Origin of the sequence: Wolbachia endosymbiont of Aedes albopictus, assembly GCF_024804185.1 — a bacterium.
Classification (GTDB): domain Bacteria; phylum Pseudomonadota; class Alphaproteobacteria; order Rickettsiales; family Anaplasmataceae; genus Wolbachia; species Wolbachia pipientis_B.
Genome location: NZ_CP101657.1, coordinates 230686 through 346028, shown reverse-complemented (window position 1 = coordinate 346028; position 115343 = coordinate 230686). Strand labels below are relative to the sequence as shown.

Annotated in this window: 106 protein-coding genes, 2 tRNA genes, 2 rRNA genes and 5 pseudogenes (2 of these 115 only partly in view); 52 read left to right on the top strand and 63 right to left on the bottom strand. The window is 35.9% G+C overall.

Going from position 1 to position 115343, the window contains the following annotated elements:
* The 3 genes from NHG98_RS01735 to NHG98_RS01725 all read left to right on the top strand — a co-directional run.
* Window positions 1-521: the 3' portion of a polysaccharide deacetylase family protein gene (locus NHG98_RS01735; protein WP_096616559.1), read on the top strand. It extends 319 nt beyond the left edge of the window; 521 of the gene's 840 nt are visible here — the last part of the coding sequence; its start codon lies beyond the left edge, outside the window; it ends in the stop codon at window positions 519-521.
* Entirely contained in the window at window positions 476-2041 is a 1566-nt protein-coding gene (locus NHG98_RS01730) for a penicillin-binding transpeptidase domain-containing protein (protein WP_096616557.1), read from the top strand. The genes NHG98_RS01735 and NHG98_RS01730 overlap by 46 nt, the downstream gene beginning before the upstream one ends.
* 391 nt (window positions 2042-2432) lie before the next feature.
* A complete protein-coding gene (locus NHG98_RS01725) occupies window positions 2433-2558 on the top strand; it encodes a hypothetical protein (protein ID WP_259245486.1) in 126 nt (41 codons plus the stop codon).
* A gap of 37 nt (window positions 2559-2595) precedes the next feature.
* On the opposite strand, the pseudogene NHG98_RS06505 reads toward NHG98_RS01725, so the two are convergent.
* Window positions 2596-2676, bottom strand: a pseudogene (locus tag NHG98_RS06505) (WPE palindromic element domain-containing protein); the annotation flags it as partial.
* 276 nt (window positions 2677-2952) lie between these two features.
* Here NHG98_RS06505 and ruvX point away from each other — a divergent pair.
* On the top strand, window positions 2953-3420 hold the full coding sequence (gene ruvX, locus NHG98_RS01710; RefSeq protein WP_096617052.1) for a Holliday junction resolvase RuvX: 468 nt from the start codon (window positions 2953-2955) through the stop codon (window positions 3418-3420).
* A 44-nt stretch (window positions 3421-3464) separates the two neighbouring features.
* Here the strand turns inward: ruvX and ruvC are convergent, their stop codons facing one another.
* From ruvC to pheS, 10 genes are all read right to left on the bottom strand, one after another.
* Window positions 3465-3953 carry a crossover junction endodeoxyribonuclease RuvC gene (ruvC, locus tag NHG98_RS01705; protein WP_096617054.1) on the bottom strand — a complete coding sequence of 163 codons (489 nt, stop codon included), beginning with the start codon at window positions 3951-3953 and terminating at the stop codon, window positions 3465-3467.
* A complete protein-coding gene (locus NHG98_RS01700) occupies window positions 3954-4781 on the bottom strand; it encodes a cytochrome c oxidase subunit 3 (RefSeq protein WP_096617056.1) in 828 nt (275 codons plus the stop codon).
* A gap of 47 nt (window positions 4782-4828) precedes the next feature.
* Window positions 4829-5410, bottom strand: a complete 582-nt coding sequence (locus tag NHG98_RS01695) for a TenA family protein (protein ID WP_259245483.1) — start codon at window positions 5408-5410, stop codon at window positions 4829-4831.
* Between the two features lie 121 nt (window positions 5411-5531).
* Window positions 5532-6206 (bottom strand): TenA family protein, encoded by a 675-nt coding sequence (locus NHG98_RS01690; RefSeq protein ID WP_096617060.1) that lies wholly within the window; start codon window positions 6204-6206, stop codon window positions 5532-5534.
* A gap of 125 nt (window positions 6207-6331) precedes the next feature.
* Window positions 6332-7504 (bottom strand): methionine adenosyltransferase, encoded by a 1173-nt coding sequence (gene metK, locus NHG98_RS01685; protein WP_096617062.1) that lies wholly within the window; start codon window positions 7502-7504, stop codon window positions 6332-6334.
* Window positions 7505-7568: 64 nt separating this feature from the next.
* Window positions 7569-7645, bottom strand: a tRNA-Ile gene (locus tag NHG98_RS01680).
* A gap of 9 nt (window positions 7646-7654) precedes the next feature.
* Window positions 7655-7924 carry a 50S ribosomal protein L27 gene (rpmA, locus tag NHG98_RS01675; protein WP_096617064.1) on the bottom strand — a complete coding sequence of 90 codons (270 nt, stop codon included), beginning with the start codon at window positions 7922-7924 and terminating at the stop codon, window positions 7655-7657.
* A 10-nt stretch (window positions 7925-7934) separates the two neighbouring features.
* The gene (gene rplU / locus NHG98_RS01670; protein ID WP_096617066.1) at window positions 7935-8237 is read right to left on the bottom strand and encodes a 50S ribosomal protein L21; all 303 of its coding nucleotides are present in this window, start codon (window positions 8235-8237) and stop codon (window positions 7935-7937) included.
* Window positions 8238-8448: 211 nt separating this feature from the next.
* A complete protein-coding gene (gene glmU / locus NHG98_RS01665; protein ID WP_096617068.1) occupies window positions 8449-9741 on the bottom strand; it encodes a bifunctional UDP-N-acetylglucosamine diphosphorylase/glucosamine-1-phosphate N-acetyltransferase GlmU in 1293 nt (430 codons plus the stop codon).
* Window positions 9742-10785, bottom strand: coding sequence for a phenylalanine--tRNA ligase subunit alpha (pheS, locus tag NHG98_RS01660; RefSeq protein ID WP_096617070.1), 1044 nt, complete (start codon window positions 10783-10785; stop codon window positions 9742-9744). It abuts the gene before it with no gap.
* 145 nt (window positions 10786-10930) lie between these two features.
* Between pheS and NHG98_RS01655 the strand changes: the two genes are divergently transcribed.
* The 3 genes from NHG98_RS01655 to NHG98_RS01645 all read left to right on the top strand — a co-directional run bounded on the left by NHG98_RS01655 (window position 10931) and on the right by NHG98_RS01645 (window position 13837).
* Window positions 10931-12337 (top strand): hypothetical protein, encoded by a 1407-nt coding sequence (locus NHG98_RS01655; RefSeq protein ID WP_096617072.1) that lies wholly within the window; start codon window positions 10931-10933, stop codon window positions 12335-12337.
* Window positions 12338-12577: 240 nt separating this feature from the next.
* The gene (locus tag NHG98_RS01650; RefSeq protein WP_096617074.1) at window positions 12578-13174 is read left to right on the top strand and encodes a riboflavin synthase; all 597 of its coding nucleotides are present in this window, start codon (window positions 12578-12580) and stop codon (window positions 13172-13174) included.
* A 57-nt stretch (window positions 13175-13231) separates the two neighbouring features.
* Complete coding sequence (locus NHG98_RS01645) at window positions 13232-13837, top strand: CvpA family protein (protein ID WP_096617076.1); 606 nt, start codon at window positions 13232-13234, stop codon at window positions 13835-13837.
* A 50-nt stretch (window positions 13838-13887) separates the two neighbouring features.
* Here NHG98_RS01645 and uvrC read toward each other — a convergent pair whose 3' ends face one another.
* The 10 genes from uvrC to NHG98_RS01595 form a co-directional block, all read right to left on the bottom strand.
* A complete protein-coding gene (gene uvrC, locus NHG98_RS01640; protein WP_096617078.1) occupies window positions 13888-15708 on the bottom strand; it encodes an excinuclease ABC subunit UvrC in 1821 nt (606 codons plus the stop codon).
* A gap of 7 nt (window positions 15709-15715) precedes the next feature.
* On the bottom strand, window positions 15716-17809 hold the full coding sequence (gene glyS, locus NHG98_RS01635) for a glycine--tRNA ligase subunit beta (RefSeq protein WP_096617080.1): 2094 nt from the start codon (window positions 17807-17809) through the stop codon (window positions 15716-15718).
* A gap of 3 nt (window positions 17810-17812) precedes the next feature.
* Complete coding sequence (locus tag NHG98_RS01630) at window positions 17813-18652, bottom strand: glycine--tRNA ligase subunit alpha (protein ID WP_096617082.1); 840 nt, start codon at window positions 18650-18652, stop codon at window positions 17813-17815.
* Window positions 18653-18696: 44 nt separating this feature from the next.
* Entirely contained in the window at window positions 18697-19455 is a 759-nt protein-coding gene (locus NHG98_RS01625) for a phosphatidylglycerophosphatase (RefSeq protein ID WP_096617084.1), read from the bottom strand.
* A 146-nt stretch (window positions 19456-19601) separates the two neighbouring features.
* Window positions 19602-20597, bottom strand: coding sequence for a porphobilinogen synthase (hemB, locus tag NHG98_RS01620; RefSeq protein ID WP_096617086.1), 996 nt, complete (start codon window positions 20595-20597; stop codon window positions 19602-19604).
* Window positions 20590-21615 carry an NADH-quinone oxidoreductase subunit NuoH gene (nuoH, locus tag NHG98_RS01615; protein ID WP_096617088.1) on the bottom strand — a complete coding sequence of 342 codons (1026 nt, stop codon included), beginning with the start codon at window positions 21613-21615 and terminating at the stop codon, window positions 20590-20592. Before nuoH ends, hemB begins: the two co-directional genes overlap by 8 nt.
* Window positions 21599-23647 (bottom strand): NADH-quinone oxidoreductase subunit NuoG, encoded by a 2049-nt coding sequence (gene nuoG, locus NHG98_RS01610; RefSeq protein WP_259245480.1) that lies wholly within the window; start codon window positions 23645-23647, stop codon window positions 21599-21601. Before nuoG ends, nuoH begins: the two co-directional genes overlap by 17 nt.
* A 5-nt stretch (window positions 23648-23652) precedes the next feature.
* Complete coding sequence (locus NHG98_RS01605) at window positions 23653-23865, bottom strand: hypothetical protein (protein ID WP_017532424.1); 213 nt, start codon at window positions 23863-23865, stop codon at window positions 23653-23655.
* Between the two features lie 238 nt (window positions 23866-24103).
* The gene (locus NHG98_RS01600; protein WP_259245568.1) at window positions 24104-25606 is read right to left on the bottom strand and encodes a leucyl aminopeptidase; all 1503 of its coding nucleotides are present in this window, start codon (window positions 25604-25606) and stop codon (window positions 24104-24106) included.
* 96 nt (window positions 25607-25702) lie between these two features.
* Window positions 25703-26344, bottom strand: a complete 642-nt coding sequence (locus NHG98_RS01595) for a protocatechuate 3,4-dioxygenase (protein WP_096617713.1) — start codon at window positions 26342-26344, stop codon at window positions 25703-25705.
* 648 nt (window positions 26345-26992) lie between these two features.
* Here NHG98_RS01595 and NHG98_RS01590 point away from each other — a divergent pair.
* The gene (locus tag NHG98_RS01590; protein WP_259245479.1) at window positions 26993-27145 is read left to right on the top strand and encodes a hypothetical protein; all 153 of its coding nucleotides are present in this window, start codon (window positions 26993-26995) and stop codon (window positions 27143-27145) included.
* A 382-nt stretch (window positions 27146-27527) separates the two neighbouring features.
* Here the strand turns inward: NHG98_RS01590 and NHG98_RS01585 are convergent, their stop codons facing one another.
* From NHG98_RS01585 to NHG98_RS01575, 3 genes are all read right to left on the bottom strand, one after another.
* Entirely contained in the window at window positions 27528-28286 is a 759-nt protein-coding gene (locus tag NHG98_RS01585) for a cell division protein FtsQ/DivIB (protein WP_096617234.1), read from the bottom strand.
* A complete protein-coding gene (locus NHG98_RS01580) occupies window positions 28267-29289 on the bottom strand; it encodes a D-alanine--D-alanine ligase (protein ID WP_096617232.1) in 1023 nt (340 codons plus the stop codon). The genes NHG98_RS01585 and NHG98_RS01580 overlap by 20 nt, the downstream gene beginning before the upstream one ends.
* Before the next feature lie 176 nt (window positions 29290-29465).
* On the bottom strand, window positions 29466-29660 hold the full coding sequence (locus NHG98_RS01575; protein WP_259245478.1) for a hypothetical protein: 195 nt from the start codon (window positions 29658-29660) through the stop codon (window positions 29466-29468).
* A gap of 32 nt (window positions 29661-29692) precedes the next feature.
* Here NHG98_RS01575 and NHG98_RS01570 point away from each other — a divergent pair, with 32 nt between their 5' ends.
* Entirely contained in the window at window positions 29693-29821 is a 129-nt protein-coding gene (locus NHG98_RS01570) for a hypothetical protein (protein WP_259245477.1), read from the top strand.
* A 15-nt stretch (window positions 29822-29836) separates the two neighbouring features.
* On the opposite strand, the gene NHG98_RS01565 is transcribed toward NHG98_RS01570, so the two are convergent.
* Complete coding sequence (locus tag NHG98_RS01565; RefSeq protein ID WP_096617230.1) at window positions 29837-30211, bottom strand: ferredoxin family protein; 375 nt, start codon at window positions 30209-30211, stop codon at window positions 29837-29839.
* A 61-nt stretch (window positions 30212-30272) separates the two neighbouring features.
* Here NHG98_RS01565 and dprA point away from each other — a divergent pair, with 61 nt between their 5' ends.
* On the top strand, window positions 30273-31361 hold the full coding sequence (gene dprA / locus NHG98_RS01560; protein WP_096617228.1) for a DNA-processing protein DprA: 1089 nt from the start codon (window positions 30273-30275) through the stop codon (window positions 31359-31361).
* Window positions 31362-31582: 221 nt separating this feature from the next.
* On the opposite strand, the gene NHG98_RS01555 is transcribed toward dprA, so the two are convergent.
* Window positions 31583-32311 carry a triosephosphate isomerase gene (locus tag NHG98_RS01555; RefSeq protein WP_096617226.1) on the bottom strand — a complete coding sequence of 243 codons (729 nt, stop codon included), beginning with the start codon at window positions 32309-32311 and terminating at the stop codon, window positions 31583-31585.
* 22 nt (window positions 32312-32333) lie between these two features.
* Window positions 32334-32406 (bottom strand) — tRNA-Thr (locus NHG98_RS01550).
* Between the two features lie 77 nt (window positions 32407-32483).
* Between NHG98_RS01550 and rsmA the strand changes: the two genes are divergently transcribed.
* Together rsmA and guaB are read left to right on the top strand one after the other, a co-directional pair.
* A complete protein-coding gene (rsmA, locus tag NHG98_RS01545; RefSeq protein WP_096617238.1) occupies window positions 32484-33302 on the top strand; it encodes a 16S rRNA (adenine(1518)-N(6)/adenine(1519)-N(6))-dimethyltransferase RsmA in 819 nt (272 codons plus the stop codon).
* Between the two features lie 31 nt (window positions 33303-33333).
* Window positions 33334-34827 (top strand): IMP dehydrogenase, encoded by a 1494-nt coding sequence (gene guaB, locus NHG98_RS01540; protein ID WP_096617224.1) that lies wholly within the window; start codon window positions 33334-33336, stop codon window positions 34825-34827.
* A gap of 10 nt (window positions 34828-34837) precedes the next feature.
* Here the strand turns inward: guaB and fsa are convergent, their stop codons facing one another.
* From fsa to pstC, 5 genes are all read right to left on the bottom strand, one after another.
* Window positions 34838-35479: a fructose-6-phosphate aldolase gene (gene fsa, locus NHG98_RS01535; protein ID WP_096617222.1), complete on the bottom strand. Its 642-nt coding sequence runs from the start codon at window positions 35477-35479 to the stop codon at window positions 34838-34840.
* 39 nt (window positions 35480-35518) lie between these two features.
* The gene (locus NHG98_RS01530) at window positions 35519-35896 is read right to left on the bottom strand and encodes a hypothetical protein (protein WP_259245476.1); all 378 of its coding nucleotides are present in this window, start codon (window positions 35894-35896) and stop codon (window positions 35519-35521) included.
* Window positions 35877-36221 carry a F0F1 ATP synthase subunit epsilon gene (locus tag NHG98_RS01525; protein WP_096617220.1) on the bottom strand — a complete coding sequence of 115 codons (345 nt, stop codon included), beginning with the start codon at window positions 36219-36221 and terminating at the stop codon, window positions 35877-35879. Before NHG98_RS01525 ends, NHG98_RS01530 begins: the two co-directional genes overlap by 20 nt.
* Before the next feature lie 22 nt (window positions 36222-36243).
* Entirely contained in the window at window positions 36244-37653 is a 1410-nt protein-coding gene (atpD, locus tag NHG98_RS01520) for a F0F1 ATP synthase subunit beta (protein ID WP_096617236.1), read from the bottom strand.
* Between the two features lie 101 nt (window positions 37654-37754).
* Entirely contained in the window at window positions 37755-38843 is a 1089-nt protein-coding gene (pstC, locus tag NHG98_RS01515) for a phosphate ABC transporter permease subunit PstC (protein WP_096617218.1), read from the bottom strand.
* Window positions 38844-38950: 107 nt separating this feature from the next.
* On the opposite strand from pstC, the gene rpmH reads away from it, so the two are divergent.
* The 3 genes and pseudogenes from rpmH to NHG98_RS01500 all read left to right on the top strand — a co-directional run bounded on the left by rpmH (window position 38951) and on the right by NHG98_RS01500 (window position 39718).
* Window positions 38951-39085, top strand: a complete 135-nt coding sequence (rpmH, locus tag NHG98_RS01510) for a 50S ribosomal protein L34 (protein WP_096617216.1) — start codon at window positions 38951-38953, stop codon at window positions 39083-39085.
* Between the two features lie 67 nt (window positions 39086-39152).
* Window positions 39153-39428 (top strand): annotated as a pseudogene (gene rnpA, locus NHG98_RS01505) (ribonuclease P protein component); the annotation flags it as partial.
* A gap of 83 nt (window positions 39429-39511) precedes the next feature.
* Window positions 39512-39718: a hypothetical protein gene (locus NHG98_RS01500; protein ID WP_096617212.1), complete on the top strand. Its 207-nt coding sequence runs from the start codon at window positions 39512-39514 to the stop codon at window positions 39716-39718.
* 18 nt (window positions 39719-39736) lie between these two features.
* On the opposite strand, the gene rrf is transcribed toward NHG98_RS01500, so the two are convergent.
* Both rrf and NHG98_RS01490 read right to left on the bottom strand, forming a co-directional pair.
* Window positions 39737-39843 (bottom strand): 5S ribosomal RNA (gene rrf / locus NHG98_RS01495).
* Window positions 39844-39909: 66 nt separating this feature from the next.
* Window positions 39910-42675, bottom strand: a 23S ribosomal RNA gene (locus NHG98_RS01490).
* A 335-nt stretch (window positions 42676-43010) separates the two neighbouring features.
* On the opposite strand from NHG98_RS01490, the gene NHG98_RS01485 reads away from it, so the two are divergent.
* Together NHG98_RS01485 and NHG98_RS01480 are read left to right on the top strand one after the other, a co-directional pair.
* On the top strand, window positions 43011-44087 hold the full coding sequence (locus NHG98_RS01485; protein WP_096617765.1) for a methyltransferase domain-containing protein: 1077 nt from the start codon (window positions 43011-43013) through the stop codon (window positions 44085-44087).
* 58 nt (window positions 44088-44145) lie between these two features.
* Window positions 44146-45930 carry a ribonucleoside-diphosphate reductase subunit alpha gene (locus NHG98_RS01480; protein ID WP_096617763.1) on the top strand — a complete coding sequence of 595 codons (1785 nt, stop codon included), beginning with the start codon at window positions 44146-44148 and terminating at the stop codon, window positions 45928-45930.
* 901 nt (window positions 45931-46831) lie between these two features.
* Here the strand turns inward: NHG98_RS01480 and NHG98_RS01475 are convergent.
* Window positions 46832-46993 (bottom strand): hypothetical protein, encoded by a 162-nt coding sequence (locus NHG98_RS01475; RefSeq protein WP_259245475.1) that lies wholly within the window; start codon window positions 46991-46993, stop codon window positions 46832-46834.
* A 101-nt stretch (window positions 46994-47094) separates the two neighbouring features.
* On the opposite strand from NHG98_RS01475, the pseudogene NHG98_RS01470 reads away from it, so the two are divergent.
* A pseudogene (locus NHG98_RS01470) lies at window positions 47095-47451 on the top strand (TrbC/VirB2 family protein).
* A gap of 2 nt (window positions 47452-47453) precedes the next feature.
* Here the strand turns inward: NHG98_RS01470 and NHG98_RS01465 are convergent.
* Window positions 47454-48452: a pyruvate dehydrogenase complex E1 component subunit beta gene (locus NHG98_RS01465; RefSeq protein ID WP_096616508.1), complete on the bottom strand. Its 999-nt coding sequence runs from the start codon at window positions 48450-48452 to the stop codon at window positions 47454-47456.
* A gap of 114 nt (window positions 48453-48566) precedes the next feature.
* Here NHG98_RS01465 and NHG98_RS01460 point away from each other — a divergent pair, with 114 nt between their 5' ends.
* Complete coding sequence (locus NHG98_RS01460; RefSeq protein ID WP_259245474.1) at window positions 48567-48707, top strand: hypothetical protein; 141 nt, start codon at window positions 48567-48569, stop codon at window positions 48705-48707.
* Here NHG98_RS01460 and NHG98_RS01455 read toward each other — a convergent pair.
* Entirely contained in the window at window positions 48692-48877 is a 186-nt protein-coding gene (locus tag NHG98_RS01455; RefSeq protein ID WP_096616506.1) for an IS630 transposase-related protein, read from the bottom strand. The two genes, NHG98_RS01460 and NHG98_RS01455, sit on opposite strands and share 16 nt — an antisense overlap.
* Before the next feature lie 73 nt (window positions 48878-48950).
* On the opposite strand from NHG98_RS01455, the gene NHG98_RS06500 reads away from it, so the two are divergent.
* Window positions 48951-49082, top strand: a complete 132-nt coding sequence (locus NHG98_RS06500; RefSeq protein WP_458694702.1) for a TomO hydrophobic C-terminal domain-containing protein — start codon at window positions 48951-48953, stop codon at window positions 49080-49082.
* A gap of 87 nt (window positions 49083-49169) precedes the next feature.
* The gene (gene topA, locus NHG98_RS01450) at window positions 49170-51620 is read left to right on the top strand and encodes a type I DNA topoisomerase (protein ID WP_096616504.1); all 2451 of its coding nucleotides are present in this window, start codon (window positions 49170-49172) and stop codon (window positions 51618-51620) included.
* Window positions 51621-51785: 165 nt separating this feature from the next.
* Here topA and NHG98_RS01445 read toward each other — a convergent pair whose 3' ends face one another.
* On the bottom strand, window positions 51786-52433 hold the full coding sequence (locus NHG98_RS01445) for a heme exporter protein CcmB (RefSeq protein WP_096616502.1): 648 nt from the start codon (window positions 52431-52433) through the stop codon (window positions 51786-51788).
* Window positions 52434-52540: 107 nt separating this feature from the next.
* On the opposite strand from NHG98_RS01445, the gene NHG98_RS01440 reads away from it, so the two are divergent.
* Window positions 52541-52933 carry a TraR/DksA family transcriptional regulator gene (locus NHG98_RS01440; RefSeq protein ID WP_096616500.1) on the top strand — a complete coding sequence of 131 codons (393 nt, stop codon included), beginning with the start codon at window positions 52541-52543 and terminating at the stop codon, window positions 52931-52933.
* 164 nt (window positions 52934-53097) lie between these two features.
* Here the strand turns inward: NHG98_RS01440 and ubiB are convergent, their stop codons facing one another.
* On the bottom strand, window positions 53098-54528 hold the full coding sequence (ubiB, locus tag NHG98_RS01435; RefSeq protein ID WP_096616498.1) for a 2-polyprenylphenol 6-hydroxylase: 1431 nt from the start codon (window positions 54526-54528) through the stop codon (window positions 53098-53100).
* A complete protein-coding gene (locus NHG98_RS01430) occupies window positions 54525-55265 on the bottom strand; it encodes a metal ABC transporter ATP-binding protein (RefSeq protein WP_096616496.1) in 741 nt (246 codons plus the stop codon). The genes ubiB and NHG98_RS01430 overlap by 4 nt, the downstream gene beginning before the upstream one ends.
* Between NHG98_RS01430 and NHG98_RS01425 the strand changes: the two genes are divergently transcribed.
* A complete protein-coding gene (locus NHG98_RS01425) occupies window positions 55257-56138 on the top strand; it encodes a zinc ABC transporter substrate-binding protein (protein WP_096676777.1) in 882 nt (293 codons plus the stop codon). The two genes, NHG98_RS01430 and NHG98_RS01425, sit on opposite strands and share 9 nt — an antisense overlap.
* 227 nt (window positions 56139-56365) lie before the next feature.
* Entirely contained in the window at window positions 56366-56509 is a 144-nt protein-coding gene (locus NHG98_RS01420) for a hypothetical protein (RefSeq protein WP_259245472.1), read from the top strand.
* Window positions 56510-56521: 12 nt separating this feature from the next.
* On the opposite strand, the gene NHG98_RS01415 is transcribed toward NHG98_RS01420, so the two are convergent.
* A complete protein-coding gene (locus tag NHG98_RS01415) occupies window positions 56522-56797 on the bottom strand; it encodes a helix-turn-helix domain-containing protein (protein ID WP_096616492.1) in 276 nt (91 codons plus the stop codon).
* A gap of 25 nt (window positions 56798-56822) precedes the next feature.
* A complete protein-coding gene (gene rpmG, locus NHG98_RS01410) occupies window positions 56823-57023 on the bottom strand; it encodes a 50S ribosomal protein L33 (RefSeq protein WP_096616490.1) in 201 nt (66 codons plus the stop codon).
* 149 nt (window positions 57024-57172) lie between these two features.
* Here rpmG and NHG98_RS01405 point away from each other — a divergent pair, with 149 nt between their 5' ends.
* The 5 genes from NHG98_RS01405 (at window position 57173) to NHG98_RS01385 (ending at window position 64104) form a co-directional block, all read left to right on the top strand.
* Complete coding sequence (locus tag NHG98_RS01405; RefSeq protein ID WP_096676781.1) at window positions 57173-58936, top strand: Rne/Rng family ribonuclease; 1764 nt, start codon at window positions 57173-57175, stop codon at window positions 58934-58936.
* An 86-nt stretch (window positions 58937-59022) separates the two neighbouring features.
* Window positions 59023-60939 carry a molecular chaperone DnaK gene (gene dnaK / locus NHG98_RS01400; protein ID WP_096616486.1) on the top strand — a complete coding sequence of 639 codons (1917 nt, stop codon included), beginning with the start codon at window positions 59023-59025 and terminating at the stop codon, window positions 60937-60939.
* An 88-nt stretch (window positions 60940-61027) separates the two neighbouring features.
* Window positions 61028-61312: a BolA family protein gene (locus NHG98_RS01395; RefSeq protein WP_096616510.1), complete on the top strand. Its 285-nt coding sequence runs from the start codon at window positions 61028-61030 to the stop codon at window positions 61310-61312.
* A 7-nt stretch (window positions 61313-61319) separates the two neighbouring features.
* Entirely contained in the window at window positions 61320-62561 is a 1242-nt protein-coding gene (gene metC / locus NHG98_RS01390; protein ID WP_096616484.1) for a cystathionine beta-lyase, read from the top strand.
* A complete protein-coding gene (locus tag NHG98_RS01385; protein WP_096616482.1) occupies window positions 62536-64104 on the top strand; it encodes a Mur ligase family protein in 1569 nt (522 codons plus the stop codon). The genes metC and NHG98_RS01385 overlap by 26 nt, the downstream gene beginning before the upstream one ends.
* On the opposite strand, the gene NHG98_RS01380 is transcribed toward NHG98_RS01385, so the two are convergent.
* From NHG98_RS01380 to NHG98_RS01365, 4 genes are all read right to left on the bottom strand, one after another.
* Window positions 64086-64820: a ComF family protein gene (locus tag NHG98_RS01380; protein ID WP_096616480.1), complete on the bottom strand. Its 735-nt coding sequence runs from the start codon at window positions 64818-64820 to the stop codon at window positions 64086-64088. The genes NHG98_RS01385 and NHG98_RS01380 overlap by 19 nt on opposite strands.
* Before the next feature lie 588 nt (window positions 64821-65408).
* A complete protein-coding gene (uvrA, locus tag NHG98_RS01375; RefSeq protein WP_096616478.1) occupies window positions 65409-68204 on the bottom strand; it encodes an excinuclease ABC subunit UvrA in 2796 nt (931 codons plus the stop codon).
* A gap of 392 nt (window positions 68205-68596) precedes the next feature.
* Window positions 68597-68737 carry a hypothetical protein gene (locus NHG98_RS01370; RefSeq protein WP_259245470.1) on the bottom strand — a complete coding sequence of 47 codons (141 nt, stop codon included), beginning with the start codon at window positions 68735-68737 and terminating at the stop codon, window positions 68597-68599.
* Between the two features lie 50 nt (window positions 68738-68787).
* On the bottom strand, window positions 68788-69300 hold the full coding sequence (locus NHG98_RS01365; RefSeq protein ID WP_096616475.1) for a hypothetical protein: 513 nt from the start codon (window positions 69298-69300) through the stop codon (window positions 68788-68790).
* Between the two features lie 211 nt (window positions 69301-69511).
* Here NHG98_RS01365 and NHG98_RS01360 point away from each other — a divergent pair, with 211 nt between their 5' ends.
* A complete protein-coding gene (locus tag NHG98_RS01360; protein ID WP_096616473.1) occupies window positions 69512-69913 on the top strand; it encodes a hypothetical protein in 402 nt (133 codons plus the stop codon).
* A gap of 102 nt (window positions 69914-70015) precedes the next feature.
* Here the strand turns inward: NHG98_RS01360 and NHG98_RS01355 are convergent, their stop codons facing one another.
* Window positions 70016-73234: an AIR synthase-related protein gene (locus tag NHG98_RS01355; protein ID WP_096616470.1), complete on the bottom strand. Its 3219-nt coding sequence runs from the start codon at window positions 73232-73234 to the stop codon at window positions 70016-70018.
* Window positions 73235-73342: 108 nt separating this feature from the next.
* On the opposite strand from NHG98_RS01355, the gene NHG98_RS01350 reads away from it, so the two are divergent.
* The 3 genes from NHG98_RS01350 to rnc all read left to right on the top strand — a co-directional run bounded on the left by NHG98_RS01350 (window position 73343) and on the right by rnc (window position 79242).
* Window positions 73343-76201 carry a WPE palindromic element domain-containing protein gene (locus NHG98_RS01350; protein WP_259245567.1) on the top strand — a complete coding sequence of 953 codons (2859 nt, stop codon included), beginning with the start codon at window positions 73343-73345 and terminating at the stop codon, window positions 76199-76201.
* Window positions 76202-77385: 1184 nt separating this feature from the next.
* A complete protein-coding gene (locus tag NHG98_RS01345; RefSeq protein ID WP_096617599.1) occupies window positions 77386-78453 on the top strand; it encodes a quinone-dependent dihydroorotate dehydrogenase in 1068 nt (355 codons plus the stop codon).
* Between the two features lie 90 nt (window positions 78454-78543).
* Complete coding sequence (rnc, locus tag NHG98_RS01340; protein WP_096617597.1) at window positions 78544-79242, top strand: ribonuclease III; 699 nt, start codon at window positions 78544-78546, stop codon at window positions 79240-79242.
* A 99-nt stretch (window positions 79243-79341) separates the two neighbouring features.
* On the opposite strand, the gene NHG98_RS01335 is transcribed toward rnc, so the two are convergent.
* The 5 genes from NHG98_RS01335 to NHG98_RS01315 form a co-directional block, all read right to left on the bottom strand.
* Window positions 79342-79884, bottom strand: coding sequence for a hypothetical protein (locus NHG98_RS01335; RefSeq protein ID WP_006279913.1), 543 nt, complete (start codon window positions 79882-79884; stop codon window positions 79342-79344).
* A 108-nt stretch (window positions 79885-79992) separates the two neighbouring features.
* On the bottom strand, window positions 79993-80523 hold the full coding sequence (locus tag NHG98_RS01330; protein ID WP_096617595.1) for a phospholipase D family nuclease: 531 nt from the start codon (window positions 80521-80523) through the stop codon (window positions 79993-79995).
* A gap of 43 nt (window positions 80524-80566) precedes the next feature.
* Window positions 80567-82054 carry a UbiD family decarboxylase gene (locus NHG98_RS01325; protein WP_096617593.1) on the bottom strand — a complete coding sequence of 496 codons (1488 nt, stop codon included), beginning with the start codon at window positions 82052-82054 and terminating at the stop codon, window positions 80567-80569.
* A 95-nt stretch (window positions 82055-82149) separates the two neighbouring features.
* Entirely contained in the window at window positions 82150-83229 is a 1080-nt protein-coding gene (locus tag NHG98_RS01320) for a Fic family protein (RefSeq protein WP_096617591.1), read from the bottom strand.
* A gap of 10 nt (window positions 83230-83239) precedes the next feature.
* Window positions 83240-83392, bottom strand: coding sequence for a hypothetical protein (locus tag NHG98_RS01315; protein ID WP_010081826.1), 153 nt, complete (start codon window positions 83390-83392; stop codon window positions 83240-83242).
* Window positions 83393-83661: 269 nt separating this feature from the next.
* On the opposite strand from NHG98_RS01315, the gene NHG98_RS01310 reads away from it, so the two are divergent.
* Entirely contained in the window at window positions 83662-84420 is a 759-nt protein-coding gene (locus NHG98_RS01310; protein WP_096617589.1) for a DsbA family protein, read from the top strand.
* A 183-nt stretch (window positions 84421-84603) separates the two neighbouring features.
* The gene (locus tag NHG98_RS01305; protein WP_096617587.1) at window positions 84604-85203 is read left to right on the top strand and encodes a TIGR02217 family protein; all 600 of its coding nucleotides are present in this window, start codon (window positions 84604-84606) and stop codon (window positions 85201-85203) included.
* On the opposite strand, the gene NHG98_RS01300 is transcribed toward NHG98_RS01305, so the two are convergent.
* Together NHG98_RS01300 and NHG98_RS01295 are read right to left on the bottom strand one after the other, a co-directional pair.
* Entirely contained in the window at window positions 85196-87850 is a 2655-nt protein-coding gene (locus tag NHG98_RS01300) for a 2-oxoglutarate dehydrogenase E1 component (protein WP_096617585.1), read from the bottom strand. The two genes, NHG98_RS01305 and NHG98_RS01300, sit on opposite strands and share 8 nt — an antisense overlap.
* A gap of 377 nt (window positions 87851-88227) precedes the next feature.
* Complete coding sequence (locus NHG98_RS01295) at window positions 88228-88401, bottom strand: hypothetical protein (protein ID WP_259245469.1); 174 nt, start codon at window positions 88399-88401, stop codon at window positions 88228-88230.
* Window positions 88402-88515: 114 nt separating this feature from the next.
* Here NHG98_RS01295 and NHG98_RS06495 point away from each other — a divergent pair.
* Window positions 88516-89412 (top strand): annotated as a pseudogene (locus tag NHG98_RS06495) (IS110 family transposase).
* 166 nt (window positions 89413-89578) lie between these two features.
* Here the strand turns inward: NHG98_RS06495 and NHG98_RS01285 are convergent.
* Complete coding sequence (locus NHG98_RS01285; protein WP_259245467.1) at window positions 89579-89800, bottom strand: hypothetical protein; 222 nt, start codon at window positions 89798-89800, stop codon at window positions 89579-89581.
* Between the two features lie 38 nt (window positions 89801-89838).
* Here NHG98_RS01285 and NHG98_RS01280 point away from each other — a divergent pair, with 38 nt between their 5' ends.
* Both NHG98_RS01280 and NHG98_RS01275 read left to right on the top strand, forming a co-directional pair.
* Window positions 89839-90729 (top strand): IS4 family transposase, encoded by an 891-nt coding sequence (locus tag NHG98_RS01280; RefSeq protein WP_096617923.1) that lies wholly within the window; start codon window positions 89839-89841, stop codon window positions 90727-90729.
* Between the two features lie 75 nt (window positions 90730-90804).
* Window positions 90805-91263 carry a transposase gene (locus NHG98_RS01275; protein WP_096617925.1) on the top strand — a complete coding sequence of 153 codons (459 nt, stop codon included), beginning with the start codon at window positions 90805-90807 and terminating at the stop codon, window positions 91261-91263.
* A 127-nt stretch (window positions 91264-91390) separates the two neighbouring features.
* On the opposite strand, the gene pdhA is transcribed toward NHG98_RS01275, so the two are convergent.
* Window positions 91391-92371 carry a pyruvate dehydrogenase (acetyl-transferring) E1 component subunit alpha gene (gene pdhA, locus NHG98_RS01270; RefSeq protein ID WP_096617931.1) on the bottom strand — a complete coding sequence of 327 codons (981 nt, stop codon included), beginning with the start codon at window positions 92369-92371 and terminating at the stop codon, window positions 91391-91393.
* A 65-nt stretch (window positions 92372-92436) separates the two neighbouring features.
* Here pdhA and hemJ point away from each other — a divergent pair, with 65 nt between their 5' ends.
* The 7 genes from hemJ to NHG98_RS01235 all read left to right on the top strand — a co-directional run bounded on the left by hemJ (window position 92437) and on the right by NHG98_RS01235 (window position 101256).
* Window positions 92437-92865: a protoporphyrinogen oxidase HemJ gene (gene hemJ, locus NHG98_RS01265; RefSeq protein ID WP_096617933.1), complete on the top strand. Its 429-nt coding sequence runs from the start codon at window positions 92437-92439 to the stop codon at window positions 92863-92865.
* 46 nt (window positions 92866-92911) lie between these two features.
* On the top strand, window positions 92912-93187 hold the full coding sequence (locus NHG98_RS01260) for a hypothetical protein (protein ID WP_259245466.1): 276 nt from the start codon (window positions 92912-92914) through the stop codon (window positions 93185-93187).
* Complete coding sequence (locus NHG98_RS01255) at window positions 93141-93284, top strand: hypothetical protein (protein ID WP_259245465.1); 144 nt, start codon at window positions 93141-93143, stop codon at window positions 93282-93284. Before NHG98_RS01260 ends, NHG98_RS01255 begins: the two co-directional genes overlap by 47 nt.
* A gap of 300 nt (window positions 93285-93584) precedes the next feature.
* Window positions 93585-94901 (top strand): tRNA (N6-isopentenyl adenosine(37)-C2)-methylthiotransferase MiaB, encoded by a 1317-nt coding sequence (gene miaB / locus NHG98_RS01250; protein ID WP_096616748.1) that lies wholly within the window; start codon window positions 93585-93587, stop codon window positions 94899-94901.
* A 172-nt stretch (window positions 94902-95073) separates the two neighbouring features.
* On the top strand, window positions 95074-95220 hold the full coding sequence (locus NHG98_RS01245) for a hypothetical protein (RefSeq protein ID WP_259245463.1): 147 nt from the start codon (window positions 95074-95076) through the stop codon (window positions 95218-95220).
* Window positions 95198-98449: an isoleucine--tRNA ligase gene (ileS, locus tag NHG98_RS01240; RefSeq protein WP_096616750.1), complete on the top strand. Its 3252-nt coding sequence runs from the start codon at window positions 95198-95200 to the stop codon at window positions 98447-98449. The genes NHG98_RS01245 and ileS overlap by 23 nt, the downstream gene beginning before the upstream one ends.
* Window positions 98450-98511: 62 nt before the next feature.
* The gene (locus NHG98_RS01235) at window positions 98512-101256 is read left to right on the top strand and encodes a hypothetical protein (protein ID WP_096616752.1); all 2745 of its coding nucleotides are present in this window, start codon (window positions 98512-98514) and stop codon (window positions 101254-101256) included.
* Here NHG98_RS01235 and pheT read toward each other — a convergent pair.
* Both pheT and NHG98_RS01225 read right to left on the bottom strand, forming a co-directional pair.
* The gene (gene pheT, locus NHG98_RS01230; protein WP_096616754.1) at window positions 101253-103592 is read right to left on the bottom strand and encodes a phenylalanine--tRNA ligase subunit beta; all 2340 of its coding nucleotides are present in this window, start codon (window positions 103590-103592) and stop codon (window positions 101253-101255) included. The genes NHG98_RS01235 and pheT overlap by 4 nt on opposite strands.
* A gap of 120 nt (window positions 103593-103712) precedes the next feature.
* A complete protein-coding gene (locus tag NHG98_RS01225) occupies window positions 103713-104000 on the bottom strand; it encodes a hypothetical protein (protein WP_096616756.1) in 288 nt (95 codons plus the stop codon).
* 230 nt (window positions 104001-104230) lie between these two features.
* Between NHG98_RS01225 and NHG98_RS01220 the strand changes: the two genes are divergently transcribed.
* The 6 genes and pseudogenes from NHG98_RS01220 (at window position 104231) to NHG98_RS01190 (ending at window position 108844) form a co-directional block, all read left to right on the top strand.
* Window positions 104231-104956, top strand: a complete 726-nt coding sequence (locus NHG98_RS01220; RefSeq protein WP_096616758.1) for a F0F1 ATP synthase subunit A — start codon at window positions 104231-104233, stop codon at window positions 104954-104956.
* Window positions 104957-105015: 59 nt separating this feature from the next.
* Window positions 105016-105243: a F0F1 ATP synthase subunit C gene (locus tag NHG98_RS01215; RefSeq protein WP_096616760.1), complete on the top strand. Its 228-nt coding sequence runs from the start codon at window positions 105016-105018 to the stop codon at window positions 105241-105243.
* Window positions 105244-105246: 3 nt separating this feature from the next.
* Complete coding sequence (locus tag NHG98_RS01210; RefSeq protein WP_096616762.1) at window positions 105247-105726, top strand: F0F1 ATP synthase subunit B family protein; 480 nt, start codon at window positions 105247-105249, stop codon at window positions 105724-105726.
* Between the two features lie 8 nt (window positions 105727-105734).
* Window positions 105735-106211: a F0F1 ATP synthase subunit B family protein gene (locus tag NHG98_RS01205; RefSeq protein ID WP_096616764.1), complete on the top strand. Its 477-nt coding sequence runs from the start codon at window positions 105735-105737 to the stop codon at window positions 106209-106211.
* 14 nt (window positions 106212-106225) lie between these two features.
* Window positions 106226-107834, top strand: a pseudogene (locus NHG98_RS06405) (glycosyltransferase family 2 protein).
* Window positions 107783-108844 carry a COX15/CtaA family protein gene (locus NHG98_RS01190; RefSeq protein WP_096616766.1) on the top strand — a complete coding sequence of 354 codons (1062 nt, stop codon included), beginning with the start codon at window positions 107783-107785 and terminating at the stop codon, window positions 108842-108844. The pseudogene NHG98_RS06405 and the gene NHG98_RS01190 overlap by 52 nt, the downstream one beginning before the upstream one ends.
* Here NHG98_RS01190 and NHG98_RS01185 read toward each other — a convergent pair.
* Window positions 108793-110769, bottom strand: coding sequence for an acetyl-CoA carboxylase biotin carboxylase subunit (locus NHG98_RS01185; RefSeq protein WP_096616768.1), 1977 nt, complete (start codon window positions 110767-110769; stop codon window positions 108793-108795). The two genes, NHG98_RS01190 and NHG98_RS01185, sit on opposite strands and share 52 nt — an antisense overlap.
* 69 nt (window positions 110770-110838) lie before the next feature.
* Window positions 110839-111498 carry an aankyrin gene (locus NHG98_RS01180; RefSeq protein WP_096616770.1) on the bottom strand — a complete coding sequence of 220 codons (660 nt, stop codon included), beginning with the start codon at window positions 111496-111498 and terminating at the stop codon, window positions 110839-110841.
* A 150-nt stretch (window positions 111499-111648) separates the two neighbouring features.
* Here NHG98_RS01180 and gltX point away from each other — a divergent pair, with 150 nt between their 5' ends.
* Window positions 111649-113079, top strand: coding sequence for a glutamate--tRNA ligase (gene gltX / locus NHG98_RS01175; RefSeq protein WP_096616772.1), 1431 nt, complete (start codon window positions 111649-111651; stop codon window positions 113077-113079).
* Window positions 113080-113499: 420 nt separating this feature from the next.
* Here gltX and NHG98_RS01170 read toward each other — a convergent pair whose 3' ends face one another.
* The 3 genes from NHG98_RS01170 to glyA all read right to left on the bottom strand — a co-directional run.
* Complete coding sequence (locus NHG98_RS01170; RefSeq protein WP_259245459.1) at window positions 113500-113670, bottom strand: hypothetical protein; 171 nt, start codon at window positions 113668-113670, stop codon at window positions 113500-113502.
* Window positions 113664-113831 carry a hypothetical protein gene (locus NHG98_RS01165; RefSeq protein WP_259245458.1) on the bottom strand — a complete coding sequence of 56 codons (168 nt, stop codon included), beginning with the start codon at window positions 113829-113831 and terminating at the stop codon, window positions 113664-113666. The genes NHG98_RS01170 and NHG98_RS01165 overlap by 7 nt, the downstream gene beginning before the upstream one ends.
* A 397-nt stretch (window positions 113832-114228) precedes the next feature.
* Window positions 114229-115343 carry the 3' portion of a serine hydroxymethyltransferase gene (glyA, locus tag NHG98_RS01160; RefSeq protein ID WP_259245457.1) on the bottom strand. Its footprint extends 163 nt past the window's final position, so only the last 1115 of its 1278 coding nucleotides appear in the window; its start codon lies off the right edge, out of view — the gene reads right to left on this strand; its stop codon occupies window positions 114229-114231.

The window sequence follows — 115343 nt, the reverse complement described above, 5'->3', positions numbered from 1 at the left end:
ATGAGTTAGGCAATCACTCTTGGTCGCATAGGAAGTTGACATCACTTTCAAGTGAGGAACAATTGCAAGAATTGGAAAAGACAAATACAGCAATTAAAAATGCAATAAAACAAGATGTAAAATGGTTTCGCCCGCCATATGGATGTCATGACGATAATCTGATTGAAAATACTGATCAATTAAATATGTATTCAATATTATGGACAGTTGATTCGCTAGATTGGCAAGGTGATAAGCCAGAAACTTTAGTTGAAAGAGTTTTAAGTAATGTACATAATGGAGCAGTTATACTGTTTCATGATCACAATAACAGGTCAAACACAATTGAAGCTTTACCTCATATTATTAAAATACTAAAAAAATCAGGTTATAAGTTTGTGACCTTAAGTGAGTGGGAAAAAAGGGTTTGTAATACGGTAAAAGCCAGAAGTGTAACAATAAAAGAGGGGAAAAAAGTGCGTTTTGAAGGAATGTTATGTGGACAAAAAACAAAGTCTTCAACCGCAGAGCATTCATATTAGGTGGTATTCAGCTTACCATTTCTGCGGTTTTTAGTTGCAGGTTATATAATTTACAAATACGAAACAGACAAAAGTACGAAGCACTATCTAATAGTAATAGAATAAGAGTTGCTACTATTATGCCTAAGCGGGGCAAAATTTTAGATAGGAATAGCATTGAACTTGCGGTAAACAAAATTTCGTATGTTGTTTTGTTTGATGGTTCTGGTAAGGAAGTTGATTTGCAGACATTATCAGAAGTCGAGTCTAAAATAGCAAAATCGTCAGAAAAAATAACTGCTCTTTATAAACGTTATTACCCGTTTGGTTCAATGTGTTCTCATGTAATCGGATATACAAAAAGACAGCAAGGCATAAGCGAAGTAGGAATCAGCGGTATTGAATATACATATGATCATATATTGAAAGGCAAGTCAGGAAAATCTGAGCAGGAAATAAATTCTAAAAAACGCGTCATAAAAGAATTATCAAGCATACCACAACAAGACGGACAAGATGTACAACTGACAATCGATATTAATCTGCAAGAGAAAACCGCAGAGGTATTTAAAGATCACCAAGGCTCCGCAGTGGTAATTGATGTAAATAATGGAGAAATTTTAGCATTATATAATTCACCTTCTTACGATAATAATCTTTTTGCTAGCAGGCTATCAAATGAGACTTGGGAGAGCTTGAATGCTCCTTCATTGCCGCTCGTGAATCGTGCGTTATCATATCAAATTCCACCTGGTTCAATATTTAAAGTAATAGTTGCGCTTGCGGGTTTAAAAGACGGGATAATAACACCAGAAGAGAAATTCTCGTGCAAGGGCTATATGAAAATAGGTGAGCGGAAATTTCGTTGTCTGAAAAGCAAAGTCCATGGGTATGTATCTTTAAATGAGGCAATGGCATTATCATGCAACACTTACTTTTATAATATAGGGAAAAAAATAAGTGTAGACTCTCTGGTAGAAATGGCCAGAAAATTTGGTATTGGAAGTGGGCCACTGATTGGAACGTTTAAAGAAGAAGCTCCAGGGTTGTTGCCAGATAGAGATTGGCGTACACGAAAGCTATATTCGCAGTGGTATTTAGGTGACACTATCAACTTAGTTATAGGACAAGGGTATATGCTTACAACACCACTACAGCTTGCAGTTCTTGCAGCGAGGATTGCAACAGGAAAAGAGGTAATTCCCCACATTAAAATGAGTAATACAGTGCAAAATTTCCCTGACATTGATGTAGATTATGAGCATTTTAGTATAATTCGAAAAGCTATGTTTGAAGTGGTGAATTCTAACTATAGAAAAGGGCTAAGCGGCATACAAATTGCCGGCAAAACCGCTACACCAGAGATAAACTCTAAGGGTGAAAGTCATAAGTTATTTATCGCTTATGGTCCTTACCATAACCCGCGCTACGCAATCTCTGTGTTTATAGAACACGGCAAAGCCCCGCGCCAAGATGTTGCTATAGCTAATGAAATATTTCAATATATGCTTGAAACTATGAGTATTAGACTTCTTGCATAATCATATAACATTGGGAATAGAAACGAAAAAACTTACTTGACAAGCTTTGCCAGCCCCCTTATTATAACAGTAAGGGTATTTATGACTCAAAACTTGTTTTTGACCTGCAGGCTCAATGACAAAATTCAGTAAAAACTCAGGGTATTTATTGGCGGATTACATAAAATTATAGCGGCTGCATGTCTTTTTTATTTTTTCTACATTCAGCCAAATCGCGCTTATTTTAAGCGTTAGCACATTATTACAGCGCCACTTACAGTAATATAGAGTCAAAACTCGCTACTCGGGGCTTCTTTTGCCTTTTTTTTCATTTGGTAAATTTCTTAATGTTTGTAACTAAACAACAACCGTCATCCCTGTAAAGGTCAAGTATCCCGCTGCGTGTTAGCGGATGAGATACCGCGGCGGTATGACGGTCTGCTGCGTGTTAGCGGCTAAGAGATACCGCGGCGGAATGACGGTTCGTGGCGGAATGACGGTTAAGCAATTCGTCATCCCGCTGCGTGTTAGCGGATGAGATACCGCGAATGAATCGCGGTATGACGTAGGACTGCTGTCATTCCAGTGCTTGACACTGGAATCCAGCCTTTATTACGCAGCCACTTGGTTGAAATTAAGTCTTCTGGATCCCAGTGTCAGCTACTCGGATGACAAAGTGTGCTTCTGTCATCCTATGATAGCTCTAAAAAACCTAGATCCCAGTGTTACGCACTGGGATGACAGGGGAGGTTGCACCATAAGATGAACCAGTGTCAGCTACTCGGATGATACCTTTTTTCTACTTAGTTTGGGTTATGCAAGAAGTCTATTGCATTCCTGAGCAATTTGATTCATTATTCTTTTTGTAAAAAATTTTCTTGACTTTCTCTCTACTTTTTCTGGGTAAGGTCACTTTAAAGGAAGTCTAATAGATGCTACATAGAAATCCAGATGAGTTTCTAAAGTCTATTCCAAAAGATAAGCGCATAATGTGCCTTGACATGGGAGAAAAGCAAATAGGCATAGCATTTAGCGATAAAACACAGCTTATAGCCACAGTTCATAGTGTATATTATAGGAAAAATATGAGCAAAGATTTAGGTTATCTGCATAGAATATTCAAAGAAAATGAAGCTGGATCAATGGTAATAGGACTACCATTAAAAATGGACGAACAAGAAACTAAATGGTGTAAAATCATAATCCAATTCGCAAATAAAATAATAAAAAAATATAAAGTAAATATATACTTACAAGACGAAAGCTTCTCAACATCTATCGCAACTCATACACTAAAAATTACTGGCATATCAATCACAAAATCGAAAAAAATAGATGATAAAATCTCCGCATGTATTATTTTGCAACGAACGTTAGACAAGATAAATACAATCAAATAGTTTTTCCAGATCTGGAAATCTTCAAACTGAATCTCATATAAAAGTTACTCAACAAAACAAGAACCTTTCGTATAAGCATGACAAATTGCTACAGCAAGAGCATCAGCGGCATGGTGGCATTTTATACTCAAATTTTTAACTATTTGCTTCACCATAAATATAATCTGATCCTTATCAGCATGGCCATTTCCGGTAATGCTTTTTTTTACATAGTTTGCATCATATTCATTCATAGTTAGCTTTGTTATTTTTAACGCTAAAATTACAACCCCTCTTGCATATCCTAAAGTTAGTGAAGATTTAGGATTTTTATTAACAAAAATTTTCTCCACCGCAGCTTCATTCGGAGAGTATAGGGAAATTACTTTCTTTAATTGTTCAAAAATCACATATAGGCGTTCATCTGTATTGAGCTTATTGTCAGTTGATATGGTACCGCCGCCCAAAAATTCAATATTATTTTTTTCGTTTAGATCAATAATGGCCCACCCCGTCTTGCTTATCCCTGGATCTAGACCTATTATTTTAACCACTTAATAAACGCTTAACCAATAGACAAACAAAAATAAAAACATCCAGACTACATCTACAAAGTGCCAATACCAGGAGGCAAACTCAAAGCACAAATGTTCCTGAGGTGTAAACTGGCCTTTCCACGCTCTAAATAAACACACTGATAAAAATATTATTCCTATTATAACGTGTGCGCAGTGAAAACCAGTAATCATATAAAAATTGGATGTATAAATAAGCTTTTCTCCTGTTTCTTGTAGAGAAAAACTCGCTTCATGATACTCTATTGCTTGCACTATTATAAAAAAAACCCCAAGCAATATAGTTATGGACAGCATTTTAATCATGCTCTTTTTATCATTTTCAAGTAAAGAGTGATTTGCCCAAGTAATTGTTGTACCAGAAAGCAATAATATTAATGTATTCATGAATGGTAGTGACCACGGATCAGGTGGCAAAATTCCCCCAGGGGGCCATTCAATTTTTTTTGCAGGAGAAAACGCCTCAAATAAAAAAACTGGATCAAGCCAGGCTTTAAAGAATGAACAAAAGAACACTATAAAAAATACGACCTCCGAGAGAATAAATAAGTACATTGCAAATTTGAGTCCATGTTTTACAATGGTAGTATGACATTTATCATAAATGGCCTCCCTTATTACATCTCTCCACCAATAGAACAGCACCCCTGATACTGCGGAGATTCCCAGAACTAAACAAAACATTCCGAAAATTTGTTTATGAAGCGCACCAACTAATCCAAGTGCAAGAATAAGAATTGCTGCTGATATAGCAATTGGCCAAGGACTTGGGTCCACTAAATGAAAATCATGTTCTTTACTTTTCATAGCATTTTAAAAAATACTTACTAAGAATACAAATTAGCTTAAAATTGTCAATGTTCCTTAGGAAATTGATTGAATCTTGAAAAATTATATGCACCGTTCAAAAAATCTAACACAAATTGTGCAGTTATTCTAAACAACTCAAGCATTTTGCTCTTTTCATTTTCTCTTGCTCTGCTGCAATATCCATCAATAATATTTTCCAAAATAATACATCCAGACTTTACTGAATCACTGTAACAAAAATAAAACCAATCCCTATATTTATTATTTCTTTTGAATCTATTTTTCATGCTATCAACGACAGTCTTGTATATAAACATGCAAGAATACAAAACCGTCATAGCCTCATAGGTATTACTATACGAGATGGATAAAAGAAAATTAGTGAAATTAAAACACTCAAGAGATTTCTTTCCACGACTTATACTGTACATAGTAAAGTAGTAGTCATATAGCACTCTATTAACAGTCACTACTCTTTGGGCTACTTCAGTAAGCGAGGTAATACTACTATAATCTTCCATTCTGGATGCAGTAATTAAGGTGGTACGAATATAATCACCTAAGAACAACGTCTTTTGTTGAGCATAGAATTTGAAATTCTCTACATTTAGGGTGTTATTCGCCAACTTAACATTAAAAGGATGCTCAATTATATCCTTTAAAAGATTTGACCCGTAACAGCTCCTAATTATGCCACTGAACACTGTAGTTACCGATAAAGATCAAGTTAACATAAATAATCCGCTGCTAATATTCTTTGCTAGATATATTAGAGTAATACATCTCATCCCAGAATATTACCTCAAGTTCAAATCCGTTACGAAAAAACTCGAGCATCTTTTTCTTCTCCTTATTACTAGATTCTCTATACAGCTTATTCACAATCTCAGTTATAGCATCAGCTGTGTTATCCACTATATTAGTATCATAGAGATTAATCCATTTTTTATACTTATTGCTTGAAGGAATGCTATCTTTTACCGTATGTTGAAAGGTGATCTGACACATACCAAAACATGGATAAGAAGCTGCTAAGCCTTCAGCTACTGAATTATGGTATGCAGCACGCATGAAGAAATCAATAAAGGCAGAACTAGATTTCGATCTTTTGTGATTATCGGATGAGTTACATTCTGTAAACTGCTCCTCACATAGACTTCGCATACTGAATATTTTACGAGCTATAAAGGTTAATTTATCCATTGTTTCAATATCATTAGCTCTAGCTGCAATAATTAAAAAAGCACGAGTGCAATCCACTAAGTATAAAAAAGTCTGTTGAACATAGAACTTGAACTTCTTATAACTTAATTTGCCATTCATCAATTCAACATAAAAAGGATGTTCTGCTATTCTATCAATAAGATCAGATGATTCTTTTATAGCTATGCTACAGAATTCTTCTTCTATTCCGTTATACACTTTATGAGCCTCACAATAAAAACTGAATATAATAACTATCACTAATATAGTATAATGATTATGAAAAAGGAATTATACTTCAACAATAAGCTAGTATATAAATATGAGGCTGTAAATCAAAAATTTTAGCAATCTAAAGAAATTTTACTATTACCTTCCATATTGAGTTCTCTACAAAACTCAGCAGATAAGTCCATATTCTCCCAAGAAAATCCACCGTCATTTTCTGACTCTTTACCAAAATGTCCATAACAGGCTGTACGTTTATATATAGGGCGATTAAGCGATAAATGCTTGATTATGCCTTTTGTTGATAAATCTATGCTACCTTCAATAAAATTTTTAATCCTCTTTTCATCTACTGTATTTGTACCAAATGTATCGATGTAGAATGAAGTAGGTTTTGAGATACCAATTGCATAAGAGAGCTGTACAAGGCAACGTTTGGCCAAGCCGGCAAAAACAATGTTTTTAGCAAGGTATCTTGCCATATAAGCTGCAGATCTATCTACTTTGGTTGCATCTTTTCCGGAAAATGCCCCTCCACCGTGTGGAATATAACCTCCATAGGTATCAACCATAATTTTTCGTCCGGTTAATCCACAATCACTAACCGGTCCACCAATAACAAATCTACCAGTTGGATTGACTAAGAGATTTTTCTCAGGACATATCCACCCTTTAGGTAAAGATGAAACTATGTAAGGATAAATTATTTCTTTTACTTTTGATTGATCCAAATTCTCAGGGTGCTGTATTGAGACAATAATACTTTCAGCACGTACCGGGAGGTTATTCTCATATGCCAAAGTGATTTGTGATTTTGCATCCGGACCAAGCTTTGCTTCTTTAACTGCGCTCATGATATTTTTCAGAATCGAGTGTGCATAAAAAATGGGTGCTGGCATAAGGTTTTCTGTCTCTGTTGTTGCATAGCCATACATTATGCCCTGATCCCCAGCACCTTGATCCAACCCTATTGCAATGTCATTTGATTGCTCATGCAGCAGTATATTTACCTTCACTTTTCTCCAGTGGAAACCATCATGCTCATAACCAATATCTTTTATTGTATTCCGTACAATACTTTCAATCCTGCTATTTTTGATGTTAGGTCCGAATACTTCCCCAGCTATAGTAACGTTATCTTTGGTGACTAAAGTCTCTATTGCAGCTCGCGCAAAAGGATCAGTGAAAAGGTATTCATCAAGTATTGCATCTGAAATTTGATCTGCTACTTTATCTGGATGACCAGCCGCCACTGACTCACTGGTTACTAAATTTTTATATAAACTCATGCTTTAGGTTTCTGCTTATACAATACCAAAACCGCTATAAAAAACACAGTTAGTAATTACTAAATGGTGGGCCTGGGAAGAGTTGAACCTCCGACCTCACGCTTATCAGGCGTGCGCTCTAACCACCTGAGCTACAGACCCCTGATTTATTCAAGCTGAAGCTTTCATATTATCTGTGGGCAAGATATCAATAAAAGTCTTTTTATTTGCTGACCTTCTAAAGCTGACCCAGCCTTCTACTTTGGCAAAAATCGTATGATCTTTACCTATACCAACATTCTTCCCAGGATGGAATTTTGTGCCTCTTTGGCGCACAATTATGTTACCAGGAATAACCTTCCCATTCTTCTTTATTCCTAACCTACGACCTGCTGAATCTCTACCATTACAGGAACTACCACCTGATTTTTTAGTTGCCATATCTTACCTCTTACTTTTGAAGATTAATTTCATTGATACGAAGAACAGTTATATACTGCCTATGACCAGTCTTTCTACGGTAATTTTTTCTTCTTTTTTTCTTAAAGATTATAATTTTTTCTCCTCTACACTGCTCCAATACTTCAGCTTTAACAGTGGCATTAGATGAATAAGATAAGCCATTATTTGAAATACAAATCACCTTATTGATTTCTACCTCTTTTTTTTCTTCAACTTCTAACTTCTCTACTTTTATTATACTGCCTTCTTTTACTAAATATTGCTTTCCACCAGTCTCAATTACTGCAAACATATAAATATAAATTATTGTTATTAACTTTAATCGTAAACGATGTCATATATGCTGTCAATATAAATAAAAAACATGACTTGACGTTCCTTTTGAGCTACTTAAATACTTTTAAGTAAACTCGAGAATAGGGTTTGCATTATGATCTAAAAGTAATTCTACAAGCTCTTGCAACAGTTCTGTCATTAGGAAGATCTGCTATAATTACAGCGAATTACTTTATTCTCTTAATCACCTGCTTTTCTCTTGCTATTGCAAGGCTTTTTTCTGGTACATCCTCAACTATAACACTACCTGCCGCAATTACAGAGTCATCATGAACATTAAGCGGTGCAACGAGTGAGCTATTGGCACCAACAAAGCAATTGCTCCCTATATTCGTCTCATGTTTATTTTTCCCATCATAATTACAGACAATAGTGCCTGCTCCTATATTACTCCTCTGCCCTACTTTAGCATTTCCTATATAACTTAAGTGTTTTATTCTAGTGTTTTTACCAACTTCGCTTGTTTTCACTTCCACAAAATTTCCTATTTTTGCCTTATTACCAATTGTTGTGTTTCCGCGTATTCTGGTAAATGGACCGACCTCAACATTACTTTTAATTAAGCAGTTTTCTAAATGCGAAAATGGCAGTATTTTTGCACCAGACTCTATTTTCACTCCAGTACCGAAAAAACCATATGGGTAAATAACTGAATCTCTGGCAATTTGCGTATCAAGAGAAAAGAAAACAGTCTCTGGAGCAACAAGCGTTACTCCAGAGTTGGTAAAAAATTTTCTTTTGTTTTCTTGAAAGTAAAATTCAGCTTTTATAAGGTCATTTCTGTTATTTATTCCCATTGCCTCTTCTCCACCGGTAATAACGTGACCGACATTTAAATTACTCTTCACTGCAATGGAAACTATATCGGTCAAGTAATATTCATGAGCTGAGCTATTGCACTCTATTCTCTCCACCAATTCACGTAAATTCTTTGCACATGCAACCATTATTCCAGCATTTGCAAGAAACTCTTCGTGATTATTTTTATCACTCTTTGCTTCTACGATTTCTCTTAAGGAACCATTCTCAATAATTAACCTACCGTATTCTTTATTACTTGTCCTAAAACCTAGGCAAACTAGAGCCTTGCCTTCTAAGCAACTAACCATTTTAGTTATTGTGCTGCTTTTTATGAGTGGGGTATCTCCATACTGCACAATAATTATGCTCGAATCTGGCAATTCTTTCAGGTTTCTCATCGCAGTTTTGACTGCATCTCCCGTGCCAAGTGTTAATTCTTGTGTAATTAACTGTATATCCTTAAAGCACTTTAGTCTTTCAATTAAAGGCAGATCAACTACAACAGCAATATTTTCAGGATTTAACTGTTTTGCATTGTAAATGACATGCTGGAGCATGGAAAAACCGCCTATTTTGTGTAGGACCTTAGGCAAATCTGAATTCATCCGCCTGCCATGCCCTGCAGCAAGTATAATGAACGTATGAGTTTTACTTATCACTTATCTTAAAGATGAAAAATGAAAACCGTAATGATCAAGCCAGCTGATTTTGTTGTCATAGAAGCTCCTTAAGTCGCCAATTTGATATTTTAGCATTGCAAGCCTTTCTATACCAATACCAAACGCAAAACCGTTGTATTTAGTATGGTCTATTCCAACATTTTGAAAAACATTGGGATGCGTCATACCGCATCCCAGTATTTCTATCCATTTACTACCTTTATAACTTATGTCCACTTCTGCAGAAGGCTCGGTAAAAGGGAAAAAACTATTACGAAAACGTATCTTCAGCCCTTTATCTCCAAAAAACTTATTAAGGAAGTGATGAATAGTAAATTTTAACTGGCCCATATTGACATTCTCATTGACATATAACCCCTCTATTTGATGGAACATAGGGGTGTGAGTTGCATCAAAGTCGTTTCTGTATACTCTACCAGGAGATACGATTTTAATCGGAAAAGTTTTCGCTTTTTCCATAGTTCTGATCTCCACAGATGAGGTATGAGTGCGCAGCACCATTCTTTTGTTGTTTATTTTGTTCTTTAAGTAGAAGGTATCTTGCTCCTCCCGCGCAGGGTGGTGACTTGGAGTATTCAGTGCATCAAATACATGAAACTCATCTTCAATGTCAGGGCCATCAACTGCTTTAAAACCCATATGTGCAAAAATAAGCTTTACTTCATTTATAACCTTACTGAGTGGATGGACCTTGCCCATTTTTTCTGGTCTAACGGGCAACGTGATATCAACCGCCTCATTCTGCAATTTAAAGTTAACTTCTTTGGCTTTTAGTGCATTTTCCTTATTCATTATAAGCTGATCTAGCTTATTACGTAAAACGTTGATAACTTCGCCTAAATTGCGCTTTTTTCCTGCGTCTTCTATCTCTTTTAAGTTGTCAAAATAAGCTTTAATTACACCCTTTTTTCCCAAATATGATAGCCTGACTTTTTCTAAATCTTGTAAAGAAGAAGCATTCTCAATTTCAGAGACCGCTTTATCTTCAAGTGAAGGTATTTCATTCAGTAGCTCTTTATTCATCTTAGAAACGCTGGCTTAAACTTTAATTATAGTAAAATCTTGAATAGCATCAACAATCTAAAAACTGTCCCATTTTAATTATTAATTTATTGACCAATTAGTTTTTTTTATTTACCTTTACGTTGATGAATTTGCTGTATCAACCATGCACAACAGTGACACTGAAACTTATAATAAATACAAAATAGAGGATTTACCTAAGTTCTTTAAGGAAAGATCTAAAAACATAAGTAAAGCATTTTCTAGCAAAATAATTAAGATCAGTACCATTCGCTCGAGAAGTATTGAAAGTAATATACAAGAATTTTCATTTGAGCTAACAGCAACAGGTAAAGACACCTTTAATACAAGACCATTTCAAATAAAATCTTTAATTGATTTTTTTAAAATCTGCCTTTCTCGGGAAAAAAATTTTACAGTCAACATAAAAGTACCAAAAGAAAGCAGTGAATTATATAATAACTACTGTAAAACTAATAGTGATAAAACTGTAGAAGAATTCGTAAATAATGCTCCGCCTCAAATCCTTCTGCAAGGAATAACAATCATACTACAAACAAATGTTAAAGACATTAACTTAGATAATTTGCACCAAATAGGGTCATTTTTAAATGAAAAGCTAAAACATGCAGAAAAAACTGAAAATGAGGAACAGAGTCAAGTTACACTACAAGTAAAAGAAGCAGAACGGAATGTAGGTCAAACTACTTCGCACACAGAGTATTTTAAGGCTAACAGAAAAAAGAAGTCAAAAAAGCAAACCAAAGAACTATCAGAGAAAGAAAAACAATTAGCCATAAAACAAGCACAAAATGATGCTAGAGTAGCTATGTTAGATAACCAGATTGAGCGCAGGGGAAAAAAACTCAATGAAATATTTATTGAAGTGATGAATGGATACAAAAATCAAGATCCAGAAACATTTCGCAATGTTTTTAACTCAATATTCAATATTGTTTATTTTCAAGATAAACAATTACATGAAATATTAGAGTCAGGTGAGATATCAGAAGTATTAGAAATACTAGAAATACCACAATTAGCTGGCAAGTCTTCTTTTCCAAAAGAGTATTTACATAAGCAAGTATATAAAAAGAAAGAGCAATTGCTCAAATTAGTTTCAGGTGTTTATATACAGCAACCTCCTATGCAACATAAAAATACTCCTCATAAATCTACAAACCCTTTACCAATTAAAGATCCTTCACCAGCAACAAATGAAGCTAAAACTCTACCACTTACTAACATTACACTCAAATCACCATTAAAAACTGTATTTTCCTCAAAAAAGGCTTATTTTTGTCTATTTATAATAGTAGCATCTGCATCAACACTTTGCTTATGGCATTTTCGATTAGGAAAAGTGTCAATGTTAAAAGTATTAGTGCCACCAGAAAAAAGAGAAAATATTGGGTTAGCATTGAACATAGGGTTACCAACATTGATTACATTATGTGTTTTGAGTCTAGCTTACTTTATATATTCTGAATATTCTATAGAATCTGTTAAGCAAGTAAGTAAAAACGATCCCCTTTCTCGCGCCTATAGCTAGTGCAGGCTCAGTTTTCCTACGTCATATCGCCGCGGATAGATCCCGCTAACAAGCAGCGGGATGACAGCAGTCCTACGTCATACCGTTACGGTATCTCACATAGATCCCACTAATAAGCGGCGGAATGACGAATTTGTCGTTTTTTAAATCGTCGGTAAACCAGAATTACTTTAGCTATAACAAAATAGAAGTAAGTTGTTGTAAAAAATTTTTCATGGTAAAATTATTTATTTTCACCATATGTTTAAAGGAATTATCACGGATATCGGGACTATAGCTGATACTATCACTCACTCCAACTCTGATCAAATTTTCCATATCAAAACACAAAATTTACCCTCTATAAACAAAGGAAATTCAATAGCTTGCTCTGGTGTGTGTTTAACTGTTGTTGATATAATGAGCGACATATTTACAGTCCAAACGTCTCAAGAAACTATGAAGGTTTCTAACTTAAATACGTGGAAAATAGGCAAAAAAATAAATCTCGAACAAGCAATGAGATTAAGCGATAAGATCGATGGCCACCTAGTTCAGGGTCATGTTGATGGGATAGTAAAAATTTTAACAATCGAACGAAATTTAGATTCTCATGAAATCAAACTATCGTGCCCACAAGAATTAATTAAATTTGTTGCAAAAAAAGGCTCCGTTACACTAAATGGGGTTTCCCTCACAGTGAATTCAGTTATTAATCAGGAATTTATAGTAAATATAATTCCCTATACATGGGAAAATACAACTTTTCAGTACAACAAAATAAATGATTATCTGAATTTAGAAATTGACATGATCGCTAGGTATTTAGATCAATTGATGCAGCATAAATACAATTAATTTTACAACCTTATTATTTACAACTATTATATCTTGAAAACCATATAGATATAAAATATGCTTTTCGATAGCCTAATTATCTTCATTGTTGTTCTATGCGTAATAATCTCGGTAACTAGAGGTTTTATAAAAGAGCTATGCGCACTAATGTTTCTATTTTTATCAATTTTTCTGACAGCTAATCACTATGATTTTTTCACTCCGAATTATAGTAAATATTTTGATTCTAAAGTTATACTAAACATACTTTCTACAATCTCTGTATTTATTATACTTAATCTTATATTCATGATAATAAACAACTGGCTAATGTACATATTATCACCCATAAGGTTGGGGTTTATCGATAGAGTTACTGGAATCTTTCTCGGAGTGCTTAAAGGAATATTGCTCTCTTATGTATTATTTTTTGCTGTGCACTTATATTGCTATACAGTATATGACAAAAAAGAATATGGCAAAAAAGAGGAACATTCTGAAATAAAAGCAGAAGACATATTGCCTAATTGGATAATAAATTCACACTCTTATCGGGCTTTATTTGTGACAGCAGAAGAAGTAATTGACATGTATGTGCCAGAGTTGTTGATACTAAAAATAAAAGAGATCGGTGGAGAAATGGTTGATCAAGAAAAACCCAAAAACAATAAAAAAGAAGAGTAAATATTTATTTATAAACATGTTCATTGGGAGTATTCAAAAAGCCATATGTGTCAGGTTAAGAGCACCCCTCTCTTATAATTCACGTGTTTAAGAATGACTTCTGCTAAACCTTTACTAATTCCATGTACGTTTTGAATTTCAGCCAGAGAAGCTTTGCTTATATTTTTCACTGAACCAAAATAAGACATCAACGCCTTTTTCCTTTTGTTGCCAATGCCGGGTATTTTGCTTAATTGTGAAACTATAAACTGTTTATCGCGTTTTTTTCTATGTGAAGTTATCACAAAGCGGTGAGCTTCATTACGCAGCAATTGTAAGTAAAGCATGACTTTGCTGTCATTTGCCAGACTGAATTCTTCCCTGCCCAGCATATAAAATGTTTCATTTCCTGCGTTACGATCAGGACCTTTTGCCATACAAGTAAAAGGAACGTTTATATTCAATACTTCCAGTACATTCTGTACTATGGAAACATGCCCAGGCCCACCATCAATCAATAGAAAATCAGGAATTATGTCCTTTATCTTGCCGGAGAAACGTCTGGTCAGCACTTCTTTCATCATTTTATAGTCATCGCCTGAAATTTCTTCTTTTATAGTAAATTTCCTGTACTCACTTTTTAAAAAACCCTCCTGCCCTGCAACAACCATTACACCAATTTGCTGGCTTCCAGAAATATGGCTATTATCATAAACCTCGATACGCTTTGGAATACTTGGTAACAAGAAAACTTTGCTAAGCTCCTCAAGCTTTTCTAGGTTATTTCTATAATCGATAAGCTTCTGCTCTAAGCTATGCTGAGAGTTATCATAAACAAATTTCAATAAATCACGCTCTTTTTTATTCTTTGCATGCAGAACTTTTACTGGCTTTTGAGCAACCTTATATAGTGCTTGTTCTATAATTTCCTTATCCACAATAGAATCTGGAACGTAAATTTGTATTGGAGGTATGTTAGCTGAATTATAAAAGTTGACCAAAAAGGTGGATAAAATTTCATCATTTGAGTGATCACCACAGTTCTCGGCAAAGTAAGGAGTGCTGCCATAGTTGTCTTTATTTCTGAACGATAACACACTAATACATGCTAGATCCTCTTCACGTACAATACTGAAGAAATCTGCATCTTTTTCAAAAGAAAAATCCGTGTGCTGTATTTGAACTTGCTCAAGAAACTTTACCCGATCTCTATATATAGCAGCAAGCTCATAGTTTTCTTCACTGCTGCACTTTCTCATTGTGAAAAGTAACTGTTCTTTCACTTTCTTACTTTTTCCAAGCAATGTATTTCGTGCATGTTTTACTGATTGGCAGTAGTTGTCTTTTGTGATTTTATTTATGCATGGTGCTGAGCAGCGCTTAATTTGATATTCAATACATGGTCTTTTTGTTGAGGAAAAGTATTGATCTGAACATACTCTTAGGAGAAAAGCTTTTTGCAATGACAATATAGTTTGCTTAACAGCAGCAGCAGATGTAAAGGGACCATAATAATGAAACTCATTCTTCTTAAATTTGCCTCTATATTTTGCTATTCTTGGATAATCGTGCTTGGAAATCGTTATATAAGGATAAGATCTTCCATCCTTGAGCACAATATTATAAAGTGGTTTCAATGATTTTATTAACTGTGCTTCAAGAAGCAGTGCTTCGATTTCATTCTCAGTGATGAATATTTCAACCTTAACAACCTGTGAGAGCATAACTCTAATTCGTTCAGAAAGGTTTTCGAATTGAAGGTAGTCAGATAATCTCGATTTCAAGTTTTTTGCTTTACCAATGTATAAAACTTTATTCTTATCTCCAATCATCTTATACACACCACAAGACTGCGGAGATAATTTTATCTGTTCTTTATATTGCTTGAACATTTATCCATTACTTGACTTGTATGAGGTTAAAATCTGCTACTAAATGAAATGTGGAAACAATACTCGCAAGCAAAGATAATCTGTTTCTTCTTAGCTCATTAGAATCACAGTTAATCTTTACATTGTCCATAAATTGATTGATAAATGGAGCAAAACCAGCAAGCTCATCAAGTGCCGCATTAAAGTGGTTATTTTTTATTACTTGTTTAATGTTTTTACAAGCAGCTATAGCACAATTTGATAGCACAATTTCTTCATTTTCGATCAAAAACCCCTTACCGTAAGATGCACTATAAGTAGTGCCATCACTTCTCCTTACTTTGCTCATCATGTTACTGACTCTTTTGTAAGTGCTTAGAATCTGTTCACCTTCTGGCGTACTAAGATAACGATCCAATATAACAGTTTGCTTTTCTGCTGTCAGCAGATCATTAATATCGATTTTATGTAGTATTGAATCTATAATATCTTGCCTTATATCTCTATTTTTTAAAATAACCTTGAATCTTTCTAAGCAGAATCTAAATACTAGTTCTGAAATTTGTTTTCTATTTGGCTTATCAACTGACGTTGTATTTTTATTAAATAGAAGCCTTGAATATAAAGATACTGACTTGTCTATCATTAGTCTAATTGGAATATGCAAATTATTTTCAAGTATTGTCCTCATTATACCAATTGTCATTCTCCGCAAACCAAACTGATCATACGAACCAGAGATTTTCTCACCTGCTGCAATTAAACCAACTAAGCTATCCACTTTGTCTGCAATAGCCACAGTAATTGCAGTGGGGGATTTAGGGCATTCTTGCTCCAATCTGATTGGCTTATAGTGTTCAGTTATGGTTTCCACTATTTCTCTATCTTCTTGAAAATAAGAAGCATAATATCCACCCATTACTCCTTGTAATTCTGGAAACTCTCTTACTATCGATGTTGCCAAATCAGCTTTTGCCAAATATGCAGCACGTTCAACTTTTATCAGCGAAGCATGTGGAATAAATATAGCTATATACTTTGACAGAGCCGTAATACGCTTCACCTTTTCCCCCACGCTGCCCAGATAAGCATGGAATAATATCGAGTCTAATTTTTTGACATAATGATCTAGATTTTCCTTTTTATCTTGAGATATTAAAAATTGTGCATCAGCAAGACGTGCTTCTAATATTCTTTCGTGCCCTTTAACAACTTTATCATTGTTGACATTAACAACAGTAACAAAATACGAAATTCTTTGTCCATTGCTCAAAGCAAGGTATTTTTGCTGCGTATTAATTATACTAAGAATTACTTCCTTCGGTAATCCAAATGACTTTTCTTGATTCACTTCACCAAACAGTACGATTGGCCACTCTATAAGCCCTGTCAATTCATTTAGTAAATAATCATTTTTCTCAAGTTGTAAATTCTGCTCTTTTGTAAATTTATTAATCTGATCTAGTATAAATTGCTTTCTTTTGTCCAGCTGGAGAATTACGCTGTTTTTTTCTAGCAATTCAAAATAGTCTTTAGGTGCTTTAATAGTTAACGCCGCATCACTTGAGAGAAATCGATGGCCATATGTTGTGTTAGATGCTGTGATCCCTGCAAAAGACACAGGTATTATTTCGTCATTTAAAATGCATAAAATGTTTTTAATTGGCCTAACCCACCTTTCTTTTCCTTCGCCCCATCTCATGCTCTTCAACCAAGAAAAGTTTTTGAGCATTTCCTCCAGTTGATTTTTGAGGAATTCTCTGATGTTAAATGAGCAGCTTTCTCTTTTAATGAAGTAAAAATCCTCATTATTTACTTTTCGAACGAGCAAATCTTCTTCATTTTTCTGATATTTTCTTAAAAAACCTTCGATAGCAATTTTTGGTGCGTTAATGTTTGGTCCCTTAACTTCGTTATTGGAATCCTTTAGCTCCAAAGCATTTATATTGTCAACAAATAGGGTAATGCGACGTGCCGTTACAAAAACCTCCATTGATGTAAATTTTACATTATTTTTGTTAAAAACATTGGCAATACAGCTCTTAACTTGAGTTGCAGCTACATTCTGCATTCTCGGTGGTATTTCTTCTGAAAGGCACTCAAATAACAACTGCAACGACATACGCTATTTACTCATGTACAATTCGCAACATTTTTTTGTCAGCTCTCTAACTCTACCAATATGCGCTGTACGTTCATTGACACCAAGCACACCTCTTGCATCAAGCAGATTAAGTAGGTGACTAGTTTTAATACATTGATCATAAGCTGCCATTGGTAGCTCCTTTTCAATAAGGAACTTACATAATTTTTCCGTATCTTCAAATTGCTGCTGTACCACTTTAGTATCATAATAATCTAACGCTAGATAAGAAAATTCATATTCTCTTTGTTTAAAAATATCTCCGTAAGTTACACCGTTATCGTTCCAAGTTATATCGTAAACATTATCTACATCTTGTATGCACATTGCTAAACGTTCCAACCCATATGCCACCTCACCAGGAATCATCTTGCAGTCAATCCCTCCAACTTGCTGTATATAAGTAAGCTGTGTTACTTCCATTCCATTGCATGTAACTTCCCATCCAAGTCCTGATGCACCAACACTTGGGTTTTCCCAATCATCTTCAACAAACTTAATATCATATTTTTCTGTAGATATGCCAAGAGCTTTTAAGCTATCTAAATAGACGTCTTGTAAATTATTACCAGATGGCTTTATTATAACTTGATATTGGTGATGTTGATACAAGCGATTAGGATTATCACTATAGCGTCCATCTGCTGGCCTAATTACTGGTTGTAGATATGCAATTTTTGTCGGTTTTGTATCAATTGCAGACATAATTGTTCCAGGATGTAATGTACCAGCACCAACTTCAGATGTGTATGGGTGAAGTATAACGCACCCTTCACCAGCCCAAAAACCTTGCAACTCTTTTATTATACTTTGTAAATTCACACAAATTGCACACTTTTTATACTAAATATATAAATAAATAAGTACTATTCAATATTTATTTTTTTTGCAGCACTATGTAAATAATCACCTAAAACTGCTGAACTTTCCCTGACATACTGAATTATGCTTTTATTTAGGACAATTGCATCATGCATAGTTAAATCGCAGAATATAAATGCTGTTAAATACAGTAAAATCACCGCATAAAATGTGTGAAAAATCCCCTCAAATGTAATTGACATTGCATTATTATAGCTGAGTTGTATTGAACTTATTGGCCATGGTTTTATCACTTCTACGACATTAAAAAATACGTAAGGTATCATAAGAAAAAAGAAAAAGTGCATAAAATCATTAAACCAAAATGGGCATTGAAACATCTGCTTACATATACTCCCATAAAGTTTGCTTACAGTATAATAAATTGACATTATTGCTGGCATTGAAAGTGCTACAGTCAATACTTGCCCTGACGCTATTTGTATTACTATGTCTTCACCACTATTTGCTGAAGGGTCCTGAGCATGAAAAATAAATATTCCAATTAACTGCATTACTAACATAACTATTGCCAATTTTGTAAAAACAGCAGCTACAACTATTCCTGAATTTGGCATTTTATATAGTAAATATTCGCCTCCATATGTAAAAATCAATATAACATCGACAATAAATAATATTAAAAAAGAAGACCAATAGCTCTGCCAACCTGGTAAATACCCTATTCCCAAAAAAGAGCTTACTGTTTTGGCAGGAAAAACCTTACCTAGCATCTTTCCTAAAAATTCAAAAAAAATCCCCATGCCCTAAGTAACACTTGGTTTATATTATTTATAATACTGTATTGTAACGGACTTATCAATAACTTAAAACATGTATTGGAAAATTTTAGGTAATATGCAGCAACAGTAGAAGAACATGCGCCAAAAATTTAGTAATTTTATAGGGCTTATGCACTTAAATTTTTTGCAATATCAAGTGCAGCGTAAGTGAATATTGCACTTGCACCCGCACGTTTGAAACCAATCAAAGATTCATAAATCACCTTGTCATAATCTAGCCAGCCATTATTTGCAGCAGCTTTTATCATTGCATACTCACCGCTTACTTGGTAAGCAAAAATCGGAAAATTAAACTTATCACTTGCTGTTTTGATAATATCCAAATATGGCATACCTGGTTTAATCATAATAAAATCTGCACCTTCATTTATATCCATTTCAATTTCGCACATTGCTTCGTGCGCATTTTTATAATCCATTTGATAACCACTTTTGTCTATAGAATGTGATAGCCCACATGAACCAACGACTTGCCTGAATGGAGCATAGAAGCTAGAGCAATATTTCACCGCATAAGATAATATTAATACGTCTTGAAAGTTATTATCATCTAATGATTTTCTGATTCTTCCTATTCTACCATCCATCATATCAGAAGGAGCAACTATATCACATCCTGCCTTCGCTAAAGCAAGTGCTTGCTTACACAGTACTGATATAGTTTCATCGTTTTCTACATCCATCTGATTATCTTTTAAAATGCCGTCATGGCCATGAATAGTGTATGGATCCAGTGCAACGTCTGCAATAATACCAATTTCAGGTACCTTCGATTTTACAGCACAAATTGCTCTGCAGATTAAATTGTTAGGGTTATATGATTCCTCAGCATTTTTAGATTTTAATTTGTTATCAACTACAGGAAAAATTGCAACAGCATTAATTCCTAAATCTTTAGCTTCCTTAACTATAGACACTAATCCATCTATTGAATAACACTTTACGCCTGGTAAGCCAGAAATTGGTTCAGTTGTTTCTTCTTTGTTGTGAACAAACAGAGGAAGAACCAGATCATTTACTGATAAACTATTTTCACTTGTTAAATTGCGAACCCATTTGCTCGAGCGCCTGCGTCTTAATCTTGTATTTGGAAAATTAAACATTGGATCCAGGTAAATTCCCAGTAAAGAGCAACACTCCTGAAATGAGTACCACCCAAAGCACCGATATTGGCAGAAACACTTTCCAACCAAGGCGCATTAGTTGATCATATCGATAACGAGGTATTGTTGCTCTAATCCAAATAAATACGAATAAAAGTATAACTATCTTCAAAACGAACCAAATCAAACCTGGAATTTTGTAAAGTAAACTGAACTCCAGCAGCGGATACCATCCTCCTAGAAAGAATATCGTCATCATAGCACTTGCTAGAATCATATTTGCATATTCTCCAAGAAAAAAGAGGGCAAAAGGCATGGATGAATATTCAACGTTATATCCAGAGACAAGCTCTGCTTCAGCTTCTGGTAAATCAAATGGGTGACGATTAGTTTCTGCAAGCAAAGAAATAAAAAATATTATTCCTATAGGCATTAGTAGCAAATCAACCCAAAATGGCATATTGTGTTTCCCTACCACCATCTCTCCAAGGTTCAACGTACCAGTTGTAACAACAACTGTAGCAACTATTAAGCCTATTGAAACTTCATATGAAATCATCTGAGCAGCCGACCTTATAGCGCCAAGAAATGCATAATTAGAATTGCTTGACCAGCCTGCAATAATTACGCCGTATACTCCCAGCGACGATATAGCTAGCACATAAAGCACTCCAACATTAATATTTGCTATAACCTTAGGAATCACTACTTGCTGACCATTTTCTACAATTACTTCAGCACCAAACGGTATAACTGCCCAGGCAATTAATGCTAAGATAAAGGTAAGCATTGGAGCCATAATGAACAGTATGGTGCTCGCTCTAAATGGTATTATCGGCTCTTTAATCAGTAGCTTAATAGCATCTGCAAATGGTTGCAATAGTCCAAAAGGGCCAACTACACTTGGGCCGTGCCTCAGTTGAATTGCACCAATAACCTTACGCTCAAAGTATACCAAGTACGCAACTGAAAGTAGTAGCGGTACTAAAATAAATAAAATATTAACTAGCGTGTTCATAAAAAGCTTTAGTACAATCTGCCATTATTTTTGAAGCGCGACTTATTGAATCCGTCATATAAAAATTACACTCCTTTAAAGTGAAAGGTGTATTACTTAAGCTTATCCCATCATTGCTAATTGGCAGCCATGTGTTTTTTACCACTTGATCGGCATTTCTAAACTGTGGACCGATGGTATCTAATTTTTTTCTCACATCAAATAAACTATCATACGGTAAAGAAAGGTCTAAATATTGTGAAAGATTTTTAATAATCAACCAATCCTCCTTTGCTTCACCTGGAGGAAATACAGCTAAATTTGTTCTTTGCACTCGACCTTCAGTATTTACATAAGTTGCATGTTTTTCTGTATATGCAGCACCAGGCAAGATAACATCTGCCACATGTGCACCCTTATCACCGTGATGACCTTGATAAATTACAAATGTATTTTCTAATTTTGATGTATCAATTTCATCTGCACCAAGAAGATAAACCACTTCTATTTCACCACTTTCTGCATGTTCCAATATTTGATTAATATCCCTTTCGCCTTTTTTAGGAACAAACCCAATATCTAGCCCACCAACTCTTGCTGCAGCTTTATGCAGCACATTAAAGCCATTCCAGTCATCTCTGACCATGTTAAATTTTTCTGCAATTTTGCCAGCTAGAATTAGAATTGATTCAGAATCATCTCTTATTAATGCATCTTGACCAATGATCAGCATAGGGTTTTGGGCGGCTACCAGCAGCTCACAGAACTTATGATTTCCATTTACTATTTTACTCAAAACATCAGGATTATCGCCCAATTTCTCAACATGATACAAATATTCAATGTTAGGACCAACACTTGCAATAGGAAAGTTGCCCTGTAAATATCTCTTTCTCAATCTTACATTAATGATCGGTGCTTCTATCCTTGGATTTGTATTTATAAGCAGACACAAATCTGCATTCTCTATACCCTGGGTAGTGGTATTGAACACATAAGATCCACGATTACTTGGTATAAGCTTTGCACCATCTTGCCTGCAGTCTATATTCCCCGAGCCGAGCTTCTGCATCACTTCTTTGAGTAGAAGCATAGACTCACAATCTGCTAAATCACCTGCAATTGCAGCTATTTTATTTGATTTTGTATTCTTTAATTTCTTTGCAGCAATAGTTAATGCTTCATTCCAATCAACTGGGGCTAATTTACCATCTTTTTTTACATAAGGTTGATCAAGACGCTGAACTTTTAGTCCATCATAGGCAAAGCGGGTTTTATCTGATATCCATTCTTCATTTACCTCTTCGCTCAGTCTTGGTAATATTCGCATAACTTCCAGGCCACGATAATCAACTCTAATGCTACTTCCCACAGCATCTAGCACATCTATAGTCTCACAATGTGATAGCTCCCATGGACGGGCTGTAAAGGAATAAGGCTTTGAAGTTAAAGCCCCTACCGGGCAGAGATCTATGATATTTCCAGATAATTCAGAACTAATATGCCTTTTTATGTAAGTGCTAATCTCTACATTTTCTCCCCTTCCGATTCCTCCAAGTTCATTTGTACCTGCAACATCAGACAAAAATCTAACACACCGAGTGCAATGAATGCATCGATTCATTGCAGTCTCAATCAGTGGTCCGAAGTGTTTTTTTGGCACAGCTCTCTTATGCTCATCAAGTCTGCTGGTTCCTTTCCCATAAGCCATCGTGATATCTTGCAAATCGCATTCACCACCTTGATCGCAAATTGGGCAATCAAGCGGGTGGTTAATTAGCAAAAACTCAAGCACACCTTCACGTGCTTTTTTAACCTTAGGGGTATCAGTGTGAATAACCATCCCTTCTGCAACTTGCATTGCACAAGAGGCTACTGGTTTTGGAGTCCCACCCTCAACTTCAACCAAACACATTCTGCAGTTACCAGCAATTGCTAAACGCTCATGATAACAAAAACGTGGAATTTCAACGCCCACAACTTCACAAGCTTGAATTATAGTGAGCCCATGCTCTACTTCACATTCCTTAGAATTAATAGTAACTTTAACCACAACTATTATACAGCTTCCCACTTTATAGGATTGCCGCTTATCTCATCTTCAACCAGATTGCCGTTGTCATATTGAGCAGACATATAATTCATGCGCGAGTCACGATCTATATATCTAACAGGTTTTACCGGTTTATCTTTATACATTTTTTGCTCGGCCTTCTTACGCTGAGTAGGGTTATTTTTACTAGCTGTTTTTGCTTTCCCACCTGCTGCCATATAAACTCCTAAAAACTTCTCATTCTATTTTAACACTTAAGTATATAGCGTCAATATTTAATAACTTTAAAATTTCAATAGATCTCTTATTATAATCATTGTTTAAATAAAAAGTTACTCCTTGATATCATTCCAGTGCTTGACCAGAAAAAAAGAAATATGTATCAGCTACTTTCATTTGCTGCGCCTCGAAAATAAACGTTCATGTAGCCAAGCCATAAATCTAGTATAAAGACCTTTAATCATTGGCTTCGTAGTACTTCTCAACCAACTTATTAAGTAACCTTACACCAAAACCTACTGCTCCTCTTGGACAAATGTCAGTACCTTTTTCGTGCCAAGCAGTGCCTGCTATATCTAAATGTGCCCAGCAAGTTTCATTCACAAAACGCTGTAAAAACTGTGCAGCCATTATGCTATCTCCACCAGAACCTGCAGGAGCGATGTTTTGAACATCAGCAATCGGTGAATCAATGATTTTGTCATAAGTTTCATTCATAGGAAAACGCCATAACTTCTCATTTACTTCATTTCCGGCATCAATCAGACGATCTGCTAATTCATTATTGTTGGAAAAAAGACCAGCATATTCGTTATTTCCAAGTGCAACCACTATAGCACCAGTTAAAGTTGCAAGATCAATCATAAATTTTGGTGAGAATCTGTCTTGCGTATACCATAAAGCATCTGCAAGTATGAGCCTTCCTTCTGCATCGGTGTTCAACACTTCTATCGTCTGTCCAGACATTGAAGTTACTACATCACTCGGCCTTTGAGCATTACCACCCACTGCATTCTCTGCAAGTGCGACCACGCCAATTGCATTTACTTTTGCTTTTCGTCCTGCTAAAGCATGCATCACCCCAACTACAGCAGCAGAGCCTGCCATGTCATATTTCATCGACTCCATACCACGTGAAGGTTTGAGTGATACTCCACCAGTGTCAAACGTTATACCTTTACCAACAAAAGCTATTGGCTTTTGTTCTTTAGAAGCCCCATTCCATTTTATCACTACTAATTTTGGTTCTTTACTACTTCCTTGTGCGACTCCAAGCAAGGCTCCCATTTTTTTCTCTTCCATCTGCTTTTTATCAAGCACTTCGATTTCAAGGCTAAGCTTAGTAAGTTCTTTTTTTATATGATCAGCATAGGATTCTGGATATAGAATGTTAGGAGGCTCTGTTATAAAAGAGCGCGCAAGGAATATACTCTCACCTTCTTGCCTTAAGTGCTCAAATGATCTTTCAGCATTACTTAATTGCTCATCTTTTACTAATACGGTAATTTCCTCTACCTCTGTAATTTTCTCATCCTTTTTAGTTTTATACTTATCAAACTTAAAACTACGCAGAAACGCACCATATGCAACATTTGCTGCACTACCTTCGATTAAAATCGCTGCTTTCTTAATTTTTAATCTGCTTAGCTCACAATATATTTTACCACCAATATTTAATTCTTTATTTTCATTCCATTCATCCTTCTTACCAAGTCCAACAACTACAACGTTTTTTCCTTCTGGTAAAATGGTAGAAGAAAATTCACCAAAGCTTCCATTAAAATCGCTAAATTGCTTTATATTATCTATGATCTGTTTTCTTTGCAAAACTCCGCCATCATTTACGGTTTCGTTGTCCTCAAATAAACCCATTACTATTGTTTTAAAGTCGGGCGAAATTTTAGAAATTGTTATTTTCATTGCTGGCATCTCCGTTGCAAATAATTGTAAACTGTACATAAAACATAGCAAAAACATCAGTAAGATATTTTTCATATACATCCTAAGTACAATAACACTTAAGTTTACTATGGACTCCCTTACATGCAAGGGTTTTCATCTTTTATTAGAGAACTTATTATATCCGCCCAAGGTAATGTTAAACGTATAGGTTTTTATGACCTGATCACTGTAAGTAAATGGTGTTATGAGAAGGCTTGCAAGCCCGTTACTAACAAAATCTTCAAGAACAGGATCAGCACAATTATCGCAATTATGGTCAGCAAAAAACATTTGCGTTGTGAATTCTGAAAAATCTGGATGTTGAACTAGAAAGTTAATATGTGGAGCTCTATCACCAATTTTACCAGGTGCTATCGTAATAAAATTATAATAGCCAAGATTATTCACTACAAACCTTCCTGATCCAGCAAAATTCGGATCATCCTCTATATTCTTATCGTAATGGTTCACGCCGCGTGAATTCGCGTGCCATATAGAAACTACAGCATTTTGTATTGGTAAAAAGTTTATATCAGCAATTCTACCCACTATGTGTATTAATTCTCCTGTTGCACTATTTGGAGAACCAGGTTTCCTTCTTAAATTGTTTGAAGAGCTAAAATTTTTTGGTCTTGCATCAAGGTCATATATTTCTGGAGTTTCAATGCAGTTGAGCAAAACAGGATCAGCTGCAAATAGCGGCAAACTGAATACCATTTGTACTAAAAACGCTAATAAGATATTTTTCACATTCATTTCATTTATAATAGACTTCTTGCATAACCATATAACAAACTTTTATTGGGAATAGAAACAAAAAACTTGCTTGACAAGTTTCGCCAGCCCCCTTATCATGATATTGAAGGTATTCAGTTATCCTCATCTGTGCAGATTAAACAGCAAGAAAACAACGTAGTTGGCGTCTTATTTTTAATTTTTTGCACTATGTGCACCTTATGTCTTCACAACATTTCTGGGTTTTTACCTACATAAGCTGAAACGCGCTTATAAGTCGTTTAAGACAGTATAGTACGCCAATTTGCAGGATTAGAGAGTGACAACTAGCTAACGCGGGGTTTCTTTTGCCTTTTTTTCTGCTTAGTAAATTTCTTAAATATTTAAACTAAGGTGAGTTGCGTTTAAAAGCAGCTAAATTGCAGTGTTTAAGATTTAAAAAACGCCAAATACTGAAAATAGACAATGACCAGGGCTTCTTTTGCCTTTTTTTTCGTTTGGTAAATTTCTTAATGTTTGTGGCTAAACGACAACCGTCATCCCGCTACTTGTTAGCGGCTAAGAGATACTGTGAATAAATCACGGTATGACGGTCTGCGGCGGAATGACGGTTAAGCAATTCGTCATCCCGCTGCTTGTTAGCGGGATCTATGTTAAGAGATACCGCGAATGAATCGCGGTATGACGGTTCGTGACGGTATAAGGGTTTGCGGCGGAATGACGGTTAAGCAATTCATCATCCCGCAGCGGGATCTCTTGTTAGCGCCGCGGCGGTATAATGGTTCGCGGCGGAACGACGGTTCGTGGCGGCATGACGGTTAAGCAATTCGTCATCCCGCAGCGGGATCTATGTTAAGAGATACCGCGAATGAATCGCGGTATGACGTAGGGCTACAGGTGTCATGCCAGTGCTCCTTTTTTTGTCATCCCAGTGCGTGACACTGGGATCTAATTTTTTATGCAAAATTACTATATTTGCAAATAGATACAATTTGAAATAATTTATACTATGAAGTTACGAAATGAGATCCCAGTGTCAGCTATTCGGATGACAAAGTGTGCTTCTGTCATCCTATGATAGCTCTAAAAAACCTGGATCCCAGTGTCTGGGCACTGGGATGACAAAAAAAAAGGAGGCTACTTAGATGACAAGAAAGGGGCTACTGGGATGACAGGAGAAGGAGGCTACTTGGATGACAGCAGATCACCTCTTCACAAAAATTTTATCAGCAATACGCATATCAATAATACTCCAATCGCTGAAAGTAAAATCAGTTGTATTGTGTAAGTGGTTTAAATAGTCCCATGCACTAGAAGGGTTATCTTCAGGCAGTTTCACTGTGGAATCGTTATCAAGTATGATATTCCATCTTCTATTCCCTATATAAGCAAAAGAAGAAATGTGGTCACTTAATTGAGTTTTACTCTCTAACACATCTCTAACAAATTCTAGGTTTGATAACGAGTTTTGTCCTGTAATTACAACAAGATCATCTACTGGATAGTCATCTACGATCACTTTGCCTTCGAAATCAATTACCGAGGTTTTGTTATTATCTTTCCAGAGAGCAAACGGTTTATGCTCATCTATATTAATATGTAGGGTATTGGGCAAAATTCTGTGAACTCTTACGTATTTTATCCATCTGCTTACGGATTGTATGTTACCGGCAAGTTTTGAAAGTGATATATACATGATAGGTTGCGTTCTATCTGTCAAACTTAGAATATCCTTTTTGTTTGTAAATTTATTGCCGCTCACGACTACTTCGTCGATTGAAAATCCACTACTGAGTAATAAACTAGATAGGCAGTCATTACAACAAGTAAAGTAGTAATTAAATCGATTTATTATTTTATCAAGTGAGCTGTAGAGTATTAGCGTAAGAAAAAGTGCTGTGATAATAACCAAGGCACACTTACGCAAAAAACTCCTTTGGCTTCTAGTAATACTGCTCAACATGACTTAAATCCCTAATATTTTTGTGCTGCAAACTATCTTCAATAATAATTTTAACTAATTCATTAAAATTGATTCCTTTTGCCAATTTTGCAATTTCTGGCACTAACGATAACTCAGTAAAGCCAGGATGTGTATTAATCTCAAGCATTTTTAAAGTGTTATTTTTGGGATTATAACGGAAATCTGAGCGGGAAATAGTTTTACAGCCTAAAAATTGATGAATTTTCAGTGCGTGTTCCAAGGTCATTTTATATATATTGTCAGAAATTTCAGCAGGAAATATATGTTCTGCAAATCCATCTGTATACTTTGCTTCATAATCATAGAATTTATTTTTTGGTCGTATTTCCATAGTGCCAATTGCTTCATCTAGCAATACAGCAGTATGTAACTCTATTCCTGGGACATATTCTTCTATGATCATCAAGTCTCTTGAATAGTCTTTTGTCATCCCAGTATTTGACACTGGGATCCATTTTTCTTTTTCCTGGTCACGCGCTGGAATAACACCAAATATGTTTTTTAATTTTAAGTAATCCTTGTTTGAGAAAATTATGTGTACTCCGATACTTGAGCCTTCATTGATTGGTTTTAAGACATACGGATAATCAATTTTAATGTTATTTTTTAGTACATCTTCTCGATTAATTATGTAACCTTTTGGGGTATCAATGTTCAGGAACCGAAATATATGTTTGGATATTGCTTTATTCATGGCAACAGCAGAGGCCATGACTCCTGAGTGTGTATATTTTATACCTAAGATTTCCAATAAACCTTGAATACAGCCATCTTCACCATAAGGTCCATGCAGAGCTATAAAAGCAAGGCCCGGATTAATTTTTTTAAGCTTTTCAGCAATATTGCTGTCAACATCTATTTCTATTGCATTATATGAAAGGCTATCGAGCGCCTTCTTCACTGCTTTTCCGCTCATAAGCGACACTTCTCTCTCACAAGAAAACCCACCACTTAAAATTGCTATAGTTGGAATCATAAGCATTCTATGTTTTACTATATAGCATATATAAAAGATGCTCTTATCTTCAATAGAAAAAACGCTTTGAAAAATTCTATAGCTCTATCCTATGCATAACTGTACGAACGTTTGTTAAGGTACAACAAATGGTGTCATCCCAGTGCTCCTTTTTTTGTCATCCGAGTAGCTGATACTGGGATCTATTTTGCATGTAACTCCAATTGTGTTTTGGCATAAAACGCGACGTGTATTAGACTTATTTGCAAGCAAAGCTTGCTAGATCCCAGTGTCAAGCACTGGGATGACATCATAGGGACACTGGAATGACACCATTCTTTTTTCTGGATCCCAGTGTCAAGCACTGGGATGACATCATAGAGGCACTGGAATGACATCATAGGGGCTACTCGGATGACAAAGGAGGGCAGTGTCAGCTACTTGCATGACACCACCTGCCACCTGCAAATTGCAATGTTTGTACGATTGTGCGTCACGCGCTGGAATGACAAAGAAGAGTGAGTTGCTAGTTTTTTATATGGTTATGCAAGGAGTTTAATCTTTTTTTTTAATATTATTCTAAATTTTCATCAAAATAAGTTGTTTTATCCTTTTTTTCCTTATACTCTTCTGCAGTATAGAGAGGTTGCTTTTTAGCTGTGATATTTGGCCATTTTTGTGAGTATTCTACATTTATATCGTAAAATAACTTGAAAGTTTTTTGTTCGCTGCTCAGCAACTCTTCATCTAGTTCTAAAATATCTTTTATGGAATCATCAGTTACAATTGCATCTACTGGACACTCAGGTATGCACACTCCGCAATCAATACATTCATCTGGGTTAATCACGAGCATGTTTTTACCTTCATAGAAGCAGTCAACGGGACATACTTCCACACAGTCCGTATATTTACATTTTATGCATTTATCTGTAACAAAATGCGTCATAAAACACTGTATATTTGCATTATCTTGGGTACACTAAATTGATAAGAAATTCAAGCCTTTTATGAAGATAAATAAATTGAACAACAAAGAATTAGAAGTATGGTTAAGCTTGGCTAGAACTATAGGACCAATAAAATTTTTTAGTATACTAAGAACACATGGATCGCTAGATGAGGTGCTAAAATATCTCAATAGAGTGGCTAATAATAAGGTGTATGGCATTCAAGATGCACGAGAAGAAATCAATAATGCAGAAAGAATTGGAGCTAAAATTATACCCGCATGTGACCCAGATTACCCTGATCTTTTAAGAAATATCTCTAATTGTCCTCCTGTAATAACTGCGTTTGGTGATATATCATTATTAAGCCGTGAGATAATTGCAATAATCGGTGAGCGTAACTCTTCAATGAATGGAAGAAATTTTGCCAATAAGTTGACACTTGATTTAAGCGAAGCTGGTTTTGTTATTGTTTCTGGACTTGCAAAAGGAATCGATACTGCAGCAAACAGTGTAATATACAAAAATCATCCCACTATTGCTGTTACAGCAAGCGGAATTGATGTGGTGTATCCAAAAGAGAATTTTGATCTATACAAAAAAATCACTGGGAACGGTGGGTTAGTAATCACTGAGCTTCCATTTGCTACTAAACCAAAGCCTCAATATTTTCCTCAAAGGAATCGAATTATATCTGGCCTATCGCTGGGTGTTGTAGTGATTGAAGCATCGAAACGTTCTGGCTCTCTAATAACAGCAGATTTTGCTTTAAATCAAGGGAGAGAGGTGTTTGCAGTTTCTGGTTTCCCTTTAGATTCACGCTGTAGTGGTAGTAATTATTTAATTAAAAACGGTGCTAAGCTTATCGAATCCGCTGATGACATAATAGAGAGTATTAGGTTTAGTTTACCTCCGCAGCAAAAAAACCTATTTGATGTTGAGCACCATTCTGTTAACCAAAAACAAGAAAAATTACAACAGGCAAAATCTGTTATAGTTGATCATATTAACTCTGTACCTGTTGATATAGATGAACTTATATTAGCAAGCGGACTTTCTACCAACATAGCCCTAATGGCTCTTTTAGAACTGGAGTTGGAAAACAGAATAGAGCGTTCACCAGGGAATAAAATATCGTTAATTTTCTAGATTACTTTAGCTATGTCGTTTTACTAGATGTTCGTACAGATATAGCTAAAGTGGCTTAGGTTTACCTACAACTTGAAAAACAACAAATTCGTCATTCCGCTACTCGTTAGCGGAATCTATGCTGAGATACCGCGAATGAATCGCGGTATGACGTAGGGAAATCTTTTTTGGGTTAGCTATATATGCTTGACACTGAAATGATGTCATTTGTCATAGGATTCTTAGTTGCTGATTTTAGAATTGATAAGAGAAAACTTTTTTTCAACTTGTTGTATAATTTTATAAAAGTGATCGAAATCTAAGCTTGCACTACCAATTAAAACTCCTGATAAATTTGAAATATTTAACAAATTTTCTATATTTTCTGAACTGACTGAACCACCATATATAATGTGTTTTTTACCAGTACACAATTTTATTACCTCTATCACCTCAGCAATTGCATCATTATTTGGCATATGACCTGTGCCTATTGCCCATATTGGCTCATATGCTACGGTATATTCACCGTGTGTTGGCAAGCGGTTTTTGCATTGATATTCTATTACTTCTTCTGTTTTTTCATTCTTATAATCTTCTGAATTTTCACCTACACAGATAATTGGGTGTAAGCCTGATTCTATTGCTATTTCCGACTTAAGTTTTATTTCACTATCTTTTTCATTGGCCCTTTCAGAATGCCCAAGTATTACGTAAGTACACCCTAGTTCTTTTAACATTTCTGCGCTAATTTCACCTGTGTAAGAACCGAACTTTTTATGATGGCAATTCTGTGCTCCTATATTAATATTATTGTTCAACTCTATACTGCTTGGAAATGATGTAAAAGGAGGGCAAATTACTAATTTAGAGGTAATTTCGTTGCTCTTGTTGTTAAGTTTGCCTATAAAGTCAACAAATGAAGAACGCATTCCATTCATTTTCCAATTTGCTACTATTAAAAAGGACATCAACTTTACTTATTAGTGAGAGTGCCGGCTGTCGGACTTGAACTGACAACCTCCTGATTACAAGTCAGGTGCTCTACCAATTAAGCTAAGCCGGCATAAACACATTAATAATATACAATTATCAATGGATTTTAGTCAACTGATTTTTAAAATACTATATAATGAAAATAATATGAGAAAATTTTTACTGAAGCCAAAAAAGAGTCTAGGGCAAAACTTTATTTTATCGAGTGAGATAACAAAAAAAATCGTCTCTTTAGCTGGTAGTCTGGAAAATTTTAATGTCATTGAAATTGGTCCTGGATATGGTGCATTAACAAGAGAAATATTGGTGCATAATCCAAAGTCTCTACTTTCTATAGAAAAAGATAGAGATTTAGTAAAGCACCATGACCAACTGCTAAATGAGCATCAAGGAAAGTATAGAATTATAGAAGAGGATGCACTACATGTTACAGAAGAAGAGCTGATAGAGCGCCCAGTTAAAGTTATTGCTAACTTGCCTTACAATATCTCAGTAGTGTTATTTTTAAAGTGGTTGAATAATATAAAATTTTTTACGAGTTTGACATTAATGTTTCAAAAAGAGGTAGCAGATCGCATTACGGCAAGACCCAATTCTAAAGATTATGGTTCCTTATCAGTGCTAAGCCAGTTACTATGTGATATAAAAAAGGAATTTGATATTGAACCTAAAGAGTTTTTTCCAAGGCCAAAAGTACATTCTTCAGTAATTACAGTAAATCCTTTGCCTACCCCAAAGTTTGCAGTAAATTTGGAAATCTTAACAAGATTAATACGTGCCGTTTTTGCTCAAAGAAGAAAGATGCTGAGAAATAGCTTGCAAAATATAACGAACCACACTGAAACTGTCCTTGAAAACGCTAAATTGAGTGGAAACGAACGTCCAGAAAACTTAACTATTGAGCAGTTTTGTTTGCTGGCAAATAATGTAGAATGCTTATTTTGCAAAAGCCCTATTGCAATTTAATTAATTGGCGTATAAGCTTTAAATAAAGCCTATGAAAAAAATGGAAGCTTGTTATTCGTTTGACGATATACTTCTTTTGCCAGCCTATTCTAATATATTGCCTCGCGATGCAGATACAAAAACTTATTTAACAAATAATATAGAACTAAATATCCCTCTCATATCCTCTGCAATGGATACTGTTACTGAATCGGGCTTTGCAATAGCTATTGCCCAACATGGAGGGATAGGTTGCATACATAAGAATTTATCAATAGATGAACAAGTTTTAGAAGTAAGAAGGGTGAAAAAATATGAAAGTTGGATCGTGTATAACCCAATCACGATTTCACCGGATAAAACAGTTGCGGAAGCAATTTCATTAATGAGAGAGCACAATTATTCTGGCATTCCTGTAGTCAATCAACGCAAGTTAGTTGGAATTTTAACTAACCGAGATGTGAGGTTTATTGAAGACCAGAACATGAATGTAAAAGTTTCCGAAGTGATGACAAAAGATAAGTTAGTGACAGTGCGGGAGCAGGGAGTGAATAGTGCCTCAGCAATGAAATTGTTGCATGAAAATAGAATAGAAAAGCTTTTGGTCGTAGATGAAAATTCTTGTTGTATAGGTTTAATTACGGTTAAAGACATTGAAAAATACAATAGATACCCAAATTCATGTAAAGACAGTAAAGGACGGCTCAGAGTTGCCGCTGCAATTGGCACTGGTAAAAAAGATGGTATAGAAAGATGTGAAGCTTTGATCGGAGAAGAAGTTGATGTAGTTGTTGTGGATACTGCTCACGGTCATTCCGAAAACGTTATCAATACCATTAGGGAAATAAAAAAGATGTATCCTAATACGCAATTAATTGGCGGAAACATTGCAACAAAGGAGGCTGCTGAAGCGTTGATTGATGCGGGTGTTGATGCAGTGAAGGTCGGAATAGGACCAGGATCAATCTGTACAACCAGAATAGTTACAGGTGTTGGTGTGCCACAATTCTCTGCAATCAAGAATGTTGCAGAGGCGTGTAGAGCAAGAAACGTCAGACTAATTGCTGATGGTGGGGTAAAATACTCAGGAGATGTTGCAAAAGCTATTGCAGCTGGTGCTGACTCTGTGATGATTGGTTCGATTTTTGCTGGCACTGACGAAAGCCCAGGTGAGATTATCATGTATAAGGGCAGAGCATATAAAGGCTATCGAGGAATGGGATCTATTAGTGCAATGAAACGAGGTTCAGCTAGCCGTTATTTTCAAGATAAAGATTCAAAACTCAAATTAGTTCCACAAGGAGTGGAAGGAAGAGTTCCATTCAAAGGTCCAGCTTCAGGAGTAATCCATCAGTTGATTGGCGGATTGCAAGCTGCAATGGGGTATACTGGTAATAGGAATATAGAAGAGATGAAAAAAAATTGTAAATTTGTTACTATTACTGCATCAGGATTAAGAGAGAGCCATGCTCATGATATAATCATTACACAAGAAGCTCCAAATTACGCTTATCAAGCGTCCAATTTGTCAACCAATTCAGAGTAGTGACCGTTTATTATTTTGCACCCCAGTCTTTTTCAAATATTGCTAGCCCTTGGTCAGTAAGTGGGTGATTGATTAATTGTCTAAGTACTTTTGCTGGCACAGTAATTGAATCAGCACCAAGCCTTGCAGCTTCTATTACATGCGCTGGGCTTCTCACTGATGCAACAAGAACTTTAGTATCAAAACCGTAATTAGAATATATAGTACATATATCTTCTATTAGCGATAAGCCATCATAGCTTATATCATCAAGGCGACCAACAAAAGGAGAAATAAAACAAGCACCGGCCTTAGCGGCAAGCAGTGCTTGTCCAGGAGAAAAACATAATGTGATGTTAACAGGTATTTTACGCTCTGTCCACAACTTTTTACAAGAAATTAATCCTTCATATGTAAGGGGCAATTTTACCACAACATTATCAGCGATTTTCGCTAACTTAAGGCCTTCTTTAACCATATCTGCATGGTTATTTGCAACAACTTCAACACTAACAGGCCCCTTGATAATAGAGCATATTTCACGCACTAAATCCTCGTATTTATCTTTACACCCGGACTTTACTATTAAAGAAGGATTAGTTGTTATGCCGTCAATGAACTCCTTTAGTTCTTTAATTTCATTTAAATCAACGCTATCAAGAAAAATTTCCATATTAATCTCCTATTAAAAAACTATCTTTACAAAACATTGTCATCTTTGAAGGCAAAAGTACAAAAATGGTGTTATCCCAGTGTCCGCTACAGAACTGTACGAACGTTCAGTAAGGCAAGGTGTCATTCCAGTGTTCACCTTTGTCATCCCAGTGCGCGACACTGGAATCCAGCTTATTTCATCATAGAAATTGTTTTCGACATATGTTTCTAGAATCCCCTGCCAATTGCATGATTTACAAATATTTTTACACCTAGATCCCAGTGTCACGCACTGGGATGACAAAGGTGAACACTGGAATGACAGGAAAGAGAATACTGGATGACAGAAAAAAAAGCACTTGGATGACAAAAGTTGGGCTACTTGGATGACAAGACCGACTTTTTGCCTAAAATAACTAAGAAAGAAATTTCTCATCAAGATAACTTAAATATATACTAATTCTCTTATTTTTAAACAATTTCTCATCATGAATTGCACGATCAAAAACCTGAATTTGACTTGTTATAATGCTACAATTATTATTTGCAACTTCTAATACGCCACTATCAATTACAACCTTCTTTTCTGTTTGGTTACTCATTTTAACAGTAATCATACCAGGCAATAAATAAATTAAGTAAGGAGCATGGTGAGCTAAAATCATAATCTCCCCTTCGAGCCCAGTTGCTGAAAGAGAAACCACTCCACTGAATGAAATTTGATCATCAGGAGAGAAAAATTGTATTTTAAAAATATTCATAATCTTTAACTTTTATTTAGCTTCAGCTTGCAGCCTTTTTTATTGCTTCATCTATATTCCCCACCATATAAAAAGCAGCCTCTGGTAAGTGATCATATTTACCTTCAACAATCTCTTTAAAACTGGAAACAGTATCAGAAAGTGAAACAAATTTACCAGGCATACCAGTAAATATTTCTGCAACGTGAAAAGGTTGAGAAAGAAATTTCTGAATCTTACGAGCCCTATCAACAATAATTTTATCTTCATCAGATAGCTCATCCATACCAAGTATTGCAATAATATCTTGCAGTGATTTATAAGTTTGCAATATACGTTTCACCTCAGAAGCTACCTTATAATGTTCTTCACCAATGATTTCAGCAGATAAAGACTGAGAAGTTGAATCAAGTGGATCAACAGCAGGGTATATTCCCATTTCAGCTATTTGCCTTGACAACACTGTGGTGGCATCAAGATGAGAGAATGTAGTTGCTGGGGCCGGATCAGTTAAATCGTCCGCAGGAACATATATAGCTTGCACAGAAGTAATAGAGCCAGAAGTTGTTGAAGCTATTCTTTCTTGCATTGCACCCATATCAGTTGCAAGGGTTGGCTGATAACCAACAGCTGACGGTATTCTTCCAAGTAAAGCAGAAATTTCAGAACCAGCTTGTGTAAAACGGAAGATATTATCCACAAAAAATAGAACATCTTGGTTTTCACGGTCACGAAAATACTCTGCCATAGTAAGTGCTGTTAAAGCAACTCTAGCCCTTGCTCCAGGAGGCTCATTCATCTGACCATAAACCAAAACAGCTTGAGATTTTTCATGCTCATTTATATTTATTACATTTGAAGTGATCATCTCGTGATAAAGATCATTACCTTCACGCGTTCTCTCCCCTACCCCGGCAAACACAGAAAATCCTTTATGAGCTTTTGCTATATTATTAATTAATTCCATTATCAGGACTGTTTTACCAACACCGGCTCCACCAAATAAGCCAATTTTTCCTCCTTTAAGATAAGGTGCAAGAAGATCTATAACTTTTATTCCCGTAACTAAAACTTCTTCCTGTATTCTCTGTTCAGTAAAACTTGGAGGTGCTCTGTGTATAGGCTCTAAGTTATATTCTCCCTTCAGTGGACCGCACTCATCTATAAGCTCTCCAACAACATTAAAAATCCTTCCTAAAGTTGAACGCCCAATTGGCACCGATATTGGTGCACCTGTATCAACAAATTCATCCCCCCTTGATATGCCATCTGTGCTATCCATAGCAATACAACGAACTATATTGTCACCTATATGCTGCGAAACTTCTAAAACCAGCTCTTTATCATTATATTTTAGTTTGCTTTTTAAAGCATTAAATATTTTAGGCAATTCACCTTCAAATTTTATATCAACAACTGCTTGAGTTACCTTAATCGCTCTACCTATATTCATCTCTTTATTTTTATCACCTAACACTATAATTCCATAAAAGAACTTCTAAAGAAAATAAATCTTATATTATTAATAGAAATTTTGCAACATTAAAACGCTTACTAGTTGCGCTTCATTACAAACAATGCAAATGCATTTAATAGCCAAGTAATAACAAACAATACTAAGCTAAGCGCATAAGCAGCAAGAGTTTGCACACTATTGAAATCCTGATCTCCGGTAAGTAATGTAGCGATCTGCACGGTAATGGTAGTAACTGAATTAAGAGGGTTAAAAGTCAAATTTGCGTTGATTCCCACAGCCATTAGCACAATCATTGTTTCACCTATCACTCTTGAAATTGACAATAAAATTGCACTTAAAATTGTAGGCATTGCATAAGGTATTGTTATATGCCATATAGTTTCCGCTGGGGTTGCGCCAAGTGCCATGAAGCCATAACGCAAGCTTTTTGGAACAGATCTTATGGCATCTTCGAGTAAAGAAATAATAAAAGGAAGAATCATTATCCCAATCGATAAACCGGCAACTAAGGCACTTTCTGAGTGTATACTTAAACCAAAAAAATTTACTACCTGCTTTATAAAGAAAGACAAAAACACAACCGCGAAATATCCATATACAACCGTAGGAATAGCAGACAAAACTTGCAAAGTTGTATTAACAATATAACGCACTTTCTCACTCGCATATTCACTAATATATATTGCAGAAAATAAACCAAGCGGAACGACAACTAACATTGCTATAATAGTTATAAGTAATGTACCCACCAAAAGCGGCACTATACCAAAACATCCTATCTTCTCTTCATTAATAGTGACTACATTGTGGCCCCATTTCAAGCAAAACAAGAATTCTGAAATAGCTACTTTATTAAAAAAATTAATGGATTGAATAAAAATAGATAGCATTATAAATAAAGTGATAAAAAATGATATGGCCAAAGCCACAAATAACGAAAGTTTTATTATCTTATTTCTTTTATTTTTAAAGACAAAAGCAAGCATGAAAAAAAGTAACGCTATAGAAATAAAAGTTACAAAACAATTATTATAGAGTACTAACAACCAAGCTAGCATCCATACACAACTAAGATATAGATAAGACTTAACCTTATTTACTTCTTGAAACCTACTAAAACAAAATAAAAGGATTAGTAGGACAGGTATGACTATCACCAAATTCATTTTCCCATGCATCAAATTTTATTCTACGAAAATGTCATATAAGTTCACCATCATTTGACAATAAAGTAAAACAATTTAAAATAAATAATTATATTAATATAAAAACAATGAAGAGAACATTTCAACCAAAAAATTTGATAAGAAAGCGCAGACACGGATTTCGTTCACGTATGGTAACAAGAGCTGGAAGAAAAATCCTTAATAGGCGCCGTTTATTAGGGTGTAACAAATTATGCGCATAGTAAGTATAAAAAAAAAGATTTTTCCTTTGCTTTCAAAAATAAGTTAGCATTCAGCAGTCTTTTTTATCGTGGGCTTTATATATCACTGTACGCTATAAAAGAAAGAGAACCTGAAAAGTACACTCATACTATTAGAGTAGGTCTGGCTATCAGTAAAAAAGCCGGAAAGGCAGCAAAAAGAAATAAAATAAAAAGGCAATTACGAATGCTTGCTAAAATTAGCATTTTAAATATAAGCAATATAGGGCACTACTACATAATACTAACTCATAGAAACATTATACAAGCAAGTTATAAAAACTTACAAAAAGATCTAACTATTTGCTTAAAAAAGATAAAATAAAAAAAATCTCAATTAAGGTATTTACAACTATATTTTTTATGATAACATAGGCAAAATTTTTAAAATAGATTAATAGGTGTTTAATGGCAGGGGATATAACTAAAAATGAAGGCGTAATTCATACAAGTGAATACAGAGAAGGCTTCGATAGTTTTAAGAAGTCATTTAATCAAACACAATGGCTGGAAGCAATGAAACAAGGCCTATTTCTACAAAACAGGCAACCTGAGTCAAAAATGTTAAGCCCGAATGTAGAAGACTTGGTTAGTAAGAAAACAGAGGTTAGTTAAATAAAGAAATTTTTATAAACTTGGCAGCGACCTACTCTCCCTTTTCAAGTACCATCAGCGCTAAAAAGTTTCACTTCCGAGTTCGAGATGAGATCGGGTGGTTCATTTTTGCTATAGCCACCAAGTCAATAAAAATTTCTAACTTAACAATTTTAACTTAATATTTAACACTGCATACACACATATAGAAAGCAAATAAATCAATCAGGCTATTAGTACTAGTTAGCTTCACATGTTACCATGCTTCCACACCTAGCCTATCAACGTGGTAGTCTTCCACGGCCTTAATTGGGAAATCTTTTTGAAGAGGGTTTCTTGCTTATATGCTTTCAGCAATTATCCCATCTATACATAGCCACCCAGCGATGCTATTGGCATAACAGCTGGTACACCAGAGGTATATCCATCTCGGTCCTCTCGTACTAGAGTCAGACCTTCTCAAATTTCCTTCACCCACGGCAGATAGAAACCGAACTGTCTCACGACGTTCTAAACCCAACTCACGTATCACTTTAATCGGCGAACAGCCGAACCCTTGGGACCTTCTTCAGCCCCAGGATGTGATGAGTCGACATCGAGGTGCCAAACGGTGTTGTCGCTATGAACGCTCGAACACCATCAGCCTGTTATCCCCGGCGTACCTTTTATCCGTTGAGCGATGACCCTTCCATACAGAATCACCGGATCACTATGACCGACTTTCGTCTCTGCTTGGCTTGTCAGCCTCGCAGTCAGGCAAGCTTATGCCATTATACTATCAAGCTGATTTCCGACCAGCTCTAGCTTACCTTCGCACACCTCCGTTACTTTTTAGGAGGCGACCGCCCCAGTCAAACTACCCACCATACAATGTCCTAGTTCCAGATAATGAAACATAGTTAGATATCAAAAGTGTAAAGGGTGGTATCTCAAGATTGACTCCATTATAGCTAGCGCCATAACTTCAAAGTCTCCCACCTATCCTGCACATCACACTTTTAATAGCAATGTAAAGCTATAGTAAAGGTGCACGGGGTCTCTTCGTCTAACCGCGGGTACCCCGCATCTGCACGGGGAATTCAATTTCGCTGAAGTGATGTTGGAGACAGTGGAGAAATCGTTACGCCATTCGTGCGGGTCGGAACTTACCCGACAAGGAATTTCGCTACCTTAGGACCGTCAGTGTTACGGCCGCCGTTTACTGGGGCTTCAATTTAGAGCTTGCACCCCTCCTATTAACCTTCCAGCACCGGGCAGGCGTCAGACCCTATACTTCCACTTACGTGTTTGCAGAGTCCTGTGTTTTTAGTAAACAGTCGCTACTCCCTATTTTGTGCCACCTACTCATAGTTGCCTAAAAGCAGGTTACCCTTCTTCCGAAGTTACAGGTATAATTTGCCGAGTTCCTTCAACATCATTCTTTCAACACCTTAGTATACTCTACTCATCCACCAGTGTCGGTTTGCGGTACGGCCTCATAAATATAAGTGCTATTTCCTGGAGCTTCTTTTAAGCATAAACCAATCCAATAAGGTCTATACAAATACGAAACCCGTCACACTTAAGAGGTTTAGGAATATTAACCTAATTGCCATCGACTACTCCTTTACGGACTCGCCTTAGGAACCGACTAACCCTACGCAGATTAACTTAACGTAGGAACCCTTAGATTTTTGGTGAGAGTGTTTTTCACACTCTTTTACGCTACTTATGTCAGCATTCTCACTTCCGATATCTCCAGCAGTTTTCACAAACCACCTTCATAGACTTACGGAACGCTCCGCTACCGCGCCTATTGATCGAAATCAATAAGCACTCACATCTTCGGTATACAGCTTTAGCCCCGGTACATTTTCGGCGCAGAAAAACTTATTTAGACAAGTGAGCTGTTACGCTTTCTTTAAAGGATGGCTGCTTCCAAGCCAACCTCCTAGCTGTAATGGTTTTTCTACTTCCTTCCCCACTTAGCTGTAATTTTGGGACCTTAGATAGTGATCTGGGTTGTTTCCCTTTCCACCACGGACTTAGCACCCGTAGTGTGCCTGCTGTATAATTAATTGTTGGTATTCGGAGTTTAGTTAGATTTGGTAAGACGGTGAATCCCCCTAGTCTATCCAGTGCTCTACCCCCAACAACATACATACAACGCTCTACCTAAATAGATTTCGCGGAGAACCAGCTATTTCCAAGTTTGATTGGCCTTTCACCCCTAATCACAACTCATCCAATAATGTTGCAACATTAACTGGTTCGATCCTCCAGTGTGTTTTACCACACCTTCAATCTGGTCATGACTAGATCACTTGGTTTCGGGTCTAATCCATAAAACTAAAACGCCCTATTCAGACTTGCTTTCGCTACGCCTACACCTAACGGCTTAAGCTTGCTTCATAGATTAACTCGCTGACCCATTATGCAAAAGGTACGCTGTCACTCTAAATATCAATAAATTGATATAGAGCTCCAACTGTTTGTAAGCACTTGATTTCAGATTCTATTTCACTCCCCTCCCGGGGTTCTTTTCACCTTTCCCTCACGGTACTTGTTCACTATCGGTCGTTAAGTAGTATTTAGGCTTGGAGGATGGTCCCCCCATATTCAAACAGGATTTCACGTGCCCCGCTCTACTCAAGGATTTAAAAACTTTCTACTTATACAGGACTATCACCTTCTATGGTTACTATTTCCAGAGTATTCTAATTCTTATTCTTAAATCACTAGCCTTTTCCGCTTTCGCTCGTCACTACTAACAGAATCTCGGTTGATTTCTTTTCCTTTGGCTACTTAGATATTTCAGTTCACCAAGTTTGCTTTACATACTTAGTATGTAATAACTAGCTAAGCTAGTTGGGTTTCCCCATTCGGAAATCTGCGGATCAAAATTTGTTGACAATTCCCCACAGCTTATCGCAGCCTGCCACGTCCTTCATCGCCTCTTAACGCCAAGGCATCCATCAAGTGCTCTTAATAATTTATTTATCCGACTATATGCAGAATATGCAGAGTTAAATATTATTAAAATTGAATTGAGATTAAATTAATCTCTACCATAAAACTTGTCAAACATCTAAAAACTAAATTAATCTTTTATATATTATAACCTAACAAATAATATGTCAACGCCTTTTTGTACAAAACATTTACTTATATTATCAACAGTAATATACTAGCAATCCTAAACAGTACAATCTGAGAAATACGCGGTAAACTTATATATACAGTAAAAGTTAATGAAAAAGATATTTTGTAAGATAAAATGTGTTAAAATCAATTGCCTAAAAATGATAATGAACATTCGGAGTATTTCTAATGTATGAAAAGTAATCTCTCTTTTATAAAAAATGTTGCTTTAAATTGTATGTCTAAGCTTATTGGCGTATTAAATATTAAGAAAGTAAAACACTTCATTGTGAATAAATATAATACTCTTCATAAAGAAATGACAGTGCTTCTTAAAAAATCTAAGAACCTGTTAAACGCCAACATTGAAATCGGTTTATATCACTTTTATAAAGGTAGCATATCAGATGCAAAGTTACGATTTTGGTTAATTAGCATATTTTACCCCCATTTATCCATAGTCTGGTATAACATCGGAAGGTGTCATTTTGCGGTAGGGAATACTAACAAAGCTTATAATTATTTAACACAGACACTAAAATTAGATAGTGATCACGAGGAGGCATCTTACTATATAAAAAAAATGACAAACTCAGCGCCTATTACAGAATTGCCAAAAAACCTCATAAGACAATATTTTGATTACACAGGTGAATATTCTGTTGAGCATTGGTTGATTGCTAAACAGTATAGAGGGCATGAACTTGTACACATGATAATTACAAAAATCTTCAACAACTCTACTTCTGAGCTCAATATACTTGACCTTGGTTGTGGAACTGGAATATGTGGTCATTTCTTGAAAATAAATAGTACTGGAAGCCACATAACAGGAATTGACATTTCAAGTAGAATGCTAAATATCGCAAGAGGGTGCTTTATAAAAGGTAAGCCTGTTTACAATGAATTAATACATATGGAAATGAAAGAGTTTCTTAAACAAGAGAAAAACCAGCAGTATGATGTAATTATCTTTGCTGAAGTGCTACATTATCTACATGACTTTCAAGAAGAATTGGAATTAGCAAAAAGATCTACGAGCAAAAAAGGGGTTATTATATGTTTAATAAGAAGAAAGGAAGGTGAAGGTATTGACTTTGTAAACAAAGGAGACTATTTTCGTCACTCAGAAAGTTATGTTCAACATGTTGCAAAAAAAATAAATATGCAGATAAGTTATATGAGTTACTGTAAAATATATGGCAGTCAGGTTGACGGTATCTTGTTTGCATTACAGCATCAACAAGAAAGTCCGAAAAACCCAACTTAAAAATCGCTCAAAATGACTTTTAAGTACCTATATATAATAAAAGAATAAAAGGAATTTTATGAATAACATTACTATTAATTACGCAAAGGATAGCAAATTAACCGATTTTGGAAAAGCAGTTCTATCAGACAGGTATTTAATAGAAAATGAAAGTTACCAAGACCTCTTTGCACGTATTGCTAATTACTATTCTGATAATAAAGAACATGCGCAGCGTCTTTATGACTACATGAGCAACTTGTGGTTCATGCCTTCAACACCAATACTCAGCAATGGTGCCACCAAGAGAGGGTTGCCTATATCTTGCTTTCTTAATGAAACCGAAGACAGCTTGCAGGGAATAGTTGACTTATGGAATGAAAATGTTTGGCTTGCTGCACGTGGAGGAGGCATAGGTAGTTATTGGGGAAATTTACGTTCAATTGGTGAAAGTGTAAAAGGTAGTGGTAAAACATCAGGAATTGTACCATTTATTGTGGTGCAAAATGCTCTAACGCTCGCAATTAGTCAGGGATCCTTAAGGCGAGGAAGTTCAGCAGTCTATCTTCCTGTATCTCATCCGGAGATAGAAGAGTTTCTGGATTTGCGCAAGCCAACAGGCGGTGACCCAAATCGCAAAGCGTTAAATATACATCATGCTGTAATAGTAACAGATAAATTTATGCAGGCTGTTGAGAATGATCAAGAATGGAATTTAATAAGCCCTCACAACAATAAGGTTATTTCAACTGTAAAAGCGCGGGATATATGGATCAAAATATTAACAGCAAGGGTTGAAACTGGAGAACCTTACATTATTTTCCTTGATGCAACAAATAACAATAAGCCAGAATCTTACAAAAAGCTCAACTTAGACATCAAGATGTCAAATCTATGCAGTGAAATAACTTTAACTACAGGTTATGATCACCTGAATAAGTCACGCACTGCTGTGTGTTGTCTATCATCCGTAAACCTTGAGTACTACGAAGAATGGAAAGACAATAAACTCTTCATAGAAGATATAATGCGCTTTCTTGATAATGTATTGGAAGATTTTATAAATAAAGCACCGAATGAAATGCAGCGAGCAAAATATTCTGCAGCCAGAGAACGCAGTATTGGTTTTGGCGTGATGGGCTTTCACTCATTTTTACAAAGCAAAATGGTTCCTTTTGAATCAGTAACAGCACAACAATGGAATAAAAAAATATTTAAGTATTTACGCGAGCAAGCAGATATAGTTTCTAAAAAATTAGCAGAGGAAAAGGGGGCATGTCCTGATGCCAAAGAAGTTGATCTAATGGAAAGGTTTACACACAAGCTCGCTATTGCTCCAACTGCCTCAATCTCCATTATTGCAGGCAATACCTCTCCTGGAATAGAGCCATATGCAGCAAACGTATTCATACAAAAGACACTTACAGGCTCATTTGTAGTGCGAAATAAATTCTTGCAAAAACTATTAGCAGAAAAAAATCAAGACAATGATAAAATATGGTCTTCAATTTCAACAAACGAGGGTTCTGTTCAGCACTTAGATTTTCTTAGTGAGCATGAAAAATTGACATTTAAAACAGCGTACGAGCTTGACCAAAGATGGATTATAGAACATGCAAGTGATAGAACTTCGCATATTTGTCAATCTCAATCAGTAAATCTGTTCTTACCTGCCAACGTACATAAACGTTACTTGCAAAAAATACACATGCTTGCTTGGAAAAAAGGATTGAAGAGCTTATATTACTGCAGATCACAATCAATGCAGAGAGCTGATAAGGTCTCGCATGACATATTCAAAAAAAGTGAAATATTGCAACACAAAACAGATATTGACTACAATGAATGTTTGTCATGCCAGTAGTGGCCTTATTCAAAAAAGTAGAGAGAAAGTTAAGCAAATGGGAAGGAAATATAATAGACTTCTTGCATAACCATATAACATTGGGAATAGACGAAAAAACTTACTTGACAAGCTTCGCCAGCCCCCTTATTATGACAATAAGGGTATTTATGACTCAAAACTTGTTTTTGACCTGCAGGCTCAATGACAAAATTCAGTAAAAAACTCAGAGTATTTATTGGCGGATTACATAAAATTATAGCGGCTGCATGTCTTTTTTATTTTTTCTACATTCAGCCAAATCGCGCTTAAACTAAGCGTCAGCACATTATTACAGCGCCACTTACAGTAATATAGAGTCAAAACTCGCTACTCGTGGCTTCTTTTGCCTTTTTTTTCGTTTGGTAAATTTCTTAATGTTTGTAACTAAACGACAACCGTCATCCCGCTACGTGTTAGCGACTAAGAGATACCGCGAATGAATCGCGGTATGACGGTTCGTGGCGGCATGACGGTTAAGCAATTCGTCATCCCGCAGCGGGATCTCTTGTTAGCGGATGAGATACCGCGAATGAATCGCGGTATGACGTAGGAGTGCTGTCATGCCAGTGCGTGACACTGGGATCTAATTTTTTATGCAAAATTACTATATTTGCAAATAGATACAATTTGAAATAATTTATACTATGAAGTTACGAAATGAGATCCCAGTGTCAGCTACTCGGATGACATCATAGAGGTGCTGGCCTGACAATCGTCATCCCGCTATGTGTTAGCGGATGAGGTACCGCGGCGGAATGACGGTTAAGCAATTCGTCATCCCGCTACGTGTTAGCGGCTAAGAGATACCGCGAATGAATCGCGGTATGACGGTTAAGTAGGGTGTCATCCCAGTCTGGGATCCAGAAAAATTGATTGTGTACTATACAATATTTTCGATCAAAAGCTGGATTCCAGACTGGAATGACATCATAGGGGCTGCTTTCATGACATCATTCTTTTTCCTGGATCCAAGTAGTCTGGGCACTGGGATGACATCGTTTACTATGTGCCATATTACAATGTTCGTGCAGTTGTGTGTCAACTACTTTTGTGGCATCGTTTGTTATTCAATCTTTATGCTAGTTTTACTAAAAATTATAGTATTTTAGGTATAATTGCAATATCTAAATTTAAGGTATAGGGATGAACCCTAGGAAAGTTTTTAATATTCTTTTTATAGTATTATTTATTTCTTTTTCTCATGTTGGGAGTGCTGCCGCTGACACTAATACTGATACAACTGCTCAAGTAATATGTAATATTATTGGCTAAGTTTGGGGAATAGGCGGACCGCTTATGACCGTAGTGATAATAGGTGCAGCTTTGCTTGCGATATTTGGTAGAATGCCATGGCCAGCTCTTTTTGCACTCGGTATATTTTGTGCTGTATTTTTCGGTGCTAAAACTATTGTGACAAAAGTAATGGGTGGTATAGGCAGCACTGGAAATACTTACTTGATGGACCAATGTGGAACAGGAGACACAAAAAAGAACCAATAGGGTTATTTTTTTCTAAAGCAGACCTGATGCACGGCTTCAGCTATCTCTTCCACTTGCGGTAATGCTTTTTTTTCTAGGTTTGCAGCGTAAGGTAAGGGGATGTCCTTGCCAGTTACGCGCATAACTGGAGCATCAAGGTAGTCAAATCCTTGTTCCATAACAACGGCTGACAGCTCTGCTCCTATTCCTGCAAATGGCCATCCTTCTTCTACACTAACTAACCTATTAGTCTTCTGAATAGAGTTGATAACAGTTTGAGTGTCAAGTGGTCTTAAGGTTCTGAGGTCAATAACTTCAGCTTCTATACCTTCACTCGAAAGTAAATCTGCTGCATTTAAGGCATCCATTAATTTTAATGAAAAAGCAGTGATAGTTACATCCTTTCCTTCCCGTATAACAGCAGCTTTGCCTATCTCAAGTAGATAATCTTTGTTTGATAGCTCAGAGTCAGAAACTTCATGCTCATGTCCATAAGCTATTTCGTTTTCTAGAAATATTACCGGATTAGGGTCACGAATTGCAGCTTTAAGCAGACCTCTGCAATCTGAGGCAAAATAGGGTGCTATTACTTTTAACCCCGGTATATGCGAATACCAAGCTGCAAAGCATTGAGAATGTTGTGCAGCAACTCTTGCTGCAGCGCCATTTGGTCCACGAAATACTATAGGGCATCCAAGTTGTCCGCCTGACATATAATTTGTTTTTGCTGCGGAATTCACAATTTGGTCAATAGCTTGCATAGAAAAATTAAAAGTCATAAACTCGACTATTGGCTTTAATCCAGCAAATGCCGCTCCAACAGCAAGGCCAGCAAATCCATGTTCGGTAATAGGCGTATCAACTACTCTGTTTTCTCCAAACTCTTTCAGTAATCCTTTCGTTACTTTATAAGCACCATCATACTCTGCAACTTCTTCACCCATGATAAGCACATCAGAGTCGTTTTGCATTTCTTCTCTAATTGCTGTGCATAAAGCTTCTCTTACACTTAAGGTTGCCATTTATAAACCTTTATAGACTTTAACTAAAATAACTATATCAGAATTACTAGGAAGCGTACAAATTAAGTTTTACAAACTGACCTTACCCAGATGATATGAATAAGTATTGCTTAGTTGGAAGCAAGAGAAGATAATAACTTCTCAGAGTGGATAGGTGGCAGTTCTTTTGAGGCACTTTCTGCTCTTACATGGAGTGTAGGGAGAAGACTTCGTGACCCAGATTCTGCCAAAGGTGAGGCTCAATCACCTTTCTGATAGCCTGAAGATGGCTTTATGTTTCCTGTTTCTTTTTTCCTTTTCTTCCATAAATATATTGTTTTTATATTCAGTTTAAATATTTCACTAATTCTTTTTATCGTCATTGTTTTTTCATCAACTGCTTTGAGAACTTGTTCTCTGAGGTTTTCACTATATGGGCTTGGCATTTTTCATCTCTTTAATATGCCATTATAACCTATTCTATCCTTCAGGTAAACCTTTCTTGGGTTAGCCATAGCAGTGGGAACAGCAGTTGGAGCTTGTTGTTTGGTTGCTGCTGCAATCATATACTATTGTAATAGACCTTCAAATTCACTTGAAAATAGCAAGGTCCAAGGGTTTTCTAGAAACCATGAACAGCCTACTCTGTAAAATTCACAAGACCTATTAAAATATTTTTTTACTTTTCATCGTATATTTCTCAACATATTATCTTTAAATACTAAAATAATTAACAATATGGCATTATTAATAGTTGAATCACCTGCGAAAGCAAAGACAATAGGTAAATATTTGAGCAAAGAGTTCAAAGTAGCTGCATCTTTTGGCCATGTGAGAGATCTTCCAGCAAAAAATGGCTCCGTCGATCCGGATAATGATTTTGCTATAAAGTATGAAACCATTGAAAAAGCAGAAAAGTATATAAAAGAGTTAGTAAAAGCAGCAAGTAAAGCATCAGATATATATCTTGCAACAGACCCAGACAGAGAAGGAGAAGCAATGGCTTGGCATGTGATAGAGATATTAAAAGAAAAGAAAGCAATCAGTAATGAAAACAACATTTATAGAGTAGTCTTTAATGAGATAACAAAGAGAGCAGTACAAGAAGCAATAAAGAATCCACGTGAAATTAATATGGACTTAGTGCGTGCACAGCAAACACGCAGAGCTTTGGATTACCTGGTTGGATTTAGTTTGTCACCACTGTTATGGACGAAATTGTCGGGGAGCAAGTCTGCAGGGCGAGTGCAGTCTGTTGCATTAAAGCTTATATGCGAACGGGAAGATGAAATCAGTAAGTTTATAACACAGGAGTATTGGAGCATAAAGGCAGAAATGCAAAATAGCAAAGATGAGACTTTTTTTTCTATGCTAAGCCACTATGATAATAAAAAGCTAGAAAAATTTGATATTAAGAATGAAGAAGAGGCAAAGAACTTAGTCAGGGAGATTGAGTCAAGGCAGTATGCTGTAAGCACAGTAGAACGCAAGCAAGTTAAGAGAAACCCGCTTCCTCCATTTATTACTTCAAGTCTTCAGCAAGATGCAGTGAACAAGCTGTATTTTAACGTGAAAAATGTTATGCGCATAGCGCAAAATTTATATGAAGGTATCGATATTGGTGGTGAAATTGTAGGGTTGATAACTTACATGCGTACAGATGGGTTTTATATTGCAGATGAGGCTATAAACTCAATTAGAGGGTCAATTAAGTCGTTATATGGTGATAAATATTTACCACAGTCTCCTCGTAAATATGTAAAAAAGGTCAAAAATGCTCAAGAAGCACATGAAGCGATCCGGCCAACTGATATAAATAGAACACCAAATAGTATTAAGGATTATCTAACGCCAGAGCAATTTAAATTGTACGATTTAATCTGGAAAAGAACCATTGCAAGTCAAATGGAATCGGCGATTCTTGATCAAGTGGTAGTTGAAATTAGTTCTACTGATCAGAAAGTGATTCTGCGAGCAAGTGGATCAAGTATATTCTTTGATGGTTTTTATAAAGTCTATCAAGATAACATGGAAGCCGAAAATGAAGGCCTGCTACCTGCCATGAAGGAAGGGGAAGCGTGTAAGCTGATTTCAGTTGAGCCAAAACAGCATTTCACTCAGCCGCCACCTCGTTATAGTGAAGCAAGTATCGTTAAAAAAATGGAAGAAATCGGTATAGGTCGCCCGTCAACTTATGCAACAATTATTTCGGTATTACAAGATCGTGAGTATGTTTCATTAGATAACAAAAGGTTTATTCCAAGCAGCCGCGGTAAAATCGTTACTATATTTTTAGAAACTTTTTTTCAGCGTTGTGTAGAGTATGATTTCACAGCACAAATGGAAGAAAAGCTTGATTTAATCTCAAATGGACATGCAGATTGGAAAAAAGAATTGAGCCATTTTTGGGTGCCATTTTTTGGTCATGTAAACTCTGTCAAGCAAATGACGCATGATGAAGTTTTCAGCGGCATTCACGATTTGGTAATCGATTGGTTTTGTTCAGAAGAAGGAAAAAAAGAGGTGAATACGAAATGTCCTATTTGCTCTGATGGCATATTGAAATTGAACTTTGGGCGAACAGGAGTGTTCCTTGGATGTTCTAACTATCCTGAATGCAACCATACAAAAGAAATTACGGGCAGTAATGACAATTCAGAATATCCAAAAAGTTTAGGTATAGATGATATAACAGGACAAGAGGTAGTAATTAAAAAAGGTCCTTTTGGGCTTTACCTGCAGTTTAATAATGAGTCAGAAAAGAAAAAAGCGGTTTCTATACCAAAAGATATAAATGTTAATGAGATTGATCTGAGCACCGCTACTCAATTACTTTCCTTGCCGAAAGTAATCGGAGAACACCCTGAAACCGGAAAGGAAGTAAAAATAGGCCTTGGACGATTCGGGTACTATATTTTCTATGATGGTAGATACTTTTCTCTTAAGAAAAGCTCCAAAGAGGTGCTGAATACAGAATTGAGCGAAGCTGTACAAATTATTGCAAACAGTCCACGCAAAGAGTTAAAATCTCTCGGAGTTAATGAAAAAGGAAAAGAAGTTTTCATCTGCAACGGTAGGTATGGATTCTATATAAAATGCGGTAAAACAAACGTTGCTTTGGGCAAGAGTGCAGATATTGAGAGTATAGATTTGAAGAAGGCTTTAGAGTTGATTAAGAATAAAAAGTAGACTTCTTGCATAACCATATGACGAGCTTTTATTGGGAATAGAAATGAAAAAACTTGCTTGACGCCATTTGTTGTAAACTCACTTTTTCTTGATTTTTTGGTTTATCTTGTCTACCTATTTTGCCACTCTGCTAAACGGATACCTACTGAATAACAGTAAGATTTTTCAATCCTGTTCCACAGCAAATTTTAATGCCATGTGAGTAGTTATAGTGCTGTTAACAATCAAAATGATAAAAATTAACATGGTGATTAGTAGTGTATAAATGTTCAAGGACAAATTTTCAAATTGAGTTAGCATTTTAAAATACACAAAGGTTGGCATTATCATTGGCAAAACAAGAATTTGCGATACTCCTGATGCTAAGTTGTTTCGACCAATCATCAATGCATTTCCAGTAGCTGAAATATTAATGATTATCAGCGTATTAAATAATAAAGACACTCCAACTGCCATTGAGTGTTCAATACTATTGCCTAGAACTGCAAAGCTGAATATGGAAGAAATTACTGAAATCGGTAGCCCAAATAATAACCAGTGAGCGAAAATTTTATAAGCAACTATAAACCTAGAAGAGAGTGGCTGTACAAAGATTTGCTCTAATATTCCATCATGATAATCAGATGTAAACAAATTATTTGTAGAGATCTGCAAAACAAATGTAGCACATATCCATGTTAATGTTAACATAACTTCTTGTTTATTGTTGTTTTCAAGTATAAATGAAGATAAATTTAACATTATAATAAAAATACATACTATATAGGTAAGGTTCTTACTATCTATTACTAATTTTTTTACTAAGTTGATCATACTAGGCTTTTAAATGTTTATTATAAATTATAGTGTTTACTTTGAGGGTAGTATAATTTTTTGTTCATAAGTTATATAGGTTTTATTATTTTTTTGATAATGCAATTATGGAAAAGTTACCGAAAATAAAGTTACCAGAGGATTACACTCCTTCAGAAGATGAAGAATATATGAGCGTAAAACAACTGGAATACTTCAGCTTAAAGTTACAATCAATACTTGCTGAGTTGGAGAAACAAGAACTAGAAGATAATAGTATTGATACATACTATTCTGATGGAGATAGTGGAAATGAGGAATTAATCAAGCGCCGAAAAGATAGAAAAGAAAAGATTAAGGAGGCGTTAGAAAAAATAAAATTAGGCACTTATGGTTACTGCGATGGAACAGGAGAAGAAATAGGAGTCGAAAGACTTAAAGCTAATCCGCTTGCTATATATTGTATTGAAGAGCAAGAGAGAGTAGAAAAAGAAAAGAACGTGTACAACATTAATGATTAATTTACACATAAGTGGTGAGCCATTGGGCTTCAAGAGGAGCAAGAGGCGCTGAAGTATGTTATGCTATAAAGAAAGTGGAAAATTGGACATTCTCAACTCGACTCCTGCAGATTAAAAATTAAGTTGAATTAAAAATTGGGTTTGACGCAGTTTTTTCCCATAGTTTAAGAAATTAAAAATTTAACGATTAGAATTATAATTACAAACCACAGTAAAAAATAGACTTTTCCATTTGATTTATTTTTAACTTGGATGTTTTCTAATTTTTTATCAGCTATTAGGTTTAATTTTTCTATAAGGCTAAATATCCCTTGGATTGTTTTTACAGGATAAGAATTTCTAATTTTTTCCCTATACCCTATTTTACTTTCATGTTGACTGCTTATCCACGCTTCAACTACTTTCCACATATTGATTTCTGGGTAGATCTTTCTACATGTCCCTTCCAGTAAAATCATAGTTTTCTGCAGCAATAACAATTGTGTTTGAACTTTCATATCAAAATCACCAGTTATTTTTAATAGCTGAGCAAGTAAACTAGCAAATGAAATCTTCTGTATAGGCTGCCCAATAACAGGTTCACCTATTGCTCTGCAAGCTGTGACAAAATTTCTATGCTGTGATGAAACGTAACCAGCTTTAAAGTGCATTTTTGCAACGTGATCATAATCCCGATTTAAAAAGCCTTTGAGTATCTCTATAACGTAATAGCATGTCTCACGATCTATTCTACCCATGATTCCACAATCCAGGACAATAATATTGTTATTACTATCAACCATTAGATTTCCAGGATGCATATCAGCATGAAAAAAACAATCCCTGTATACCTGATTACAAAACGATTCTATAAGGTTGATAGCTATTTGCTTATGATTATTCAGTTTTTCAATTTCGTATATTGGCGTTGCTTCTATCCATTCTAATGTTAAAACCTTTCTTGAAGTTCTATTCCAATCTACTTCAGGTACATAAAAACCTCTGTCATCTTTTGTGTTTTCCTTTAACTCCGAAGAGTGAGCAGCTTCAAAGCGTAGATCTAACTCTACTCGGCAAATTTCAGCAAAAGTTTTGACTAACTCAATTGGTTTCAGCCTTTTTGATTGTTCGCTAAATTTTTCTGCAATTTCCGCAAACCAAGAAAGCATCTTTATATCCCTTGAGAATGTTTTCTCAATATTTGGCCTTAAAACCTTCACAGCAACTTCCTTACCCTCAGTTGTAACTGCTCTATGCACCTGAGAAATCGATGCTGCTGCAATTGGCTTTTCAGAAAAGCTTGAAAAAATGTCGCTCAATTTACAATTAAACTCACTTTCTATAGTTTTAACTGCTATTTTATGTGAAAATGATGGCAATCTATCACATATCAATAACAAGTTATTTGTTATATCCTCATTTAAAACATCAGTACGTGATGAGATAGACTGCCCAAACTTAATGAACACCGGACCTAATTTTTCAAGAGCACACTTTAGCTTATGGCCTTGTATTTTATTTATTGATTTTTTTGATGATGGAAGTAAATAAGGTAATATATTGTAACGTGTCAGCACTGTAGTTATGTGCAGAAGAAGCAAAATATTTTGAATCATTTTGCTGCGTAACTGCTAAATATTTCATTGAGGGTTCTGTTTTTCATAATCTCATCAGGCTTGCCTTGGCAATAGATAGTATTATTTATACAAATTACGTAATCTGAGGATGGTAGAGCAGAGTTAAGATCATGAGAAGTCATAAGAATCGATACCAATCGTTTTTTTGCTATTTTATTTATAATATCATAAAATTTAGCCCGCGCGTTAATATCCATTGCACTGACTGGTTCATCTAGAATGATCAAGTCAGGCTCTGCAATTAAACAACGTGCAAGCAGTAGTAGTTGTGTTTGCCCTGCAGAAATTTCTAACACTTGATTCTTCAAAATGTTACCGATACCAACCAACTCTATCGCTTCTGCAATAATGGATTGATTTTTCTTTAGTCTTTTCAAGGAGCTATTTAAAAGGAAATATTCAACTGTTATTGGCATCAAATTACTAATACTAAAATTTTGCGGCATATAGCCAATTTTTATGTTGTCAGCAAATATGATATTACCGGTACAGCTTTTATTTATGCCAGCAATTGCTTTCACTAAAGAGGTTTTACCTCCACCATTTGGACCAAGTATTGTAATTATGTCTCCTCTTTCTATGAACATATTGATATTGTCAAGGACTCTTTTACCATCATAGGTGAGAGCAAGATTTTCTATTTTTAGAACACGATTATTGACATTATTCAATTTATTGACAAAATTTAACTTCTTCTCAACGTTTATATGAGACATTTACTGACTTTTTTTCTATTACTTTCATTTACACTATACTATAATATCGCCTTTTCATCCAATTTAAAAGTTGTAGCTACAATCAAACCTATCCACTCACTTGTAGCTTCTGTTACAGAAGGGATTTTAGAACCGGAATTGCTTGGCTATGCAACATCTGCGCATAATTATATATTAAAGCCATCTGATGCGAGTAATTTAGAATCAAGTGACGTTATATTTTATGTTGACGATAACTTAGAGACGTTTGTTCAAACTTTCGCCAAAAATAATAAAGAACTAGCGCAATTGTCAAAGGCAATCAACCTACTTCCTACTCGGCCACATTCATTTTCTAGAAAAATCACTCACATTCAAGATGAAAAAGATTTACACATTTGGCTGAGTCCCGAAAATGCAAAGAGCATGATACTTTTTATAAGTGCAACATTGTCTAACATAGATAAAGAAAATTTCCATCGATACAACTCTAATGCAACAAAAGCTATAAAGAAAATAGACCAAGAAGTAAAAGAAATCGTGAAAGAACTGAATGATTTTAAAAATCAAAAATACATCGTCACTCACGATGCTTATCAATATTTTGAAAAATATTTTGGTTTGAATCACCCAAGCGCCATCCTTTCTATAGAAGAGGATTCGTACATAGGTATGAAGAGTTTAATGAAGCTAAAAAAGATAATCAAGGAAGAAAACGTTAAATGTATATTTGCTCATTCACAAGAAGATAGCATAAAGCCTAATGCTCTTTCTAATGACGCAAAAATGGTAGTCCTTGATCCTATTGGATCAGACATAGAGCCTGGAAAAGATGCATATCTAGCTATAATCAATAGCATTGCACAAAATTTCAAATCTTGTTTTGTTGAGTAATAAGTTCCCTTTTAGCTTACTGTTTTATTGTTCTGCAAATCAAGAAGAAGTGAGTTTACAACAAATGGTGTCATTCCAGTCTGGAATCCAGCTTTTTCATAATCATCAAAAGGTTGTATTTTAACATAAAACGGCTACTTTTATGCTTACTAACTTAATAAAATTCCTGGATCCCAGACTGGGATGACATCGTAGGGGTGCTGGCCTGATAACCGTCATCCTGCTACTTGTTAGCGGGATCTAGAGATACCGCGAATGAATCGCGGTATGACGGTTCGCGGCTGCATGACGATAAGGTTTATACCTTGTCATCCCAGTGCTTGACACCGGGATTGATTTATCTTGTCTACCTTATTTTGCCACTCCGCTGAACGGATACCATATTATGCAGGTTTAGAATTATGCTTTATTCTTACGTTTATGTCTTGATTCAATGCAACCAATAAATTAAGCAAGTATTCTAAGGAGAACCCTTCGACTTTTGATCTATTGATTTGAGATACTTTAGGTTGATCAATCTTTAGAGCGTTTGCTGCTTTTTTCTGTGTTTTGTACTTCTTACCTATTAATTGTGCAATGACCTTTATTAATTTCAGTTTTGTATCTTTTACATCCCCCAACTCTACTATTATAGGATAACTTAATTGTAAATTTTGCATAATAATAAAATTCCTTATAAAAAAACTACTTTAATTTTTCTTCTTTAAATAATACGTGCCTTCTGACTACTGGGTCATACTTTCTAAACTCCAGTTTTCTGGTGAGCTTTTTTGGATTACGCTTTTTTACATAAAAATAGCCAGTTGATTTTTCTTCACCAGCTTTTGTTATCTTGATTGCAGTGCTGACTAACTTAACGAGCAAAGAAGCATTTTTTTTCGCCATACTTATAATGATATAATAAATTCTATGCGAGTTTATTACGCAAAACACTAAAAGTCAACCGAATAATGCAGATCGTAAAATTCTTGACAATCAACAGTGCATTAAGTAGTATGAAATTAACTTCAGAATGAAAAGCAAACGGTAAATAAGTGGCAAATAGTGGCAAAAGGTTATTATTGATAGAAAATTCTGCCTGTTTTAATGAGGTAAGAGTTGCCTTATCAGTTAATAATAAGGTTGTAGAATTTGAACAAGAATTCAAGGAAAAAAAACAATTAAGAGGTAATATATACGTTGCTTATGTAAAGCGTATAGAGCCTTCTTTGCAAGCTGTATTTATTGAATATGGAAAAAACAAGCAAGGTTTTTTATCTTTTTCCGAGATATCTCTAGATTACTTCAATATTCTAGAAAAAGAAAAGGAAACTATCTTTGAGGGCTACTCAAATGACGATTGTACAGAAGAAGCCCCAGCAAATGTTTCTTCAGATTCTGCAGCTAGTAAGAATGTTAACGAGTCAGGTAGTGGTTTTGTAAGAGAGGTACCTTTATATAAAAAATACAAATTACAAGATGTTATTTCAGTAAATCAAAAAGTATTGGTTCAGCTAACTAAAGAGGAACGAGGCAATAAAGGAGCTTCATTTACAACATACATAACTTTAGTGGGTAGATACTGTGTTTTCATGCCAAATTCCATAAGTAAAGGTGGAGTGTCTCGTAGAATTGAAGATGCTAATGTCAGAAAGCAGTTAAAGGATATACTGAGTTCAATAAGCTTACCAAAAAGATCAGGTTTAATAATAAGAACTGTTGGTTCAGGAAAAAATAAGAAAGAAATTGAGCAGGATTACAATTACTTATCCTCATTATGGCAGAGCATTCAAAAAAATGCCTTCTCTGTAAATGCTCCATCATTAATTTACAATGAAGCAGATGTAATTATGAGATCTGTTCGTGATTTTTGTAGTGATGGTATAGAAGTTATAGTGTCTGGAAAGGAAGCTTTTGAAGCAGTTAGGCAATATGCTAACAATGCACTAAAAGGTGGTAAGTTGCGCTATAGATTGTATAGAGGTTGTGTTCCTATCTTTACCTACTACGGAATAGAAGACCAAATTTCTGAGTTATATAGCAATAGAGTAGAATTGCCATCTGGTGGGTCTTTGATAATAACTTTAACTGAGGCGTTTGTTTCAATAGACGTAAATTCAGGAAAGATGACAGGAGAAGATAGTATAGAAGAAACAGCTTATAGAACCAACATGGAAGCAGTACCTGAAATATCAAGACAGGTAAATCTTAGAGGCCTATCAGGATTAATAGTAGTCGATTTTATTGATATGTTGAAATATCAGTATTGCAGAGCTGTTGAGTCTGCTATAAGGCAAGCGTTTAAAGATGATAAAGCTAAGGTTCAATTTAGCTACATAAATGACTTTGGTTTAATGGTATTTTCAAGACAAAGAATTAAATCAAATATACAAGAAATTAATACTACAGAGTGTTTACACTGCAAAGGTACTGGAAGAGTAAAATCAAACGAAGTAATTGTTGCATCGATACTAAGGGACTTACAACATATTGCTAATAAGAATCGAAATAAGTCTTTTGATTTAGTAGCGCACAGTGCAGTTATAGCGCACATTTTTAATAACAAACGCAATACAGTTTCTACAATCGAAAAAGAGTTTAATATTACATTGAACGTTAATGTTGATAACAGTTTAGATGTAAACACATTTGTTTTAAAACAAGGAGATGATGTTAATTTAAACGATTATAAGCCATTACAGAACTCTGGATACCAAATTGGTGATAGCAGCAATGAAGAAGTTGATAATTCAAATAAACTACGAAGCAATTTTTGGCTGACTAAGTGGCTTTCGCGCCTTTTAAGTTCTAATAACTAATTAGAAACCTAAATTGGGCTTGTAATTAATGAGTCCTATACTTATATATTCTTGTATCAGATAACATTTACAATGGGGTACTCATTATGGCAAGAGCAATAGGTATAGATCTCGGGACAACAAATTCTTGTGTTGCAATAATGCAGGGCAAAGATACAAAGGTAATAGAAAATAAAGAAGGGGCAAGAACTACTCCGTCTATAGTCGCATTCACTTCATCAGGAGAAAAATTGATTGGTGCTCCAGCAAAAAGGCAAGCAACCACCAATGCAAGTAATACCTTTTTTGCTACTAAGAGATTAATAGGCCGCCAATACGGTGATTCTGAAATGAAAAATCTAAACGTGCCGTATAAAGTGTTTGCAGCAAAAAATGGTGATGCATGGGTTAAAACCACTGATAATAAAGAATACTCCCCTAGTCAAATTGGTGCATTTATACTACAAAACATGAAAGAGGCAGCAGAAGCTTATCTTGGAGAGGAAGTAAAAGATGCTGTGATAACAGTGCCAGCATACTTCAACGACTCTCAACGTCAAGCAACAAAAGATGCAGGAAAAATCGCCGGATTAAATGTACTCAGAATAGTAAATGAACCGACTGCCGCAGCGCTCGCTTATGGTCTTGATAAGAAACATGGGCACACAATAGTGGTGTATGACCTTGGTGGTGGTACATTTGATGTCTCAATACTTGAAATAGGTGAAGGGGTTTTTGAAGTAAAGGCTACAAATGGTGACACTCATCTTGGAGGTGAAGACTTTGATAACGCAATAGTGAGTTATTTACTAGATGAATTCAAGAAAAATAATGGCGTTGATTTGAAAAATGATCCAATGGCTATGCAAAGAATCAAAGAAGCTGCTGAAAAAGCGAAAATTGAATTATCAAGTGCAATGGAAACGGAAATAAATCTACCGTTTATTACAGCTGATGCAAGTGGTCCAAAACACTTAAATATGAAATTAACGAGAGCAAAACTTGAAAGCTTAGTGAATGGTTTAATCGAAAGAACTATGGCTCCTTGTAAAAAAGCTCTTGAAGATGCTGGTTTGTCTGCTAGTCAAATTGGCGAAGTAGTTCTCGTTGGTGGCATGACTCGTATGCCAAAAGTCATAGAGAAAGTTAAAGAATTCTTTGGCAAAGATCCACATAGAGGAGTAAATCCTGATGAAGTTGTAGCAATTGGAGCTGCAATACAGGCGGGGATCATTCAAGGTGATGTAAGAAATGTGTTACTACTTGATGTGACTCCACTTTCTCTTGGTATTGAAACTCTAGGAGGAGTATTTACTCCACTTATTGAACGTAATACTACTATTCCCACTAAAAAATCTCAGGTGTTTTCAACTGCAGAAGATAACCAAACAGCCGTTACAATTAAGGTACATCAAGGTGAAAGAAAATTGGCAGTTGACAACAAGTTACTTGGTCAGTTTAGTTTGGAAGGGATACCTCCTGCTCCTCGTGGAGTTCCTCAGATCGAAGTAACATTTGACATAGATGCAAATGGAATAGCACACGTTTCTGCAAAAGATAAAGCTACTGGAAAAGAGCAAAAAATAAGCATTCAATCTTCAGGTGGGTTATCTGATGATGAAATAAATCGCATGGTGAAAGAAGCTGAAGAAAAAGCACAAGAAGATGAGAAGCGCAAAAAGTTTATTGAGGTGAAAAACCAAGCAGATAGCTTAGTCCATTCTACAGAAAAGTCTCTGACAGAGTATGGTGATAAAGTTTCACCAGAAGATAGATCTGCTATTGAAAATGCAGTTAACGAATTAAAAGAAGTTAGTAAATCTGATAACATTGATGACGCTGATTCAATACAGCAGAAAGTCACTAATCTTTCTCAATTATCTATGAAACTTGGAGAAGCTATGTATCAAGCACCTCAGCAGCAACAAAGTGATAGTTCTGCTGATTCATCCACAACAAATGAGGGAGAAAAAGTAGTAGATTCTGATTATCAAGACATAGATAATAAAGAAGAGAATAAGTAATTGTATATTGTTATATCACTTTTCCTGTCACTACAGTATCAGCTACTTGGATGACAAGAGGAGCGTATTGTTGCTTAAAGAAACCATTATGGATATTATTAAAACAATAGAAGAAAAAATACGCGATTCGATAGATGTAATTGATATCAACATTATCGATGAATCAGTAAAGCATGCTGATCATTATTTTGCTTCATCTTCAACATTACCTTCGCACATTGAATTAATATTAATATCTGACGGCTTTATTGGAATGAGCATTCTAAAAAGACATAAGTTGATTTATGAGTTATTGAAGGGTGAGATAGAGCTAATACATGCAATTTCTCTTCACTTGTATACGCAAAACGAGTACAATTTAAAAAATAAATAATAAAAATGTGAAGGAAGAGTCTATATTAGTTAAAGCAGGAAGAAAATTTAATGACTATAAAGGTTCTATGAATCCGCCAGTTTATCATTCTTCTACCATATTATTTCCTACTTACAAGGACTACTTAAATGCAGCAAATGGAGAAAGTATATACGATGTAATCAACGATGGTGTTGCAAGGGATTATAGCTACAGTAATGTTGGTACTCCTACTGTTCATTATCTTTCAAATGCACTTGCTGAAATTGAAGGGAGTGGACAAGCGCTTATTTATCCTTCCGGACTATTTGCACTTACTTTTGCTATTTTGACTTTCACTAAAGCGGGTTCGCATGTTTTAATACAAGATAATAGTTATTACCGACTTAAGAGATTTGCAGAAAATGAGCTACCAAAAAGAGGAATAGAAGTAACTTTTTATGATCCAACACAGGATATAACTGATTTAATTCAGAGTAATACTTCATTGATAATGATCGAGACTCCTGGTTCTGTAGCGTTTGAGATTTCAAATGTAGAGCATATAGTAAAAGTTGCTAAAGGACGTGGAATCGTAACCATTTGCGACAATTCATGGGCCACTCCTTTGTTATTTAAGCCGCTTGATTATGGAATTGATGTTGCGCTATATGCGGTGACAAAGTATCTAGCCGGTCACTCAGACTTATTGATGGGGGCTATTATTGCTGAAGGTGAAATTTTTAAATTGCTTTATGAGAGCTATAAAAATTATGGAGTAACCATTCAATCGCACGACTGCTACCTTGCACACAGGGGACTAAGAACACTGCACACACGTATGAAAAGGCACCAGAATACAGCAATGGAAGTGGCAAAGTGGCTAGAAAAACATTCAAAAATCAAAAAAGTTTTGTATCCAGCACTTCCCTCCCATCCTCAACACGAATTATGGAAAAGTTACTTCAAAGGAGCAAGCGGCACATTCAGTGTAGCACTAGATAGAGAATATTCATGTGAAGAACTAAGCTGCATAGTTGATCATATGAAAGTTTTTAGTATTGGTGCTTCTTGGGGAGGGTGCGATAGTTTAATATTACCAATAGATCGTAGATCTATGTCAAGATCTGTAATGAATTCAGATTATGGTGGAAGTTTTATACGGATATTTTGTGGACTGGAAGATCCTGAAGATTTAATCTCTGATTTAAATGCTGCACTAGCAAGGTTGCCATGTTTGAACACTAAAACTGGCAGAGTAAAACATGAAACTGAGAGAATTACTGCATAACATTATTGATGTTAACTTTGACGTTGAAATCAAGGGCGTTACATGTAATCCCAAGAGAGTCAAGGAAGGTTATCTTTTCGTTTGTGTATCTGCTCAGCGCATGACGCTGGAATCTAGAAAACCAGCACGTGTCCAGATTCTTCTTACTGGATCGCAGTATCACGCACACGACTGTGTAGACGTTGTCATACAAGGAACCAAAAAAGATGTCATCCCAGTGCTTGACTACTTGGATCCAGAAAATTTAATTGCAAATGAACACACTAAGCAATTGCATAATAAAAACTGGATTCCAGTGTCAGCTACTTGCATGACAAATACTCCGAGTTTTGCAGTGCTTGACCACCCCAACCCTCAAGAAATATACAGCAAAATAGTCAGCAGGTTTTATCGATTCAAACAGCCCAAGTATGTTGCTGCTGTAACGGGTACGAATGGTAAAACTTCAGTAGTAGAATTTTGCCGTCAGATCTGGCAGAATGCTGGCTATAATGCTGCCTCTATTGGAACACTTGGAACATGCATCAATAATGGTAGAAAAGGTAATAGCAACAGTCTTACAACTCCAGATGCGGATGACCTTTACGCAACATTACGTGATGTAAGTAATAAAAACGTAGAGCACTTAGCATTGGAGGCTTCAAGTCATGGGATTGATCAATACAGAATCCATGGATTAAAGTTGAGTGCTGCAGCTTTTACTAATTTCTCGCAAGATCATTTAGATTACCATAAAAATCTTGGTGAATATTTAGAAACTAAAAAAAGGTTGTTTTACGAGGTATTACCAGAAGGAAAAACAGCGATTTTAAATGCAGTTATAGATGAATACGGCGCATTGCTTAAAATAGCTGAAAAACGCAGCAACAAAGTTATCACCTATGGGAAAAAAGGCTCTGATATTACTTTGTTAAAGCAAACACCAGCACCAAACGGTCAACATCTTGCAATTAAAATTGGCGATGAAATTTATGACATGTTTTTTCCGGTTCTGGGGCAATTCCAAGCATATAATCTGTTGTGTGCAATGGGTATAGTTACCTCGTCTGGACTGAATTACAGGGAAATATGCGTAGAAAAACTCGTTTCTCCACCAGGAAGAATGGAAAAAGTGAAACCTTTTGCATTTGTGGATTACGCTCATACTCCAAGTGCGCTTAAACAAGCCCTATTGTCTTTAAAATGGCACTTCAATAAAAAAATAATTCTAGTTTTTGGTTGTGGTGGCAATCGTGATCAAACAAAACGCGCAGAAATGGGTAAAGTAGCACAAATGTATGCAGACAGAGTGATAATCACGGATGACAATCCGCGTGATGAGAATCCTGCAGAAATTCGTCGTGGTATTTTACTACATTGCCCTGATGCGCTAGAGATAGAAGATAGAAGAGAAGCTATAGAGAAAGGAGTAGATATTGCCTATAACGAGGGTATGATTCTGCTAGTTGCAGGAAAGGGGCACGAAAGATTTCAAATCATAGGGAATCAAACCTTTGAGTTTAGTGATGTTGAGGTTATTAAAAATCACGTTTTAACATGCTGATTTTCACAATCATTCACCGTTCTTGCAAGCGATAGCACTCTCACTTCTTTTGCACCGGAGTTTAAAATTTCTTGAGAGCAAGATCTTACAGTTGCTCCGGTTGTTACAACATCATCAACTAATATCACGATTTTATTTTTGATAATTTCTTTGTTGCTTCTTTTAAAAGCCTTCTTTAAGTTTTTTTCACGCTGTTTAAGTGAAAGACCAGCTTGAGGTGCAGTATGGCGAAGACGTTTTATTGCAAATGGTGTATAGGATAAATTGGACAACTTACTCAACTCTTTTGCAAGCAATGCTGCTTGATTATATTTACGTTTAAACAAGCGCATTTTATGTAACGGTATAGGAATTATGACTTCTGCGTTCTGAAACGTATCCTGATTAGCTTGGTATATCCACTTTGCATAGATTTTTACGTAATTCAAATTATCAAAAAATTTGAAATTTATAATCATGTTTTTACTATGTTGATCATAAGCAAAAACTGATCTTAATACTTTAAACGGTGGAGGATTGATGATGCACTTACCACACGTATGAATATTGTCTGAGATTACTACGCCACAAACATTGCAGTAATGCTTAGTTAGAAAATTGATTTTTTTGTTGCATTCACTACACAGATTAAGATTTTCATCAATGATATATTCGCAACTTACGCATACGTTCGGAAATATAAGATTTGTAGCTTTTTTTAGTAAGAGAAAGTTCACAACTCATGAATTAATTAAATATATTATAAGATAATTTATATAGTATAGCTAAAGTAACTTGTGCTTACACTCTTTCACTTTTTATTTCATCTCAATGTAATTCAAACTGAGCCACTGCTGAGTGCTGTAGCTAGTGCAAGTCAGGTTTTCCTACGTCATACCGCCGCGGTATCTCTAGATCCCGCTAACAAGCAGCGGGATGACGGTTTATCAAATCGTCGGTAAACCTAAGTCACTTTAGTTATAGTATCAAACATAAAGGTGACAATATTATGCTGGCTGCTAAAATAGCACCAAGTGCACACAATGAATACACTTTCTCTGCCCTGTAACCCACGTTTATCATTGTTTTTATAATACTTGTTATAATCGTCTTTACTTCCAGCTCCACAAATTACATCTTTCACAGGGCCTAATACATTATCAACATAATGTACAGACTTATAGAAACTATTTTCTGGAACTAGTGTGCAATCTTCTGCTCTCTTAGCAGGTACAACTCCATATTCAACGTACCTTCTAAAGTATCGATATTCTTATCTCCAAATCATAAATATGCAACCTAGCCTAATATAATTAAGAAATAGTTTATAATAAATATGTTTTAAGATGCCTGCCTGTAACACTTTCTGGAATTTTTGCCACTTCTTCTGGAGTTCCAGTAGCAATCACTTCTCCGCCTTTTATTCCTCCCTCTGGTCCGATATCTATTATATAATCTGCAGTTTTGATAACATGCAAATTATGCTCGATAACTATAACAGTGTTTCCCAGATCGACTAATCTATGAAGTATTTTTAGTAAGTTATTTATATCTTCAAAGTGTAATCCAGTTGTTGGCTCATCAAGAATATACAATGTTCTTCCGGTAAATCGTTTTGATAGCTCTTTAGACAGCTTTATTCGTTGTGCTTCACCCCCAGACAACGTTGTTGACGACTGCCCGAGTTTTATATAGCCAAGCCCCACTTCCTGCAAAGAAATCAACTTTTCTTTTACCATTGGAAGGTTTTCAAAAAAATCACAAGCCTGATCTATCGTCATATCAAGCACATCAGAGATTGATTTTCCTTTATAAGTAACTTCCAATGTTTCACGATTATACCTTCGCCCTTTACACTGCTCACACTTCACATAAACGTCCGGTAGAAAATGCATCTCTATCTTTAAGTGCCCATCACCTTTACAAGCCTCACACCTTCCCCCTCTGGTATTAAATGAAAATCGACCTATATTATATCCCCTTGCTTTTGACTCCGAAAGACCTGCAAACCAATTTCTTATATGAGTAAACATACCGACATATGTTGCTGGATTTGACGAAGGAGTTCTACCAATTGGCGATTGATCAACTTCTATAACTTTATCTATATATTCAAGGCCTTCTATTCTATCACACCGACCATACCGTGCAGACGAATGATGTATCTTATGTGCTGAATATTTATATAACGTTTCTATGACTAAACTTGATTTTCCCCCTCCTGATATTCCAGTAACACAAATAAGATTCCCTATAGGAAATTTAACGTTCACATTTTTTAAGTTATTTTCACATGCATTTATTACTTTTATGAACTGAGTTGCTTGCTTTCTTCTCCTTGGAATTAAAATTTTTTTCTCTCTACTCAAATATTGCCCTGTTATGCTCCCTGAATTTCTTTGCACCTGGTCTGGTGTTCCTTCTGCAACAACTTTTCCACCATTTACGCCAGCTCCAGGACCAATATCAATTGCATAATCAGCAGCCATTATTGTATCTTCATCATGCTCAACAACGATTACAGTGTTACCCATGTCTCTCAAGTTTTTCAGTGTAGCAATTAACCGATCATTATCGCATTGATGAAGGCCTATCGAGGGTTCATCAAGCACATACAGCACTCCTGTTAAACCAGAGCCAATTTGCGAAGCAAGTCTAATCCTCTGGCTCTCACCGCCAGAGAGAGTGCTAGATTCTCGATCGAGCGTTAGGTAATTCAACCCTACATTCTTTAAAAATGTTAGCCTCTTGATTATTTCACTTAGTATTTTATTTGAGATTTGCTTCTGTTGTTCTGTTAGCTTGTCTGGCAAATTTTCAAACCACTTAAGGGATTTATCGATGCTGAGCCCTGATATTTCACCTATATGGTTGCTATCAATTTTTACTGTAAGTGCTTCTTTTTTCAATCTATAGCCAGTGCATTCCTTACAGTGAGTGACAGAGCAATATCGTTCGACAAGTGTTTCATCATAATCCATCTGACGTTCTAGGATACTGACCAAACCTTGAAATTTATCGGAGCCAAAGAGTATCATATCTTTTATTTCTTGATCTATGTTCTTCCATGGAATATCAAGGCTAAATTTGTAGTTTTCAGCCAGTGATAGAATTGCATTTTTTAGAAATCCATAACTTGTGTACATTTGACGTGCTGTTTGCCCTACTGGCTTTAAAGCACCTTCAGATATTGAGAGCGTTTCATCTGGCACTATCAGCTTTACATCAATAGCCAGCTTTTTACCAAGCCCATTACACGAACAACATGCACCGTAAGGGCTGTTAAAAGAAAATAATCTTGGTTCTATTTCCTCAAGAGAGAAACCAGACTCGGGGCATGCAAAATTCTCTGAAAAAGTCAGAATTTGACCATTATTATACTCAGAATTATGGTTGTCAGGTAGGTTCACTACTTCTACATACATTAGACCATTACCAAGTTTTAGTGCGGATTCTATACTACTTGGCAGTCGATTTCCTATATCGTCCAATATTGATATTCTATCTGCAACCACAAAAACGTCGTGTTTCTTGTTCTTATCGAGTTTAGGCAAATCATCTACATTGTACACTTCACCATCTATTTTTAGCCTTACATAACCTTGCTTTTTAATTTCCAATATCTCTTTGAGATGTTCTCCCTTTCTACCACGCACAACAGGAGCAAGTATATATATTTTAGTTTCTAAAGGTAACGCAATTATAGTATCTACAATTTGAGATACAGTTTGCTTTGTTATCGGTAATCCAGTTACAGGTGAATAAGGAACTCCTATTCGTGCATACACTAAGCGCAAGTAATCGTAAATTTCGGTAACAGTTCCAACCGTCGACCTTGGGTTTTTTGAAATTGATTTCTGATTAATGGATATTGCAGGAGAGAGACCTGTAATCGACTCAACATCTGGTTTATCCTGAATGTTGAGAAATTGACGCGCGTAAGCTGATAGGCTTTCAACATACCGGCGTTGGCCTTCTGCATAAATCGTATCAAACGCAAGACTAGATTTACCAGAACCACTTAGCCCAGTTATAACAACTAGCTTATTTTTCGGTATATTGACATCTACACCTTGCAGATTATGTTCCCTTGCACCCTTAACTCTTATAAAATCGTCCATATTATACTATATAACGTATTTTAGCCATTATAGCCTTAAAACACATGAATTTACAGTGATATATTGATTTTTTCAACTGTTACAGAAAATTAGGCAGTGTTTGATAAATCGTCATTCCGCTACTTATTAGCGGCTGAGATACCGCGACGGTATGACGGTTAAGTAGACCAGTGTCCCCCATGATGTCATCCCAGTGTCAAACACACAACTGTACGAACGTTGTAGTTTGGGCCACCAGTGCCCAGACACTGGTTCTATACAACTTAATTAAAAACGTTTGTTTTAGCGTAAGACAACTACCTTTAGCTCATCAGCTCAGTTATAAGTAAAATTTCTGGATTCCAGACTGAAATGACACCATTTGCTGTCTTCAAAAATGAATGTTCGTACAGCTATGTGTCAAGCACTGGGATGACACCATTCTTTTTTCTGGATTCCAGACTGGAATGACACCTCCCTGATAGGCTCAAATCATAATGTTTGTACAGTTGTGGGTTTAGGCTACCTATAAATTCTAAACTGTTGTTACGCACCAAATACATCCCCAAGACCCAAAGTCAGTTTAGCTATATCAGAAAACAGGTTATGTGGAAATCTTAAAATACTTCTTGTTCGCCAAGCAAAATAAATACATTCCTACAAACAAGCAGATGCTCAATACTGACGCATAAGAAAACTTAAAAATTAAATCTCTAATATATATTGATAAGCATTTACCTACAGAAAATTTGTATAGTAATCCAACACATACAACAGCACTATCAACCACTGATGCTATAATTAAAGTAATGAAATTTGCCGTATAAAAATTCAACTTGGACTTCAATTTTTCAAAAATAATTATGCTTGAGAGAAGAGAGACTAAAATTGCAGTATATGAAATCAATATCATCAAATTAAAAATTTGCCATTTAAAAACATAACATAGCGCTGTACACACTATTAAGCTGTACGTAGCTTTGCTTTTGCCATAAAATTCAACCATTGAATTTATAACTAAAGCAGCTCCCACAAATAGGGCAGCACATATCATTAATTTATTTGAAGTGTTGAGTAAAGAAAGACTGATAAACAGGAGTATCGATAAAATAGACATAATCAAATTTAATAATATATATTTATTTTAAGTAAATATTGCACGTAGTGAAAGAGTTATTTAGCATAATAAGAAAAATATTTTATATTAGCATGCTACGATAACTATTTTCTCAATCTTTTATCTACTTTTGTAATGTTCTTAATGCTTAAGAAAATTTTTATTATATTCATGTTGAATATTATTTTATTCAAAGTACAAAGAGGAATCTATGAACTATAAGATACAGTTAAAAAAAGTAACCGATTACGAAGTTCATGAACATCAAGGTTATAAACACTATAGGATAACTTCAAAGAAAAATTTAGATCCTGATTCTCATGAAAGAAATTACTATGTAGGCATTAGTCCAGAAGTACAGGGAATGCAGGAAGAGCCTACTGGGCTATATAATTTGCGTATTGCTAAGGATTTTAATGGATCTGGGTATATCGATTATATAGATATTAGACACTTAAATTTAGTACGAGAACCTGAGTATAACGAACAGAGTAGAACTGTAAATGCTGAATTAGAGTTTGCTCAAACAAGCGAACCTACTCAAGTTTTTTCGCATAATTATGGTGGATCCTCTTTGAAGGAATTTATTGATATCTCGATGGATTTAATATAAGCATACGCTTGATATAATAGCCTAAGTTTATTGACCATATCGTAGAAGGTTTGATTATAACTGATTCAGAAATTCTTTAATTTTTGATGCTAATCAAACCTTTTACATGTAAAAACTATAACTATAAGCCAAACTTTCTACTTTCACTTCAATAATATCCTTTATGTTTAGCACCTTTTTCTCTATTACTTTGCCAATACATGAATAAGTCGCATCTTTAAACAACGCTTCAAACCTCTGCTGATTTTGTGGTGCAATAGTAACCAAAATTCTACTTTGCGATTCAGAAAACATTATTATTTTGTTTATTCTGTCTGTATTTTGTGTTTCTCCTATTGGCACTAGTGAAAGATCGATTTCAGCACCAAGGTCTCCTGCAATTAGCGATTTTGCCAGAGCAATAATTAATCCGCCCAAGTTTGGTGCAATTGCAGAGGCAATTATGCCATCTTTTATTGACTGGTTGTAACGCTCATACAACTTCCTAGCGCTCTTTGCATCAACTTTTGGCACGTTGTTATTATCTATTCCACTATATAACTGATATTCAGATCTGCCAAGCTCATCGTGGGTTGTACCAAGCACATATATCAAGTCCCCTGGCATTTTTACATCAAGCGATACCGCATTTTCAATATTTTCTATAATTCCAATTGCTGAGATGAGTAATGAAGGTGGTGCAGAGATTATCACTTTCTCGCCATTTTCATCATATCCCTTGAAGTCATTGAACATACTGTCTTTTCCGGATATGAATGGTGTTTTAAATGCAGTTGCAAAGTCGTAACAAGCCTCTGCAGCTCTCTTTAGCTGCCATAGCCTTTCTGGATTATAAGCATCACACCAGCAAAAATTATCGAGCAACGCTAGATGATTTATATTTCCTCCTGCAGCTACGTAGTTGCGTATGGCAGTGTCAATCGCACATGCTGCCATGTGATAAGTGTCAATTTCTCCATAACTTGAGCCAAATCCTTGCGATTTTACAACACCTTTATTTGAAGAAAGAATTGGCCTTGAGACGATAGCTTCGCTGCACACTCTTCCCTTGCCTTGCAGTGGTTTCAATATTGACGATCCTTGAACCTCATGGTCATATTGCACCACTATGAACTCTTTGCTGCAAATGTTTGGTCTGCTCAGCATTTCTTTTAGTGCAAAGGTGTCATGCAAGCTGGAATCCACTTCACATTCAATTCCACTATTAGATGAGTTTTGGCGTAAAATGTTTGCAGGCTTTACCTGCTGGATCCCAGTGTCAGCTACTTGCATGACAGGAAAGGATACAGCAGACTCCTTAGACCACGGTTTCGTCTGTAAATGCACTTTGGGATTACCGTCATGCAGAAATTCAGTTTCGATGTCCATTATTACTTTCACTTCAGGACATTTAACAACAGCTTTACCACTTTCGTTAAACTCTCCAATCACACAAGCCTCCACATCATGTTTTTTCATGATTTGCTTAAACATAGGAAGATTTTCTTCTGGCACTGCTAAGGTCATTCTCTCTTGTGATTCTGATATCCATATTTCCCACGGAGCCATACCATCGTTTTTAAGGAGAACCTTGCTCAAATCAACTTCGAATCCGTCCTTCCCCATTTCACCGATGGACGATGATAGACCGCCTGCTCCATTATCCGTTATTGCATTATAAAGACCAAGATCTCTTGCTTCTACGACGGCATTGGATAATTTTTTTTGTGTTATAGGGTCACCAATTTGCACAATTGTTGAAGGGCTGTTTCCCGACAATGCCTCTGAAGAAAAAGTTGCACCGTGAATTCCGTCCCTTCCAACTCTTCCACCAATAATTACGATTTTATCGCCGTTTTTAGGCCCTTTGATGTGCGAAGGTACATTATTTATACTGCGCGGAATAATTCCTACGCTGCCAACAAAGACTAACGGCTTCCCACAAAATCTATCGTCAAAATATACCGATCCAAGTTGTGTTGGAATACCAGAGCAATTACCAGCAACATTAACACCGTGAATCACTTCTTTCATTATATATTTTGGCGGTAAGATCTCATCAGTGCGCTCTTTATCCCTATAAAATTTGCCTTTTGCTTCTTTGGCAAAGCAAAAGTAATAGGTATTCATTATAGGCTCTGCGACTTTCCCGAAACCCACTATATCACGATTAACTCCAAGCACTCCGGTCATTGCTCCACCAAATGGATCAAGAGCTGAAGGGCTATTGTGAGTTTCAACTTTATCTACGATTAAGTAATCGTCATTAAAAATTATTCCTCCGGCATTGTCGGAGAAAACTGACACGCATATGTCAGAATTTATCTCACGTGTTGCACGCTTAATATAATGAGCATATAGACCGTCTTTTATTTCATCAATAGGGGAGCAAAAAATATTGTGTTTACAATGTTCAGACCAAGTCTGTGCCAGAGACTCAAGTTCAATATCATATGGATTTCTACCGAGTTTTTTAAAGTAATCCTTTATAGCTTTCATTGCTGCGGAAGAAAGCCCTAAAGTGCCATTACCATCGATTCCATCTCTGCTGATCTTTTCAAGCTCTTGGTCACTCACATTGAGGTCAACAGATTTCGCCCCATTACTACCTGATGTCATTCCAGTGCTCTCTTCTGTCATCCCAGTGCCCTCTCTTGTCATTCCAGTGCTTGACACTGGAATCCAGTTTTCATTATACAACTGCTTGAAATTTTCTGGATCCCAGTGTCGGGGCACTGGAATGACACCAGGTGTTGTATTCAATTTACCATAATATTTCCAGCTATAGTTCTTACAGATAAGTGTGCAATACTCAGTGATAGGGTTGAATTCTTGTTTTATATCATCTTCAGTTGGCAAATTCCCTTGACTTAGAATCAATTTTGAACTTCTTGCTTTGATCTCAATTGGTGTCATTCCAGCCCTTTCGTCCGTCATCCCAGTGCCCCGACACTGGGATCTATAGATTCCAGCGTCACGCGCTGGAATGACAGAGGGGGAAATTTGCATGACAGATGGATCGATATAGCCTTTGCTTATTAAATATTCTGTAATAATTTGTTTTGCTGTGTTGCCTACATTGTCGGTCATGCCAGGTAAAAAGCTTATCTCCAAGCCCCACTTTGCTTGTGGTTCTATGAAGTTATATTGAACTTCTTCAAGGTTTTCATTGTAGGAATAATAACGGCAGTCTTGTATGACTTTATTATAAAATAGCCCACAAATTTCTTCATGTAATTTTGATGGTAATTCTTTGCTTATGTAAATCAAGTAAACATCAACTACCCTTCTGCGGCCAACTTGTTCACATTTATTTAAAACTTCTATTCTGATGTTTGCCATGTAACATTGTGAAAGACTTTAATATATCATAGCATAAGAAACTGCGAGCACATTTATATTTTAAATAATTTCTATACAATAAAAGTATTGTATTAATTGTTACTGTTAGTGGGAAGAGTTTTTACTGTTCATGTGGATGAATCCCTTTTTGATGTGCTGGTTCAGCACATATTTTCTGAATATGAAAGAGAAAAAATTCCCGAGATAAAGATCATACTTCCCTGCAAAAGGGATGTAATAGCGCTGCTGAGTGCGTTCAAGAATTATAACGCTAAAAAATGCATAATTTTGCCAGAGATAGTTTCGCTAGAGAACGTTGATGAGGAGGATTTAATATTAAATCTTGATAGAGTTAAAGTTATCAATCCAACAAAGAGGACGCTGCTACTCATTCAATTCATATTGGAATGGAATAGAAAAAATAATGATAATTTCCCAATTGATTTAGCTTATAGCCTGCCATCATTGCTTCAATCTACCCAAACAATGAATTGTTATCAATTCGATGAACATTCAAAAAAAATAGAGAATTTCATAAGCTTACTCATTGAGAGTTGGAATAAAATTTTAAAAGATTTAGGAGTAGTAGATATATTAGAACATAAGAGTGATTACATAAACAATATGATAATCTCTTTACAAAAAGACCAAAATATAATCTTTGTTGGAATTGGAAAGGATAAGTCGTTAATTAAGGCTATATATGACCTGCCGTTTGGAAAAATAATTTTGCCTAATCTGAATTTGAAAATTAAAGAGAAAGATTGGCAATCACTTGATAAAAAACATTATCAATATTGCCTGAAAGATCTGCTAGGTTATTTAAGTATAGGCAGAGAGGATGTAAGTTTTCTGCCAGAAGCGTGTTCTCCAGTGCCCAGACACTGGGATCCAGAAAACTTAACTTTAAATGAGCGCACCAGGTGGCTGTACAATAGAAACTGGATTCCAGTGTCAAGCACTGGAATGACACCATCTACTACTCAAATTACCTGCAAATTACAATGTTCGTACACTAAAAATCAGAGGGCTGGGATGACAGGAAGTCCTGAGCTAGATTATGTCTTTGATACAACTGCCAACCTGAGCAAAGTTGGTGGTAGATCAATTGGAAATATTGAAGTCATCACTTGTGATTCCAGAGAGGAAGAAGCACAAGTGACATCATTAATTATAGAGAATGAAGGTTATGAAAACGTTTCTTTGGTTGTCTTTGATAAATTACTTGCAGCTCGTATAGCATGTTTATCAAGGCAACACAGTGCTATACCGGAAAATTATCCTTATATAACGCTCCTACTTTATAGTATCGAAGTTTTGACTTCAAATTGGAACAGTGTGTCATTACTTTCGCTCCTTAAACATAGGCTAGTGACTTTTGGTTACACTCAAGAAGAGTACACTCGGATTTTATCTGAATTTGAAATAGAGATATTACGCAACTTTAGTACAAATGGCCTGAGCGATATTATAAATGCTATCAATGCCCATAAAAAGCTAAAATATAAAGAAGATATATTACTTATTATCAGTAAGTTAGAGGTTATATTCAATCCTTTACTTCGTTCTATAAATTGCTCTATTTTCGATGTGGTAGCAACTCATTTGCAGTGTATGAATATATTATCTGGTATAAATTTTTCAGAGCTAAATAGTGAAATAGGTAATTTTACCTGTAATTTCTCAAATGCATGTGAGGGTGTAGGAATTAAATGCTCCTTAGAGTTATATAGCCAAATTCTGACCTTATTTTTAGAGAAAGAGTTTTTCTCTGTAGCAAGTGACTTGAATAAATTCAGCTTATATCACAACAAAGTTGTAATACTTGCTGGATTTAATGAAGCGCCAAGCTTTCAAGGGCCGCTTTTGAATGCACTTACGAGAGAAAAATTTAACCTTCCTTCTGCGCAAGAAGAGCAGGGGTATTTTTTTTATACTTTACACAATTTGTTTTGTGCAAGTAAGGTTTATATTACAAGATCGCTAAGCCATAGAAAACCAATTCTATTGCAGCGTTTGGAAATTCTGTTTAAGGAAGGGAAACAGCCGTATCGTGATTGGCTGAGGGTATTAAATACGCCTGAATGTACTGTTCCATGTACTCAGCCTATGCCAAAACCTCAAACCGAAGTTAGAAAAGAAAAAATGCAGGTGATGTCTTGCAGTGCAATAGAAAAGCTAATCCGCAACCCTTATTCATTTTACATTGAATATATACTGGGCCTTAAAAAATTAAGAGACTTGAATTTTAAGCCATCGATGTTGGAATTTGGCACTATGGTACACAACATTCTTGCAAGATATTTACGCAACAAAAAGTCGCTGATGAGCATTGCACGAGAAATGTTCTCAACTAGTCAATTTAATTTTTCAAATATGTGGTGGATAAGACTACAGAGGGTAATTCAATCTTTTGTCGAACTTGATGAAACTCGAAGCAATTATGTTGAGTTGGAAAAGAGTTTTACCTGTCCGATATTCCATATTGGTGTCATTCCAGCGCGTGACGCTGGAATCTATATTTCTTGTGATCAGTATGAAACTGCTTGGATGACGAATAGAGATCTGATCCCACAAGAAATTTTACTGACAGCAAGATGTGATAGAGTTGAGTATCTACCAAGTGGGCAAGTGGCAATTATAGACTATAAGCTTGGTACACCACCTTCCAATGAAGAAGTAATGTCGGGATTTTTTCCGCAATTAATTTTACAAGCCTTAGCGGTAGAACATATAACAAAAAGAGAAGTCTCAGAACTTGCTTATTGGAAGCTTGATTATGATAAAATAAAAGTTGTTTCTATACAAAATTATAGATACAAAATGCAAGAATTAAAAAATGATCTGCCTGGTTTTTTATCTAATTATTTAAGTAATTCCACACCTTTTATTGCCTCTCCATATTTTGATAAATTCCTGAGATTTAACAGCTATAAACAGCTAGAAAGGGTAGGAGAGTGGTTGTAAATGGTGTCATCCGAGTAGCCCCTATGATGTCATTCCAGTCCTCCTTTCTCGTCATCCCAGTGCCCCTATGATGTCATCCCAGTGCGTGACACTGGGATCCAGCCTTTATTATTTGGTTGAAATTAAGTCTTCTGGATCCCAGTGTCACGCACTGGGATGACACCCCACTTAACCGTCATACCGCCGCGGCGCTAACAAGAGATCCCGCTGCGGGATGACGAATTGCTTAACCTTCATACCGTCATGAACCGTCATACCGCCACGAACCGTCATACCGCGACTCATTCGCGGTATCTCTTAGCCGCTAACAAGAGATCCCACTGCGGGATGACGAATTGCTTAACCTTCATACCATCATGAACCGTCATACCGCCACGAACCGTCATACCGCGACTCATTTGCGGTATCTCTTAGCCGCTAACAAGAGATCCCGCTGCGGGATGACGAATTGCTTAACCGTCATACCGCCACGAACCGTCGTTCCGCCGCAGACCGTCATACCGTGATTTATTCACGGTATCTCATCCGCTAACAAGAGATCCCGCTGCGGGATGACGAATTGCTTAACCTTCATACCGTCATGAACCGTCATACCGCCACGAACCGTCATACCGCGATTCATTCGCGGTATCTCTTAGCCGCTAACAAGAGATCCCGCTAACACGCAGCGGGATGACGAATTGCTTAACCGTCATACCGCCGCAGACCGTCATACCGCGATTCATTCGCGGTATCTCATCCGCTAACACGCAGCGGGATACTTGACCTTTACAGGGATGACGGTTGTCGTTTAGTTACAAACATTAAGAAATTTACCAAACGAAAAAAAAGGCAAAAGAAGCCACGAGTAGCGAGTTTTGACTCTATATTACTGTAAGTGGCGCTGTAATAATGTGCTAACGCTTAAAATAAGCGCGATTTGGCTGAATGTAGAAAAAATAAAAAAGACATGCAGCCGCTATAATTTTATGTAATCCGCCAATAAATACTCTGAGTTTTTTACTGAATTTTGTCATTGAGCCTGCAGGTCAAAAACAAGTTTTGAGTCATAAATACCCTTATTGTCATAATAAAGGGGCTGGCGAAGCTTGTCAAGTAAGTTTTTTCGTCTATTCCCAATGTTATATGGTTATGCAAGAAGTCTAATTTCTTTTCAAGTTATGGTTATACTCTTATAGCGTTTCATGATAAAAAATAAACTAAAAGTAAGCAAAGTGTTTTACAGAATGATATTACGTAATTTATTGTTTTTACTGCCGCCTGAAGTTGCTCACTCTTTGGCAATCATGGCATTAAAGAAAATACCTTATAAGAATCCTATAGAGCTGCCAGAATCTTTGAGTGTGAATTTTTTTGGTAATAAGCTCAGAAGCCCCGTGGGCCTGGCTGCAGGTTTTGACAAAAATGCAGAAATTATAAGACCTATGCTTTCATTTGGTTTTGGGTTTATTGAAACTGGTACTGTAACTCGTAATCCACAATATGGAAACAAAAAACCAAGAATTTTTCGGTTAATTAAAGATCAAGGGGTAATTAACAGATTGGGATTTAACAATAAAGGAATAGACTATTTTCTTAAACAAATAGATGAAACCAAGCTTGATGATTGCATTTTTGGCATAAATATAGGAAAAAATAGTGCATCGAAAGACCAAATTAGTGATTATGTTGATTTAATAAAGATGGTATATGGAAAAAGCAATTATATAGTGCTGAACATCTCGTCTCCAAACACGCCTAATTTACGCAATCTGCACAATAAGCAAGAATTATCAAAATTGTTGAAATCCATAACTCTAACCCGGAAATCAATTGATAATTCCGCAATAATATTAAAAATCTCACCAGATATAGATCAGCAAACGAAAGAAAATATCGCTGAGCTTGCGTTGGAATATAAGATTGACGGATTAACAGTAAGCAACACCACGGTAAGTAGAGATAATCTGCATTCCCACCAGAATGAGAGTGGCGGGTTGAGTGGCAAACCACTGTTCAAACTTTCAACCGAGTTATTGGGCGATATGTACAAATTTACTAAGGGAAAAATATTATTGATAGGGTGCGGAGGAATCTCAAGTGGTGTTGATGCATATAAAAAAATAAAGGCAGGAGCCTCTTTGGTGCAGTTGTACACTGCTCTCATATACCACGGACCTCAAGTTGTAAACAAAATTAATCTAGAACTTGCGGAACTAATAAGGAGAGATGGATTTAGTAACATTAGTGAGGTGGTGGGTTGTATACATTAATTTTGGAAGTTGGTGGTATTATTTTAATAAAATAAAACTAATTCTCTGGTATAAAGGTGGTAGAAAGTGCTTTTCTTTTAAATAATGGGTATGAAGAGTTTGAATGATGCAATATCTAAGATCATTGATTATAAATTTACAAATTATGCAATATTAGAAGAGGCACTAACTCACCCAAGCGTAAATAAAAGGAATAGTAAAAACCAAATTGTAAGCTACGAAAGACTAGAGTTTTTGGGCGATAGTGTTTTGAATATGGTCGTATCTGCCATACTGTTTAAACTATTTCCTGAAGAAAAAGAAGGAGCATTGGCAAAAAGAAAGACGGATTTAGTTTGTGGCAACACCATTGCTAATGTTGCTAAAGAAATAAAATTAGGCAGCTTTATTATCATGAATAATAGTGAACGCTGCAGTGGAGGTAGATGTAATCTAAAAAATTTAGAAAACTCGCTTGAAGCACTAATAGGTGCAATTTATATTGATGGCGGACTTGAAAATGTTGAAAAATTTATTACCCAATATTGGGAAAAGCTAGCTAAAGGCATGCTCGACCCCCCTCAAGATCCTAAAACCTCACTGCAAGAGTGGACTCAGAAAAACAAATTGCCTTTACCAGAGTATGAGCTTGTAAAACAAACTGGCCCAGCACATAATCCTGAATTTACTATATCAGTTTGCATAGAAGATTATGGTAAAGTTTCTGCATGCGCTTCTAGTAAAAAGATTGCTGAACAAAAAGCTGCTGAGCTGATGCTAGAAAAAATTGGAAAAGATGCTTCAGTTTAGGCAAAATAGGCTTTTCTATTTCCTTATATTTCATGCTTTCAAATACTTGATCTTACACTCCCTCTAACAATTTTGAAAGAAGTCTAGTGAATGGTCACGTTAAAACATGTTTTTAAATTTTTGCCAAAATCCTGGTTTATTATCATTAACCTTTGTAAATGTTATATTTAAACTGTATTTCGGATCATTTGGCACGTCGTATTTTATGCTAAATGTCGAAACTTTATCGTTATTGTAAATATGTACATCATCATATGATAGCTTTGTTGTGTAACACTTTACATACTTTTGCTTATCATGCACTAAATCACCTGACTCCCTTTCTAGTTCCACAAATTTCGTTTTTTTCTGACATTCCTTCATTTTTATTAAATCCTTATCTAGTGATATTGAAACTGGCAACGTATTTCCAGCATATTCTTTAGCTAAAAGTTCACTTTGAGGATACATTTTTATTTCCCTGCCAAAATGTGAGTCTATGAAATTATTACTCCAAAATTTATCGCCAGAATGCACGTACTCATCAGTAGCATACGGCACCCCACCATAATTGCATTGAACTTTGTAATCTCCAACACCGTTGTTTTGAAAAAAATCATGAATGGCAGTGTAGCTACCGGCAGCATCATTTATATAATCCATTACTTTATTCCTTAAACTTTTAGTTCATTATATCATAATCATTATGCCAATCAATCAAAAAGCCCTCCCTTGCTGTTTTTAAAACCGATTTTGAGCAAGCGCTCTCGATTAGTTGGGAGCGTATTTATAAGATTGTGACATTCGTGTCTCCCAGTTTTTCACATACTGCTGAATCAATTCAGGATAATCTGTAATAATTAATAAATTTTCAGCATTTCCTTTTTTAGCTGTCTTACTAAGGTTAAATGACCCTGTGATGACTTTTTGATTGTCAACAATCATTATCTTATTATGAGCAATCTTTGGCTTATCATCGATCCAAATTGGTACTCCACCTAAAAATAATTCATTTATAACACTATACTTTGAGTAGAGTTGCGATTTATCTAAGATGACTTTAACATCAACACCGCGTTCTTTAGCATTAATCAAAGATTTTGCAACTGTTCCAAGAGTAAATGTATATTCTTGAACTAAGATAGATTTTTTAGACTGATCTATTACGCTGATTATCGGTATAGCACAATCTTCTCCAGGTGAAAAGCAAACCGTAGCTTTTGGGCAGGGCGAAAATATAAAACCCGCATAGTAATACAGAGAAAAACACATTAACAAGAATAAAAAGTGAAAAAGCCTCACAACAACCCACCCCCGGATATACGGCGATAGACTACATCATAATTTAATTACCTGTCAATCCATATTCTTCCCACTTCTCCGTGATTTTTCTTACTATTTCTTCGCTCATTTCAATTTTCTCTCCCCATTCTCGTTTGGTTTCAGGCGGGATTTTATTTGTTGCATCAAATCCCATCTTACCTCCCAGACCACTTTCAGGGGAAGCAAAGTCTAAATAATCAATAGGTGCATTTTCTATCATGATTGTATCATGCACAGGGTCCATTCTCGTTGATATTGCCCACATCACTTCCTTCCAATCACGTACATTTATATCATCATCAACAACGATAATAAACTTCGTGTATAAAAATTGCTTTAGAAAGGAAAGTATGCCCATAACAATTCTTTTTGCCTGCCCTGGATAAGACTTTTTTATCGATATCACCGCTATTCTATATGAACAACCTTCTGGTGGTAGATAAAAATCCACTATCTCTGGAAATTGATTGATAAGAATGGGCACAAAGATTTCGTTGAGCGCTTCACCAAGAATTGATGGTTCATCAGGTGGCTTGCCAGTGAAAGTGCTGAGATAAATTGGATTTTTGCGCATAGTAATTGCAGTAATATTAAATTCTGGAAATTGCTCAACAGAATTATAGTAGCCGGTGTGATCTCCGTATGGCCCTTCATCTTGATATCTATCCAAACTTACATAGCCTTCCAGAACAATCTCTGCATGAGCTGGCACTTTAAGCGGAATAGTCTTACAATTTACAAGCTCAAGCGGTTTTTTGCGTAGCAGCCCAGCAAATTGGTATTCTGACAATGTTTCTGGCACTGGAGTTACCGCAGCAATAATTGTTGCAGGATCACTACCAATCACAGCAGCAGCAGGAAATTTCATATTTTGTTCCTTCTCTTTCCATCGTTTGTGGTGACCTGCACCACCACGATGTGCAAGCCAGCGCATTAGAGTCGTTTTTTTATCTATAACCTGCATACGATATATTCCAAGATTGAAATTATCTTGCTTGTCTTCCGTTGGGCCTTTTGTTACCACAATCGGCCAGGTGATAAGTGGTGCAGGTTCATTTGGCCAGCATGTTTGAATGGGCAGTAGACTTAGGTCCACTTCATCTCCGGTTAGCACTACCTCTTGACATGGAGCTTTGTTCACGACTTTACTTCGCATCGATAACACGACTTTTAGCAGAGGAAACATTTTTATAGCATCCTTAAAGTTTTTCGGTGGTTCAGGAGATTGCAAAAATGCTAAAAGTTTACCAAGATCTCTCAGTCCATCAGGGTTTATGTTCAGTCCCAACGCAATTCTTTCAATAGTACCGAATAAATTCACCAAAACAGGGATCGAGCTTTTACCATTCTCTTTAACAACATTCTCAAAAATTATAGCTGGCCCTTTATTTGACAAAACCCTACGGTGAATTTCTGTCATTTCAAGAACTGTTGAAACTTCCTCCTTAATCCTAATTAGATCTTTTTTTTCCTCTAAGGCTTTAATGAAGTCACGTAAGTTGTTGTACATATTCCAGTTTTTAAAACTTTAAGTCTACATTTAGTTTTCAAGCACTTTATTGAATTTTGACCTATGCACTGCTTTCCTGTCTAGCGAGCTTTCAGTTAATTTGAGATCAAACCCTCATATTGCTTGCTAAGCTTGTATTTTCTTCCTCTGTTGGAAAAGTCTACAATCTCGATAAACCCCATTTCCACCCACTTTTTACAAAGTTGCGCACTAGTACGAGGCTTAAAATTAAACAGTTCGCCAATCTTACTAGCTGTAATAGTGGAAAACTCCTGGAAGAGCTCAAGAGCTTTGCGTTGTTTAGGATCAAGCTTACGTATAAGATTAGTCTGATCAGTGTGGTATTCTTCTTCATTTATACGTTGTAAAACGTTCCCAAATGAATTTGCCATACCTTCTACGAAATACTCCACCCACTTAGTGATATCTGCTTCAGCTCGTCCCATGTAATAGTTGTGCGATGGCCCTACACTGATTGCTTCATAATACGCTCCTAGATTCTTAGCATAATATTCTTCCAATGAATAAAGTCCTTTTAGGTCATATCCACCAAGGTGTAAAATTAATGTAGTCAACAATCTTGCAGTACGACCATTACCGTCATAGTAAGGGTGAATTGTTACAAATTGATAATGCGCAATACCTGCAATAATTGGGCAAGGCACTTGCTCACTGTCACGAATCCAATCAATCATACTGCTCATGAGCTTTGGTACATCCTTTGCTTCAGGTGGCATATAAATTATTGCACGTGTACGGCTATCACGAATAACGTTTTGACCATCACGATAAGAGGTTGGCTTCACTTTAGATTTTCCACTCGCCATTGCTAGGGCATGAAGCGTTTGAATGGCTTTCTCAGTAATAGGGATCGTTCTCACTGCCCATTGTTCAACTTGGGTTAAAGCTGCATAATATCCTTTAACCTCATTTTCATCTCTCCTATATTTTGGAAAGTGGCTTTTACCACTTAAAACTTCTTCAATCTGTTTAGGCTCAAGTCGATTTCCTTCAATCATAGTAGAATAGTGTGTGGTATAAAGTCGTGCAGTTTCACGAAGGGACGAGAGCATCGATACAGTGAGTGGCAAATGTAACACTTTTTCTTTTGCTGCTTCAATCCTCATAAGGCAATTAGCAATTTTAGAAGTAATCGTATAATTTGACATCGGCATAATATCTGCATTACATCACTTCTATATTATGCTGATAAAATGCAGATAATACAACATTTACACGACGCCGACCATAAACAGCAATAAATTCAGCTGATTGAGAAAGAAGTTTGTCTTGTAGAATAGCTATTTCTTTTTCTCTACCAATTATTGGCTCGTTCATATGTTTATTCCGCGGAGTTTGTTGAATTATACACAGCGGAATAAAACAAACAACTTAAATCTATGCTCCGCGCGCTTTTGCTGTTTGCATCTTAAACTTTCTGATTAGTTTTGCGCTTAGTTTTTATTGTTAAAGTTTGCATTTGAGGCAAAACTGGTTATAAAATACACTTGATACAAATGTTTTCATATATTAATATTAGATGCTTCTTTTAATATACAGATAAATGTGTACTAAAGTTTTATGTTGTAGGTTTTTGAATAAATTGTATGTCTAGAATATCGTTTTTATTGATCTTTATACTGGCAGTAGCAAGTTTACCAGTAATAAACAATTGGCTTTCAAATCGCAGCCAAATGCTAAGCGATAATTATATAGGTGAGAAATTAGATAATTATATAAGTAGAAATTTTGATAAGATCATAAAAACTCTCAAAGAGGAGTCGATTAAAAGTAGTTACGCTGCTCGAGATAATGTAACCAAAAGTAAAATTTCACAACACAAGGATCAAATATTTGACCTTACTTATCCTTACTCCGGAAATGAAAATAGTAGTGTTATAGCTGTAGGTTTCTTTGACTATTCTTGTGGATATTGCAAGACTATAAAAGACGATATAAAACAGTTAATTAACGACGGTAAAATTAAGTATATCTTTAGGGATGCTCCAATACTTGGTAATGACTCTTTAAGGGCAGCAAAAAGCGCTTTAGCTGTTTACTTTATTGATAAAGAAAAATATTTCGACTTTCACTATTCTGCTTTAAGTCACAAAGGAGGATTTTCAGACGAAAGCATATTGGATATAGTGAAAAGCATAGGGATTGATGAGGACGATTTTAATAGTTCCATGAAAAATAACGCAGACAAAATTGAGCAAATGATAAATGGCAGTAAGCTCCTAGTAAGAGATTTGGGAGTAGGTGGTACACCTTTTTTAATAATTGGAGATAGTCTGTTTGTAGGAGCAACTAATCTGAATGTGCTACGCAAAAAGGTGGATGAATTAAGTCATAAACAAGGCTAGTTGCCATAAAATTTTATTTTTTTGCTTGACAACTCAAATGAACCTGAGTACAGTGATTGTGGGTATGACAGCAGTTTAACTCAGTGGTCTCATCCACTTTCCATAGCGTCATTTGCTATGTGAAACGCTTTCAAATTACAACATTTTCTTCAACCACACTATTTTACTTTCATAGGAGGACATATGTCATTTACAGAAATTAGATTTCCAGAAAATATATCTTATGGGTCTACTGGAGGACCGGAATTTTCCACTGACATTGTAACAACTCATAATGGTTGTGAACAGCGCAACATCAATTGGTCTCGTGCACGTGTCAGGTACAATATAGCTTATGGTGTCAGGTCAAGCGAGCAGCTAACAGAACTCATAACATTTTTTCAGGCACGAAAAGGTAAAGCAATAGGATTTCGTTTTAAGGATTGGTCAGACTTTACAGTTACCAACCAAGAAATCGGAATAGGAGATGGTAAAAAAATGACTTTTCAACTGATCAAAACTTATATAAGTGGAAAGGACAAGCATACACGCATGATAAAAAAGCCAGTGCATGGTACAATAAAAATTTACTTAGATGATGAAGAGACAGAAAAATATTCAGTGAATTATTCAACGGGAGAAATCACGTTTACCAAGCCACCAGCAAAAGGCACAACAATTACTGCAAGCTTTGAATTTGATGTACCCGTGCGCTTTGATACAGATTACTTAAACGCTTCTATTGATAACTACGGCAGCAACAGCTGGAGTAATATTCCACTAGTAGAGGTGAAGTTTAGTTAAGCTGCTTTAAAATTTCCTCCTGTTGCTGAGCATGAACACTAGCATAACCACATGCAGGAGATGCAGCAGCAGGTCTTGAGATGCACCCAGGCCTCTTTGCCTTAATATTGAGACTAGATAACACTTCTTCTATCAATGGGTTAACAAAAAACCATCCTCCCATATTTTTTGGTTCTTCTTGACACCATATAATTTCAGCATTTTTGTACTTTTCAAGTTCACTACCTAGCTTATCGGCTGGAAATGGATAGAATTGTTCTAAACGCACTACTGCTATGTCATTTATTTTTTGTGTTTCAAGCATTTCAATTACGTCGTAATAAACTTTGCCACTACATATTATAACTTTGCGTATTTTGTCATTTGAAACTAAACCTGTTCTACATTCTGGAATTACCGTGAGGAATTTTCCTTCAAAGTCAGACAGGTTAGAAACTGCTCTTTTATGACGCAGTAGCGATTTAGGTGTAAATACTACTAAAGGCTTACGAAAATCTCGATGAATTTGTCTGCGCAAGACATGAAAGTAATTTGCCGGAGTGGAACAATTAACTACTTGCATATTATCCTCTGCGCAGAGTTGCAAAAATCTCTCTATGCGAGCAGAACTATGTTCAGGCCCCTGCCCTTCATAACCATGAGGCAAAAGTAAAACTAGACCACTTGATCGCAACCACTTTGTTTCTGCAGATGCAATAAATTGATCGATCATAATCTGCGCGCCATTTGCAAAATCACCAAACTGCCCTTCCCAGAGCACCAGTGAATACGGAGAATCTAGGCTATATCCATACTCAAAGCCCATTACAGCATACTCAGATAGTGCGCTATCTATAACTTCAAAGCGAGCTTGCTTTTTATTTATATTGTTTAGCGGAATAAATGCTTCTTCCGTTACCTGATCAACAAGCCTTGAATGACGGTGCGAAAAAGTCCCACGACCAGAGTCTTGGCCTGATAAACGCACTTCTATTCCTTCTTTAAGTAGCGATGCAAACGCAAGACTTTCAGCAGTTGCCCAGTCTATATTACTGCCGGAATTTATACTGTCTATTCTTCCATCGAGTATTTTTCTAACCTTATTGTTGATATTAAAACTGCTTGGGATATTGCTATTTATATGCACACCTAGTTTTTTTAGCTCACTCGGTGAAACACCAGAATTCGTGTAGTATTCGTTCAAATCATTCAGCCTTGCTCTTCTTAGTTTTAACCACACTCCATCAAACCAGTCAGCTTTTCTTGGAGTATAAGCCGATGACTCAGTAAGGCTTTCATCCAATCTTGCTCTGAATTTGCTGCGCAATTTATTTACTTCATCGCTACCTAATACTTTCTCTGCAGTCAACTTCTCTTCGTATAGCGTTCCTGGAGTTTTATGCTTTGATATCAGCTTATACATGAGTGGCTGAGTGAAATTAGGTTCATCGCCTTCATTATGGCCATATTTGCGGTAGCATATTATGTCAATCACCACATCTTTTTTAAACTTCTGCCTATATTCCATTGCCAGACTTGCAACAAAATTTACTGCTTCTGGATTATCTCCATTAACGTGAAATACTGGGGCTTCTATAGATTTAGTTACATCAGTGCAATAAAAAGATGACCGCGCACAGCATGGGTTTGCAGTAAAGCCAACTTGGTTATTAATGACAATATGCACAATGCCATCCACCTCATAGCCTTCAATATTGCTTAATGTCAGGGTTTCAGCAACCACTCCTTGCCCAATGAAAGCTGCATCGCCATGAATCGATATTCCAAGCACAGATCTCATATTTTGTTTTGCTCTTATTCTTCCAGCTAGAACCGGATTTACCGCTTCAAGGTGAGATGGGTTAGGACATAAACTCAAATGTATTTTTTTACCACCAGCAAGTGCGCGATCAGAAGAATAACCAAGGTGATATTTAACATCACCAGACACCTCAAGACCACCTGGATACGCGAGATTACCTTGAAACTCAGATAGCATTGCCGCATATTCTTTCCCCATAACTTTGGTTAAAACATTGAGTCGTCCGCGATGAGCCATGCCAAGAACTACTTCTTCAATGCCAAAAGCCGCAGAATCACTAATAATTCTCTCAATCGCAACAATAGCTGATTCTCCACCTTCAATAGAAAAACGCTTATATCCAGGAAATTTCATATGGAGGAATTGCTCGAACATTTCAGATTCGACCAAGTGCCTCAGTATTTCCTTTTTATCTTGTGAGCTCAGTGTATAGGTTTGATTTTCGATCTTTTCCTGCAGCCACATCCTCTCCTCATAAGAGGAAATATGCATAAATTCAAAACCAATATTCTTGCAGTAAATACCTCTATAGATTCCAGCATCACTCGTTGGAGAGAGATTCGAATATTTTTGATAGTCTACTTCTTGACTTGCGTTCGGCGACAACGGGTTAAGGTCTGCAAAAAAATGACCATAAGATCTGAAAAAATTTGCCAGACTAGAAACTGAATCATCCGTTTTGACTGCATGCTGTGCACCACAAGACTCCGCTTTATTAACTTCTAAATTGCTTGAAAAAATTCTGTACCAATCTTCCCCGATTGATTTATCGCCCTGCAGATAACGGCTATACATTTCTTCCACAAATTCTGCATTATCACCATAAAGGCAGCTTAAACTCGACATAATTACTATATAAGATATCAAAGACTTATAAGTATAACTTAAGTTTTTTAAAAAAGAACTCCTATAGTTTCTAATTATTAAGTTGCACTTACAGCTGTACGAACATTGTGCTACTAGTAGGGTGTCATGCCAGTCTGGCATCCAGGAATTTTATTAAGTTGGTGAGTATAAAAGTAGCTGTTTTATGTTAAAATACGACGTTTTTGATGATTATGGAAAGGATGGATCCAAGACTGGAATGACAAGTTTGCGGCGGCATCCTCGTCATCCCGCCACGAACCATCATACCGCGATTCATTCGCGGTATCTCTTAGCCGCTAACACATAGCGGAATGACGAATTACTTAACCTTCATACCGTCGCGAACCGTTATACCGTCACGAACCGTCATACCGCGATTCATTCGCGGTATCTCCCAGCATAGATCCCGCTAACAAGTAGCGGGATGACGAGGTCAGGGTGTCATGAAAGTAGCTGACACTGGTTTCCATCCAAAACAGCAGTAGCCCCTTCGGTGTCATTCCAGTGCCCAGACACTGGCTTCTATCCAAAAGGGTGTCATCCCGCTGCTTGTTAGCGGGATCTACAGTATCTTTTGGAATTATATCCCGTATTACAAGGTTAGTCTAAACTCTCAGTTTATTTATAGTCTTGGAGGCAATTTTATGCAAGTAAATGCTATTTTGGGTGTGGATATTTCAAAAAAGAAATTTGATGTTTGTTAGTGGACAGTAAAAAACGACACAAAGTCTTTCAAAATAATCAAGATGGTTTTGCAAAACTTGTAGTTTGGTGCAATGGCCATGGAGCAAATCTTACTCATTTATGTCTTGAGTTGGTATGGAGAAGATTTGGCTACTTTTATGCACGATTTAGGACATAATGTCAGTATAGTAAACCCAGAAAGCTTTTGGCAAAAGTGAGCTGCTCAGAAATAAGACAGATAAATCAGATACAGCTATAGATTTTGTATCGCCAACAGACCTGCTCTTTGGAAGCCCATTGCACCTGAAATGAGGCATTTTAGGGCGTTGCTTGCAATCGCTAAAAGATGATAAGGTGCAACAGACAAATCGCTTGGAAAACAAAAATATGCATTCCAGTTGCAAAGAAGCTATATCTAAAGTAATTTTGGCAATAGAGGAGCAAATTATTGTTCTCGAAAAAGAAATTAATAAGCATATAAATAACTATCCACATCTAAAAAATATGGTGGAAAACCTTAAGACTATAAAAGGTATAGGATATCTTACTGCTGTTGTCGCAGAAATGCCATCAGTTGATAACTTTGACAATGCTAAACAATTTACAGCTTTTGCTGCCAGGACATTATCAATCGGGATCGTCAGAGAAGTTGCATATGCAAAATAGGATCTGAGCGTATTCGAAAAGCTCTTTATATGCCGTAGTCAAAAACCATAATAATCATTTTCAAAAGTTTTGTCAGCGTCTAGCAAGTAAAGGCAAATGTCATAGTTCTTGCGTTAATGCGAAAATTAATGCATGTCTTTTTTGGTATTCTTAAAAATAATCAACCATTTAATTGTAATTTTGTTGGATAATTTGTTTGACAGCAGAGACAGTATCTGGGATCTCATTTTTTATGCAAAATTACTATATTTGCAAATAGATACAATTTGAAATAATTTATACTATGAAGTTACGAAATGAGATCCCAGTGTCAGCTACTCGGATGACAAAGTGTGCTTCTGTCATCCTATGATAGCTCTAAAAAACCTGGATCCCAGTGTCTGGGCACTGGGATGACAAAAAAGGGGCTACTCGGATGACGAGAAAGGAGCACTGGAATGACACCGAAGGGGCGTACTGGGATGACAGGAGAAGGAGGCTACTTGCATGACACCATTCTTTTTCCTGGATCCAAGTAGTCAAGCTACTCGGATGACAAAGAAATAGGCACTGGGATGAAACCCTTACTTTTACCCACAAATGTAAAAAGTGAGTAAGCTAAATAATTTAGGATCAAAATGATAGAAACAAGTACAAGCGTGCAATATACAGATGGCTTAGGGGATAAATGGCTGGAAAGAGAGTTAAAACACATTAATTTGGGAGATATAAGGCTTAAAAAAAGACTTATAAAAACAAGTTATTGCATAGAGGGTAAGGCATCTGGTTCAATTAATCAAAGCTGTAGTGGATGGAAAGAAGCTAAGGGTGCATATAGATTATTTAGCAATGAAAAGCTTGAAGATAAGGAAATTTATTCTTCCCATTGTAAAGAAACTAAGGAAAGAATAAAAGGAAACCAGTTGGTCTTTTCAGTTCAAGATACAAGTTATTTGGATTTTGACTCTCATATAAAGACCAAGAGACTAGGGAGTATTTCTAAAGCTTATACAAAGCATAAAATGGGTTTACTGTTGCATAGTGCCTTAATAGTCAGCAAAGAAGGATTACCTTTAGGTCTATCTTCCCAACAATGTTGGGCGCGTTCTATTAGGGAAGAAGAAACGGCACAAGAAAAAGCAAACAGAAAATACCGTACCTCCATAGAAGAAAAAGAAAGTTATAAGTGGATAACAGCTCTCAAAGAAACTATAAACAACCTTCCTCCAAATGTACAACTTGTTACCCTTGGTGATAGGGAAGCAGACATCTTCAAATTTTTATGGGTGGCTGAGACGTTAGGTAGTTTTTATGTAATCCGCAATCGAGCTAATAGAAGATTTATCTGTACTGAAGTCGGAAAAACAGATTTGCAAACACGCATCACTCAACTGCCAGTAAAAAAGAAAATTTCTCTAGAAGTTACTAAAGGTGGAAACCAGAGATCAAGGAAAGCTAATATTGAAGTTAAGTATATGAAAGCCTATCAGATCTTCTTCCATTTATGGGTCAAAAGATACAATACATAAAATAAGTCCCTGTATATGTGGTAAGTGCAAAAGCTCCTGATGGATTGGAAGCTGTCGACTGGACTCTACTAACTAATGTACCATACTTTAGATGCCATAGAAAAGATAAATTGGTATAAGCTAAGATGGAAAATTGAAGAGTATTTTAGGATTTTAAAATCAGGATGTAAGATAGAAAGCTCTCGCTTAGCTACAAAAGAAAGATTACAGAAGTTAATTGCTATAAAAAGTATAATCGCGTTTAAAATTTTATATTTGACAAAAGTGGCTTTATCAAATCCCATGGAAATTTGTACTAAAATTTTAAGCAACGAAGAGTGGAAGGTCCTTTACATGCGTGAGTATTGGGTAGCAACATTACCCGAAGAACCTCCAAACATAAAACAAGCTATTATTTGGTTAGGAAAATTGGGTGGATTTATGAATAGAAAAAGTGATAATTTACCAGGGTCTATGACTCTATGGCGGGGCTATGAAAACCTTAAGGAGAGCATAGTTATGCTTCACATAATGACCTCTCAAAATTGTGGGTAAAAGTAAGGATGAAACCGAAGGGGCTACTCGGATGACAAGAAGAAGGCTACTTAGATGATGGGAGAATTGAATGACATCGTTTACTATACAATGTTCGTACAGTTCTGGATAAAAAAAAGAAGCCTACTTAGCTAACAAATTTATAAACATCAGTATACAACTCATCAACGCTTGGTTCTTTACTATTTTTGGCAAAATCTTCCGACTTTTTTACTAAATCACGTACTTCCTTATCAATTACTTTACATTCTTCTTCTGAAGCAATTTTATTATCTATCATGTATTTCTTTAAAGTGCCTATAGGGTCATGATTTTGCTTCATATCTTCAACTTCTTCTTTTAAGCGATAAGTAGCAGGATCTGACATCGAATGGCCGCGATATCGATATGTCTTCATTTCAAGCAGGATAGGCCCTTTTCCGCTGCGTGTGTGTTCCGCTGCTTCACTTGTAGCCGCATAAACAGAGAAAAAATCCATTCCATCAACTTGTTTTCCAGAAATACCAAAACTTTCTCCTCTTTTATATAACTCTGTTACTAAAGTTGATCTTTGCACAGAAGTTCCCATTGCGTATTCGTTATTTTCTATGATGTAAACCACAGGCAACTTCCACAAAGATGCCATATTAAATGATTCATATACTTGTCCTTGATTTGCAGCACCATCACCAAAATACGTGAATACCACATTATCTTTTTTCTTATATTTATTAGCAAATGCTATTCCTGTCCCAATTGGAACTTGTGCTCCCACTATTCCATGTCCACCGAAGAATTTTTTTTCAACGTCAAATACGTGCATCGAACCACCTTTACCTTTCGAGCATCCTGTTTCTTTGCCAGTGAGTTCTGCCATTACAACATTTGGGTCAGAATCACATGCGAGCATTAAGCCATGGTCTCTATAACTTGTGATAAAAGCGTCACCTAATTTTGATGCAGCTTGAGTTCCAACTGCAACTGCTTCCTGTCCTATTGATAGGTGACAGAACCCGCCTATTAATCCCATTCCATATAATTGGCCTGCTTTTTCCTCAAATCTGCGTATGAGTAGCATTTTCCTGTAGAATCCAATTATCTGTTCTTTAGTGAAATTTTCTGCTTTCATATCGATTTCTTTTTCATTAAACTAAGATAATATCAGAAATTTTTAACATTTTATAATAAATCTCAATGGATTACTACCACTGGCTTGAGGCTTTTCACGTTATCTCCGCCATTATGTGGATGGCAGGAATGCTTTATTTACCCAGGCTTTATGTTTACCACGCAGCTGTAAAGCCGGGATCGGAAAATGATAGCTTGCTTCAAACGATGGAAAAGAGGCTACTTAGATATATCATAAACCCTGCAATGCTTTTCTCACTTGGTCTTGGAATTACATTAATGATTATAAGAGAAGCATATCGCGAAGGTTGGTTTCATGTGAAAGCACTAGCATTATTTTTTATGTTTGCTATTCATGTACTACTTGCAATGCATAGGAAAAGTTTTGCAATGGGTTCAAATGAAAAAAAACACGTTTATTTTCGTGTTTTAAATGAAGCAGTTACAGTATTGATAATAGTTATAGTTATTATGGTTGTTGTAAAACCTTTTTGACTGACCTTACCAAAAAAAAGCAGAAAGCTCGTATCTGTTCAGATGCATGGCTAATGCTGAAATAAAAATTCCAGTGCTCCCTTTCTTGTCATCCCAGTGCTTGACACTGGGATCCAGCTTTCTTTACAAATTCACCAAAAGTGCTTCATTCTATAACGCAAAACCCATACTCACCAAACTCAATGCATTACTTGCAATTAAGTTTCCTGGATGCCAGTGTCAAGCTACTCGGATGACACCATTCTTTTTCCTGGATCCCAGTGTTAACTACTTGCATGATACCATTCTTTTTCCTGGATCCCAGTGTCAAGCACTGGGATGACAAGAAGAGGGCACTGCCCTCTTGGATGGAAGCCAGTGTTAGCTACTTTCATGACACCCTGACAACCGTCATCCCGCTACTTGTTAGCGGGATCTAGAGATAACGTGACGATATGACGGTTAAGCTGAGATACCGCGAATGAATCGCGGTATGACGGTTCGCAGTGGCATGACGATAAGCTCGTCATCCCGCTACTTGTTAGCGGGATCTAGAGATAACGTGATGGTATGACGTAGGGGTTGCCGAGAACTTGTCATCCCAGTGCTTGACACTGGGATCCAGTTTTTCGTATAATTTTGTCAAAATCTATTGTGCTAGCAAGTTCACTAGCGTCACGCGCTGGTCTGTTAGACATTTACGTGTAGGGTGAAGAAATTTTGAAAAAGACATACCAAATATGAAAGGCCTATATATTAAAACTTACGGCTGTCAGATGAACGTTTATGACTCCGTTTTAATGGAAAATATAATTAAACCTTTGGGGTTCAACGTTGTTAGTGATGCAGAAAAAGCTGATTTGGTAATACTGAACACTTGTCACATTAGAGAGAAGGCAGCAGAAAAGCTTTATTCTGAGCTCGGGAAGATTCATTCTTCACGAAAAGAAATGACTATAGTGGTGGCTGGATGTGTAGCGCAAGCAGAAGGAGAAGAAGTGTTCAGAAGAGCTCCATTTGTTGATATTGTTGTTGGTCCACAGAGTATCGCTACTTTACCGGAGCTGATAGTCAAAGCAAGCAGAAGTAAAGGTCATGTAATAAACACTGATTTTCCTGAAGTTGCAAAGTTTGATAAATTGCCAGATGAATGCTATGGCAATAGCCAGGGGTCTTCTGCGTTTCTTGCCATACAAGAGGGTTGTGATAAATTTTGTACGTTTTGTGTGGTGCCCTACACTCGCGGAGCTGAGTATTCACGGCCAGTGAATGAAATATTTCGTGAAGCATTGAAATTAGTTGCAAATGGGGCAAATGAGATCAATTTGCTTGGTCAGAACGTCAATGCTTACCATGGGGAGTGTGAAGGGGAAGTGTGGGATTTAGGAAAATTAATTAGTCATATTGCTAAAATTGAAAAGCTAGAGAGGATTCGTTATACAACTTCTCATCCAAGAGATATGCATGAATCTCTCTACTTGGCACATGCGGAAGAGCCAAAGCTCATGCCGTTTGTTCACCTGCCTGTGCAGTCTGGTTCGAATAAAATATTGCACGCGATGAACAGGAAACACACTGCAGATGAGTATTTGGAAATAATAGACAGATTTCGCAAACTGAAACCTGAAATCGAATTTTCTTCTGATTTTATTGTTGGGTTTCCTGGAGAAACCGAAAAAGATTTTGAGGAAACTATGAAGTTAGTGAGAAAAGTAAAGTACGCTCAGGCTTATAGTTTTAAATATAGCCCAAGACCAGGAACGCCAGGAGCGGAAAGAAAAGATCAAATACCAGAAGATGTTAAAACAGAACGTCTTCTTCGTTTACAGAAACTAATTAGTAAGCAACAACTTGAGTTTAACCAGAGTATGGTGGGCAAAACTGTTCCTGCTTTATTCAGTGATAAAAAAGGCAAACATCAAGCTCAAATTATTGGCAAAAGTCCATATATGCAATCGGTGTGCATTGATGATCCTAAAGGTAAATACAGGGACAAAATAGTAAACGTGAAAGTGTTGGAAGCTCGGCAAAATAGTTTATTGGGATGTACTGCCTAATTAAGAAAAAAGTTCTCCTACGTTCTTGTACAGAAGCACTTTACATAGTTTATTTCAAGTTTATCAACTATAGCTAAAGTAATTTAGGCTTACCGACAACCGTCATCCCGCTACTTGTTAGCGGGATCTAGAGATACCGTGACGATATGACGGTTAAGCTGAGATACCGCGAATGAATCGCGGTATGACGTGGGATTGTGTTAGCTATAGGGTGTGGGGTGCAGGAATAAGTTTGTTTCTTTTTGAATTTGTAATTTTTCAGAAAGCCCTATATTCTTTAGTTTTACATAGTGAACATGAAGTCAAAGCATTATCCTGATACAGTAAGTAATCCTGATTTTTCGTCGTTAGAAAAAGAAATCATAAAATTTTGGCAGGAAAATAAAGTTTTTGAGCAGTCAGTTGGAAAACGTTCTAAGGATAGTTGTTTTGTGTTTTATGATGGGCCTCCATTTGCAAATGGCCTTCCGCATTATGGACATTTACTCACTGGTTTTATCAAAGACGCATTTGCAAGATATCAAACTATGCTGCAAAAAAGAGTTGAACGTAGATTTGGCTGGGATTGCCATGGATTGCCGGCTGAGATGGGTGCAGAAAAAGAACTTGGAATATCTGGTAGAACTGAGATAGAGAAATTCGGCATTGAAAAATTCAATAACCATTGTCGTACTTCTGTAATGAGATTTTCATCAGAGTGGGAAAAATATGTCAATAGACAAGCAAGATGGGTAGATTTTCACAATGACTACAAGACTATGGATAAATCATTCATGGAGTCGGTCATGTGGGCATTTAAACAGCTTTATGATAAGGGTCTAGTGTATGAATCAGTACGCGTTGTTCCATATAGCTGGGCGTGCGAAACTCCATTATCCAATTTTGAAACAAGGCTTGATAACGCGTATAGAGAAAAGACTAGCAAAGCTGTAACTGTTGCATTTGAGCTTTTAGAAAACCCACAGCAGTTTAAAAGTGTATGTAAATTACTTGCTTGGACTACAACTCCTTGGACGTTGCTGAGCAACTTAGCACTGGCAATAGGGAAAGATATTGAGTATTGTGCAGTGTTAGTCAATGGTGAAATATACGTTTTTGCTGAAAGCTACTTAGAGAAATTTATCAGCCACTGTGAACAAAGCAATATTCCATATGAAGACTGCAATATAAAACTTAAAGCGAATGATCTTGCAGGCCTTTCCTATAAGCCGCTGTTTGATTACTTTAAAGATACAAAGAATGCATTCCGTGTTTTTGTTGCTGATTATGTTACAGGAGAAGATGGTACTGGCGTTGTACACACTGCTCCTGGATTTGGTGAGGAAGATTTTTACCTTTGCCAAAGTCATGGTATTCCAGTTATTTGTCCAATTGATAACAGTGGAAAATTTACTGCTGAAGTTTCAGATTTGGCAGGGGTTCATGTTTTTGATACCAATGATACAGTAATAAAAAAATTGAAAGAACAAGGAAACTGGTTCAAAACTGAACAATATATTCACAATTATCCACACTGCTGGAGAACTGATACTCCTTTGATCTATCGCACTATGCCTTCTTGGTATGTTGCCGTTACAAAATTCAAAGGCAGAATGGTAGAGCTAAATAAGAGAGTTAATTGGATACCAAACCACATTAGAGATGGTCAATTTGGAAAATGGCTTGAAGAGGCACACGACTGGTCAATTTCACGCAATCGATTCTGGGGTACTCCGATTCCTGTGTGGCAATCAGATGATGCAAGATATCCAAGAGTGGATGTATATGGTTCAATAGAAGAACTAGAGCGAGATTTTAATGTTAAAGTAGATGATTTGCACAGACCATTTATCGATACTTTAATGAGGCCAAATCCTGACGATCCAACAGGAAAATCAGTTATGCGTCGTGTGCCTGACGTATTTGACTGCTGGTTTGAATCTGGCTCAATGCCATTCGCACAAGTCCACTATCCGTTTGAAAATAAAGAGGGGTTTGAATCTGCAGATTTTATCACTGAATACATAGCGCAAACCAGGGGGTGGTTTTATACGCTCTTTGTATTGTCCACTGCTTTGTTTGATAGGGAACCATTTAAGAACTGCATATGCCACGGTGTTGTTTTGGATGTAAAAGGGCAAAAATTGTCCAAGCGTTTGAATAACTATGCAGATCCAATGGAGGTTTTTGATAAATACGGTTCTGATGCACTGCGTTTTCTTATGCTGTCTAGTTCCATTGTTTGTAGTGGTAATTTGCTACTTGATAAAGAAGGAAACTCAATACGAGATGTTCTGAAAAACGTAATAAAACCTATTTGGAACGGTTATCACTTTTTTACTATGTATGCAAATGCAGATGGAATTAAAGCTGAAGTTTGTAAGGATTATCAAAGTACTATTGATCGCTACATGATTTCCAAATGTTTTGAAGCTGTAGAAAGTATCCAAACTTCTATGAACAGCTATAACTCCCAAGAGGCTTGCAAAATTCTGATAGACTTTTTTGAAGTGCTAAACAATTGGTACATTCGTCGCAACCGCGAGCGTTTTTGGAAAAGTGATTTGGATCAAGATAAAACTGACGCTTATAATGTTCTATATACAGTTTTTTATTACATACTTCGTGCTGCAGCTCCTTTATTACCACTTATAACAGAGACTATATGGCAAGGGCTTAAGTATGAAGAAACATCTGTTCATTTGGCTAATTTCCCACAATTAGAGAAGTTTGATAGTCAGCTCATTGCCAAAATGGATCTAGTGAGAGAGATATGTAACTCTGCATTCTCTATTAGAAACACGTTTAACATACGTATCAGACAGCCACTTGGTAGTATGATTGTTTATCATCAGTTTTCCTATGATTCTCTTAAAGATGAATATCAAGAGATAATAAGAGATGAGGTAAATGTAAAAGAGTTAGAAATAGTAAATGAGTTGAAAGAAGTTGCGTCACTAGAGTTAAAATTAAATTTTCCTATGCTTGGAAGAAGAATTCCAGATAAAATCAAGAAATTAGTCCAATATGTCAAAGAGGGGAAATGGAAGCAAATTGAAAAAACTTACCCCGACGTTATCCCAGTGCGTGACACTGGGATCCAGATGCAGATTCCAGCGTCACGCGCTGGAATGACAGAAGGTTCTACAAAAGGTTCAATATTTTTAGGAGACGAGTCAGAAAATTACATTATAGAGAAAAGTGAATATGAACTATTATTAAAAGCAAACAGTGAACATTCTTCTGTATTTGATAACAATAAAGGGATTGTTATTCTGAGCACTGAGCTCAATGATGAACTAATTCTAGAAGGGCTTGCGAGAGATATTGTGAGGCTCATTCAAGAAACTAGAAAACAAGCTGATTTTCATATATCAGATAGAATTAGAGTAATAATCAAAACAGAAGATGAAAAAATTAAGGAAGCAATAACTACATGGAATGAATATATAAAAGAGCAGACTCTTTCTTTATCTTTAGAGGTTAATGTAGAAATTGGAACTGATTTCTATTTTAAAGGATATCAAGATTTGACAGTTGGTATTAAGTTAATAAAGTTACAAAGTTAATAAAGTTGCAAAGTTACTAATGTTTATGCTATACTTAGGTTGCTTTTAGATAAGGTTATAATATGAATCAGGTTACTGCAGATGGTTATAAAGAAGTTGTTGGTTTTAATAACAATAGTTGTGGTTTAGATAAAGTAGAATCTATTTCCAATGTTACTTTGGAAGAGGAAGAAGAGTTTTTTGATGCGTTAGAAGAACAAGAGCCGTTAGCTAATTTTAACGTTCCACTCAGTATATTTCATTATAAAGATTATAATTCTGACTTTTTTACCTCTTGGTATAATATGTCAAGCGAAATATTGAAAGAGATAAACAGAGCTTGCCCAGAGAAAAGAGTATTAAATTTAGCTCTGTCAGTTTTAATGCTTCCTTATATTGCTTTTACTGCACTGGGATTAGTCGTATGCAGTAGATTTCAAGCAAACAGCAAGAAACAAGAAGGTGTAGGGGAAGATAAGACAAAAAAGAGTGAAACTGGTGTACCAAAAAGATTGGCATATGGTGTTCTTGCTGCAATAGCAATTTTTGTTAATATGGCTGTACTTGTAGCCTTAGTTGTTCCTGCAACAATTGCTTTGGCTACTTTTTATCTTTTAAATAGGGATTTATCTCACTCTTTAGTTACTGCTCTTAAAATAAGTATGGGGCGGTATTCTAATAAGCATCAAAATATTGAGGTGTCTTTTCATGAAAAGGAAGTTCCTGGATCAAATATTGCGTGGGATATGGAAATAGAATTTCCACCGCAATTTAAACGATTGCTTAGAGATTTGTATGAAAATGAAAATAACAAGTGGTTTGATGTGACGCGGGATTCAGAGCATAGCATCGTACTGAAATTGTCAACTAACATCAATTTAAAAAATGGTCTTAAGCCCTTACGCAATGAAATCAAGGATGTCCTTGCAACTTCTATTCAAGAATTTGCGAAGACTATGGAAGAACTGATAAAGCTAGAAAAGAAAGAGATTACATATGATAAAATGAAGGAATTGTTGAACGAGTTTAGAGTGAAAGTAGTAAATAGTATAGGTCCTAAATTGACAAGTCACTTAATACAAAATGCTTATCAAGTTGCCTGTATACAAGCAATTAAATTTGCACAAAAAAGAAAAGGAGATTTTTCATTAGAAGATGTGCTAAGAGATATATACGTGAAACAAGAGTTGGAGAGCCAAGGTAAGGAATTGCCAAGTGAAAAGGAAATGATACTAGAAGATCTAAAAAAAGCAGGAGCAAAAGTACCAGATGACTTGGACGATAGAGGGCTTCCTGTGTTTAAAGCAGAACGGGAAGGGCTTAAAGAAAAAGGGGAAATAGCTGAAAGGACAATAATTGATATTTATAAGGGTATGTATCCTAAAGAAACAGCAGAAGCTTTACGTGAAGCTGAAGAGACGATAAAAGAGTTAAAAGGAATGGGAGAAGAAAGGTATAGAAAGATACATGAAGAATTAAAAGAAGTATACGAAAATAGAAAGGATAGTAACCTGAAAGATGATGCCTTAAAAAGAAGGTTAGAAGACCTTTTTAAATTTGAATATAATGATCAAGAGGTTGAGCGCAAGCTAATAAAATCAGTAATGAAAAAAGCTAAAGTTGTGTTAAATCAATCAGGCGTACTTGATGAAAAGCGAGGCCTAATGGAACGATTAAAACAATCTATGCGGAACCTATTAGGTACACCCAATAAGGATAAGAATCTAATGGAACGGCTTGAAGATTTAGAAAAGGAGATAAAAATTCCTTTGAGTGAGGAAAATTTAAAAGAAGCTTCAGATAAAATAAATGACTTCATAAAAGAGGCGTATTTAGAAATAAAAAAATATAAAGTGCAAATTTTATTTGAAGGACAAGCAAAGTATATGAAAAGTTTATGTGACCTATTAAAAGGAGATGCGCCAAGTCTAGTAGAAAGGATTAATGCGCACCGAGCGGAAACTGCAAAATGCTTAGAGCAACCTATATCGTTAAGAAAAGTAATAGAAGGAAATGAGGATTTAAATAAGTACTTAGAAGATGAGCGAAATAGAAAAGGAGAAAAGCATCCAGATACAAAATTAATACAGGAGCACTTAGAAAATAACCAAGAAATTCTAGAAGCATTAGAACAATTAGAGTTAGAAAAAGAAAGATTATTGATAAATAAAAAAGCAACAAATGATTACAGAGAAGAACTAGAATCTCGTGAAAAAATAAAATTTGCAATAATAGAGGATAAGTTACTGGAGAGGCTCAAGGAAAAAACTTTTAATGAAGCAGAAATCAAGAAGTTATTAGAGGAAGCGGAACTTGAGTATTGTTTAGCAGAAAAACGCATGAAAGGTCCTGTAATTGAAATAAAGAATAATATCAAGCACTTCTGTCAAGATTTATTGTCTCCTATGGTAGACAGGTTAGCGAACCTTATAATAAATAATGTACCAAAAGATAATGAGAGTGGTTTGTGGAGGTTTTGGAACTCTCTCAAAGTTGGTGTTAATTATAATGTGATTGGATGGTCAGCTACCGTAAACAAAGATAATAGCACAGAAGGGAAAGCGTTAAGTGTGGTACGTGGTGCTCATAAAGAAGTAGAGACATTTCTTCAACATTTTCAGTCAAGTTATGAAGAAATCGGAACTTTTTTAGGTAGTTTATTTTCTGATGATGGGGTAACATTTAAAAATGATGTATGGCCTAAAGTAGAAGAGCATTTGCATGGAATGTGGGATAGATTTTTCAAGGATGTTGAATTCAAGATTGAAAATAGATTGGATGAAGTAAACGTGACACAGCAAAATCAGAAAACTGTGATTACGGCTTAATTATGAGCTCTCAAAGTTCCTTTTGTACTTTCACACACTAAGTTAACTATCATATTTGATTCCTTTTGGATTTCCTTTTCAGTTAAAGTGTGAGTTGGAGAGCAGAAAGTAACTGATAATGCTATAGACATCTTGTTCGGCTCTATGTTACTTCCATGGTATACATCGAATATCAAAACTTCTGTGATGAGCTCTGAGCTTTTTTTTAGCACATTGATTATATTACCTACTTTCACATCCTTATTTACAATAAATGCAAAATCACGTTTTACACTTTGGTATTTATAATCGATAAATTTCTTTCTACTTACAGGTAAATTTTCAATATTTTCTAATATCACCTCAAAACCTACAACTTTTTGCTTGATGTCAAAAAGATCTAATATATTAGGATGCAACTCTCCAAAATAACCTGCTACTTTATTCTTAAAAGAGAGAGTGCCTGACTTTCCTGGGTGGTAATGTTCTTTTTCTGCTCTCTCTATCGTTAAATTATCGCAATTGACGTTAAAAAACTCCAAAGCTGCTATGCAATCAGCCTTTGCGTCAAAAACATCTACTTTCCTATCAGTATTATAATGGTTTCGCGGTAGATTATTTCCTGTTCTTATTCCACTTAAAACATGTTTAGACTGAGCTTCACCATCATAAATCGGCCCAATTTCGAAGATTGCAAGATCAGGTACTCCATGGGCAATATTATCAGCAATGACTTGCAATAAATTTGGCATAATACTTGATCTCATCATATTAAAGTTATTGTTAAACGGATTATCGATGATAAATAACTTATTCGAGTAACCAAATTTTTCAGCTGTTGATTCACTCATAAACGACCAGGTTAGCACTTCATGAAACCCTCTGTTTGTCATCAAAATACGCAAATTGTCGTATGCACTATCTACTTCTTCAACATTATTTGGTAGTGGTTCTTCTTTTATTTTGTCATAGCCGTATATTCTTGTTACTTCTTCAATTAGGTCAGCAGGTATAGTCACGTCCGGTCTCCAGCTTGGTACTTGTACATTCCAATTGCCTTCGGTTTTTTTATCAATATTAAACCCTAGTTTCGTTAAGATATCGAACACTTCATCAGGCGATACAGACACACTTCCAAACTTGTTCACATCCTGATAATCAAAGTTCACCTTGGTGTCAGCATTATCTAAGCTGCCGGCAGACACTACGCTTGAGACTTCTTCACCACATAAATCCAAAATCATTTTAGCTGCAAGATTGAGTCCCTCAAGAGTCAATCCAGGATCAACTGAACGTGCAAATCTGTAACTAGATTCTGTGGAGATGTTCATCTGCCTTGCAGATTTAGCGATGGATATAGGGTCAAACCAAGCAGACTCTAAAAAGATATCAGTAGTTTCGAGAGTACATTCACTGCACTTTCCACCTATAATTCCAGCAACTCCATGAATATTTTTACTATCAGAAATAACGCTTGTGTCCGTGTTTAATAAGTATTCTTTACCGTTCAAACCAGCAAATTTTTCTCCGTCGTTTGCTTTGCGTACTGTGAGCTCTCCTTCTATTTTTTTTGCATCATACGCGTGCATTGGACGGCTGAAAGATATCATAATATAGTTAGTAATGTCAACTATTGCAGAAATGGAGCGCATTCCTATCGATTTCAGCCTATCTTTTAACCATTTTGGGCTTTCTTGATTTTTTACATTGGCGATGTATATTCCACTAATAAAACTTTCCCCGTCAGTAACTTCAACATCGATCGGTGAATTTATGGAGTTGGTAAGTTGTGGGATACTTAAAGTCTTTAATGTCCCAATTCCAGTTGCAGCAAGGTCGCGAGCTATTCCATAAATGCCTAAGCAATCTCCACGGTTTGGAGTAACATTTATATCAATTACAGGGTCACAATTGAAAAATTTATCCCCTACTTTATAATCATCAGAAAGCTCGATTATTTCTTCACTTTTCTCTTGAATCAGCGCAAGTTCAGAAGCAGAGCAGAGCATCCCTTCACTTAGCACTCCTCGTATTTTTGTGGGCTTGATTGTGAAATCACTTTCTGGCAATGTGCTACCAAGAGATGCAAGCACAGTTTTCATACCTTCTCTAACATTGTTTGCTCCGCAAACTATTTGTAGAATTTTACTCCCGTCATCTACTTTACATAATTTTAATTTATCAGCATTTGGATGCTGTATCACCTCTAATACTTCTGCAACAATAAAACCAGCTAATTTGGTATTGTCGATCACATCTTCTACTTCTAACCCTATGTGAGTTAACTTATCGGTAATTTCTTCTAAACTAGCATTGGTTTCTAAGTGTTCTAATAACCAAGATAATGTGAATTTCATGAACCTTTAAAGAAATAAAAGAGTTATTGTAATATAAAATGTAGTGCTTTTAAAGCTTGTTGTAATGGAATAAAAGGTAACTTCTACATCATAAACAAGGATGCAGAAGTTTTTGTAATTTTATATATTATTGTAGAGAGAATTTATCTTCTCGATATCACCTTTTAAGTCTATCTCCATAGAGAGCTTAAGATTCATATTGTGGTTATCTTCATGGGAGTTATGAATGTAACCATCAATAGTTAAGTTCCCTATCATATTATGGCTTTTATCTAGTATTTCGCTTCCCATTTGATAATGGCCAGTATATTCGTTAAAGGAGCCATCTGTTAGTTTAATGTATCCACTACCAAATTCCTGCTCTAAATTTAAAGGATGATTAGTGTTAATAAAATCTATTTCGTTCATAATAATACCTCACTAAAAATTAAATTATAATTAAAATAAGATGTTAAGTCAAGATATTGAATAATTTAATAAGATTAGTAAGTTTTAAAATACAGAGCTGACTGTAATTAACACTTTAATTACATATTTTGTTAATGTATCAATGTTATAACAATACAGAGCCTTATCTTAATTCTTGACATTGTCCTATAAAATTCATACTTTATTTACTGTTTATAGTTCAGATTAAAATGGCATTAAATCCACTGGAACAGTTTAAAGTATATACAATAATAGAGTTACCTAGGTTGTTTGGGTATGACGTAAGCTTTACCAATTCATCTCTTTTCATGATGATTTCGGTGATATTGGTGATACTCTTTTTGCTTTTTGGAATAAAGAAGGGGTCAGTAATACCAGGATATTTGCAAGCTGCAGTTGAATATGTATATGATTTTGTTGTTTCAATAATAGAAAATAACACTGGAAGCAAAGGCTTGCAGCACATTCCATTGATATTCACAGTATTTATTTTCATTTTATCATGTAATTTGGTTGGTGTTCTTCCTTATAGTTTGACGGTCACAAGTCATGTGATAGTCACCTTCGCTTTATCGATGGTGGTTTTTATTTATATAACGATTGTTGGATTTAAAGAAAGGGGAGTAGAATTTTTACGCATATTGCTACCAAAAGGAACTCCTTTGTGGCTTGCACCTATAATAATTATTATTAAGTCGTTTGCTTATTTAGTAAGGCCGGTTAGCCTATCAATAAGGCTTGCAGCAAATATGATTGCTGGTCATACAATCATCAAAGTGATAGCAGGGTTTATTGTAAATATGAACATATTTTTCACTCCTGCGCCGTTTTTGTTCATAATTGCATTGATAGGATTTGAAGTATTTGTTGCAATTTTACAAGCTTATATATTTACTATATTAACATGTGTATATTTGTCAGATGCAGTAAAGTAATTGACTTCCTTGTAGAATATTTTACAATTATATTATAAAGAAATAATTAAAGGTAATATATGGATTTAGTAGCTTTAAAGTTTATAGCAATTGGTTTAGCTGTGTTTGGAATGCTCGGTGCTGGTTTAGGTATAGCTAATATCTTCTCTGCTATGTTAAATGGGATTGCGAGAAACCCTGAATCAGAAGGTAAAATGAAAAGTTATGTTTATATTGGTGCTGCCATGGTTGAAATCATGGGATTGCTTGCGTTTGTACTTGCAATGTTATTAATATTTGTTGCTTAACAGATGCCACAGCTTGATGTTTCAACCTTCTTTTCTCAAGTTTTGTGGTTTTTAATTTTTTTCTCTTCACTTTTTTTCGTAGTAAGTTGTTTATTTTTACCAAAGTTAGATGAAATAATAAGCACTAGAAGTAAAGAAGTATTGGGTTCTTTTAATAGTTCTGTTCATCTTTTAAGACTTACGGAAGATCAGATTGCCAAGTATAATGCCGCTTTAAACCAAGCTAGAATACAGGCAAAAAAAATCATAGATGATGCACTTGCTCAGGTAGAAGAAATGAGAGCTAATGTTAAGAATATATTAGAAGAGGAAGACAAAAAAAAGAGCAAGCTTATTGAAGAAAAAGTGGCAGAATTTAAATCTGAATATACTGATCAGTTAAAACAAATGGCTACTAGTATTGCTTTAATTTATTATACTAAATTGACCAACTCTGAAATTGAAGAGGAGTTTGTTGCTGATTTGGTGTCCAAAGAATTTTAGGGGTTTTTATGTCTACATCACTGATTATCGGTCTTGCCTTCTTGGTAAGTTTTGTCCTTTCGTATAAATTGCTAAAGAAAGTGATAAAAAATGCGCTTAACAATAAGCGTAACAAAAGCAAATTTTCAAGTGAAGAAACTGAAAAATTCAGGAAAGATATGTTGGAGTATTACAAAAAATCTTCTAAAAAATACAAAGAATTAGATGCAGAAGTTAATAAAATGATGAATGAAGCACTTGATAAAGCTAATAGTATCATTAAGCACAATAGACAGCAGCTAGATCAGACATTAGATGACAATGCCCATTCTAACTTGAAGAAAGTCACTGACCAAGTTGAAAAAGCTCTTGGAGATTTACAGACTAACACAGCGAATATAGCTGCTGATGCTGTAAAAAAAATAATGCATGAACGTAAAGATGATAAGCGTAGTAGCGAGGTCATATCTTCATTTTCACGTGACTTAAATAAAAAATTGCATTAGGTTTAATGCAACAATTGGCTATACTTCAAGCTGATAATGTAGAAAAAATTAAGTTTGATTCTAGTTTGTGCAAAGAGCCAGAGAAACTTTTTTACTATAAATTTAATATAATTCCTTGGCAAAAATTAAATAATACTACTTTTTTTATGGTTGAAGACACAAGCCGAGATATCAACCGTTGGGTCGAAGCTCATTACGGTATTGACTATGTATTAATAAAAGTGGATAGCGAACAGATTTTAAATCTTCTTAACTCGCACTTTGGTATTTCAGAATTTGCAAGCAACTACTTATATTACAAGAATCCTAATTTTTCAGCTAAAAGCATTAAACTAAGCTCAATATTTTTTGCTTCTTTCTTTATTGTAACTTCAATTTTAACACTAACAGAGAAATATACATATTTTGCTTTGATGTTGATATTTATAATCGGATGTTCTAGTTATTTATTCAAGTTTATAGCTACAATTTTTAATTTATATGAAACTTCCAACCAAAAAGTGGATTATAGTAAGCTGAATGAAGAAGATTTTCCTATATATACTATTTTATTGCCTGCTTTTAAAGAAAGCGCAGTGATAGAGCAATTGATCGAAAGCATTGAAAGTTTGGATTATCCAAAGTCGAAATTAGATGTAAAGCTTCTGGTAGAAAGTGAAGACCAGGAAACGCTAGCAGCTATAGAAAAGTACACTTTACCACAGTATTTTGAAGTAATAAAAGTGCCTCATTCTTTGCCTAGAACAAAAGCCAAGTCATGCAATTATGCTATGAGCTTTGCTAGAGGAAAGTATGCAGTAATATATGATGCAGATGATAAACCAGACCCATTGCAGTTAAAAAAAAGCACTGATTGAATTTAATAAGGACGACGATAAGCTTGCCTGTGTACAGGCGAAATTAAATTACTACAATTGTGATTATAATTTTCTCACAAAATTCTTTTCTCTGGAGTATATGAACTGGTTTCAATACTTATTGCCTGGATTCCAAAAAATGAACATACCGATACCTTTGGGTGGTAGCAGTAATCATTTTTCAGTAAAAATTCTAAAAGAAGTGTTTTTCTGGGATGCTTATAGTGTTACCGAAGATGCTGAACTTGGTTTGAGACTTGCGCAAATTGGATATAAAACCAGGATGATTGACTCAGAAACATTGGAAGAGTCACCAATTGCTGTATTTGCTTGGATTAAGCAAAGAGCGCGCTGGATCAAAGGCTATATGCAAACTTATATTGTTCATTTAAAAAATATAAAGTCTCTTTATAAACACACTGGATTTAAGGGAATTTTGCTATTGAATCTTTTTGTTGGCTCTGCAGCTTTTATATTTTTTACTACTCCATTTTTACTGCTTTCATTGATATTAACTAAAGTTTTAAATGAATTATTTTTGTACTACTTTGTAGTGGTATACGTTACTAACCTGATTCTTTTGGTAATAGCTGTCAAACAGCAAAAGATGCCTTTTTATTTTTATATAGTATTGATATTTTTTCCGTTCTATAGTCTGCTACGTAGTATTGCAGCTTTTCTTGCCTTGTGGGAATTTATTCTTTACCCTGAACGATGGAACAAAACTCAGCATGGTTTATGGAACAAAAGCAATCAAAACCTGTAGCTATTTGGCTTTTTCTCTGCTGTATTATGGTAATTTTCATGGTGGGGATTGGTGGATTTACCAGACTTTCAAAAGCAGGATTGTCAATCACGGAGTGGAAACCCATCACTGGAACATTGCCACCACTGAGTGGACAAGATTGGCTACAAGAAAAATTAAAATATGAAACTACACCTGAGTATAAAGCATTTAACTATGGTATGAGTATGGAGGAATTTCAGGCTATATACTTAATAGAATATGTACACAGATTGGTTGCAAGACTAACAGGTTTAGTTTTTGTCCTGCCATTTATATATTTTACATTAAGAAGAAAAATATCTAAAAAGGTAGTAATAAGGCTATTTGTGGCATTATTATTTGGAGCTTTACAAGCTTTTGCTGGTTGGTATATGGTTAAAAGTGGTTTAGCAACTGAACCTCATGTTAGCCACTATAGGCTTGCACTTCACTTATTATTAGCATTAATTGTCTTTGCATTATTGTCATATCAATTTTTTGATTACCAAATCAGGCCAAAGCAAACTAAACTTAAGATTAGTAGTGACACTATATACTACGCAGGAACGATTTTGGCCCTAATTGTAATGCAAATAATTTTCGGTGCGTTTGTTGCGGGATTAAATGCTGGTTTGATTTACAATACCTTTCCACTAATGGACGGACAAATCATTCCAGAAGATTTATTTTTCTTACACCCTATATGGCTGAATATCTTTGAGAACAGAGCGACAGTGCAATTTATACATCGAGCACTGGCATTGCTAATACTAGCTTTGGTAGTAATACTCACAGTAAAAAATGCTAGCGTAAAACCGGTATATATTATGCTGTTCTCCGTTATCATTCAGATCATTTTGGGTGTAATTACTCTATTATTGCACATACCAATAGCCATTGCCATAGCTCATCAAGTGTTTTCATTTATCTTGTTTGGGTCAAGTTTATACTTCTTGTGTTATTTAAGAAAGCAGACTACATCACCAATCTGCACATTTTTTCCTTCTTGAACGAGAATATTTTTTATCACCATTGCTGCTTCAGCACATATGATATTTTCCATTTTCATTGCCTCCACCACAAATAAAGGTTGTCCTATTTCCACCTGATCTCCTATATTTACGTGCAACTTAACTAATAAGCCAGATATTGGGGATTTTACAGTATCTACTGAAATCCCTTCTGTTTCATTATTTAGCATTAACCTACTTAATTCAGCTACATGAGGCTTAAATATACAACACTCAGCTTTCATGCCTGCATGTCTTATGAAGTATTTGCTGCCTTGTTTTTCTACTTTAAGTGTTATATCAGTATCATCGTTAATCGTGATGTTTAGCAACCTATAACTTGATTTCCACTTGCCTACTACAGAGTATGTATTGTGGTTATATACTGTTGTTAATATATTATCTTGGTACTTTGCGTCTACAGAGCACTTATTGTCATTTATTACAACTACAAGCGTTTCATTCACTGCTTTATGATGGTACCTTTCTTCATTTTCCAAATGAACATATAACGCAGTGAAAATAAATATTTTAATATACTCCTCTGTAACAAAATCACCGTGAAACCCACTAGAGTAATGGTCTGGAATGAATCTCGTGTGGAGCTTTGCTGCAATAAAATTTGGGTGATGGAAGATGGATTCTAGAAATTCTATATTATTTGTTACTCCTTCTATATAGCATTCAGACAATGCTTTTTGCATTCTGCTGATCGCTTCTACTCTATCTTTTCCATATGTTATAACTTTTGCAATCATTGAGTCATAGAACGTGCTAATTTCTGAACCTGCAGCGACTCCATCATCTATTCTTACATAATCATTTTCAACCGGTTTATCGTAATATTTTATTCTTCCGCTGGAAGGGAAAAATTTCTTCGATGGGTCTTCAGCGCAAATTCTACTTTCTATTGCAGAACCAGTAAGTTTAATATCATCCTGATTGAATCTCAATTTCTCTCCACAGGAAGTTCTAATCATTTCTTCTACTATGTCTATTCCAGTTATAAATTCTGTTACTGGATGCTCAACTTGCAATCTCGTATTTACCTCAAGAAAATAGAAGTTTTGGTCTTTATCTACAACAAACTCAACAGTGCCTGCTGAAAAATAGCCAACTTGCTTTGCCAAAGAAACACATTGGACATACATTTTTTGTCTTACTTCTTCACTAATGAATGGACTTGGCGTTTCTTCCATTATTTTCTGGTTATTCCTTTGTATCGAGCATTCTCTTTCTCCAAGACAAACTATATTGCCATATTTATCTGCTATGATTTGTATTTCAATATGTCTTGGCAACTCTATATATTTCTCTATAAAGATACTGCCATCCTTAAAACTTTTCTCTGCTTCATTTGTGGCTGATGTAAATGCTAGTTCAATTTCTTTTTTGGAGTTTACAATTCGCATTCCTTTGCCACCACCGCCTGATGCAGCTTTGAGCATAACGGGAAAACCAACCTCTTTAGCAACTTGAGCTGCGTGGCCAGCATCGCTGATCTTACCCATATATCCTGGCACTACATTCACTCCAGCTTTTCTTGCTGCTTCTTTTGCTGTTATTTTATTGGCTGTAACTTCTATTGTTTCTGCACTTGGCCCGATGAAGTCTATATTGTGTTTTTGCAGAGCACGTGGAAAATCTGGATTCTCTGCTAAAAAACCATAGCCAGGATGAACTGCCTGCGCACCTGTTTCAACTACTACTTCACATATTTTTTCAATGTTTAAATAACTGAGGCAAGATGGCGAAGGGCCAATATATCTTGACTCATCTGCTTGTCTTACATGCACAGAATTTACATCTGCATCCGAATATACGCACACACAAGATATACCCATCTTATGGGCAGTTCTGATAATCCTGCAGCCAATCTCCCCTCTGTTTGCTATTAAAATCTTACTGTACTTCTTTTCTGTCATCTTATCAGTATACTTTCTTAAGCTGAGAAAGTAAATTTCTATATCATTGCCTGCAAGTAATTTCTAGCTTCATGCTGCAGCTAAACCACCATCTAAAAGTTGCATAACATCAGGATCTGTCACTATAGTACTTTCATCATACAAGCCATATATCCCGTTACATGCCTTAAACAACAAACATGTAGATCCCCCAGAAGCTATTGTAGCTACTGAAGCTAGTGCAAGAGATTGAGAAACCAAAAATAAAAAGTACAAGGATAAACACAAGGCAGCAATACACGCTATAGCTCCCATTATGTATAAGCACAAATGAAATTTTCTATTACATATAAAACCGCCCTTTATACCTGCGATTTGCTTAGCTTCCTCCCGTTCTGCAGCATTTAAAAAATAAAGAGGAGCTACCGCTACTCTCCCATGAAGAAAGCAGCTTTTATCGCAGAGTGCATCTTTAATATATTTTTTATTACGTTTAAGTTCCTCTTTTAATCTTTCTGATTCTTTCCAATCTTTAGCTTCTTCTGCTTTTTTAGTTTTTCGATCAGCTTCTACCTCTAAGTCCTTCACAATCTCTTTTAATGCAGATAGCAGTATTCTGTTCCTTGCTGCTATATGAAATGGATTATTTCCATTTCTGTCACGCATAGTTACAGAAGCAATGTTCTCTTTGCAAGCCATGACAAATTCACCTCTATCTTTTCTTCTCGCAACTTTAAAAAAGTCACCCATAACATACCTCGCTATATTTAACCAACACTAAATTATACAACACAACTTATTGAAAATAAATAAAATTTAATCTCTCAGGATAAATAAAATCTACATTGTTACAAACGTAGATTTTGGGTATCATAGCCTACACTTTACTGTAACAATAACATGCCAGACGTAGTCACGAGATTCGCTCCATCACCAACAGGGTTTTTGCACATTGGTGGGGCTCGTACTGCGTTATTTAATTGGCTCTATGCAAAGCATCATGGTGGCAGGTTTTTGCTAAGGATTGAAGACACCGACAGAAAACGTTCAACACAAGAAGCAATTGATGCAATTATAGAAGGGCTAAAATGGCTCGGTGTGAGTTATGATGGAGAAATAGTATATCAGTCAAAAAGAATAGAGCGGCATAAAGAAGTAGCAAACCTTTTAGTTGAGAAGGGTAGGGCGTATCACTGTTATTGCCCTAAGGATGAAGTTGCAGAAAAGAAAATAAAAGCAAGAGAAGAGGGCAAGATATATAAGCATAAGTGTACTACAAAACCTCCTTCTTGTCATCCAAGTAGCCGACACTGGGATCCAGAAGAAAACATGTGGTCACGCGCTGAAATGACATCGGGTGTGAGGTCAGTTATCCGTTTCAAAGTGCCAGACTCGCAAGAGATCGTCATTGATGACAAAATATACGGCCAAATCAAAGTAAATAGCAACCAGCTTGATGATATAGTGATCTTACGCTCTGATAACACTCCAACATATATTTTTGCTGTCGTAATTGACGATCATGATGCTGGAATAACTGATATAATACGTGGTTCTGACCATCTTACTAATACCTTTAAACAACTACTAATATACCAGGCTCTTGATTTTGACATTCCACGCTTTGCACATGTGCCGCTTATCCATGGGGAAGATGGGAATAAGCTATCCAAAAGGCATGGTGCCACAAGCGTTTGCGATTATGAAAAGATGGGAATATTGCCAAAAGCGATGCGTAATTACTTGCTGAGACTTGGCTGGAGTCACGGCAACGATGAGATTATTAGCGATGAGCAAGCAATAGAGTGGTTTAATTTAGAAAGTATTGGTCGTTCACCTGCACGGCTCGATTTCAAAAAACTGGAGCATTTGAATAACCACTATATTAGTAATATGAGCAATGAAGATATTCTGACTCTAATGCTTAGAGAAAATACTCTAACTGACAAAAAAAAGGGCTATTTACTGCAGGGACTGACAGAGCTAAAAAAAAGAGCAAACTACCTGACCGAACTGCTGGATTTAGCAAAGTTTTATATTCAAGATCCGCCACTTGATTTAAGTGAAGAAGCTTGTCAAATTGTCAAATCTAACCTCAATATAATTAAGTTACTCGCATCATTTCTGTCAAAGATCGGTGATGAAAATTGGAATAAGGGTTTTTTATCTTCTCAGATCAAGGAATGTGCAAAATCACATGATATGAAAGTAAGCGGTGTATACCACTCATTACGTGCCCCTATAACTGGAGTAATGGATGCACCTGGAATCATCGATATCATGGTGATTCTTGGTAAAGACGAGTGTATAAGAAGGTTACAAGCAATTTAAATGAAATAAGAAAATTCCTTGACAAGCCTCGCCAGCCCCCTTATTATGAAGCTGAAGGTATTCAGTTATCTTCATCTGTGCAGATTAAACAGCAAGAAAACAACGTAGTTGGCGTCTTATTTTTAATTTTTTGCACTATGTGCACCTTATGTCTTCACAACATTTCTGGGTTTTTACCTATATAAGCTGAAACGCGCTTATAAGTTGTTTAAGACAGTATAGTACGCCAATTTGCAGGATTAGAGAGTGACAACTAGCTAACGCGGGGTTTCTTTTGCCTTTTTTTCTGCTTAGTAAATTTCTTAAACATTTAAACTAAGGTGAGTTGCGTTTAAAAGCAGCTAAATTGCAGTGTTTAAGATTTAAAAAACGCCAAATACTGAAAATAGACAATGACCAGGGCTTCTTTTGCCTTTTTTTTCATTTGGTAAATTTCTTAATGTTTGTGGCTAAACGACAACCGTCATCCCTGTAAAGATCAAGTATCCCGCTAACACGTAGCGGGATGACGAATTGCTTAACCGTCATGCCGCCACGAACCGTCATACCGCGATTCATTCGCGGTATCTCGGCAATAGATCCCGCTAACAAGCAGCGGGATGACGAATTGCTATAGCGCCACGAACCGTCATGCCACCGCGAACCGTCATACCGCGATTCATTCGCGGTATCTTGGCAATAGATCCCGCTAACAAGCAGCGGGATGACGAGCTTATCGTCATGCGACCGTGAACCGTCATACCGCGATTCATTCGCGGTATCTCATCCGCTAATACATAGCGGAACGACGGTTGTCGTTTAGTTATAAATATTAAGAAATTTACCAAATAAAAAAAAAGGCAAAAGAAGCCCCGAGTAGCGAGTTTTGACTCTATATTACTGTAAGTGGCGCTGTAATAATGTGCCAACGCTTAAAATAAGCGCGATTTGGCTGAATGTAGAAAAAATAAAAAAGACATGCAGCCGCTATAATTTTATGTAATCCGCCAATAAATACTCTGAGTTTTTTACTGAATTTTGTCATTGAGCCTGCAGGTCAAAAACAAGTTTTGAGTCATAAATAACCTTAATACTACAATAAGGGGGCTGGCGGAGTTTGTCAAGCAACTTTTTCCGTTTCTACCAGCTACTTGCATGACACCACATAAATTAATAAATAGGAAAATTACTACAAATCCTTTCAACTTTAGTTTTTACTGCTTTTTCGACACTTGAGCTATTTCCGCTGATTAACCCCTGAACCACTTCATTTACTAGGCTGGCTATCTCTTTAAAATTTTCTGCCTCAAGTCCCCGTGTTGTCTCAGCAGCGGTGCCAAAACGGATCCCTGAGGTGATGGTTGGCTTCTCTGTATCAAATGGCACAGAGTTTTTATTGCAGGTAATGCCAGCCCTCTCAAGGCTATCTACAACGTCTTTTCCAGTTAATTTCTGCGATCTTAAGTCAACTAGCACTATATGAGAGTCAGTGCCACCGGTTATAATGTTGAGTCCATGCTTTTGCAATTCTTGAGCTAGTACTTTCGCATTTTCCACGATTTTCTTGCTATAAGTTTTAAACTCTGGCGCTAATGCTTCTTTAAATGCAACAGCTTTTGCAGCTATTACATGCATAAGTGGCCCGCCCTGCAATCCTGGAAAAACTGCAGATTGAATTTTTTTGTGTAATGCTTCATCATTTGTCATCACCACCCCACCACGAGGACCTCGCAGAGTTTTATGAGTTGTGGAAGTCATAACATGTGCATATTCAGCAGGAGACGGATATTCACCTGCTGCAATAAGTCCCGCATAGTGAGAAATGTCCGCAAGCAAATAAGCACCAACTTTATCTGCAATTTCGCGAAAACGTTTGAAGTCCATTTTCCTTGGATAAGCAGAAGCGCCAGCTATGATCAATTTGGGTTTATGCTCCAGCACAAGCTTTTCTATCTCATCCATATTGAGCAGATAAGTGTCTTTGTTAACTGTATACTGAACTGACTTAAACCACTTACCAGAAAGGCTAGGTGTTGCACCATGAGTTAGATGGCCACCACAACTCAGCGATAATCCAAGTATCGTATCGCCCGGAGTAAGCAGTGAAGCAAATACTGCTTGATTTGCCTGAGAACCAGAGTGAGGTTGAACATTTGCAAACTTAACACCAAACAGTTTGCAAAGCCTCTCTATAGCTAGATTTTCAACTTTATCCACATGCTCACAGCCGCAGTAATACCTTTTGCCAGGATACCCTTCTGCATACTTATTAGTCAGAAAAGAGC

Bases quoted from the DNA above. Each gene is read 5' to 3' on its own strand.
- NHG98_RS01325 (WP_096617593.1), bottom strand. From the start codon at position 82,054: ATGTACAACAACTTACGTGACTTCATTAAAGCCTTAGAGGAAAAAAAA.
- NHG98_RS01255 (WP_259245465.1), top strand. From the start codon at position 93,141: ATGATACCATTCTTTTTCCTGGATCCCAGTGTCAAGCACTGGGATGAC.
- NHG98_RS01590 (WP_259245479.1), top strand. From the start codon at position 26,993: ATGAATCGCGGTATGACGGTTCGTGACGGTATAAGGGTTTGCGGCGGA.
- NHG98_RS01280 (WP_096617923.1), top strand. From the start codon at position 89,839: ATGATAGAAACAAGTACAAGCGTGCAATATACAGATGGCTTAGGGGAT.
- NHG98_RS01220 (WP_096616758.1), top strand. From the start codon at position 104,231: ATGGCATTAAATCCACTGGAACAGTTTAAAGTATATACAATAATAGAG.
- NHG98_RS01300 (WP_096617585.1), bottom strand. From the start codon at position 87,850: ATGTCGAGTTTAAGCTGCCTTTATGGTGATAATGCAGAATTTGTGGAA.
- NHG98_RS01700 (WP_096617056.1), bottom strand. From the start codon at position 4,781: ATGAAAAGTAAAGAACATGATTTTCATTTAGTGGACCCAAGTCCTTGG.
- pstC (WP_096617218.1), bottom strand. From the start codon at position 38,843: ATGAATTTGGTGATAGTCATACCTGTCCTACTAATCCTTTTATTTTGT.
- hemB (WP_096617086.1), bottom strand. From the start codon at position 20,597: ATGTTTAATTTTCCAAATACAAGATTAAGACGCAGGCGCTCGAGCAAA.
- atpD (WP_096617236.1), bottom strand. From the start codon at position 37,653: ATGAATATAGGTAGAGCGATTAAGGTAACTCAAGCAGTTGTTGATATA.
- NHG98_RS01180 (WP_096616770.1), bottom strand. From the start codon at position 111,498: ATGGGTGACTTTTTTAAAGTTGCGAGAAGAAAAGATAGAGGTGAATTT.
- NHG98_RS01315 (WP_010081826.1), bottom strand. From the start codon at position 83,392: ATGAACGAGCCAATAATTGGTAGAGAAAAAGAAATAGCTATTCTACAA.
- metK (WP_096617062.1), bottom strand. From the start codon at position 7,504: ATGAGTTTATATAAAAATTTAGTAACCAGTGAGTCAGTGGCGGCTGGT.
- NHG98_RS01360 (WP_096616473.1), top strand. From the start codon at position 69,512: ATGAACTATAAGATACAGTTAAAAAAAGTAACCGATTACGAAGTTCAT.
- NHG98_RS01565 (WP_096617230.1), bottom strand. From the start codon at position 30,211: ATGACGCATTTTGTTACAGATAAATGCATAAAATGTAAATATACGGAC.
- NHG98_RS01245 (WP_259245463.1), top strand. From the start codon at position 95,074: ATGAATCGCGGTATGACGTGGGATTGTGTTAGCTATAGGGTGTGGGGT.
- NHG98_RS01385 (WP_096616482.1), top strand. From the start codon at position 62,536: ATGAAACTGAGAGAATTACTGCATAACATTATTGATGTTAACTTTGAC.
- NHG98_RS01575 (WP_259245478.1), bottom strand. From the start codon at position 29,660: ATGTCATTCCAGTGCCTCTATGATGTCATCCCAGTGCTTGACACTGGG.
- NHG98_RS01165 (WP_259245458.1), bottom strand. From the start codon at position 113,831: ATGAATCGCGGTATGACGGTTCACGGTCGCATGACGATAAGCTCGTCA.
- NHG98_RS01355 (WP_096616470.1), bottom strand. From the start codon at position 73,234: ATGGCAAACATCAGAATAGAAGTTTTAAATAAATGTGAACAAGTTGGC.
- NHG98_RS01260 (WP_259245466.1), top strand. From the start codon at position 92,912: ATGGCTAATGCTGAAATAAAAATTCCAGTGCTCCCTTTCTTGTCATCC.
- guaB (WP_096617224.1), top strand. From the start codon at position 33,334: ATGAAAAAAATGGAAGCTTGTTATTCGTTTGACGATATACTTCTTTTG.
- fsa (WP_096617222.1), bottom strand. From the start codon at position 35,479: ATGGAAATTTTTCTTGATAGCGTTGATTTAAATGAAATTAAAGAACTA.
- NHG98_RS01600 (WP_259245568.1), bottom strand. From the start codon at position 25,606: ATGTACAGTTTACAATTATTTGCAACGGAGATGCCAGCAATGAAAATA.
- ileS (WP_096616750.1), top strand. From the start codon at position 95,198: ATGAAGTCAAAGCATTATCCTGATACAGTAAGTAATCCTGATTTTTCG.
- NHG98_RS01415 (WP_096616492.1), bottom strand. From the start codon at position 56,797: ATGCAAAATTTACAATTAAGTTATCCTATAATAGTAGAGTTGGGGGAT.
- NHG98_RS01655 (WP_096617072.1), top strand. From the start codon at position 10,931: ATGCACAACAGTGACACTGAAACTTATAATAAATACAAAATAGAGGAT.
- topA (WP_096616504.1), top strand. From the start codon at position 49,170: ATGGCATTATTAATAGTTGAATCACCTGCGAAAGCAAAGACAATAGGT.
- rpmA (WP_096617064.1), bottom strand. From the start codon at position 7,924: ATGGCAACTAAAAAATCAGGTGGTAGTTCCTGTAATGGTAGAGATTCA.
- NHG98_RS01595 (WP_096617713.1), bottom strand. From the start codon at position 26,344: ATGAATGTGAAAAATATCTTATTAGCGTTTTTAGTACAAATGGTATTC.
- NHG98_RS01185 (WP_096616768.1), bottom strand. From the start codon at position 110,769: ATGACAGAAAAGAAGTACAGTAAGATTTTAATAGCAAACAGAGGGGAG.
- NHG98_RS01525 (WP_096617220.1), bottom strand. From the start codon at position 36,221: ATGAATATTTTTAAAATACAATTTTTCTCTCCTGATGATCAAATTTCA.
- NHG98_RS01530 (WP_259245476.1), bottom strand. From the start codon at position 35,896: ATGAGAAATTTCTTTCTTAGTTATTTTAGGCAAAAAGTCGGTCTTGTC.
- hemJ (WP_096617933.1), top strand. From the start codon at position 92,437: ATGGATTACTACCACTGGCTTGAGGCTTTTCACGTTATCTCCGCCATT.
- NHG98_RS01725 (WP_259245486.1), top strand. From the start codon at position 2,433: ATGAGATACCGCGGCGGTATGACGGTCTGCTGCGTGTTAGCGGCTAAG.
- NHG98_RS01440 (WP_096616500.1), top strand. From the start codon at position 52,541: ATGGAAAAGTTACCGAAAATAAAGTTACCAGAGGATTACACTCCTTCA.
- NHG98_RS01645 (WP_096617076.1), top strand. From the start codon at position 13,232: ATGCTTTTCGATAGCCTAATTATCTTCATTGTTGTTCTATGCGTAATA.
- NHG98_RS01345 (WP_096617599.1), top strand. From the start codon at position 77,386: ATGATAAAAAATAAACTAAAAGTAAGCAAAGTGTTTTACAGAATGATA.
- NHG98_RS01310 (WP_096617589.1), top strand. From the start codon at position 83,662: ATGTCTAGAATATCGTTTTTATTGATCTTTATACTGGCAGTAGCAAGT.
- nuoH (WP_096617088.1), bottom strand. From the start codon at position 21,615: ATGAACACGCTAGTTAATATTTTATTTATTTTAGTACCGCTACTACTT.
- NHG98_RS01625 (WP_096617084.1), bottom strand. From the start codon at position 19,455: ATGGGGATTTTTTTTGAATTTTTAGGAAAGATGCTAGGTAAGGTTTTT.
- NHG98_RS01395 (WP_096616510.1), top strand. From the start codon at position 61,028: ATGGATATTATTAAAACAATAGAAGAAAAAATACGCGATTCGATAGAT.
- NHG98_RS01585 (WP_096617234.1), bottom strand. From the start codon at position 28,286: ATGTTGAGCAGTATTACTAGAAGCCAAAGGAGTTTTTTGCGTAAGTGT.
- rnc (WP_096617597.1), top strand. From the start codon at position 78,544: ATGAAGAGTTTGAATGATGCAATATCTAAGATCATTGATTATAAATTT.
- NHG98_RS01730 (WP_096616557.1), top strand. From the start codon at position 476: ATGTGGACAAAAAACAAAGTCTTCAACCGCAGAGCATTCATATTAGGT.
- rpmG (WP_096616490.1), bottom strand. From the start codon at position 57,023: ATGGCGAAAAAAAATGCTTCTTTGCTCGTTAAGTTAGTCAGCACTGCA.
- miaB (WP_096616748.1), top strand. From the start codon at position 93,585: ATGAAAGGCCTATATATTAAAACTTACGGCTGTCAGATGAACGTTTAT.
- rplU (WP_096617066.1), bottom strand. From the start codon at position 8,237: ATGTTTGCAGTAATTGAGACTGGTGGAAAGCAATATTTAGTAAAAGAA.
- glyS (WP_096617080.1), bottom strand. From the start codon at position 17,809: ATGTCGTTGCAGTTGTTATTTGAGTGCCTTTCAGAAGAAATACCACCG.
- dprA (WP_096617228.1), top strand. From the start codon at position 30,273: ATGAAGATAAATAAATTGAACAACAAAGAATTAGAAGTATGGTTAAGC.
- uvrC (WP_096617078.1), bottom strand. From the start codon at position 15,708: ATGTTCAAGCAATATAAAGAACAGATAAAATTATCTCCGCAGTCTTGT.
- NHG98_RS01485 (WP_096617765.1), top strand. From the start codon at position 43,011: ATGAAAAGTAATCTCTCTTTTATAAAAAATGTTGCTTTAAATTGTATG.
- gltX (WP_096616772.1), top strand. From the start codon at position 111,649: ATGCCAGACGTAGTCACGAGATTCGCTCCATCACCAACAGGGTTTTTG.
- NHG98_RS01365 (WP_096616475.1), bottom strand. From the start codon at position 69,300: ATGTCTATTTTATCGATACTCCTGTTTATCAGTCTTTCTTTACTCAAC.
- ubiB (WP_096616498.1), bottom strand. From the start codon at position 54,528: ATGATTCAAAATATTTTGCTTCTTCTGCACATAACTACAGTGCTGACA.
- NHG98_RS01425 (WP_096676777.1), top strand. From the start codon at position 55,257: ATGAGACATTTACTGACTTTTTTTCTATTACTTTCATTTACACTATAC.
- NHG98_RS01465 (WP_096616508.1), bottom strand. From the start codon at position 48,452: ATGGCAACCTTAAGTGTAAGAGAAGCTTTATGCACAGCAATTAGAGAA.
- NHG98_RS01225 (WP_096616756.1), bottom strand. From the start codon at position 104,000: ATGAACGAAATAGATTTTATTAACACTAATCATCCTTTAAATTTAGAG.
- NHG98_RS01445 (WP_096616502.1), bottom strand. From the start codon at position 52,433: ATGATCAACTTAGTAAAAAAATTAGTAATAGATAGTAAGAACCTTACC.
- NHG98_RS01455 (WP_096616506.1), bottom strand. From the start codon at position 48,877: ATGCCAAGCCCATATAGTGAAAACCTCAGAGAACAAGTTCTCAAAGCA.
- NHG98_RS01190 (WP_096616766.1), top strand. From the start codon at position 107,783: ATGGAACAAAACTCAGCATGGTTTATGGAACAAAAGCAATCAAAACCT.
- NHG98_RS01335 (WP_006279913.1), bottom strand. From the start codon at position 79,884: ATGGATTATATAAATGATGCTGCCGGTAGCTACACTGCCATTCATGAT.
- NHG98_RS01500 (WP_096617212.1), top strand. From the start codon at position 39,512: ATGGCAGGGGATATAACTAAAAATGAAGGCGTAATTCATACAAGTGAA.
- NHG98_RS01275 (WP_096617925.1), top strand. From the start codon at position 90,805: ATGTACCATACTTTAGATGCCATAGAAAAGATAAATTGGTATAAGCTA.
- rpmH (WP_096617216.1), top strand. From the start codon at position 38,951: ATGAAGAGAACATTTCAACCAAAAAATTTGATAAGAAAGCGCAGACAC.
- NHG98_RS01480 (WP_096617763.1), top strand. From the start codon at position 44,146: ATGAATAACATTACTATTAATTACGCAAAGGATAGCAAATTAACCGAT.
- NHG98_RS01605 (WP_017532424.1), bottom strand. From the start codon at position 23,865: ATGGCAGCAGGTGGGAAAGCAAAAACAGCTAGTAAAAATAACCCTACT.
- rsmA (WP_096617238.1), top strand. From the start codon at position 32,484: ATGAGAAAATTTTTACTGAAGCCAAAAAAGAGTCTAGGGCAAAACTTT.
- NHG98_RS01430 (WP_096616496.1), bottom strand. From the start codon at position 55,265: ATGTCTCATATAAACGTTGAGAAGAAGTTAAATTTTGTCAATAAATTG.
- pheT (WP_096616754.1), bottom strand. From the start codon at position 103,592: ATGAAATTCACATTATCTTGGTTATTAGAACACTTAGAAACCAATGCT.
- NHG98_RS01305 (WP_096617587.1), top strand. From the start codon at position 84,604: ATGTCATTTACAGAAATTAGATTTCCAGAAAATATATCTTATGGGTCT.
- NHG98_RS01650 (WP_096617074.1), top strand. From the start codon at position 12,578: ATGTTTAAAGGAATTATCACGGATATCGGGACTATAGCTGATACTATC.
- pheS (WP_096617070.1), bottom strand. From the start codon at position 10,785: ATGAATAAAGAGCTACTGAATGAAATACCTTCACTTGAAGATAAAGCG.
- uvrA (WP_096616478.1), bottom strand. From the start codon at position 68,204: ATGGACGATTTTATAAGAGTTAAGGGTGCAAGGGAACATAATCTGCAA.
- ruvX (WP_096617052.1), top strand. From the start codon at position 2,953: ATGCTACATAGAAATCCAGATGAGTTTCTAAAGTCTATTCCAAAAGAT.
- NHG98_RS01215 (WP_096616760.1), top strand. From the start codon at position 105,016: ATGGATTTAGTAGCTTTAAAGTTTATAGCAATTGGTTTAGCTGTGTTT.
- pdhA (WP_096617931.1), bottom strand. From the start codon at position 92,371: ATGAAAGCAGAAAATTTCACTAAAGAACAGATAATTGGATTCTACAGG.
- NHG98_RS01210 (WP_096616762.1), top strand. From the start codon at position 105,247: ATGCCACAGCTTGATGTTTCAACCTTCTTTTCTCAAGTTTTGTGGTTT.
- NHG98_RS01580 (WP_096617232.1), bottom strand. From the start codon at position 29,289: ATGCTTATGATTCCAACTATAGCAATTTTAAGTGGTGGGTTTTCTTGT.
- NHG98_RS01235 (WP_096616752.1), top strand. From the start codon at position 98,512: ATGAATCAGGTTACTGCAGATGGTTATAAAGAAGTTGTTGGTTTTAAT.
- NHG98_RS01205 (WP_096616764.1), top strand. From the start codon at position 105,735: ATGTCTACATCACTGATTATCGGTCTTGCCTTCTTGGTAAGTTTTGTC.
- NHG98_RS01555 (WP_096617226.1), bottom strand. From the start codon at position 32,311: ATGTCCTTTTTAATAGTAGCAAATTGGAAAATGAATGGAATGCGTTCT.
- dnaK (WP_096616486.1), top strand. From the start codon at position 59,023: ATGGCAAGAGCAATAGGTATAGATCTCGGGACAACAAATTCTTGTGTT.
- NHG98_RS01320 (WP_096617591.1), bottom strand. From the start codon at position 83,229: ATGCCGATGTCAAATTATACGATTACTTCTAAAATTGCTAATTGCCTT.